Below are 114,124 nucleotides of genomic sequence, written 5' to 3' on the forward strand. Positions count from 1 at the left end.
CAGCTTTTGTTTTGCAGGCGCACTGCCAGCACATCGCAAGGCGCACCGTGCAGCACATCGTTGGCGGTAGAGCCCAGCAATAGCGCCAGACCGTGCCGGCCATGGCTACCTACCACAATCAGGTCGCAGGTTTGTTCCTTGGCCAGGTGATGAATCTCCTGGCGCGGCTGGCCGTAGGTCAGGTGGCTGTATTCCTTGGAGAGTTCCGGGTACTTCACGATCAATCGGTCCAGTCGTTCCTTGGCCTGATCGAACTGCTGCTGTTGCAGTTGAGACAGGTCCATCGGCACGTCGCCGCCGAAGGCCATGGCCATGGGTTCGACAATGTGCACCAGGGACAACTTCGCGCCATTGCTCACTGACAGTTCGCGAGCACGGTGGATGACAGGGTCGCACTCTTCGGTCAGGTCTACAGCGACCAGAATGTGGTTGTAGGGCATGAGGTGCTCCTCCTGAGGATTGCAATATTGGTAAGTATGGCTGGTTTCAAGCGCATTGTTCTCAAAGTGACCCAAAGCGCTCATCAAGAATCGGGAGTACACATATGACGGTCTGGATAGTGGTGTCAATCCTGTTGGTGGTGCTGAGCCCGCTGGCATGGTTGCGACCGTCCCGTGGTCAGAGCGGGCGCATGGCCCTGCGCATGGAGGCGCGACGCATCGGGCTGGCCATGCAGCTTGCGCCTCAGGAGTGGCCGCACTGGTTGAGTCAGGAGCCGCCGAGCCCTTGCGCGCAGTACCATCGACCTCGTCGCGGCAATCAGCCGGCGTGCTGGAGCTACTGGCAGAAGTCGCCGGGCGTGTGGGTGAATCAGTGGCAGGAGGTCTGCGAGGATCAAGCGCTGCTCAATCATTTCGAAAAATTGCCTGCCAATGTCTACAAGATCGAAGCGGACAAGCAAATGATCACGTTGTATTGGGGCGAGAAGGGCGAGGCGACGGTTTTGCAACAAATCGATGCCACCCTCAAAGCCCTCGCCTGAACCCCGATCCCCTGTAGGAGCGAGCTTGCTCGCGATGAACCTGAGAACGCCGCGGGGCACCAGGTTCCACACGTCATCGTTGACGACCATCGCGAGCAAGCTCGCTCCTACAGGGGGGCAATAAAAAGCCCGACATTCATCATCGGGCTGGAGTTGGCCAGGCAGGCCGGTAATTCGATCTTGCGCCGGGCATTCGCCGACGTGTTGATATTTTTTCCGCAATCTCCCGCCCAGCGTAGCCTGTTAAACAAAGGCTGCCGGGAATTAGGGCGACTTTTCTAAGTATTGATTCTATGAATGGTCTCGCATGTATCCGTGTGATGCAGGTACTCGTGGTACGGAAATGACCGGAAAGTCGCATTTAAACCCGTATTTTGTGCGATTGACAATTGTCGGAAATTCCGTGAAGGTGGTGTGCCCCAAATCAAACGGGCGTATGAATTGAGCGTTTGCATTGCAGACCGTTCCTACAGAACCCCGACTATCGCGTTGGCGGGTGTGCCGGGTGGATTGGCGTAGCATCGACGATAACGTCCTGCCGAGCCATTCATCTGCGTCCGACGTGTACTGTTCAGCTTCCATATCGTGGAGATCAGTTGATGATTTACGAAGGTAAAGCCATCACGGTTAAAGCCCTTGAAAGTGGCATTGTCGAATTGAAATTCGACCTCAAGGGTGAGTCCGTCAACAAGTTCAACCGTCTAACCCTGAGCGAACTGCGTCAGGCCGTAGACACCATCAAGGCAGATGCTTCGATCAAGGGTGTGATCGTCAGCAGCGGCAAGGACGTGTTCATCGTCGGCGCCGACATCACCGAATTCGTCGAGAACTTCAAGCTGCCGGATGCAGAGCTTGTTGCAGGTAACCTCGAAGCCAACAGGATTTTCAGCGATTTCGAAGACCTCAACGTCCCGACTGTCGCCGCAATCAACGGCATCGCCCTGGGTGGCGGTCTGGAAATGTGCCTGGCGGCGGACTACCGCGTCATGTCCACCAAGGCCAAGATCGGTCTGCCGGAAGTCAAACTGGGCATCTACCCGGGCTTCGGCGGTACTGTTCGCCTGCCGCGCATCATCGGTGCCGACAACGCCATCGAGTGGATTGCCGCCGGCAAGGAAAACCGTCCTGAAGACGCGCTGAAAGTCGGCGCCGTCGATGCCGTGGTTGCCCCTGAGAAACTGCAGGAAGCCGCTCTGGAACTGGTCAAGCGCGCCATCTCCGGCGAGTTTGATTACAAGGCCAAGCGTCAGCCGAAGCTTGAGAAACTCAAGCTGAACGCCATCGAGCAAATGATGGCTTTCGAAACCGCCAAAGGTTTCGTGGCCGGTCAGGCTGGCCCGAACTACCCGGCGCCGGTTGAAGCGATCAAGACCATCCAGAAAGCCGCGAACTTCGGTCGCGACAAAGCGCTGGAAGTCGAAGCCGCCGGTTTCGTCAAACTGGCCAAGACCTCTGCCGCGCAGAGCTTGATCGGTCTGTTCCTGAACGATCAGGAATTGAAGAAAAAGGCCAAGGCCTACGACGAAATCGCCAAAGACGTGAAGCAGGCTGCCGTATTGGGCGCCGGCATCATGGGTGGCGGTATCGCTTATCAGTCGGCCTCCAAAGGCACGCCGATCCTGATGAAGGACATCAACGAGCACGGCATCGAGCAAGGCCTGGCTGAAGCCGCCAAGCTGCTGGTGAGCCGCGTTGATAAAGGTCGCATGACCGCGGCGAAAATGGCTGAAATCCTCAACGGCATTCGTCCAACCCTGTCCTACGGCGACTTCGGTCACGTCGACCTGGTTGTCGAAGCTGTCGTCGAGAACCCTAAGGTCAAGCAAGCCGTTCTGGCCGAAGTCGAAGACAAGGTCAAAGAGGACACCATCCTCGCGTCCAACACCTCGACCATTTCCATCACCTTGTTGGCCAAGGCCCTCAAGCGTCCGGAAAATTTCGTCGGCATGCACTTCTTCAACCCGGTGCACATGATGCCGCTGGTTGAAGTGATCCGTGGCGAGAAGTCCAGCGAGCTGGCCGTTGCCACCACCGTTGCCTACGCCAAGAAAATGGGCAAGAACCCGATCGTCGTCAACGACTGCCCGGGCTTCCTGGTCAACCGTGTACTGTTCCCGTACTTCGGCGGTTTCGCCAGACTGGTCAGCGCCGGTGTGGACTTCGTCCGTATCGACAAGGTCATGGAAAAATTCGGCTGGCCAATGGGCCCGGCGTACCTGATGGACGTGGTCGGCATCGACACCGGCCACCACGGTCGTGACGTGATGGCTGAAGGCTTCCCGGACCGCATGAAAGACGACCGTCGCTCGGCTATCGACGTGCTGTACGAAGCCAAGCGCCTGGGCCAGAAGAATGGCAAGGGCTTCTACGCCTACGAGACCGACAAGAAGGGCAAGCAGAAGAAAGTCGCCGATCCGTCGGTGCTGGAAGTGCTCAAGCCGATCGTTTTCGAACAGCGCGAAGTCACTGACGAAGACATCATCAACTGGATGATGATCCCGCTGTGCATGGAAACCGTGCGTTGCCTGGAAGACGGCATCGTCGAAACCGCTGCCGAAGCCGACATGGGTCTGGTCTACGGTATCGGTTTCCCTCCATTCCGTGGCGGTGCGCTGCGCTACATCGATTCGATCGGTGTGGCAGAGTTCGTTGCCCTGGCTGACCAGTACGCTGATTTGGGCGCGCTGTACCACCCGACCGCGAAGCTGCGTGAAATGGCCCAGAACGGCCAGAGCTTCTTCGGTTAAGCGCCCCCAACTAGAGTGAGAGTGAATATATGAGCTTGAATCCTAGAGACGTCGTGATTGTCGACTTCGGTCGTACTCCGATGGGCCGCTCCAAGGGCGGCATGCACCGTAACACCCGCGCCGAAGACATGTCGGCGCACCTGATCAGCAAATTGCTGGAACGCAACGTCAAGGTCGACCCGAACGAAGTCGAAGACGTGATCTGGGGCTGTGTGAACCAGACCCTGGAGCAGGGCTGGAACATCGCCCGCATGGCTTCGTTGATGACCCAGATCCCGCACACTGCCGCCGGCCAGACCGTCAGCCGTCTGTGTGGCTCGTCGATGAGCGCTCTGCACACTGCTGCGCAAGCGATCATGACCGGCAACGGTGACGTGTTCGTCGTCGGCGGCGTCGAGCACATGGGCCACGTGAGCATGATGCACGGTGTCGATCCGAACCCGCACATGTCGCTGTACGCGGCGAAAGCCTCGGGCATGATGGGCCTGACCGCTGAAATGCTTGGCAAAATGCACGGCATCACTCGCGAGCAACAGGATGCTTTCGGCGTGCGCTCCCACCAACTCGCCCACAAGGCGACCTTGGAAGGCAAGTTCAAAGACGAAATCATCCCGATGCAGGGCTACGACGAGAACGGTTTCCTGAAACTGTTCGACTACGACGAAACCATTCGTCCGGAAACCACCCTGGAAAGCCTGGCGGCGTTGAAGCCAGCGTTTAACCCGAAGGGCGGCACCGTGACGGCCGGTACTTCGTCGCAAATCACTGATGGTGCTTCGTGCATGATCGTGATGTCGGCGCAGCGTGCACAGGACCTGGGCATTCAGCCTCTGGCGGTGATTCGCTCGATGGCAGTGGCAGGTGTGGATCCGGCAATCATGGGCTATGGTCCAGTACCGTCCACACAGAAAGCACTGAAGCGCGCGGGCCTTGGCATCAACGATATCGACTTCTTCGAGCTCAACGAAGCTTTCGCCGCACAGGCCCTGCCAGTGCTGAAAGATCTGAAAGTGCTCGACAAGATGAACGAGAAGGTTAACCTGCACGGCGGCGCGATCGCTCTGGGTCACCCGTTCGGTTGCTCCGGTGCGCGTATCTCCGGCACTTTGCTGAACGTGATGAAGCAGAATGGCGGCACCTTCGGGGTGGCTACCATGTGCGTTGGTCTCGGCCAAGGCATCACCACCGTCTTCGAACGCGTTTAAGCGTTTCGTTGAAGGAAGCCGGGGCCAAGTGCCCCGGTTTTTGTTTTTCCGGAATTATTTTTGTTTTTATTTTGAAAAGATTTGAGTGAGGGCCAAAGCATGCCGATACAACCTGGGCTCTACCAACATTACAAAGGTCCGCAGTACCGCGTATTCAGCATTGCGCAGCATTCGGAAACCGAAGAAGAAGTGGTCTTCTACCAAGCCCTGTATGGCGATTACGGCTTTTGGGTACGTCCCTTGAGCATGTTCCTGGAGTCGGTCGAGGTTGACGGCGAACAGGTGCCGCGCTTTGCTTTGGTGCAAGCCGAACCGAGCCTTTTTTCGAAGCCATAAGCTGAGTGCGCGCAAAACCCTGCGCTTGACCTCACCTTGTAGCCACTATATACAGCGGTGCCGCGTCAGGCGCCAACCGCCTTTCACTTCTAGAATTCAGGAATTTTCTGATCCATGGGCAAATCGCTGGTCATTGTGGAATCCCCGGCTAAGGCCAAGACCATCAACAAGTATCTGGGTAACCAATACGTGGTGAAGTCGAGTATCGGCCATATCCGAGACCTGCCCACCAGCGGTTCGGCTAGCGCCAGCAAAGAGCCAGCCGCCAAGCGCGGCAAGGCCGCCGCGGGTGAAGGTCCGGTGCTCACGCCGAAAGAGAAAGCGCGCAAGCAGCTGGTCTCGCGCATGGGTGTCGATCCCGATCATGGCTGGAAAGCCAAGTACGAGATCCTCCCGGGCAAGGAAAAGGTCATCGAAGAGTTGCGCCGGCTCGCCAAGGATGCTGACACCATCTATCTCGCAACCGACTTGGATCGCGAGGGGGAAGCCATTGCCTGGCACCTGCGCGAAGCCATTGGTGGTGACGACAGCCGCTACAAGCGCGTGGTGTTCAACGAAATCACCAAGAAGGCGATTCAGGAAGCCTTCTCCAAGCCGGGCGAGCTGGACATCGACCGTGTCAACGCCCAGCAGGCGCGTCGTTTCCTCGACCGCGTGGTGGGTTACATGGTTTCGCCGCTGCTGTGGGCCAAGATCGCCCGTGGCCTGTCCGCCGGTCGCGTGCAATCGGTTGCCGTGAAGCTGGTGGTTGAGCGTGAGCGCGAAATCCGTGCGTTCAACCCGGAAGAGTACTGGGAAGTCCACGCTGACCTCGGCACCGCCAAGGGCGCAACCGTGCGCTTCGACGTGGCTCGCGAGAAGGGTGAAGCTTTCAAGCCGCTGAACGAAGCCCAGGCCATGGCCGCGCTGGAGAAGCTCAAGGCTTCCAGCTACAGCATCGTCAAGCGCGAAGACAAACCGACCAGCAGCAAGCCGTCGGCACCGTTCATCACGTCCACCCTGCAACAGGCTGCGAGTAACCGCCTGGGTTTCGGCGTGAAGAAAACCATGATGATGGCCCAGCGTTTGTACGAAGCCGGCTACATCACTTATATGCGTACCGACTCCACCAACCTCTCGGCCGATGCCGTGACGATGGCGCGTACTTATATTGAAGGCGAATTCGGCAAGAAGTACCTGCCGGAAACCCCGAACGTCTACAGCAGCAAGGAAGGCGCACAAGAGGCTCACGAAGCGATTCGTCCGTCCGACGCCAACACCGAGCCAAGCAAGCTGTCGGGCATGGAACGAGATGCAGAGCGGCTCTACGAGCTGATCTGGCGCCAGTTCCTCGCTTGCCAGATGCTGCCGGCGCAATACCTGTCGACCACGGTCACCGTGGGTGCCGGCGACTTCGAGCTGCGCGCCAAGGGCCGTATCCTGAAGTTTGACGGTTACACCCGCGTCATGCCGCAAATCGCCAAGCCTGGCGATGACGACGTGCTGCCGGACATGGCCCAGGGCGACGCGATGAAGCTGATCAAGCTTGATCCGACCCAGCACTTCACCAAGCCACCGGCGCGTTATTCGGAAGCGAGCCTGGTTAAAGAAATGGAAAAACGCGGTATCGGTCGTCCTTCGACCTATGCGGCGATCATTTCGACCATCCAGGACCGCGGCTACGTGGCGCTGCACAACCGTCGTTTCTATTCGGAAAAGATGGGTGACATCGTCACCGAGCGTCTGTCCGAGAGCTTCTCCAATCTCATGGACTACGGCTTTACCGCCGGCATGGAAGAGCACCTCGATGACGTGGCCCAAGGCGAACGCGACTGGAAAAACGTGCTGGACGAGTTCTACGGCGACTTCAAGAAAAAGCTCGAAGTAGCCGAAAGCCCGGAAAGCGGCATGCGTGCCAACCAGCCGGTAATGACTGACATTCCGTGCCTGACCTGTGGCCGTCCGATGCAGATTCGTACCGCATCGACCGGCGTATTCCTCGGTTGCTCGGGTTACAGCCTGCCGCCGAAAGAGCGCTGCAAGGCCACCGTCAACCTGGTGCCGGGCGATGAAATCGCGGCGGACGACGAGGGTGAATCGGAGTCGCTGGTTCTGCGCGGCAAGCATCGTTGCCCGATCTGCAGCACCGCGATGGACGCTTACCTGCTCGACGAGAAGCGCAAGCTGCACATCTGCGGTAACAACCCGGATTGCGATGGCTACGAAATCGAAGAGGGCACCTATCGCATCAAGGGCTATGAAGGTCCGAGCCTGGAATGCGACAAGTGTGGCAGCGAGATGCAACTCAAGACGGGCCGTTTCGGCAAGTTCTTCGGTTGCACCAACGCAACGTGCAAGAACACCCGCAAACTGTTGAAAAGCGGTGACGCGGCGCCGCCGAAAATGGATCCGGTGAAGATGCCTGAGCTGAAATGCGAAAAGGTCAACGACACTTATATCCTGCGCGACGGTGCTTCCGGCCTGTTCCTGGCGGCGAGCCAGTTCCCGAAAAACCGCGAGACCCGTGCTCCGCTGGTCATGGAAATTGTGCCGCACAAGGATGAAATCGATCCGAAGTATCATTTCCTCTGTGAAGCGCCGAAGAAAGATCCGGATGGCCTCCCGGCGGTGATCCGCTACAGCCGCAAAACCAAAGAGCAGTACGTTCAGACAGAAGTCGACGGTAAGCCGACTGGCTGGAAAGCGTTCTATGATGGTGGCAAATGGAAGGTCGAGGACAAGCGACCGGCTGCGAAGGCTTAAAATCGCAAGACCTTGTAGGAGCGAGCTCGCTCGCGATGAACCTGAGAGCGCCGCGGGGTGTCAGGCATCCCGCGTTATCGTTGACGTCCTTCGCGAGCAAGCTCGCTCCTACATGACCTGCGTGAAGCAATTATTTCGTTGTGGAGGCTGCCGTCATGGCCCACGAACTCTATACCCGTACCAACCAGAAGATTTATTTCGCCGGTCTGTCGCTGGAAGCACTAGCTAAGGCCGAAGAGGGGCGGGCGATGAATTCCCTGGCGCTGATTCAGGCCGGACGCGAATCGGCGTTGTTTCACTTGTACGGCGCGTTGCTCGGGCTGTGCCATGAAATCGCTGGTTTCTATCGCTTGCCGCAGGCCAGTGCGCCTCGGGCGGAAATGCTGCTGACCCGGGAGGTACTGGAAACCATCGCCATTCCTGAAATGGCCGAGATGGTCGAACTGGCGCAGAACCCCGAAACCTGGCTGGCCAAGCTGCTGTCAGCGCATGCGGCACTGTTTCAGCCGCCCCGCGCACCGCACAAACCCAAGGGCGACGTGACACAGCCGTTGATCCTAGCCGTTAACCTGGATGAAGAAGACGCGCCCGAAGCGTTGAGCCGGGAAGAGCTGGAGAGTTGGCGTCAGAACCTCAAAGGTCTGGCGATCCGGTTTCGCGAAGGCTTGAACGAGTGCTGAAGGATTGAGTGTTCGACGGACGGTTGCGAGAGGCTGTCTGTTCAGGGATGAGCGTGCTGTCAGAAATTTCGCTTTGTAGTGGCATCTGGTCAAGATCCCGAGCGAAGCCTGGCCGATGCCTATATAATCCCCGCCTTTCGTGGAGAACAGACCTTTATGCCAACGTCCTTTCTAGAAATTGTCGAGTTACCAGACGGCCGAATCGAGCTGCGCAGGGCTGAGGACGAGGGTTCTCTGGTTACTTTGGATTTCTCCGAGGATGCCAAGGCGTTCCTGCAAGGCCAACACGTGGAAGTCGCCAAGGCGATGTTGAGCGTAGGTGTTCAGATGGCCGGTCGCCTGGTTGAAGGCGATTTCAATACCGATGAGAGTGCTCGGGTCCTTCATTGATCCCGTTCGTCGCATTTAACTGATACCGCTATTGATCGGCTTCTCTATCCTTGGAGAAGCCCCGCGTTGCTCAGCGCACTCTTCATTTAACCCAGTCGAATATTCAGGCTTTGTGCGTCCCCGATCCGGGCGGCGCTGATCAACTGTTGCCGTGACGTGGTGCTCAATGGATTGAGCCAGCTGACGACAGTGTGGCTGCGGCCCAGTCGCAAGGCTTCGCAGGTCAACTGTTGTGCGCTCTGGGTGCCGCGCGGTTGCAGCAGCAGAATACGTTCACGATTCAGGCCGGCGTCTCGCAACCAGGTTTGTGTCAGGCTGGCGGGCGGGGCGATCAGTGTCAGCCAGCGCGCGTCCTGATCCTCGCTCAACTCCCTGAGGATCGGTGCCAGAAGATTCAGGCAGTTCCCGGCAGCACCACGCAGTGACAGCTCACTGAAGACTTCAGGTTCGGCGCTCCAGGGCGACTCGACCACGTCTTTCAGAATCGGCGCCATCGGCTGCACCATGAAAGCCTCGAACAACGGCAGTTGGGCTTGCTGTGATGTGTGTGGGAACTGCATAAAGCCTCCTTTTAGCGGCGAATGACGCCGACACTCAAGCCTTCGATCACCAGTTCCTGATCTTTCAGGTTCACTTCGATAGGGGCGAATTCAGGGTTTTCGGCAATCAGCCAGACTTTGCTGCCGTCACGCTTGAAGCGTTTGACCGTTACTTCGTCGCCGATACGCGCCACCACGATCTGGCCGTTGCGGGCTTCGCGGGTGGTATGGACGGCCAGCAGGTCGCCGTCGAAAATGCCCACGTCCTTCATGCTCATGCCATGAACGCGCAGTAAATAGTCAGCACGAGGATGGAAGAACGCAGGATTGATGTTGCAGGACTCTTCGATGTGCTGCTGGGCAAGGATCGGTGCACCGGCAGCGACTCGGCCAATGATCGGCAGGGTGGACTCGTCTGCCTTGGCTTCGAAGCCGGGGATGCGGATGCCGCGGGAGGCGCCTGGCGTCATCTCGATGGCGCCTTTACGGGCGAGTGCCTTGAGATGTTCTTCTGCCGCGTTGGGCGACTTGAAACCCAGTTCCTGAGCGATTTCCGCGCGGGTTGGCGGGTAGCCGTTGTCTTCCAGGCAGCGTTTGATGAAGGCCAGAATCTCGGCTTGGCGTGGCGTCAGCTTTAGCATATTGATCGCTCTGTCTTTTTATACAGTGACTGGGATTATATACAGTGAAAGCATCTTGGCAATGCCCCTTTTTTTGCCGGCCGCCAGACGGTCAATCAGCACGCGGATTAACACGTCGCAGATCTATGGTTAAATAGCTGACGGACCATTCCCAAACGAACCTCCAGGCTTGACAAGGCCTGGGCTGAAACGTATGTTTCAAACAAGTGTTTGTCATGCGGAGTAGCCATGGCCCAGTCGGAAACCGTTGAACGCATTCTCGATGCTGCCGAGCAGTTGTTCGCGGAAAAAGGTTTTGCTGAAACCTCGTTGCGTTTGATCACCAGCAAGGCCGGTGTCAATCTGGCGGCTGTGAACTATCACTTCGGCTCGAAAAAGGCGCTGATTCAAGCCGTCTTCTCGCGCTTTCTCGGACCGTTTTGCCTGAGTCTCGATAAAGAGCTGGAGCGGCGCCAGGCCAAGCCCGAGAACAAGCCGACACTCGAAGAATTGCTGGAAATCCTCGTCGAGCAAGCCATGGTGGTGCAGCCACGCAGCGGCAACGATCTCTCCATCTTCATGCGATTGCTGGGACTGGCATTCAGCCAGAGCCAGGGTCACTTGCGGCGGTATCTCGAAGATATGTACGGCAAGGTGTTCCGCCGCTACATGATGTTGGTCAACGAAGCCGCGCCGCGCATTCCGCCGATCGAGCTGTTCTGGCGTGTGCACTTCATGCTGGGTGCTGCGGCGTTCAGCATGTCTGGTATCAAGGCCTTGCGCGCGATTGCCGAAACCGATTTCGGCGTCAACACTTCCATCGAGCAGGTGATGCGCCTGATGGTGCCGTTCCTGGCGGCCGGCATGCGTGCCGAAACCGGCGTGACCGACACGGCCATGGCCACCGCGCAGTTGCGTCCGCGCAGCAAATCGACACAGGTTGCCGCCAAGGTTTAACCGCACACGGGTGGGCGCGGCAGCTGACATCCGCTAAGCTAGCCGCCCATGCCGACTCTCGTTCTGAACCCGCTCCCCATTTTTATCGCCGACCTGCCGGGCACAGCCCAGGGCGGCGAATGCGTGCGAGCCGGGTTTATCGTTATCAAGGAATCTCTATGACTGCTGGCCTGCAAGGCTCGTTGATGGTGGACGTCGCCGGTACGTGGCTGACGGCTGAAGATCGCCAATTGTTGCGCCAGCCCGAAGTGGGCGGCCTGATCATTTTTGCCCGCAACATCGAGCACCCGCGTCAGGTGCGCGAGCTGAGCGCCGCGATTCGCGCCATTCGCCCCGATCTGCTGCTGGCAGTGGATCAGGAGGGCGGTCGGGTTCAGCGCTTGCGTCAGGGCTTTGTGCGACTGCCGGCCATGCGGGCCATCGCTGACAATCCGAATGCCGAGTACCTGGCCGAACAGTGCGGCTGGATCATGGCCACCGAAGTACTGGCCGTCGGCCTCGACCTGAGCTTCGCCCCGGTGCTGGATCTGGATTACCAGCGCAGTGCCGTGGTCGGCACCCGTTCGTTCGAAGGTGATCCGGAACGCGCGGCGCTGCTGGCGGGTGCATTTATTCGTGGCATGAACGGCGCGGGTATGGCCGCCACCGGCAAACACTTCCCCGGCCACGGTTGGGCCGAGGCGGATTCCCACGTCGCGATCCCGAATGACGAGCGCAGCCTCGACGAGATCCGCGCCAACGATCTGGTGCCGTTCGCCCGGTTGAGCAAGCAACTGGCTGCCGTCATGCCCGCTCATGTTATCTACCCACAAGTCGATTCCCAGCCTGCCGGATTCTCCCGGCGCTGGTTGCAGGACATCCTGCGCGGCGAATTGCAATTCGATGGCGTTATCTTCAGCGACGATCTGTCGATGGCCGGTGCCCATGTGGTCGGTGATGCTGCCAGCCGTATCGAAGCCGCGTTGTCTGCCGGTTGTGACATGGGGCTGGTGTGCAACGACCGCGCTGCCGCGGAACTCGCCTTGAGCGCCGCCCAGCGTTTGAAGGTCACGCCGTCCGAGCGCATTGCGCGCATGCGTGGCCAGTCGTACGCCAGCACTGAATACCGCCAGGATCCGCGCTGGCTGACAGCCATTGGCGCGCTTAAAGACGCTCAACTGATTGAATAAGGACTTCACGTTATGACGGTTTACGCGATTATTGGTGGCACCGGCCTGACTCAACTCGAAGGCCTGAGCATTCGTCAGTCATTGGCGGTGGACACTCCTTATGGCGCGCCTTCGGCCGAAGTGCAGATCGGTGAATACGCCGGCAAGGAAGTGTTGTTCCTTGCGCGTCACGGGCACCCGCACCGTTTTCCACCGCACCAGGTGAACTACCGCGCCAACCTCTGGGCATTGAAACAGGCCGGTGCCGAGGCGATCCTTGCGGTCAACGCGGTAGGCGGAATTCATGCTGCCATGGGCACCGGACATTTCTGCGTCCCGCATCAGTTGATCGACTACACCAGCGGCCGCGAACACACCTATTTTGCCGATGACCTGGAGCATGTCACCCACATCGACTTCAGCTATCCCTACAGCGAACCGCTGCGGCAGCAATTGATCGCGGCGTTGGCGGCTGAAGGCGTTGGCTACAGCAGTCATGGCGTGTACGCGTGTACCCAGGGGCCGCGTCTGGAAACGGTCGCGGAGATTGCGCGTCTGGAGCGTGACGGGTGCGACATCGTCGGCATGACCGGCATGCCGGAAGCGGCATTGGCGCGTGAGCTGGAACTGGATTACGCCTGTCTGGCGCTGGTGGTGAACCCGGCGGCGGGCAAGTCGACGGCAGTGATCACGATGGCTGAGATCGAGCAGGCGTTGCACGACGGGATGGGGAAGGTGAAGTCGACGTTGGCGCGGGTGCTTAAAGGTTAAGTAGTCGATAAACCGAGTCGAGCCCTTCGCGAGCAAGCCCGCTCCCACATCGGATCTGTGTTTGCCCACGTTAACGGGAACAACATAAATCTAATGTGGGAGCGGGCTTGCTCGCGAAGGCGTTCTATCTGTCGCCGCTATTTTTCCAGCTTATCCGGCAACGGCGCAAACAACGCCTCAATATCATCACTCTGCAACTTCCAGTCCCCAGTCTTGCGCCCATCGAGCACGCCGGCCGCCAGGTCGGATTTTTCCTTTTGCAGGTGCTGAATCTTCTCTTCCACTGTGCCCCGGGCAATCATCTTGTAGACGAACACCGGCTTCTCCTGGCCAATGCGGTATGCGCGGTCAGTCGCCTGGTTTTCCGTCGCCGGGTTCCACCACGGGTCGTAATGAATCACTGTATCCGCTTCGGTCAGGTTCAGGCCTACACCACCTGCCTTCAAGCTGATCAGAAAGATCTGACGCTTGCCGCTCTGGAAGTCTTTCACCGGAGAGCGTCGGTCACGGGTCTGTCCAGTCAACAACGCATATTCAACACCGCGTTTTTTCAACTCGACCTCAATTAACGCGAGCATCGAAGTGAACTGCGAAAACAGCAGAATCCGCCGGCCTTCCTCGAACAACTCCTCCAGCATCTCCATCAGGCTATCGAGCTTGCCCGAAGTACTGCCGCGAGCCGGCAGTGCAGCGTCGTTGACCAGGCGCAAATCGCAGCACACCTGACGCAGCTTCAGCAGTGCCTCAAGAATGATGATCTGGCTGCGCGCCACGCCCTTGCGGGTGATTTCGTCGCGCACCTTCTTGTCCATGGCCAGGCGCATGGTTTCGTACACATCGCGTTGGGCTTCGTTGAGCTCGACCCAGTGAATGATCTCAGTCTTCGGCGGCAACTCGGTCGCCACCTGCTCTTTCGTTCTGCGCAACAGAAACGGTTTGATCCGACCATTGAGGTGCTGAAGTCTGACTTCGCTGGCGCGCTTTTCAATCGGCACGCGGTAATCGCGGTTGAAGCTCTTCACATCGCCGAGCCAGCCGGGCAGCAGGAAGTGAAACAGCGACCACAGTTCGCCCAGGTGGTTTTCCAGTGGCGTACCGCTCAGGCACAGACGCTGGCGCGCATTCAGTTCGCGCGCAGCCTGGGCGGCCTTGCTGTTGGGGTTTTTTATGTACTGCGCTTCGTCCAGCACCAGGACATGCAACGGCTGCGCGGCCAGGCGTTCGACGTCTTTGGGTAGCAGCGCATAGGTGGTCAGGATCAGGTCGTAGTCGGCCAGATTGTCGAAATGTTTCTTGCGACTGGCGCCGTACAGCGCCAGCACTTTGAGTTGTGGCGTGAAGTGCGCCGCTTCGTCGAGCCAATTCGGAATCAGGCTGGTGGGCATCACCACCATGCACGGCCGGTCCAGGCGTCCGGCGTTTTTCTCACTGAGAACATGCGCCAGGGTCTGTAGGGTTTTACCCAGTCCCATGTCGTCCGCGAGAATCCCGCCGACTTCCAGTTGCCGCAGCGATTGCATCCAGCTCAAGCCTTCCAGCTGATACGGGCGCAACGTTGCGTTCAAGCCTTCCGGTGCAGTCGCGGTGTAATCCTTGATGTCCCGCAGGCGCTGGGCGAAGGTGCGGATCTGTTCGCCACCTTCCCAAAGCAGCGGCATGTCTTCCAGCGGGTTCAACCGAATGGCATCGGCCTTGCTCAGGCGCAGCGTGGTCTCACCGGGTTCCTGCAGGTAGAACTCGCCGAGGGTCGCCAGTACCGGTTTCAAGCGGCCAAAGGGCAGGGCGACTTGCAGCGGCCCATATTTGGAGTTCGGGCGATTGGGGATGTTCACCAAAATCAGCTCGTCGTCGCGCCGACGGGCGAGGCGTTCCGGGTTGAGGATTTCGGTGTGGGAGCGCATCAGGTTCAGCAGGATGGGGAGCAAGCTAAGTCGCTCGCCGTTGACGATGATCCCCAGCTCCAGATCGAACCAGTCACGCTCCGGCACCTGTTCGACGGTGGCGTACCAGTCGTCCACGGCGGTCAGGTCGAAACCGAAATCCTCGTCGATCTGCAACTCCCAGCCTTGAGTACGCAGCTTCGGCAGCTCATTGAGGGTGAAGGTCAGCCAGGCGCTGTCGTTGACCATCTCGTAGAGTTCGCCAGCGCTTTCCGGCAAGGCCTTGCTTTGCCGCGTGGCGATCTTGAAACCGAGAATTCGCAACTGTTCCCTGTAGGCCTGTTCGACTTCCGGGTGGCGTTTTATCCGTAATGTCTGCGTTTCCTGGCGAATCAGGATGTCGGCGTTTTTCTGTCCGCTAACGTATTCATCCAGATAGCTGAAGGACAGCGCCGCACGATGCTGAATGTAACGCTGCATCTTGCCGTTGCGCGGTTCGAAGGCGCTGAACTCGATGCTTGCCAGCCATAGACGCGGCACCGGTTGCACATTGTCCACCAGCACTTGCGGAGGCGCCTTCGGGCTGCGGTTTTCCAGCACTGCCTGGAGTTTTTCCAGCAGGTCGGCATCTTGCGCGGCGGCGGGGTAGGCGAGGGTTTCCTGCACCTTCAACAGCACGGCTGCGCAATGTTTGCAGTTGCTGCGGACCGGGCACGTACACGTGGCATCGACCATCAGCAGCGTGGCTTTGGCTGACTCTCGCAGGCGAATGGTCTGACGGTAAACGTTACCGCCAGAACCTTCGCACGCGGCGGCAATGGTCGCGTCGCCGACTTCGACAATCCTGACGCGGTTCTCCAACGCGTAGCGACGGCCGCGCTCCAGGCTTTGTTCCTTGAATCGACTGACCCATGAAGGTGCCAGGGGTTTGCTCAGGGTCGCGGGCATATGGACTTCAATCAGTCCGGAATTTCATCGGGGACTGGCCGAGGCGCAGGGGCGGTGAGCGAGGTGATCTTGATCAGCAGGCCGAGGTGGCCGTTGTCGAGGAAGTTCAGCTGGCCGTTCTTGGTGTGGCTTTCCTGCTTGAGGCGTTCGCTGGCGGTGACCATGCCGTTGGCGTCGATCTGGTTGACCCAGAAGTCGGCGTCCACATCGGTGAAGCGGCCCAGTTTCAGGTTCAGCGTGCCCTCGATCGGGAACTGCCCGAACTGTTCATTGCCATCGCTGATTGCAATTTTGCTGGCTTCTTCGCCAAGGTTCTGTTGCCAGGCCTTGTGCAGCAACACCGTGTATTCGTTACTGGCGGTGAGTTTTTCCACTTCGCCATTCAGGCTAGGCGTGCGCAGGCTCTCGGGGCTGATGCGCTGGGCGCCGGCAGCCCAGTCTTCCGGCGCGGCGCGGCTGACGATGGCGGGCACGGCGTTTTGCCGGACCAGAATCATTTCAATCTGATACAGGTCATCGGCAAACGCCGTGGGGGCGGCCAGGGTCATCAGCAAAGTCAGTAAGCGAAACAGGCGCATGCGGCGTCCTTCAAGCAGTTTTCGGAATGAGGCATTCAAGCAGTGCCTCTACAGAATTAAAGCGCTCTTCCGGGCGCTCCATCGGGACCATGAATTTAAACATCGTGGCGCCTTCGAATTTGTAGCGTTTAGGCTGGCCCTGAATCAGTTTGATCAGTGTCAGCGGATCGACCGGTGTCTGCGCGGCGAACTCGATCCGGCCGCCTTGCGGGCCGCCGTCGACTTTCTTGATGCCCAGCACTTCGGCCTGCAACTTCAGCGCGGTGATGCGCATCAGGTTCTTGGTCGGTTCCGGCAGCAGGCCGAAACGATCGATCATCTCCACTTGCAGGTCCTTGAGGCCGTCCTCATCGGTGGCCGAGGCAATGCGTTTGTAGAGAATCAGTCGGGCATGCACGTCCGGCAAGTAGTCTTCGGGAATCAATGCCGGTACACGCAAATTGACTTCCGGGCCACCGCCCAGCGGCTGATCGAGGTTTGGCTGTTCGCCCTTGCGGATCGACTTCACCGCGCGCTCGAGCATCTCCATGTACAGGGTGAAGCCGACGGCCTGGATCTGCCCGCTCTGACCGTCGCCCAGCAGTTCGCCGGCGCCACGGATTTCCAGGTCGTTGGTGGCGAGCACGAAGCCCGCGCCGAGGTCCTGGGTATTGGCGATCGCTTCCAGACGCTTTTCTGCATCCGGGGTGATTTGCTGGCGCGGCGGTGTCAGCAGGTACGCGTAAGCCTGGTGGTGACTGCGACCGACGCGGCCGCGTAACTGGTGCAACTGCGCCAGGCCGAATTTGTCGGCACGCTCGATGATGATGGTGTTGGCGCTCGGCACGTCGATGCCGGTCTCGATGATGGTCGAGGCGATCAGCACGTTGAAGCGCTTGTGGTAGAAGTCGCTCATCACCTGTTCGAGTTCGCGTTCGCGCATCTGCCCGTGGCCGATGCCGATCCGCGCTTCCGGCACCAGTTCGGCGAGGTCGGCGGCGCACTTCTCGATGGTCTTCACGTCGTTATGCAGGTAGTAAACCTGGCCGCCACGCAGCAACTCACGCAGCAGGGCCTCTTTGACCGTGCTCTTGTTCTGTTCCATGACGAAGGTCCGCACCGACAGGCGACGGGCCGGCGGCGTGGCGATGATCGACAGGTCGCGCATGCCGGACACCGCCATGTTCAGCGTGCGTGGAATCGGCGTCGCGGTAAGCGTGAGGATGTCGACTTCGCTGCGCAGGGCCTTGAGCTGTTCTTTCTGACGCACGCCGAAACGGTGTTCTTCGTCGATGATCACCAGTCCTAGATTTTTGATCTTCACATCGTCTTGCAGCAGCTTGTGCGTGCCGATGACGATGTCGATCTTGCCTTCGGCGAGGTCGGCGACGGCAGCGTTCACTTCCTTCGTCGACTTGAAGCGACTCATCACTTCCACGGTCACCGGCCAGTCGGCGAAGCGGTCGCGGAAACTGTTGTAGTGCTGCTGGGCGAGCAGGGTGGTCGGCACCAGAATGGCGACCTGACGACCGCCGTGCACCGCGATAAACGCCGCGCGCATCGCCACTTCGGTCTTGCCGAAACCGACGTCGCCGCAGACCAGGCGGTCCATTGGTTTCGGTGCGAGCATGTCGGCGCGCACCGCTTCGATGGTGGTTTGCTGGTCCGGGGTTTCTTCGAACGGGAAACCGGCGCTGAAGGTTGCGTAGTCGGCTTTCGGATCTTCGAAGGCATAGCCTTCGCGGGCAGCACGGCGGGCATAGATGTCGAGCAATTCGGCAGCCACGTCGCGCACCTGTTCGGCGGCTTTGCGTTTGGCTTTCTGCCAGGTTTCAGAGCCGAGACGGTGCAACGGAGCCAACGCATCGTCGCTGCCGGTATAACGGGCGATCAAGTGCAGGTTGGCCACCGGCACGTACAGCTTGGCGCCTTCGGCGTATTGCAGGGTCAGGAACTCAGCGGCCTGATCGTCGATTTCCAGTGTCGCAAGACCCAGATACCGACCGACGCCGTGATCGATGTGCACCACCGGCGCGCCTTCGCGCAGCTCGGTGAGGTTCTTGATCACGGCGTCGTTGTTGGCGTCGGCGCGCTTCTCGCGACGTCGGCGTTGCATGACGCGCTGACCGAACAACGGGCTTTCAGCCACCAGTGCCAGCGCCGGATCGTCAAGCACCAGGCCTTCGTCGAGCGGCGCGATGGTAATCGCCAGGCGCTCCTTGCTCGCGACAAAGTCCGGCCAGCTGTCGACGGTTTTCGGCCGCAGCTTCAGGCGTTCCAGCAGTTCCAGCAGCACTTCACGACGGCCCGCGGATTCGGCGGTAAACAGCACGCGACCGGGGAACTCGTCGAGGAAGCCAGCCAGTGCCGCCAATGGCTGCGTGGCCTTGGCTTCGATGGCCAGGTTCGGCAGCTCTCGCGCCGGGAATCGCTCGCGGCCGACGCCGGTTTCCACGTCCTGCTGACTGGCCACCACACGCGGCCAGCTCTTCAGGCGGGCAAAGCAATCCTCCACTGGCAAGAACAATTCGGCCGGCGGCAATAAAGGACGAGAGGGGTCGACGCGGCGTTCTTCATAACGGTTGCGCACATCGTTCCAGAAGTTTTCCGCCGCCTGCTCGATGCCCGGCAGGGAAAACACTTGCGTGTCCTGGGGCAGGTAATCGAACAGCGTGGACGTTTCGTCGAAGAACAGCGGCAGGTAGTACTCGATACCCGCCGGTGTAATCCCGCTGCTCAAATCCTGGAAGATCGGGCAGCGACGGAAGTCGACATCGAAGCGCTCACGGAAGCGCGCCTTGAAACGGGTGACCGCGTCTTTTTGCAGCGGAAACTCGCGAGCCGGCAACAGGCGAACGGTGTCCACCTTGTCGATGGAGCGCTGGTTTTCCGGATCGAATGTACGCAGCGTCTCGATTTCGTCGTCGAACAGATCAATCCTGAAGGGCAGTTTACTGCCCATCGGGAACAGATCGATCAGCGAGCCGCGGACGGTGAATTCGCCGTGCTCGTACACCGTGTCGACGTAGCGATAGCCGCTGGCCTCGAGCCGGGTGCGCATTTGCTCGACATCGAGCTTCTGGCCGACGTCCAGAACAAGGCTGCTGCCGAGCAGGAATTTAGTTGGCGCCAGGCGATGCAGGGCCGTGGTGATCGGCACCACCAGCACGCCATGGCTCAGTTCCGGCAACCGATAAAGGGCAGCGATGCGCTGGGAAATGATGTCCTGGTGTGGCGAAAACAGATCGTACGGCAGGGTTTCCCAGTCCGGGAAATGCAGCACCGGCAAATCCGGGGCGAAGAAACCCAGCTCCTGTTCCAGCCGTTCGGCACTTTGGCTGTCGGCGGTCAGCAGCAGGGTAAAGCGCTTGGCAGCGCTGGCAGCCTCGGCGATGGCCAGGCTCAGGGCGGCACCGGGCAGGTTGCCCCAGTGCTGTTTACCTGCCGCGGCAGGGAGAAGCGGTAGACGCAGAACGGGCACGGAAGGTTGAGCTCCAAGCGTTGCGACAAAGTCGGTAATTGTAGCGGCCCCGGGTGCCGCCTGTCAGTTGCTGATGTGTCTATTACGCAGGTTTGGCGAAATGTAGTGGTAAAGACAAAAAACGCCGGTTTTTTACTGAAAATTGCCGATTATGTAGTGGCAAAACGACCGAGTGTTACGGAGGGTTACGGATACGGCAGCGATGTTTCCAAAAAACTGACTGCGCTGAAACCCGCGGTTTTACTGGGCTTCGGCGGCGCGTAATTTTTTTGAACGGCAATTTGTTACGGATCGTACGACAGGCGCGCATTGCTACGGGAGGGAGTCGGCGGCATAATGTAGCCCCTTTTTTCTGCCCCTACATGTGGAAGGTTCCCGTGACTCAGAAGCCCGACCAGTGTCTTGGTGAATGGATCGACCGTGAAGCACTCGCAGAAGCGATGATTCCGCTTATCGGTCAGCTCTACCGCAATAACAACGTGGTGAGCTCGATCTATGGCCGCAGCCTGATCAATCGTTCAGTCATCGCGATTCTCAAAGCTCACCGCTTTGCCCGTCATCGCCAGTCCGATGACAGCGAATTGTCCGTCCACGAAACATTCCCGCTGCTCAAGGCCATGAGCGAGCTCAAGCTTGGCGCCGCTTCGGTAGACCTGGGCAAGCTGGCGGTCAAGTTCAAGGCCGAAGGCAATGGCCGTACGGCCGAGCAGTTCGTCCGTGAAGAACTGGCTGACGTGGTTGGCCAGCAAAACGCTGCCGCTCGCAAAGGCACCGACGTTGTCCTGTACGGCTTCGGTCGTATCGGCCGTCTGCTGGCGCGCATCCTGATCGAGAAAACCGGTGGCGGCGACGGCCTGCGTCTGCGCGCCATCGTTGTCCGCAAGGGCGCCGAGAACGATCTGGTCAAGCGTGCAAGCCTGCTGCGTCGTGATTCGGTTCATGGTCCGTTCGATGGCACCATCACCATTGATGAAGCCAACAACACCATCACCGCCAACGGCAACCTGATCCAGGTTATCTACGCGAAAAACCCGACTGAAGTGGATTACACCCAGTACGGCATCAAAGACGCGCTGCTGGTGGACAACACTGGTGTGTGGCGTGACGCTGACGGTCTGGGCCAGCATCTGGCCTGCCCGGGTATCGACCGCGTTGTTCTGACCGCGCCTGGCAAGGGCAAGCTGAAGAACATCGTTCACGGCATCAACCACGGTGAAATCACCGCTGACGACAAGATCGTGTCCGCCGCTTCCTGCACCACCAACGCCATCGTGCCGGTGCTCAAGGCTGTGAATGACAAGTTCGGCATCATCAACGGTCACGTCGAAACCGTTCACTCGTACACCAACGACCAGAACCTGATCGACAACTTCCACAAGGGCGATCGCCGTGGCCGTAGCGCCGCGCTGAACATGGTGATCACCGAGACCGGTGCTGCCACTGCTGCTGCCAAGGCTTTGCCTGAGCTGGCCGGCAAGCTGACCGGTAACGCGATCCGTGTTCCGACGCCAAACGTGTCGATGGCCATTCTCAACCTCAACCTTGAGAAAGCCGCTACCCGCGAAGAGATGAACGAGTACCTGCGCTACATGGCGTTGCACTCCGATCTGCATAAGCAAATCGACTACGTCAATTCGCAGGAAGTGGTTTCCACCGACTTCGTTGGCTCGCGCCACGCTGGCGTTGTGGATGCTGAAGCAACCATCACCCAAGACAACCGCGTTGTTCTGTACGTTTGGTACGACAACGAATTCGGTTACAGCTGCCAGGTGGTTCGCGTGATGGAAGACATGGCCGGTGTAAACCCGCCAGCATTCCCGCGCTAAGCCTTAGCTGCACATGAAAACGCCCCGACTTTGGTCGGGGCGTTTTTGTTTGTGCGGTGTGCCGGTTGACGGTGGATCTCTGGGCGGGCCTTTTCGCGAGCAAGCCCGCTCCCACAGAGGGGGAGAGGTGTTAACACGCATCATGTGAGCGCCGTTGAATCGTGTGGGAGCGGGCTTGCTCGCGAAAGCGGTGTGTCAGTCAAAATAGATGTCGTCTGACACACTGCCTTCGCGAGCAAGCCCGCTCCCACAATTTCCATCGCATAATGGCTGGCCTTGGCGGTGTGTCAGGGAATTGCTCAGGAGAGACAGGATTTTGTCGAAAGGGTGGAAGGGTTTATTTCTGGTGCTGATGGGCGCGTTGTCAGGCTGCGGCAACGGCGACTCCATGGAAACCATCAGCGGTCCGACCATGGGCAGCACCTATTCGATCAAGTACCTGCGCCACGCCGATCTTCCCGCAGCCGCCGAGATCCGCGTCGAAGTCGAAAAAATCCTCGCTGAAGTCGACCGGCAAATGTCGACCTACCGCAGCGACTCGGACATCGAACGTTTCAACGATCTTCCCGCCAACCGCTGTCAGAAAATGCCCGCGCCCGTCCTCGAATTAGTCCGCGTTGGAGAACAACTGTCGGAACAAAGCGAAGGCTCCTACGACCTGACGGTGGAACCGCTGCTCAATCTCTGGGGATTCGGACCTCAGGCGCGTGAGGAAAAAGTCCCCACTGCCCAATCGCTGGCGAACGTGCGGCAGCGAGTCGGTTATCAACACCTGCGCATTGAAGGCGATCAGCTGTGCAAGGACGCTGCTGTCGAAGTCGACTTCAACAGCATCGCCGCCGGCTACGCAGTCGACATAATCGCCGCAAAACTCGAAGCCATGGGCATCCACAACTACCTCGCCGAAGTCACCGGAGAACTCAAGGCGTCGGGCAAGAAACTCGACGGCTCACCCTGGAAGATTGCGTTGGAGGAACCCCGCGACGATCAGCAAGTGGCTCAGCGCATCATCAATGTGGACGGCTACGGCGTGTCCACTTCCGGCGACTACCGCAACTATTTTCAACAGGGTGGTCGGCGTTATTCCCACACCTTCGATGCCCGCACCGGTGCGCCGGTCTCACACGCCCTGGCGTCAGTCACGGTGATTCATCCTTCAGCGTTGATGGCCGATGGCTTATCGACGCTGTTGCTGATTCTCGGCCCTGAACGGGGTTGGGACTATGCCGAGGCTCACAACATCGGTGCATTCTTTGTGATTCGTGCCGATACAGGTTTCGTCACACGAACCAATCAGGCTTTTGAACGCCTCAGTGGCGGCAAAACCGAATGATTGCGGCGATTTGCGCATTGAAGACTGGCGTTGTAGTGCAGGCAAAAGTAGCCTACGACGCGACCAAGGGTTAATGTGCGCGGCGTTGACGCTTCTATAGACTGTGTCCGGGTTCTGCACTGGCCCCAAATTGTTCCTTCACGCCACAGATCGGCGTGATTTAGCCGCAGGTGCCGAGGGCGCCGCGGCCTGTTCTGAGGAGTACGCATGGCTGTCTACAACTACGACGTGGTGGTGCTGGGTTCCGGCCCGGCGGGAGAAGGCGCGGCAATGAACGCCGCCAAAGCAGGGCGCAAGGTGGCGATGGTCGACAGCCGTCGTCAGGTCGGCGGCAACTGCACCCACCTGGGCACCATCCCCTCCAAGGCCCTGCGTCACTCGGTCCGGCAGATCATGCAGTTCAACACCAACCCGATGTTCCGGGCGATTGGTGAGCCGCGCTGGTTCTCGTTCCCGGACGTGCTGAAAAGCGCCGAGAAAGTCATTTCCAAACAAGTCGCTTCGCGTACCGGCTACTACGCCCGTAACCGCGTCGACGTGTTCTTCGGCACCGGCAGCTTCGCCGACGAGCAAACCGTCGAAGTGGTCTGCGCCAACGGCGTGGTCGAAAAACTGGTGGCCAAGCACATCATCATCGCCACGGGTTCGCGTCCTTATCGCCCGGCGGACATCGATTTCCATCACCCGCGTATCTACGATAGCGACACCATCCTCAGCCTCGGTCACACCCCGCGCAAACTCATCGTTTACGGCGCCGGCGTGATCGGTTGCGAATACGCCTCGATCTTTAGCGGTCTGGGCGTGCTGGTTGAACTGGTGGACAACCGTGGTCAGTTGCTGAGCTTCCTCGACTCGGAAATTTCCCAGGCGCTGAGCTACCACTTCAGCAACAACAACATTACGGTTCGCCACAACGAAGACTACGACCGTGTCGAAGGCGTGGACAACGGCGTGATCCTGCACCTCAAGTCCGGCAAGAAGATCAAGGCCGACGCCTTGCTCTGGTGCAACGGCCGGACCGGCAACACCGATCAACTGGGTCTGGAAAACATCGGCGTCAAGGTCAACAGCCGTGGCCAGATCGAAGTCGACGAAGCCTACCGCACCTGCGTACCGAACATTTACGGCGCCGGTGACGTGATCGGCTGGCCGAGCCTGGCCAGTGCCGCGCACGACCAAGGCCGTTCGGCCGCTGGCAGCATCGTTGATAACGGTAGCTGGCGCTTTGTGAACGACGTGCCGACCGGCATCTACACCATTCCGGAGATCAGCTCGATCGGCAAGAACGAGCAGGAGCTGACGCAGGCCAAAGTGCCGTACGAAGTGGGCAAGGCGTTCTTCAAGAGCATGGCGCGTGCGCAGATTGCCGGCGAGCCTCAGGGCATGCTGAAGATCCTGTTCCACCGCGAGACCCTGGAAGTGCTGGGCGTTCACTGCTTCGGTTATCAGGCGTCGGAGATCGTGCACATCGGTCAGGCGATCATGAGCCAGCCGGGCGAACTGAACACGCTGAAGTACTTCGTCAACACGACGTTCAACTACCCGACCATGGCTGAAGCCTATCGGGTAGCGGCGTACGATGGCCTCAACCGGCTTTTTTGAGCGGCTCCGGCCGGTGGCCTGAGCCGGCCGGGGAGACCGATTTCAGCAATTCTCGAGCGTGGCAGTGGCCAAACCGGGAAAGTCTGTAATCAGGCTGTCAACGCCGAAGTCGGCGAGTCTGCGCATCAGCGCGGGCTCGTTGACTGTCCACACCGACACATGCAGCCCCTGACGCTGCGCCTTCTGCAGGCGTTCCGGCGTACACAGGGTCCAGTTCAGCGCCAGAATCTCACAGCCATAGCTTTGCGCGACCTTCAGCGGGTCGAGCCAGGCGTATTCGGCCACCAGTCCGCGGGACACATCCGGCACCAGATCCAAAGCCGCTTTCAACACTTCTCGCGAACTCGAGGTGATGGTGATTTTGTCGAGCATGTCAAAACGCTGAGCCATTTCGCGAATCGCCAACACCGTGGTCGCGGCGCGGGTGCGTGAAGCGCTTTTGACTTCCAGTTGCCAGTGTTCGAAGTCGCATTTCTCGAACAATTCTTCCAGCGTCGGAATCGGGCACGGCTTAATCCAGCCGGGGCCGCCCGTGCGTGCGTCGTAGGTCACCAGCTCTGCCGCCGAGTGCTCGACGACCTTGCCACGCCGGTCGGTGGTGCGCTTGAGCGTCGGGTCATGAATGACCATCAACTCGTTGTCCATGGACAGATGCAGGTCCAGCTCGCAGCGGCGCACGCCGTGCTTGAGGCATTCCTGAAAGCTGGTCAGGGTGTTTTCCGGTGCTTCGCCCTTGGCGCCGCGATGGCCGTAGATGAGGGTCACGATTCTTCCTTAAATTAAATGCCTGATTCGTTTTCGCGGGCCAGACGTCGTTCCTGGGCCTGCTTCTGAAAAATGTAGCGGGCCAGCAGTTGGCGCTGGGCATCGGTCGGGCGTTCGAACTCGGTGCCCACGTCGTAGCCGTCACCCTTGCGATCGCAATGGGTAACTCGCGCCCGCAGCAATAGGCCGAGGGCTTGCGGCATCAGCACCAGCTTCACCGACAGGTGCGTGCCCGTGGCGATAGCGGTCGGGTACTGGAAGTGGACGCCGCCCTCGGAAATGATCACGGGTTGCGGCTCGCCGATCTGCCCGAGCACGGTGATGGCGATCACCTGGCTGAGCAGATCGATGCGTTTGTTCTGGGATTTCAGGAACGCCGCGAGGTTGCGGTCGCGCTCGCTGATCTGGCGCAGCAGGTGTTGCGATTCGAATTCGCTCAAGTGCAGTTCGCTGAGCAGATTGAAGAGCGGGGAAGCATCCTGCAACACTTCCTGGCCTGCGGCTTCGGGAGCGGACAGGGGCCGAATTTCCAGTGCGATCGTGTCCTCGATACGGTAGTATTCGCGGCGATCTTCTTCATCTAATGTCGACATGGCGAACCCATGGTAGCGGCGGTGGTCTGAGTGTAAAGCTGGTTATCGACCCCCGCCACAAGGACGTTCCTTTTCCCTCCGAACAAGCCCCGACATGTTCAGACCTCTCTTCGTATTTATTGGCACGCGTTATACCCGTGCAAAGCGTCGCAATCATTTTGTGTCGTTCATTTCCCTGACTTCGATGATCGGTCTTGCCCTCGGCGTGATCGTGATGATCGTGGTGCTGTCGGTCATGAACGGCTTCGATCATGAGATGCGCACCCGCGTGCTGGGCATGGTGCCCCACGCGACCATCGAGTCCGGTGAGCCGATCAGCGACTGGCAAGGCCTCGCCGCCAAGGTCAAGCAGAATCCGCAGGTGACAGCCGTTGCGCCGTTCACCCAGATGCAGGGATTGCTGACCAATAACGGCAAGGTCTCCAAAGTGCTGCTCAATGCCATCGACCCGGCGCTGGAGCGCCAGGTGTCGATCATCGACAAGTTCATGCTGCAGGGCAAACTCGACGACCTTGCGCCCGGCAGTTTCGGCATCGTCATCGGCGACAAGGCGGCCGCCAAGCTCGGCGCGGCCATCGGCGACAAGCTGACCTTCGTCGCACCGGAAGTCACCGTGACCCCGGCCGGGATGTTCCCTCGGATGAAACGCTTTACCGTGGTCGGCATTTTCCATGTCGGCGCCGGCGAGATCGACGGCTACCTGGGCGTCACCAACCTGCAGGACCTGGCGAAGCTGCACCGCTGGAAGCCGGATCAGGTGCAGGGCATCCGCCTGAAGTTCGACGATCTGTTCCAGGCCCCACGCACTGCATGGAACATCGCCCAGCAGCTCGGCGAAGACCATTTCTACGCCCGCGACTGGACCCGCACCCACGGCAATCTGTATCAGGCGATCCGCATGGAAAAAGCCATGATCGGTCTGCTGTTGTTGCTGATCGTTGCCGTGGCCGCGTTCAACATCATTTCCACGCTGGTGATGGTGGTGAACGACAAGAAGGGCGACATTGCGATTTTGCGTACCCTCGGCGCCACACCGCGTTCGATCATGGCGATCTTCATGGTGCAGGGCACCGTCATTGGCGTGTTCGGCACGCTGATCGGCGCCGTGGTCGGGATCTTCGCCGCGCTGAATGTCAGTGCCGCGATTTCAGCTCTCGAAGGCCTGATCGGGCACAAGTTCCTCAACGCCGACGTGTATTTCATCGATTACCTGCCGTCGCAAGTGCAGAGCCAGGATGTGTTGATGGTCTGCGCCGCCGCGTTGGTCCTGAGTTTCCTCGCCACCCTGTATCCAGCCTGGCGTGCCGCGCGCACCCAGCCTGCGGAGGCGCTACGTTATGAGTGAGTCGGGCATGAGTGATAAAGCAATCTTGAGCTGCCGCAACCTGGGCAAATCCTACGAGGAAGGTCCGGAGTCGGTAGAAGTGCTGGCCGGTCTGCAACTGGAGCTGCATCCGGGTGAGCGCGTGGCGATTGTCGGCACCTCGGGTTCGGGCAAAAGTACTTTGCTCAACCTGTTGGGCGGCCTCGATACGCCGACCAAGGGCAGCGTCTGGCTCGACGGCGAAGAGCTGTCGGCACTGAGCGAGAAAAATCGTGGTCTGCTGCGTAATCGTTCCCTCGGGTTCGTGTACCAGTTCCACCACTTGCTGCCGGAATTCACCGCGCTGGAAAACGTCTGCATGCCGCTGCTGATCGGCAAGACCGCAATTGCGGAAGCGCGCCAGCGTGCGACGGCGTTGCTGGAGCGGGTAGGGCTGGGTCATCGTCTGGAGCACAAACCGGCGGAATTGTCCGGTGGCGAGCGTCAACGCGTGGCCATTGCCCGCGCTCTGGTGAACAAGCCAGGCCTGGTGATGCTCGACGAGCCGACCGGCAACCTCGACTCCCACACCGCCCAGGGCATTCAGGATTTGATGCTGGAACTCAGCACTTCGATGCGCACGGCGTTCCTGGTGGTGACCCACGATATGAATCTGGCTCGCCAGATGGATCGCGTCCTGCATTTGCAGGAAGGTTGCCTGACGCCCATCTGATTGACCGAAACCCGACGTACTGAACGGTACGTCGGGTCTTTTATTTTTATACGGTGCCCCAGCGAATGTTCAGACCGTTATCGATCTTTATCGGCACGCGCTATACCCGCGCCAAGCGCCGCAATCGCTTTGTTTCCTTCATCTCGATGACCTCGATGATCGGCCTCGCCCTCGGTGTCCTGGCGATGATCGTGGTGTTGTCGGTCATGAACGGCTTTCAGCGCGAAATGAGCTCGCGCATCCTTGGCATGGTGCCCCACGCGACCATCGTCGGCGTCAATCCGATCGACGATTGGCAACCGGTGGCCGCGGCCGCGATGAAAAACCCGGAAGTGACCGCCGCCGTGCCGTTCACCGAGATGGAAGGCATGCTTTCCTATAAAGGTACGATGCAGCCGATTCAGGTCAGCGGCGTCGATCCGGCGCTGGAAGGCAAGGTGTCGATCGTTGCCCAGCACATCGTTCAGGGCCGCCTCGATGCCTTGAAACCGGGCGAGTTCGGCGTAGTGATCGGCGAGATCACGGCGCGGCGTTTCCGCTTGAATGTGGGCGATAAGATCACCCTGATCGTGCCGGAAGTCAGCAATGCACCGGGGGGCATTACCCCGCGCATGCAGCGTCTGAACGTGGTGGGCGTGTTCAAGGTGGGTGCCGAGCTGGATGGCTCGATGGCGCTGATCCACGTCGCCGATGCCGCGCAGATGCAGCATTGGGAGCCCAACCAGGTGCAGAGCGTGCGCTTGGCGGTGAAGGACCTGTATGCGGCGCCGCAGGTTTCCAGCGATATCGCTGGCGGCTTGGGCACGGCTTACAAGGCTGACGACTGGACCCACACCCAGGGCAGCCTGTTCAGCGCGATGAAAATGGAAAAAACCATGATCGGCCTGTTGTTGCTGATGATCGTTGCGGTGGCGGCGTTCAACATCATTGCCACCTTGATCATGGTGGTGAACGACAAGGGCGCGGACATCGCGATCCTGCGCACCATCGGTGCCACGCCACGGCAGATCATGGCGATCTTCATGGTCCAGGGCACGGTGATCGGGGTGGTCGGCACGTTGATCGGTGGCGTGCTCGGCGTGATTGCCGCGCTGAACGTCAGTGAGCTGGTGGGCTGGATGGAGCGGGTGAGCGGGCAGCACATCTTCAGTTCTGATGTGTATTTCGTCAGCAACCTGCCTTCGGAATTGCAGGGCGGGGATGTGTTGTTGATTTGCTCGGCGGGGTTTGTGTTGAGCTTCCTCGCCACGGTTTACCCGGCTTGGCGGGCGGCGAAGATCGAGCCGGCTCACGCGTTGCGGTATTCGTAAACCTATAGACCGCTTTCGCGAGCAAGCCCGCTCCCACATTTGATCTTCGTCGTACACATTATCTGTGTTCATGGAGATCTAATGTGGGAGCGGGCTTGCTCGCGAAGGGGCCGGCCCTGCTGCCCTCAATCCCCCTTCGGTAACTCAATCACAAACCGCGTCCACCCATTCTCAGATTCACAACGAATCTGCCCGCCATGGGCACGAATAATCGACTGGGTAATCGCCAATCCCAACCCCGCATGTTCACTGCTGCCTTCCTGACGCGCCGGATCCGCCCGGTAGAAGCGATCAAACAAGCGCGGCAGTAATGCCCCGTCAATGCCTTCGCCGCTGTTCTCAACCGTCAGACTCAAACCTTCAGGCCGCTCGATAATCCGCACCCGGACCTCGCCATCGGCCGGCGTAAACCGCAACGCGTTATCCAGCAAATTCGAAAGCGCCCGCCGCAACATACTCTGATCGCCTGCCATGCGCGCATGACCGTCACGGCTCAACGTTACCCGAGCGTCCTCGGCCAGTGGCGCAAAAAACTCCAGCAACACATCCGCTTCCACCGCCAGCTCCAGCGGTTCACGTTTGGGCATCAACAAGCCATGGTCAGCTTTTGCCAGGTACAACATGTCGTTGACCAGTTGCGCCATCCATTGCAGTTCTTCGAGGTTGCTGTGCAGCGCTTCTCGGTAATCCTCGATGGGCCGGGGGCGGGTGAGGGTGACCTGGGTGTGGGTCAGCAGGTTCGACAGCGGCGTGCGCAGTTCATGGGCAATGTCGGCGGAAAACGCCGAGAGTCGCTGAAATGAGTCGTCGAGGCGTCCGAGCATGGCGTTGAAGTGGTGGGCCATTTCCGCGAGTTCAGGTGGCATGTCTTCTTCGGGCAGGCGAGCGTTGAGCGATTGCGCCGAAACACCGCGTGCGACCGCACTCATGCGTCGCAATGGACGTAACCCGCTGCGTGCCGCCCAGGCACCGAGCAACGCCGTGGCCAAGGCTGACAAGCCAACTGTGAGCCAGATCAGGTGCTGCATGCGTTGCAGAAAGTGTTGGTGGTGGGTGATGTCCAGCAGCAGGGTCAATTGCGGTGAGTCAGGTTTGTCGACAAACAATGGCGCATTCAGGACACGGTAGTCGGTGTCGTTGTCATTGAGGGTCGACAAGCCCGGTTTTTGCGGGAGCTTGTCGGGCAAGTGCGCCGAGCTGTCGTACCAACGCTGGCCGTCACTGCCGGTAATCCGCAGTGAAAGATCAGCCTGGCGACTCAGTTCATCGGCCAGTTGGACTTCGCTTTCACTCGACCGGAGATCGTGAAGCGCCCGACGCAAACCAATCAACTTGCCGTCCAGCAACTGCTGATCCAGTTCAACAAAATGCGCCTCGCTGGCGCGACTGAACAACACCCCGGCGAACAACGAAACCACGGCGGTGCAGGCGGCAAACAGCAGCGCCAGGCGGCTGCTCAAGGACAGACGGCGCATCAGGCAGGACGCTCTTCAAGGACATAACCCATGCCGCGCACGGTGTGGATCAACTTGTTCGGGAACTCGTCGTCGATCTTCAGGCGCAGCCGGCGGATGGCGACTTCGATGACATTGGTATCGCTGTCGAAATTCATGTCCCAGACCTGGGAAGCGATCAGCGACTTGGGCAGCACTTCGCCCTGACGGCGCAGGAGCAATTCCAGCAGGGCGAACTCCTTGGCGGTCAGGTCGATACGTTGACCGCTGCGTTCGACCCGGCGGCGGATCAAATCCAGGCGCAAATCGGCCAGTTGCAGGCTGGTTTCCTGATGCGGGGCGCTGCCACGGCGCAACAGGCTTCGGACCCGGGCCAACAGTTCGGAGAAGGCGAAAGGCTTGACCAGGTAATCGTCGGCGCCGAGTTCGAGGCCGTGGACCCTGTCTTCCACAGCGTCTCGTGCCGTCAGAAAAAGTACCGGCGTATCGAGGCCGGCGTTGCGCACGGCTTGCAGGATTTGCCAGCCATCGCGCCCGGGCAGCATCACATCGAGGATCAGCAACGCATATTCACCGCTCAGCGCCCATTGCTGGCCAGTGCTGCCGTCGGCCACCAGGTCGGTGTTGAACCCGGCCTCGGCCAGGCCCTGGCGCAAGTAGTGGCCGGTTTTTGGTTGGTCTTCGACGATCAGCAGTTTCATGGGCGACTCGGGGTAAATGGAACGAACGCTTTATACCGTGGGCAGCGGCAGTGCAGGCCAACCTGACAAAGTTGTAATCTGGCCGTCAGGTTGTGGGCAGTGGCTGCAGTTTAAAGTTTTCCACACGCTGAACCTTACCTTGTTGGAGTACGACTATGTTTTTGCGCAAACCTCCGGTGCTGGCCGCGTGTTTGCTGGCGTTGAGCTCGCCGGTGTGGGCATCGCCGGCACACACCTTCGATTTCGGTCAACCGGCTCCGGCCGCCAAGGCTGACCGCAGTGTCGAAGTGGTGATGGGTGACATGTCGTTCACCCCCAACGCCATCGATATCAAGTCCGGTGAGACGATTCGCTTTGTGCTGGTGAACAAAGGCCAGTTGCTGCACGAATTCAACCTCGGCGACGCGGCGATGCATGCAAAACATCAGCAGGAAATGATGAAGATGCAGCAGAGCGGCATGCTGACGCCTACAGGCATGAAGGAAATGGACCACGGCGCGATGCCCGGAATGGATCACGGTATGAAGCACGATGACCCCAATAGCGTGCTGGTTGAGCCGGGTAAAACCGCTGAATTGACCTGGACCTTCACCAAGGCCACCAGCCTGGAATTTGCCTGCAATATTCCTGGCCACTATCAGGCTGGCATGGTCGGCAAGTTGACTGTCAGTCAGTAAGCACTCAAAGGCGGGCGCAAAGGCTGGTAGAATCCGCTGATTCTTCAGTCAGGTTTCCGCCATGCATCCCGCAGCCGAACATTCGCCGCTGGGCAAATCCAGCGAATACATCGCCACGTACACGCCGTCCTTGCTGTTCCCGATCCCGCGCACCGCGAAATGGGCCGAGCTGGGCCTGACGGCTGAAACCCTGCCGTACAAGGGTGTGGATTTCTGGAACTGCTTCGAGCTGTCGTGGTTGTTACCGTCCGGCAAGCCTGTAGTGGCAATCGGCGAATTCAGCATCCCGGCGGATTCGCCGAACATCATCGAATCCAAGTCGTTCAAACTGTACCTGAACTCGCTGAACCAGACGCCGTTTGCCGATACAGCGAGCCTTGAAGCCACGCTGGTGAAAGACTTGTCCGCAGCGGCTGGTAAATCGGTTGGCGTGCGAATTCGCAGTCTGAAAGACGTTGAGGCCGAAGGCGTCGTGGCGCTGCCGGGCGTGTGCATCGATGATCTGGACATCAGCGTCAGCAATTACGAGCATCCGCGTCCGGAACTGCTGCGTTGCGACGAGTCGCGCATTGTCGAGGAGAGCGTGCACAGTCATTTGCTCAAATCCAACTGCCCGGTGACCAGCCAGCCAGACTGGGGCAGCGTGGCGGTGGAATACCGTGGCGCGGCGCTGGATCATGCGAGTTTGCTGGAATATATCGTGAGCTTCCGTCAGCACTCGGACTTTCATGAGCAGTGCGTGGAGCGAATCTTTCTTGACCTGCAACGGTTGTTGAAACCGGAGAAGCTGACGGTGTATGCGCGTTATGTGCGTCGTGGCGGGTTGGACATCAATCCGTATCGCAGCACTGAAACGGTTCAACTGCCGAACCACCGACTGGTCCGTCAATAAAGATCTAATGGGGGGGCGGGCTTGCTCGCGAAGGCGGAGTGTCAGGCTCCATCAACGCTGACTGATACACCGCATTCGCGAGCAAGCCCGCTCCCACAGGGAATGCGTTGCAAATCGCAGGTAAGAAAAAGCCCCGCCATCACTGGCGGGGCTTTTTTGTATCCGGTGGCTTCAGATCCCCATATTGCCCAAGGCCTGCACGATGTTACGCAGAGTGCCGGCAAGGGTCGGGTGCTCAATTTCAAAGCGCTCTACGGCCAGGTTCACATTGTCGGACAGGCTGGAGTCCTGGGTTTTGGTTTCCAGTTCAAGCTCAAGTTCGATCTGTTGCATCAGCGCGTGCAGGTCTTCGCGCTCGGCTTCGGTCAGCGGCGGATTCTGTTCCAGTTGCTCGCGCAGAGTATTGAGCTGTTGTTGCAGTTCGCGGGCAGGCATGGCGTTCTTCCTTTTATCGATAGGCACTGGCATAGACCGCAGCAGCGCGCCAAAAGTCTATGGCTGACCTTTAGATTAATCCACTCGCGCGCAACCTGCATGCCTCCGTAGGTGTAAGGCAGCGGTCAAGGCTTTTCGCCCTTGAAGCGGCGCAGGCTGATGTCGGCCAGACAGGTGTCGAGCTCACCGAGGTGATCGATCACCGAGTGCACGCCGAGGCTGAACAACTGCACCGTTGCCTTGCCGCGCAGGTGTTCGCGTTCCTTTTGGCTCAACGCCTGCCATTCGCTGGGCGCCAGCCCGCAGAGCGAGCCGCACGAGGCCAGGCCAATTGTCCACAACCCGGCATTCAGGCCCGACTGCAGCAATCGCGGTTCGCCGCTGACCAGCACGCAGCCATCCAGGCGCTCGACATTCAGCGCCATCAAGGCTTGCCAGCACGCATTCGGCGCGGGCCAAGGATTGATTGTTGCGGGGTGTTGCGAAGGTTTGATCCAATCTGGTAGAGCGGCCGCCAGGGAATGGCTGAGGGCAGGGGTGAGCTCATCGAGCCAGGCGCAGGGAATCTGCTGACGTTGCAAACTGTGCAAACTGTCCAGGGCACCCGGCGTGACCTCGGCGTGCTCGGCAGAGTGGGTGTCGTGCTGGCGCGTGCGGGCGCCGAAATCCACCAGGCAACCGCTGAGGCCGAACAGGACGGCGGTCAGGCCGGGTGCGGCGAGGGGCAAGGTTTCGGCGTGCGGCATATCAACGTCCCTGAAATAGCGACAAGGTTATGCGTTGCCGGTGACAGTTGAGTGACATTGATGTGAATCGCTCACAGTCAGGGCGAATCATCCGTAGGCCATCGCGCCCGAGGCTGCCTTCAGCGGCTTTTCCGTCTTATACTAGCGAGCTTAATGCCCGGGCCAAGATGTCCGCGCCAGTACAATCCAAGGAGTTTTCTATGCGCTGGAGTAATCGTCTAGCTCAGCTTTGTGTGTGCGCCAGTGTGTTACTGGCTCCGTTCGTTGCTCAGGCAGCCTCGGAAGATGACCCTTGGGAAAGCATCAACCGTCCGATCTACACATTCAACGATGTGGTCGATACCTATGCGCTGAAGCCGTTGGCGCAGGGCTACCAGTTCGTTACCCCGCAGTTTCTCGAAGACGGCATCCACAACATGTTCCGCAACGTCGGTGATGTCACCAACCTTGCCAACAACATCTTGCAGGTCAAACCGGCCGCTGCCGGGACCGATACCGCGCGCCTGATCTTCAACACCACCTTCGGCGTGCTGGGTTTCTTCGATGTGGGCACTAAAATGGGCCTGAACCGTAGCGACGAAGACTTCGGTCAGACGCTGGGCTACTGGGGCGTAGGAAGCGGTCCCTACGTGATGCTGCCGTTGCTGGGCCCAAGCACGCTGCGTGACGCTCCGGCGAAGTACGTCGATGGCTACACCGGCCCATACCCGTACATTCACGATGTGCCGGTGCGTAATTCTATCTTCGGCCTCAACATCGTCGACACCCGCGCCAGCCTGCTGTCCGCCGAGAAGCTGATCAGCGGCGACAAGTACACCTTCATCCGCAATGCGTACTTGCAGAACCGTGAATTCAAAGTCAAAGACGGGCAGGTCGAAGACGATTTTTAATCGCGACCGGTAAAACGAAGAAGGCGGCCAATGGGCCGCCTTCTTTGGTTTTGATCCCGGTTATTTTATCTTCAAAATTGTAAGGCCGAGTTTCTGACTGCCGCCGTCCCGTTCTGCATAGACCCGCATGCGGATGAAATCACGCTTTTCGCCGTAGGCCCGATCGGTTTGACTCATGGGCTTCGTCCTTCCATTGGGTTACGGTTTTGCCTGTTCTTATAACTCTCGGTGATTTGACAAGTAAAGACGTCAAGCGACCATCGGCGTGAGCTTGAAACGCCCCGCGGATGGGAGTACCGTCTGCGCCTTAGAAGGGCACCTCTGGGTGTGCCTGTGAGTAGGGTGAATGCCCGAAAGTGGTGCAACAGAGAGGCTAGAAAGCGAATCCAGTAGTGTGAGCCGGGACAAAACCCCAGCCTGCTACGCCAACCTAATTCTGGCGCCGTTTGCCCACATGCCAAAAACCAGTGCCACGCTGCTGATAATCGATGATGACGAAGTAGTGCGCGCGAGCCTCGCCGCCTATTTGGACGACAGTGGTTTCAGTGTCTTGCAGGCCAGCAATGGCCAGCAGGGTCTTCAGGTATTCGAGAAAGACAAGCCCGATTTAGTCATCTGCGATCTGCGCATGCCGCAGATGGGCGGGCTCGAACTCATCCGCCAGGTGACCGAGCGGTCACCGCAAACCCCAGTGATTGTGGTATCGGGTGCCGGCGTGATGAACGACGCGGTCGAGGCCCTGCGCCTGGGCGCGGCGGATTACCTGATCAAGCCTCTCGAAGATCTGGCTGTGCTCGAGCACTCTGTGCGCCGGGCCCTGGATCGCGCGCGGCTGCTGCTGGAAAACCAGCGCTACCGCGAGAAGCTGGAAAAGGCCAACCGCGAGCTCGAAGCCAGCCTGAACCTGCTCCAGGAGGACCAGAACGCCGGTCGCCAGGTGCAGATGAACATGCTGCCGGTCAGTCCCTGGACCATCGACGAGTTCCAGTTTGCCCACCAGATCATCCCGTCGCTGTACCTGTCGGGTGATTTCGTCGACTATTTTCGGGTCGACGAGCGTCGGGTAGCGTTCTACCTGGCGGACGTTTCCGGTCATGGCGCCTCTTCAGCGTTCGTTACCGTGCTGCTGAAATTCATGACCACGCGCTTGCTGTTCGAATCCAAGCGCAGCGGCACATTGCCGGAATTCAAGCCTTCAGAGGTCCTTGGTCATATCAACCGGGGCCTAATCAGTTGTAAGCTGGGCAAACACGTCACAATGGTCGGTGGAGTCATCGACGAGGAGACAGGTTTGTTGACCTATAGCATCGGCGGTCATTTGCCGTTGCCTGTGTTGTACACACCAGACAGTGTTCGTTATCTGGAAGGGCGTGGTCTGCCGGTCGGCCTCTTCAATGAGGCCACCTACGAAGACCACGTGCTGGAACTGCCGCCGACGTTCAGCCTGACGCTGATGTCTGATGGCATTCTGGACCTTTTGCCAGAACCTACACTCAAAGAAAAAGAAGCGGCTTTGCCCCAGCGGGTCAAGGCAGCGGGCGGCACCCTGGATGGGTTGCGGCAGGTTTTTGGATTGGCCACGCTAGGGGAGATGCCGGATGATATCGCCCTGTTGGTGTTGAGCAGGAATCTTTGATGAGTACCGGTAGAATCCAGTTCGCCGAGCAGGACGGCACCTTCGTCCTGAAGTTCGTCGGTGAAGTTCGCCTGACCCTGTGTTCGGCGTTGGATGCGACTATTGAGCGGATCTTCACGGCGTTGAACTTCAACGCGATCGTGATCGACCTGACCGAAACCCGCAGCATCGACAGCACCACCCTTGGCCTGCTGGCCAAACTGTCGATCCTGTCGCGGCAAAAGGTCGGCCTGCTGCCGACCGTCGTCACCACCCACGAAGACATCACCCGTCTGCTGCAGTCCATGGGCTTCGAGCAAGTGTTCAACATCGTTGACCGCCCGATCCCGTGCCCTGAATGCCTGACCGACCTGCCAGACCAGGATCAGTCCGAGGAAGTGGTGCGGATCAAAGTGCTCGAAGCGCACAAGATTCTCATGGGGCTGAACGATTCCAATCGTGAGGCGTTCCATGATCTGGTGAATGCGCTGGAGCGGCACTGATTCCTGTGGCGAGGGCGCTTGCTCCCGCTGGATTGCGAAGCAATCCCAAAATCGACACATAAAAAAGGGCGAACCCACAAAGGTTCGCCCTTTTTGCATTGCGCTGAACTAAATCACAGCTTGGCTTGCAACAGCGCCTCAAGCTTTTCCTGGTCCCGAGCAAACTGACGAATCCCCTCCGCCAGTTTCTCGGTTGCCATCGCATCTTCGTTGGACAACCAACGGAACTGCGCTTCATTCAGGCTCAAACGCGCCTCACCGGTATGACCCGGCGCCAGTTTACGCTCCAGTTTGCCTGTGTCCGCCGCCAGCTTGTCGATCAAATCCGGGCTGATAGTCAAACGATCGCAACCGGCCAACTGCTCGATCTGATTCAGATTACGGAAGCTCGCGCCCATGACCACGGTCTTGTAGTCATTGGCCTTGTAGTAGTTGTAGATACGCGTCACCGACTGCACGCCCGGATCATCCGTGCCGGTGTAGTCGTTGCCGTTTGCCTTCTTGTACCAGTCGTAGATACGGCCCACGAACGGCGAAATCAGGAACACACCCGCATCGGCACACGCCGCCGCTTGGGCGAAGGAGAACAGCAATGTCAGGTTGGTCTGGATGCCTTCTTTTTCCAGAATCTCGGCAGCGCGGATACCTTCCCAGGTCGAAGCGATCTTGATCAGCACACGGTCGCGGCCAATGCCGGCCTTGTCGTACAGCTCGATCAGACGGTGCGCACGCTTCAATACGGCGTCAGCGTCGAACGACAGGCGCGCATCCACTTCAGTGGAAATACGGCCAGGAATCACCTTCAGAATCTCTTGCCCCACCGCAACGCCAAACCGGTCACTGGCCAGGCCCACATCGCCCTTGCAGTCACTGACGCAAGCGTTCAGCAACTCGGCATAACCGGGAATGGCCGCCGCTTTCAGCAGCAGGGAAGGGTTGGTGGTAGCGTCCACCGGTTTAACACGAGCGATCGCTTCGAAGTCGCCGGTGTCGGCAACTACGGTGGTCATTTGTTTGAGTTGTTCCAGCTTGGAAGTCATGGGCGTGCTCTGTCCTATGGGTCTAATGACATTACCCGAGCGCTGACAGCCACTCAAGGGCGCATGTACGTATCGAAGGCCCCGGCGGCAACAACCTGAAAACGGCTGTTTGAATGGCGCGGCGCGGTGTCCGTAAATACGATGCCAAATCCGGGCGCAGGTTCAACCCGGGTGACGGTTAGCGTCCAGAAGGTCCAGAGTCTTGAATTCAGTTCGCCAGTACGTCTCGGAAAACGTCAGGGCGAATAGCGGCGATATGAAGAGCGATAGGCGATAGACCGGTTTTACTTCGGGCCTCTGCAGCCTCGGTTACTTCAACCTTGTGAACGTCGCCGTGTAGGCCGGCTTTGACTTCAAGAATTGACTCCAACAGTTCTTCGCCAATATTGCGTTTGGCATCCCGTTCCATCAGTTGTTTTTCAGTCAGGGGCATGATTCAGCTCCTTCGAATAAGGCCTTTGAGCGCATGAACCGAGCCGGTCTTGGCCACAAACTCAACACTTCCGTCTCGCAACGTCACAAATTCGACTAGATCCCCAGCAACCAATCCGAGCGAGGTGCGAACCTGCGCCGGAATGGTAATCCGTCCTTTCGTCGTTAGCCTTGCAGTTGCCATCAATGACACTCCATTCCATTAACGTAGCTAGGGATTTTCCGGTTACCGCCCCTCCAGCAACTCCGCCGCCTGGTCCAGCAACACCAAAGGCTCTTTAGCCTTATGGATATCCACCGACAGCAACTGCCTAAACTTGCGCGCCCCCGGAAATCCGGTGCCCAGCCCCAGCACATGCCGGGTGATATGGTGCATCGAACCACCCGCAGCAATATGCGCGGCGATATAAGGCCGCAACTGCGCGAGCGCCTCAGCGCGGCTGATCACCGGCGCCGTGCTGCCGAACAGTTGCTGATCCACCTCAGCCATCACATAAGGATTGTGATACGCCTCACGGCCGAGCATCACGCCGTCAAACGTCTGCAAATGCTCGTGACAGGCCTCCAGCGTCTTGATCCCGCCGTTGAGGATAATCTCCAGCTCCGGAAAGTCCGCCTTCAACCGCGCCGCCACGTCATAACGCAGGGGCGGAATGTCGCGGTTCTCCTTCGGCGACAACCCCTCAAGAATCGCGATCCGCGCATGCACCGTAAAACTCGTGCACCCGGCATCGCGAACCGTGCCAACGAAATCACACAACTCTTCGTAACTGTCCCGCCCGTTGATCCCGATGCGGTGCTTCACTGTCACCGGAATCGACACCGCATCGCGCATCGCCTTCACACAATCAGCCACCAACTGCGGATGCCCCATCAGCACCGCGCCGATCATATTGTTCTGCACCCGATCACTCGGGCAGCCGACATTCAGATTCACCTCGTCGTAACCGTGCTCCTGAGCCATGCGCGCGCAAGCGGCCAGGTCCAAGGGAACACTGCCGCCGAGTTGCAGGGCGAGCGGGTGTTCGGCTTCGTTGTGGCGCAGGAAGCGGTCGTGATCGCCGTTGAGGAGCGCGCCGGTGGTGACCATTTCGGTGTAGAGGAGGGCGTGCTTGGAGAGCAGGCGCAGGAAGAAACGGCAGTGGCGGTCAGTCCAATCCATCATGGGTGCGACGGAGAAGCGGCGGGAGAGTGGGGCGGGTGTGGCGGTTATTGGGGGCATTGGGGATCTGGAATCGGTGGGGCTAGGAGGTAGGGGAGTTTATCAGGATTGGACTTGCCGGGCCTCTGCAAGTCAGGCAACCGTTGTACCAAGTGTGTGAGCCCAGAATCAGTAAATCGCGGCAGCTGAACAAAAGCTGTCGTCCTGCGAAGTTTCATAATCTCCAACGGGTTCACGGCCTACGATGATGGCGAAAGGTCGTATCACCACGCCTCCAGCGCACAGGAAACCAAAAAATGATCTCAAATCTCTTCAAAGTCTTTCTGATCGGTGGTGCGTTGCTGTTGAGCGCCTGTTCGGGTGTGAGCACCCCTAGCAACTATTCGGAAGATCTCCAGCCGTCTGCCAGCTTTGGCCCGGGCCCCACTAACAACCCCGGTAAGTTGAATTTCCATGGCAGTGCGCTCGGTAGCAGCTTCGGCGAGTACAGCTCGGGGTTGTTGCACGACGACTAGAGTGTGACGCAAATGCGCGGTATTCCGGCCGTTGCGTGTTCTCCGGGGTGGGCGACTACTGCGCAGTCGAACGCAGGCTGCACCAGCTGCTACATGAAATACGGCTATTTGGTCTCAGGCGTCGCGATCCACTCACCCAAAACTTTCTGGTACTTCCCCGTCACCTTGGCCAAATGCAACCACTGATCCACATACAACTTCCACGTCACGTCATCACGCGGCAGCAAATACGCCTTCTCCCCATACTGCATGAACTGCCCCGGATTCACCGCGCACAACCCGGGTTTTAGTTTCTGCTGATACAGCGCTTCCGACGCATCGGTAATCATCACGTCAGCCTTATTGTCCAACAGCTCCTGAAAGATGGTCACGTTGTCGTGAAGGCTCAATTGCGCATTCGGCAGGAACGCGTGAACAAAGGCTTCATTGGTGCCACCAGCCGGTTCAACCAACCGAACCGAAGGCTGGTTGATTTGCTCGACAGTCTGGTACAGCGCCTGATCTTCACAGCGCACCAACGGGACTTTGCCGTCGACATCCAGCGTGGTGCTAAAGAAGGCCTTTTTCTGCCGCTCCAGCGTGACCGAGATCCCGCCCATGCCGATGTCGCATTTACCCGCCAGCATGTCAGGCATCAGGGTTTTCCAGGTGGTCTGCACCCACTCGACCTTGACGCCCAGGCTGTCGGCAAGCGAGCGGGCCATGGCGATGTCGATTCCCGAGTATTCGCCGTTCTCGGCTTTAAACGTGTAGGGCTTGTAGTCACCCGTGGTGCACACGTGCAGTTGGCCTTGCTGGATGACGCTGTCCAGATGCGAAGGCTCTGCCTGAGCGGCAAACGAGAAGGCAAGCAGCCCGCCAAGCATCAATATGCGTTTTACAGTTTTCATTGTTATCCGGCGTCCATGATGGATTTGATCAGTTTCTCGGCGAAACGCCTGAAGCGGTGCCCAACGGAAAATAAACACTGAACACCGTCCCACCCTCCAGACTCGAACTCACCGAAACGTTCCCGTCATGCGCTTTGGCAATTTCCCGAACAATAAACAACCCAAGTCCCACACTGCGCACATCACTGTCAGTCTCAGCACCCCGGGTCATCGGTTCAAACAGCACCGCCATCAACGCCTCCGGAATAACCGGCCCGTGGTTTTGCACCGACACAACGGCCTGATCATCGTCCACGCGGGAAGTAATCGTTATCGGCTGCTTCAAATCCCCGTAAGCCACGCTGTTGGCCACCAGGTTACCAATGATTTGCTGCACACGATCAGCATCAAAAACAGCGGAGCCGGTACCAAAAGACTGGTGCAACAACGTCGCTTTCGGAAACGCAACGCGCAGTTCGTCGACGCTGCGACTAACAAATGTATGCAAGTCCTGCGATGCACGAACAATCGCAATGCCGCTCCCGACCCTGGCCAATGCGAAGTCCAGAAGGTCAGCAATCATGCGCTCGGCACGGTCCGCCGATTGGCCGATGTGGCCGAGCAACTTGGTTTCCTTGGCGTTGCGCTTGTCTCGGGCAAGGATGTCGGCAGCCATTTTGATCGCGGTCAGCGGGTTTTTCAGGTCGTGGCTGACGATGGCGACCATTTGTTCGGCAAACGAAGCGCGGCGCTGAGCTTTTTCGTACGCCAGGCTAAGTTCGGCCTGGGCTTGCTGAAGCGCAGTTTCGGCGGTGGTTTTTTCGTGCAGCAGGCCTTCGGCGATTTTTCGGGCGTTCAGTAGTTCACGTTCGTACTTGTCGCGGTCGGTGGTGCCGAACAGCGCCAGTTCGTTGAACGCGCCGTTGGCGTGTTCGCGCCGGACGCCGTTGAGCAGCACGGTGACGATGCGTTTGTCTTGATGAACCAGGTCAAGTTTTACTTCGGCGACCGAGCCCTGCATTCGCATGAGCGGCGCCCAGTGGGTTTGGTGGAAAATCCGCCCGCCCATGGTCAGCAGGTCTTGAAAACGCTTGCCGCACAGCTCTGACTGGCTGAAGCCGATCCAGTGGCTGAACGTCTGATTGCTGCGCAGGATCGTGCCGTCCTCTTTCGTCACCACCAATCCGCAGGGCGCTTCTTCAAACAGTGTCTGCGGGTCTGGCAGATCAGTCGACATGCGCGCCTACCCACGGCGACAGGAAGCTGGCCATGGCTTCGGAGCAGGCGCTGGGCGCGCTCATGTGCGGACAGTGGCCGACGTTGTCCACCACGCACAGCGTGCTGTTAGTGAGTACGGCGTGCAGGTATTCACCCACGGCCATCGGGGCGATGAGGTCGTCGGTGGATTGCAGGATCAGCGTAGGCGTGGTCAGGCCGGCGACGTCCTGGCGGTTGTCCGAGAGGAATGTCACTCGCGCGAATTGCTTGGCGATTTCGGGTTCGGTGCGGCAGAAACTGTTGGTCAGTTCTTCGCTCAGCGCCGGTTGTCCGGGCGCGCCCATGATGACCGGGGTCATGGTGCTGGACCAGCCGAGGTAGTTGCTGTCGAGGGTGTCGAGCAGCGAATGGATGTCTTCGAGTTTGAAACCGCCCACGTAGTTGTCGGAATCGATGTAGCAGGGCGAAGGACCGATCATCACGTGGGCGGCGATTTTTCCGGGTGACTGACGATCCGCCAGTGCACCGATCATGGCGCTGACGGAGTGGCCGACCAGAATCACCGGGCCGCTGGCGAACTGATCGACGATTTCAACAAGGTCCTGGGCGTAACCGTTCAGCGAGTTGTATTTGTCCCGATCGTACGCGGCAAGATCCGACTGGCCCGCACCGACCAGGTCATACAGCACGACCTTGAAACGACCGGTGAAGTCGTTGACGAGATAACGCCACATGGTCTGATCGCAGCCAAAGCCGTGGGAGAAGATCAGCGTTGCCCGACCTTTGCCCATCACTTTGACGTTGTTGCGATGTTGAAGGTCCATGTGTGTTGTCCCGAGCGTGCCGAAGGTATTTTTTGGCATGTTCCGGAGTTTAGATAGTCGCAGGCATCAGGTCACGCATTGCCACACAGAAAGTCGGCGTCAACGGTTGCTCGTGGATTTCGACGCCGTCGCCACCGTCCCACCACCGCAATTAATGTAGGAAGAAGTCTTCAACCAGCGTTGATCCGGGTAGTACGAAAACAACAACTGCCCGTCTTTCATCGAATCAATCAGCTTGTGCGCAATAGCCGGTCGCACCGCCGGGCAGCCCAGGCTTCGACCAATACGTCCGTTAGCCCGCGCCAGCACCGGGCTGACGTAAGGCGCGCCGTGAATGACGATTGCCCGTTCAAACGCATTGTCGTTGAAACCCGGCTCCAGGCCTTCCATGCGCAGCGAATAACCGTTCTGCCCGACATAGCTCTGTTGTGTGCGATACAGCCCGAGGCTGGTGGCAAAGCTTTCATTTTGATTGGAGAAGTTCACGGCCATGTTCTCGCCGGTATTGCGACCATGGGCGACCAGTTCATGAAACAGCAACTTGCGTTTCTTTAAATCGAACACCCACAGGCGCTGTTCGGTCGAAGGCAGGGAATAATCAATCACCGCAAGTCTTTGGACAGGAGCAGCACCTTGAGCGATGCTGCATTGCGACGCACGAACGGCGAGGTTGATGACCTTGGCGTTGGCTTTCGGAGCCGCTTTGATGAGGGCGGCCGCGAGCGAATCAGCGTAGGCTGACGGTACGGACATTGCAGTCAGTAGCAGGGCCGGCAGTAGATAGCCAATACGTAGTGGCGCCATATAGATGTCTCATCATGTTAAGTTCGAGTCTAGCAGTGCGGCGAAAGCCAAGCGTTGAATGCGGGAGATTAAGGATTATCCATGGTGCTTTTAACAAGGTTATTCGTCATAAGCCGCGTATTTTTTATGGGCTTTCTGATCAGCGGCACGGCGCTCGCGGAAACTTCGCCGATTGAGCCGACAATTGCGCCGAGCTCCGTTATCGAAGCCGCAGCGGACGACAACGTCGGTCAGGCGATTCAGGCATCGCTTGAGCCACTGAAAACCGGGTTTCCACCGCTGCTGACCTCGTCGCGTCATCGGCGGGTGGATGTCAGCCGTCTGGTCATGGATTTTTATACGCACCGCGCCTATCGCGCAGCGTGGACGAATGACAGCGACGTCGCACAATTGATCGCCAGCCTGAACGCGATCGAAGCCGACGGTTTGAACCCGGCGGACTTTCATATTGATGAGCTGATCCGGTCCCGGACTACGATGCAGGCCACGTCGGTCACGCCCGAGCAGCGGGCGGCCTTTGATTTGGCGACGACGCATACCTTTATCACCGCGCTGCTGCAGTTGCGGCGGGGCAAAGTCGATCCTTCGCGGCTCGACATTCATTGGAATTTTGACACCAATGGCGTAGACCCGCGCGACGACGTCAATGCGTTCTTCGCCGCGCTCGACCATCACGATGTAGCAACGGCTTTTGCTCAAGCACCGCCGCAAGAAGCGGTTTATGGGGGGTTACGCCAGGCGCTGGCGCAATTGCGCGGTATTCGCGATCGGGGCGGCTGGCCGAAAGTGGTTGTAGACCATTCGCTCAAACCTGGCATGGACGAACCGGCTGTCGCGCAGTTGCGCGCCAGGATGGTTGCGGCAGGGTTTCTCGATCCGCGATTGATCCGCGGCACGAAGTACGACGGCGCCGTCACCGCGGCGGTGAAAAAGTATCAGAACGAGCAATACCTCGGTGCGGATGGCATGGCGGGGGCGACCACGCTGGCGGCATTGAATGTGCCCGTTGACGCACGCATTGATCAGGTGCGGGTGAACATGGAGCGGGCGCGCTGGCTGCTTTATAAACTCCAGGGCACGTTCGTTATCGTTGATATTGCCGGCTACAAAGTGGCGATGTACCGCGATGGTCAGCCGATCTGGCGCTCCCGGGTGCAGGTCGGCAAAACGGCGCGTAATACACCGATCTTTCAGGCGCAGATTACCTACATCACGTTTAATCCAACCTGGACGGTGCCACCGACGATCCTCAAGGAAGACGTGCTGCCGAAGATTCAGAGCAATCCCGGTTACCTGGCCGCCAACCGTATTCGCGTGATTGATCGCGACGGCAACGAGCTGGATCCTGCGGCCGTCGACTGGACCAACCCGCGTGGCATCAGCTTGCGCCAGGACGCCGGGCCGGAGAGCTCGTTGGGTCAGGTGGTGATTCGCTTCCCCAACGACTACGCGATTTATCTTCACGACACGCCGCATCGCGAGTTGTTTGCCAAGACTGTCCGCGCGACCAGTTCGGGCTGCATCCGGGTGGAGAACCCCCTGCAACTGGTGGAACTGTTGTTCAACGACCCGGTTAAATGGAACAGCGTCGGTATTCAGAAACAGTTGGCCAACGGCAAGACCGAGAACATTCGGCTGCCGGTGAAAGTGCCGGTGTTGTTGGCCTACTGGACAGTCGATTTGGGCAGTGACGGGCGCGTGGCGTTTAAACCGGATGTGTACGGCTACGATGCGCCTGTGTTGCGGGCGTTGAACCGACCTGCGCAAGTGCCTGTGTTGAATTTACAGGCGGCAACGGCTTCGGTGGGGACAGGGCAGTAATGGGGTCGAATCCAGACTGATCAGTCCGCCCTCATCAGGACGTCGACCGTCAACCGTTCGGCGCTTGCGCCGGGGAGCATTTTTCCTGCGGAGATGCCGAGAGTACACGGGCGCATTTGCACAGTGCGATGCAACGCCTGTCCAAAGGACAATTGCCCCGCACCATCCCGTAGACTAAGCTCGCAACCTTTAAGGGTTTGGGGTCTTCGCCCATGCCTTACCCTTGCAGGACGAGCTTTTGCCTATCTCCCATGACGACCCGCGCCACACCAGTAGCGTCGCTTTGAAACGGTTACCCCTGCGCACGGCTGCAGTCCTGTTTATTGTGGTGGTGTGTCTGTGCCTCTGCGGTTTGCTCTACCTGCAACTGGAGCAATCGCGCCGGCACGATCTGGCGGTGGCCGAAGTGGCGTCGTCGAACCTCACACGCGCCATGGCACAGCAAGCCGAAGACACCTTCATGAAAGCCGATCTGGTACTGACCAGTCTGGCGGACTGGATTCAGGTTGATGGTTTTGGCCCGGCGCAGAAGCCACGTTTACAGAAAACGTTCGCCCGACGGGTGCAGGCGCTGAGTCAGTTGCACGGGATCTTCCTGTTCGACCAGGAGGGGCTATTGGTCGTGACCTCGTTCGAGGACCTGCCTCGCGGCGCCGCCGTGGCGGACCGGGAATATTTCCTGTTTTACCAGCAGAATGTTTCGTCCGTGGCGCACATCGGGCCGGCGATTCGCAGTCGCCAAAATGGCGAGTGGATCATCCCGATTTCAAAACGGGTCAACGACAAGGACGGCCATTTCCAGGGCGTTTTGATGGCCGGCATCAAAATGTCCTACTTCGATCAGTTTTTCAAAAGCTTCAGCATCGATGATGACGGCTCCATGTTTCTCGCGCTGACCGACGGAACGCTGCTGGCGCGACGGCCGTTTGTGGAATCACAGATTGGCCAGTCACTGACCAAAGGGGAGATTTTCAGCCAGTACCTGGCTGGCGCCATGTCTGGCAACGCGATGATCGGTTCTGTACTCGATGGCACCGTTCGCTTGCATGGATACCGGCAACTTGATGTTTATCCGCTGGTAGTGTCCGCGGCCTCGTCCAGGGATTCGATTCTCAAGGGTTGGTATGACAGCGCGATTCAATCCAGCGTCATTGTGGCCCTGGTTGTGCTGGGCGTTGGGCTGTTCGGTTGGGGGTTCGTGCGCCAGGTGCGCCTCGGTGAACGGGTCGAGAGGGATTTGCGCAAGGCCAAGGAAGCGCTGAAGCTGATCGCGACGCATGACAGTCTCACCGGTCTGGCCAATCGCCGACTGTTCGAGCAGGCGCTGGACATCGAGTTTGGTCGTGGCATCCGGCAGTCGAGTCCGCTGAGCCTGATCATGCTTGATATCGATTACTTCAAGCGCTACAACGACGCTTACGGCCACGTCGCGGGTGACCATTGCCTGGCAGAAGTGGCGAGGGCGGTGAAGAGTTGCTGCCATCGGACAGCCGATCTGGCGGTGCGTTACGGCGGTGAGGAGTTCGCCGTGTTGCTGCCGAATACGGATATTCACGGCGCGATGGTCATTGCCGAGCAGATCCGCCACAGCGTCATGGACCGCAACATCAACCACAGCGGTGCGCCCAGCGGTTACGTGACCGTCAGCCTCGGTTGTTATGCCTTTGTACCGACGCGCCTGGACAGCACCGAAGTGTTTATCGAGCGCGCGGACGCGGCGTTGTATCAGGCCAAGCATTCCGGGCGAAACCGCTCGGCGGTGCTGTCGATGGACGTTGGCGTCGGGGAATTGTTGCGCTCTGATCGTTGAGATGACGTCGGCTCACGCGGCCCGTGATTTCACCTCACGGGTCGCTTACGCGTGGTCAGCACGTTAACGGCTAATGTTTAGCCGCCGTGGATTGCATAATGTTTCGACGATGTGCTGGATTGCACCCGTAGAGGGTCGAGTTCAGCAAGTGCTTTGTCGTGTAGTTCGTGCCGCTGACGCAGAGCATCAGCGGTGGTAATGATTGTGGTGTTGGATAATGTGAATGCTAACGGTTTGTAGGTGTTGGATGCAATTTAGTAGCATAAGTGGTTAAAAAATATTCCAGTATATTTAAGTGGCTATTCTGCCGTTCCAGGTCTTTAAGGCACTTACGACTCAAAATAGTTAATGGGTGGTCTGAACCCAAAATTGCTTCTCTTGCAGAGATAACTTCATGCATAAGTTCTATTGATGGAATGAACTGGCCATCGCTATACATGGCTAACGAAAGGTTGTGTTTTATTCTCAGTTCCTCCGGGTGGCGATCCCCATAGCAGGAGCGCACGACATTCAAAGCCCTCCTGTACAGTTTTATAGCTTTGGTATGATTGTTTTGTGCGCTAAGGCAGGCGGCTAAGTTGATGAGGATTGTTGGCGTTTTGTAATGATTTTCGCCGAAATATTTGATTCTTAGTCTTAGCGCTTTTCTTAACATTTTTTCCGCTAGTGTGGGGTTACTGTGTATATAAATCATGGCGAGGTTGTTTAGCGGGCTTAGGGTTTCTGGATGGTCTTCGCCATATAGTGAGCGGTGGATACTATAAGATTTTTTATACAATTTTTCGGCTTCTATTTTGTTATGCTCTTTCTCGAATATTGTGCCGAGCGTGCTCATGCTAATGCTTACATTGATTGAGTTTTCGCCATATTTAATAGAGTCTGTTTCAATCAGTGTCTCATAGATTTTTTTTGCTTTGCTATAGTCGCCTTGGTCCAAGTAGACCAGTCCCAAGTTGCTGTTTATGGTTTCTAATAGATTGTTTTTTATTTCTTTTTCAGTTGTCTTGCTAGCGGCCTCTAGGGCTAAATTTAGCTTTTTTACAGCAGTGGGGTAATCGCCAATTGCTCTATAAATAAGTCCTTGTTGGTTTAGGAAATGAGGAGTCTCCAAGTTGTCTTTACTTGGTGCTGCAATGGCATTTTCCAGTAGTTGTAATGAATCTTTAAAGTTTCCAAGTTTGTATGATAGCTGTGCTGCGTGATTAACTATCTGCGGGACAAAGTCCGACAATACGGCAGCCTTGTAGAAGTATGTATAAGCCTGTCTGTACTCGAATTCGCTTTCCGCAATATCGCCGCTGGCACAATAGGCTTGGACTAGATTGGATTCGCCAGTTTCAATGATGGTGTGAAAAATTCCCTTTGCTTTTTGCATGCTTCCTTGATCGAGGGATTCTTTGGCTTCTGATAGGAGTTCTTCTGGAAGCTCGCTTTTTAGACTGTTTAAAGTGGTTTCGATTGATTGTCGTAATTCAACTTCTGATTTGTAGCTGGCTTCAACATCCAGTAGCTTTTCTTCAATTCCCTTGAGTTTTAGTGTTAAGTCTTCTGTTGGGTTGAGCCCGTTGGCGAGTAAGGCAGAAAGGATTTCTTTTTGCTTTAGCAAGTCGTCTCTAAATTTTACTTCGTATTCTTTGGTGGTGAGGAATGGTTTGCCGTGATTTTCGGAGATTCTGATCTCGGCGTCACATTTCCACTTTAATAATAGACTCACTGGGAAGGCGGAAGGGTCTTTGTCTATTTCTGTGGCGCAATTGCAGCATAGCCAAATAGCATTGTTGATACTTTTGCGCTCAGCCATTGACATGTTTGAGTTAAATCGTGGTCCTTTTTTTGCCGCTGCACATATGTGAGCAGCAATACCTGTGCTTTTCGTTTTAGTTGAAGATGAGTGGGCGCTCCGGGTAGATATTTTGCAGTCAGGCTTTGAGCAAAAGTTTCCGGCTCGGTCTCTTAAAGTGAGAATTATTGATTGCGGGAAGTTATCTCGTTTCATACGGTCTCTTGTTAGTAATTTTTTATGGCCATAATGTATTGTGATGGTCTTTGCTCGCAAAAGCCTGAAGCTTTTGTTCGAGGTTTTGCCGCACTAGCGGCCATTCATCATCAATGATGCTGAACCGCACCGAGTTGCGCTTGCGACCGTCCGGCATGATCCGTTCGTGGCGCACGATACCTTCCTGCTGCGCCCCGAGTCTGAGGATTGCGTTGCGTGATTTCTGGTTGTTTTCGTCGGTGGTGAATTGCACCCGCACACAGTCCAGCACGTCGAAGGCAAAGCTCAGCATCAGGTATTTGGCTTCGGTGTTGACGAAGGTTTTTTGCCTGCGGGCCGAGATCCAGCTGCTGCCGATTTCGAGCTTGCGATTGAGCCGGTCGATTTTCCAGAAACGCGTCGAGCCGATGACCTCGCCGGTGTCGTTCAGCACGATGACGAAGGGCAGGACGGTGCCGGCATCCCGGCCGTCGAGGGCTTTTTTCAGATAACTGTCGACGGAGGTCGGGGAGGGCACGACGGTGACAGTCAGGTTCCACAGTTCGCCGTCAGCGGCGGCGTGTACCAATGCGTCGGCATCGCTGTATTGCAGCGGGCGCAGGCTGATTCCGTGGCCTTGCAGCGTGGTTTTCATGACAGCGGTTTTCTCGGCAGATCGGGTGGGCGTCGGGCGTCTATTACGCCGTAATTGAGCTGGCCGACGCAACCACCGGAATGCAGGGGTGTCACAGCACTGAACGCAATTGTCCGGAGCGCTGGCCCATGAAAAATTTGCGAATCGCAACGTTCAACGTCAATGGCATGCGCGCGCGGCTGCCGAACCTGCTGGCCTGGCTGGAGCGGGAGAAGCCGGACATCGCCTGCTTGCAGGAGCTCAAGTCGGTGGACAGTGCATTTCCTGCCGCAGAACTTGAGGCGGCCGGCTACGGTGCGATCTGGCAGGGGCAGTCATCGTGGAACGGGGTGGCGATTCTGGCGCGCGACGCACAACCGCTGGAGAGTCGTCGCGGTCTGCCGGGCGACGACGGCGATACGCACAGTCGGTATCTGGAGGCCGCCGTGCACGGCGTGCTGGTGGGCTGTTTGTACCTGCCCAACGGCAATCCGCAGCCTGGGCCGAAGTTCGATTACAAACTGGCCTGGTTCGAGCGGTTGATCACTTACGCCAAGGATCTCCAGAGCAGCGAGCACCCGGTGGTGCTGGCTGGCGATTACAACGTGGTGCCGACCGACCTGGACATCTATAACCCGCGGTCCTGGCTCAAGGATGCGCTGCTGCAACCGGAAAGCCGCGAGTGTTATCAGCGGTTACTGGACCAGGGTTGGACCGATTCCCTGCGCCATCTGTATCCGGAGGATCGGCTCTACACCTTCTGGGACTATTTCCGACAACACTGGCAGAAAAATTCCGGGCTGCGCATCGACCATCTGTTGCTCAATCCGGCGCTGAGTCCTTATCTGCAAGAGGCCGGTGTCGATGCCTGGGTACGCAACGAGCCGCATGCCAGCGATCATGCACCGACGTGGATTCAACTGGGTTCGCGCAAGCGGCGATGATTTTTCGTGAGTGGCGATTGGCGAAATCAATTGTCGGTCGCACCGGTTTATCCCTTATACATGGCGCCCATCGGCGGAGAGATCCGCGGCCCCGTGCATAAGGACCGAGCAATGAGCGAGCCACGTCTGAGCAATCTTGCGTTGTACCTGCAACGTCTGGGTTTCGACGCGCCACCGGCGCCAACCCTGGAAACCTTGCGTCAATTGCAGTTTCGTCACACCAGTGCTTTCCCGTTCGAGAACCTCACCACGTTGTCTGGCGAGCCGGTACTCATCGACTTGCCGTCCATCGAGCAAAAAGTCCTGCACGATGGCCGCGGTGGTTACTGCTATGAACTCAATTTTCTGTTTCTGGCCCTGCTTCAGGCGTTGGGTTTCGACGCTCGCGGCATCTCCGGCCGCGTGGTCATGGGCCAGCCCGAGGGTGTATGGACCGCGCGTACGCACCGCTTGACCCTGGTCACCCTGGATGGCGTGCGCTATATCACCGACGTCGGCTTCGGCGGCATGGTCCCCACCGCGCCGCTGCTGCTCGACACTCCAGACGAGCAAATCACACCTCACGAACCCTATCGCATCGAGCAACATGTCGACGGCTACACCCTGCGCGCCAATGTCGCTGGTGAATGGCGACCGATGTACATCTTTGACCTGCAACGTCAGGAAGACATCGATTACGCCGTCGGCAACTGGTACGTCTCGACCCATCCCGAATCGTCTTTCGCCAAACAGCTGATGGTGGCGCGGACGGGGGAAGGTTGGCGGCGCACGCTGAACAACGGCAGTTTTGCGATCCACCGGATCGGCAGCGAGAGCGAGCGGCGGCAGATCGCGGATGTGGCTGATCTGGTTCAGTTGCTGGGGAGCGAGTTCGGCATTCGGGTGCCCGAGCATGCACATTTGAAGCAGGTGCTTGGGCGGTTGATCGAGCCCGCCTAGGGACGAGCGTCAGGCTCCATCATTCGATGGATTTCGCTGACGGCGTCCAGTAACTTTTTCTCCAGGCTTTTCAGGTCAGAGGGCGTTATTCCTTTTTTGAGATGCCCGGTCTCGGCAGATTTGCCTTTTTCATTCAGCAATGCGTGACGGAGCGTGTTGTTGATCACCGTCTGGTAGCCATACCCCTCGCTTTCCGCGAGCGAGCGAGCCGCCTCTATGACCGCTTCATCCAGCATGATGGTAATGCGGGTTTTGCCTTTGCCGGGGGCAACCGCTCCACGCTTGGCATCGCTGAAGTCGTATTCATCTTTCATCACTCAAGCCTCCAAATATTGACGACGCTCGTTTTTCGTGGCGAGACGCGCGGTAATGATTCGAACGAAATTCGGATCGCGGTAGGTGTAGGCGACGACCAGCAAGCGCCCTTTGGCGTCCAGCCCCATGGTGATCCATCGCTGTTCATCGTGATGATCATCCTGAAACGTCAGTGCTCGTTCGTCATGGAACACGGCCTCAGTCTCAGCGAGGCTGATGCCTTGGTGCTTCAGTTTGTTCGCCGCGTTTTTTGCCTTGTGATACTGAATTTCGAATGGCTTCATTATGCATACTTTATATGTATAAAAAAGAGGGCGGCCTTACCAGTGGTCGCCAGGAACTCAAAAGACTAGCGGGGGAACGAAGGAGGCTTGGGACGGATATATTTCAAGGTTTATTGAATGATGCGGTGGGCGAGCCAAGGGCGGGGATGGCTACATGTCCATAATATGACTGAATAGTTGTATACAACTCTATAGACATTTGTCCTGAGTCTTGCATACAGTGTGCGCATAACAAAAACCAGGGAACCCCCCAATCATGAAAACGCCCCATGTTTCACACCAACGGCCTGAGGACGAAAACCTCGGGGTCGGCGCGAATATGGCTTACGGCCTGCAACATGTTCTGACCATGTACGGCGGTATCGTCGCGGTGCCTTTGATCATCGGCCAGGCGGCCGGGCTCTCGCCGGCGGACATTGGTTTGTTGATTGCTGCTTCATTGTTTGCGGGGGGCTTGGCGACATTGCTGCAGACCCTCGGTTTACCGTTTTTTGGTTGTCAGTTGCCGCTGGTGCAAGGCGTGTCGTTCTCCGGTGTCGCGACCATGGTGGCGATTGTCAGCAGTGGCGGGGAGGGCGGGTTTCAGTCGATTCTCGGGGCGGTGATTGCCGCATCGTTGATCGGTTTGCTGATCACGCCGGTGTTCTCGCGAATCACCAAATTCTTTCCGCCGCTGGTGACGGGCATCGTGATCACCACCATCGGTTTGACGCTGATGCCAGTGGCCGCGCGTTGGGCCATGGGCGGCAACAGCCATGCGCCGGATTTCGGCAGCATGTCGAACATCGGTCTGGCGGCGGTGACGCTGGTGCTGGTCTTGCTGCTGAGCAAGATCGGCAGCGCAGCCATCTCCCGTTTGTCGATCCTGCTGGCGATGGTCATCGGCACGATCATCGCGGTGTTTCTCGGCATGGCAGACTTCTCGTCCGTCACCCAAGGCCCGATGTTCGGCTTCCCGGCGCCGTTCCACTTCGGCATGCCAACCTTCCACTTTGCTGCGATTCTGTCGATGTGCATCGTGGTCATGGTGACGCTGGTGGAAACCTCGGCGGACATCCTCGCCGTCGGTGAAATCATCGGCACCAAGGTCGACTCCAAACGCCTGGGCAACGGTTTGCGCGCCGACATGCTGTCGAGCATGATCGCGCCGATCTTCGGCTCCTTCACCCAAAGCGCGTTCGCCCAGAACGTCGGGCTGGTGGCGGTGACCGGGATCAAGAGCCGCTTCGTGGTGGCCACCGGAGGCTTGTTCCTGGTGATCCTCGGCCTGCTGCCGTTCATGGGGCGGGTCATTGCCGCCGTGCCGACTTCCGTGCTCGGTGGTGCCGGTATCGTGCTGTTTGGTACCGTGGCGGCCAGCGGCATTCGCACGCTGTCCAAGGTCGATTACCGCAACAACGTCAACCTGATCATCGTCGCCACCTCCATCGGTTTCGGCATGATCCCCATCGCCGCGCCGAATTTCTACGACCACTTCCCAAGCTGGTTCGCCACGATCTTCCACTCAGGCATCAGCTCCTCGGCGATCATGGCCATCGTGCTGAACCTGGCCTTCAACCACCTCACCGCCGGCAACTCGGATCAGCAGTCGGTGTTTGCTGCCGGTACAGAACGGGTTTTGCGTTATCAGGACCTGGCAGCATTGCGTGAAGGGGACTATTTCAGCGAAGGCAAATTGCATGACTGCGACGGGAAAGAGATCCCGGTGGTGGAGGCGGACCATGGGCATGGAGAGCCTCGGGCGGTGCATGCGAAAAGCAGTGAGCATGTCTGATTAAAAAAGGCGCCCTCCGGGGCGCCTTTTTACATGACATGACCCCGTCCTGTAGTCATCTATTCCACCGCCCACAAAAAAGCCCCTGAACCTTTCGATTCAGGGGCTTTTCGATATTGCTGTCTGGCTCCACGACCTGGACTCGAACCAGGGACCCAGTGATTAACAGTCACTTGCTCTACCAACTGAGCTATCGCGGAATAGCGTGTATGTTACTGATTCAAAAAGAGAAGTCAAGCACCTGTTAACAACTTGGGGGATTCACCGGGACGGACGGTGGTTTATCGGCGATTGGCGGTTACCAGAACTGCACCAGAGGTCTACCATGGCCGCCCGGAAGTGGTTACACGCGCTGCCGGCCATTCGCCGAAAAGGTACGCGCCATGAATTACCCAGCCCTCGCACTCCGAAGCAACGAGGTGTTCGCATGAGCATCGCACAGATCAGCCTGCCCAAAGGGGTCGGCCCCCACGCCGAAAAACTGTTCGACGCCATCACTCAGGCCAGCACCGCTGACGAATTGAACCGCGCAGGCGGCAAGGCCGAAGGTTTTGTCCTGGGCCTGGAAAGCACCAAGGCCATCAAAAGCCAGGTCGCCGAATCGCTGTACGTCGCCTATGACGATGCGGCCAGCCAGCGCGCGACCGAACTGGCTTAACCGCCGAAGGTCACGGTGGCGAGCATCAGTTTGGCATACAGCATCGTCGCGCCCAGCTGCACCAGCCACAAGGCCAGGCCGCCGAGAAACACACCCGCAGCCACTTGCAGCACCAGGTTTTTGCCGCGTTTGGCCGGGGCGCGCGGGATGAAGTCATTCAGGTCATCCAGATCATCGCGCTCAGCGCGCAGGTCATCGTTTTTCATGTGGGTTCTCGTCAGAATTCTCGGGTAACTGTGGGAGCGGGCTTGCTCGCGAATGCGGTGGCACATTCAGAATTGATGTGACTGACACACCGCTTTCGCGAGCAAGCCCGCTCCCACAGTGGGTATGGTGTGGAGTTTAGAGGGCGGAGCCATCGCTTTGAGAATTATCTGCGACCTATAAAAAACGGGAAGCTATTTGGCTTCCCGTTTTTCGTATCACCACACGACTCAGATCACCGCAACGATAGCCTTGGTCACGACATCGATGTTGCTCTGGTTCAGCGCGGCGACGCAGATGCGGCCGGTGTCCAGGGCGTAGATGCCGAACTCGTTGCGCAGACGGGTCACTTGCTCAACCGTCAGGCCGGAGTAGGAGAACATGCCGCGCTGACGACCGACGAAGCTGAAATCACGTTGCGGAGCCTGTTTCGCCAGCAGGTCAACCATCTGGGTGCGCATGCCGCGAATCCGCAGGCGCATTTCAGCCAGTTCTGCTTCCCACTGGGCGCGCAGTTCCGGGCTGTTCAACACAGCGGCGACGATGCTTGCACCGTGGGTCGGCGGGTTGGAGTAGTTGGTGCGGATTACGCGTTTGACTTGCGACAGCACGCGTGCGCTTTCTTCTTTCGACTCGCTGACGATCGACAGGGCGCCAACGCGCTCGCCGTACAGCGAGAAGGATTTGGAGAACGAACTGGAAACGAAGAAGGTCAGGCCCGATTCAGCGAACAGACGCACGGCAGCGGCGTCTTCGTCGATGCCATCGCCGAAGCCCTGGTAGGCCATGTCGAGGAACGGCACGTGACCTTTGGCTTTCACCACGTCCAGGACGTTTTTCCAATCCGCCGGGCTCAGGTCGACGCCGGTCGGGTTGTGGCAGCAGGCGTGCAGCACAACGATCGAACCGGACGGCAGGGCGTTCAGGTCTTCCAGCAGGCCGGCACGGTTAACGTCGTGGGTCGCGGCGTCGTAGTAACGATAGTTCTGCACCGGGAAACCGGCGGTTTCGAACAGTGCGCGGTGGTTTTCCCAGCTTGGGTCGCTGATCGCCACGACGGCGTTCGGCAGCAGTTGCTTGAGGAAGTCGGCACCGATTTTCAGCGCACCAGTACCGCCAACGGCCTGAGTGGTGATGACGCGGCCAGCAGCGATCAGCGGCGAGTCATTGCCAAACAGCAGTTTCTGTACGGCCTGGTCGTAAGCAGCGATGCCATCGATCGGCAAGTAGCCACGGGAAGCGTGTTGAGCGACGCGAATCGTCTCGGCTTCGACAACGGCGCGCAGGAGTGGAATTCGCCCCTCCTCGTTGCAGTAAACACCGACCCCCAGGTTGACCTTGTTGGTACGGGTATCGGCGTTGAATGCTTCGTTGAGGCCCAGGATTGGATCGCGTGGTGCCATTTCGACAGCGGAGAACAGGCTCATTTTTGCGGCGGCTCTGAATGGAGTGTGGAGGGACGTGTCGCGCTCCAGCCGAATGCACTAGAGCGGTGCACAAACGGGGAGCTAGTATAGAGGCCATCTGCGATTGATGGCGACAGTCGATTCGGCTTTTAGCGTAAGTTTTTTCGATTATTTTTCGGCCGTTAGTCGATTGGAAGCGTCAAAGACTTCAAGGGATGTAGGACGTTTGCCTTGAAAGCGAGGGCAATCGGCACCACATTGAGCTCAATCCAGTTTTTTCCTCGGGCGACGTCGGTCGTTTGTGGTCTTTTTCGTTGCTGTCCGGTTTGCCCGGACGGGCGCGACCCAGAGGGTATTTCATGTCTGAATTCCAGCTAGTCACCCGCTTCGAGCCCGCCGGCGATCAGCCGGAAGCCATTCGCCTGATGGTCGAGGGCATCGAAGCCGGGTTGGCGCACCAGACGTTGCTCGGTGTGACGGGCTCGGGCAAGACCTTCAGCATCGCCAACGTCATTGCCCAGGTTCAGCGCCCGACGCTGGTGCTGGCACCGAACAAGACCCTGGCGGCGCAGTTGTACGGTGAGTTCAAGGCGTTCTTCCCGAACAACGCCGTCGAGTACTTCGTTTCCTACTACGACTACTACCAGCCCGAAGCCTACGTACCGTCCTCGGACACCTTCATCGAGAAGGACGCCTCGATCAACGATCACATCGAACAGATGCGGCTCTCGGCGACCAAAGCGTTGCTGGAGCGCAAGGACGCGATCATCGTCACCACGGTGTCGTGCATCTATGGTCTGGGCAGTCCGGAAACCTATCTGAAAATGGTGCTGCACGTGGATCGCGGCGACAAGCTCGATCAGCGCGCGTTGCTGCGTCGCCTGGCCGACCTGCAATACACCCGCAACGACATGGATTTCGCCCGCGCGACGTTTCGCGTGCGCGGTGATGTGATCGACATTCACCCGGCAGAATCCGATTTTGAAGCGATCCGCATCGAGTTGTTTGATGACGAAGTGGAGAGCCTGTCTGCCTTCGATCCGCTGACCGGCGAGGTGATCCGCAAGCTGCCGCGTTTCACGTTCTATCCGAAAAGCCACTACGTAACGCCGCGGGAAACCCTGCTCGGCGCCATCGAGGGGATCAAGGTCGAGTTGCAGGAGCGTCTGGAGTACCTGCGCTCCAACAACAAACTGGTGGAAGCGCAACGCCTCGAACAGCGTACGCGTTTCGACCTGGAGATGATCCTCGAGCTGGGCTACTGCAACGGCATCGAGAACTACTCGCGCTACCTCTCTGGTCGCGATTCCGGTCAGGCGCCACCGACCTTGTTTGACTATCTGCCGGCCGACGCCTTGCTGGTGATCGACGAATCCCACGTCAGCGTGCCGCAGGTCGGCGCCATGTATAAGGGCGACCGTTCACGTAAAGAAACGCTGGTGGAGTACGGCTTTCGTCTGCCCTCGGCGCTGGACAACCGGCCGATGCGCTTCGACGAATTCGAAAGCATCAGTCCGCAGACGATTTTTGTCTCGGCCACGCCGGGCAATTACGAGGCGGAGCACGCTGGGCGTGTCATTGACATGGTGGTGCGTCCGACCGGTCTGGTAGACCCGCAAATCGAAATCCGTCCTGCGCTGACCCAGGTCGACGACTTGCTTTCGGAAATCACCAAGCGTGTCGCCCTCGAAGAGCGGGTGTTGGTCACCACGCTGACCAAGCGCATGTCCGAAGACTTGACCGACTACCTGGCCGACCACGGTGTGCGCGTGCGTTATTTGCACTCGGACATCGACACCGTGGAGCGCGTGGAAATCATCCGCGATTTGCGCCTCGGCACGTTTGATGTGCTGGTGGGGATCAACCTGCTGCGTGAAGGCCTGGACATGCCGGAAGTCTCGCTGGTAGCGATCCTCGATGCGGACAAGGAAGGCTTCCTGCGTTCCGAGCGCTCGCTGATCCAGACGATCGGTCGTGCAGCGCGGAACCTCAATGGCCGGGCGATTCTGTATGCGGACCGGATCACCGGTTCCATGGAGCGGGCAATCGGCGAAACCGAGCGTCGTCGCGACAAGCAGATCGCCTTCAACCTCGCCAACGGCATCACGCCGAAGGGTGTGTTCAAGGACGTTGCCGACATTATGGAAGGCGCCACCGTGCCGGGTTCGCGCAGCAAGAAGCGCAAAGGCATGGCCAAGGCTGCCGAGGAAAGCGCCAGGTACGAAGCGGAATTGCGCTCGCCGGGCGAAGTCGCCAAGCGTATCAAGGCGCTGGAAGAGAAGATGTACCAGCTCGCTCGCGATCTGGAGTTCGAGGCGGCGGCGCAGATGCGCGACGAGATTGCCAAGCTTCGGGAGCGGTTGATCGCGGTTTGAAAATTGCAGTGCCTATTAAGGCCTCTTCGCGAGCAAGCCCGCTCCCACAGTAGGGCGAGGTGTCTGGACGGATACGGTCAAATGTGGGAGCGGGCTTGCTCGCGAAGGCGACCAAAAGAGCGCCGCATTAGTTTGCTAGTGCGCCTCGCCAGCCTTCAACCCTGCCGGCAATTGCTTGGTCAACAACACCGCGATCATGCTGACCCCCAGCGCAATCCCGACAAAATGAAACGCATCGTTGTAAGCCATGATCGACGCCTGCTGATGGGCGATTTCACTGAGCTTGCCCAGCGCCGCTGTTTCACTGCCAAGCCGATCCGTCAGCGACGCCATGCGCTCGGCGACCTGCGGGTTGCTCGGCACGATCGCTTCGCGCAAATAATCAAAGTAGGTCTTGGTCCGCGCGTCCAGCAACGTGGCGAGGAGGGCGATGCCGATCGCGCCGCCGAGGTTGCGCAGGATGTTGAACAGGCTCGACGCCGACCCCGCATCCTGCGGCAGGATGTACGCGGTGGCGATCAGCGAGATCGTCACCATGATCAACGGCTGGCCCAGCGCGCGGATGATCTGAATCTGGTTGAACTGCGGTCCGGCGAAATCCGGGTTCAGCACGCCCGAGGAAAAACTCGCCAACCCGAACAACCCGAAACCCAGCGTACATAGCCATTTTGGCGAAATGAACTTCATCAGTTTCGGCACCAGCGGAATCAGAAACAGCTGCGGCACGCCCATCCACATGATCACTTCGCCGATCTGCAGGGCGTTGTAGTTCTGGATCTGCGCCAGGTACAGCGGCAACAGAAAGATCGAACCGTACAACCCGACACCCATTCCCAGGCTGGAAATACTCGATAAACCAAAGTTGCGATTGCCCAGGATGCCGAGGTTGATCAGCGGGTTGGGCTTGGAAAACTGCACGATCACAAAGGTGATCAGGCTGATCAGCGCGATGCTGCCCAGGGACACGATCAGGTCCGACTCGAGCCAGTCCTTGCGATGACCTTCCTCCAGAAAAACCTGCAAGCAGCCAAGGCCGATACCGAGGGTAAGAATCCCGGTGTAGTCGGTGCTTTTCAGCAGTTCCCAGTGCGCTTCTTTCTTCTCCAGGCCATACATCAGGCCGGCGATCATGATCAGGCCCGGCGGGATGTTGATGTAGAAAATGTATTCCCAGCCCCAGTTTTCCGTCAGCCAGCCGCCGAGCGTCGGGCCGATGGAAGGCGCGAACGTTGCGGTCATGGCGAACATCGCCATGCCTTTGGCGCGGTGGTGTTCGGGAAGTTTGATCAGCGTCAGGGTGAACGCCAGAGGGATCAGCGCGCCGCCGGTGAAACCTTGCAGCGCGCGGAAAATGATCATGCTTTCCAGGCTCCACGCCATGGAGCAGAGCAGGGATGCGGCAAGAAACCCGAGCGAGACCCACACGGCCAGTCGTCGCGCCGAGAGCAGCTGCACCAGCCACGCCGTCAGCGGAATCATGATGATCTCCGCGACCAGGTACGACGTGGAAATCCATGAGCCTTCTTCCAGGGTCGCCGACAGCGCGCCTTGAATATCCTTGAGCGACGAGTTGGTGATCTGGATGTCGAGCACCGCCATGAACGCGCCGAGCATCACGCTCATCACCGCGATCCAGTCCCGCCGGGTCGGTTCGCCGGCGGGGCGGATCAGTTGATCACCGGCCATCGTCAGGGGCGTCTTTGATGTTCACTTTCGCGGTGACCGACATGCCCGGACGTATCTTGCCGTGCAGCGGGTTGTCCGCGGCGAAGGTCAGTTTTACCGGAATCCGTTGTACGACTTTGGTGAAATTGCCGGTGGCATTGTCCGGCGGCAACAGGCTGAACTGCGCGCCCGAGGCGGCGAACAGGCTGTCGACACGCGCTTTGATTGGCGTGTCGCCGTAGGCGTCGAAGGTCAGTTCGGCTTGCTGGCCGGGCTGCATGTGGCCGATCTGGGTTTCCTTGAAGTTGGCCTGAATCCAGATGTCCTGGTCCGGCACGATCGACATCAGATAAGCGCCGGCCTGCACGTATTGGCCTTCGCGGGCGGCGCGCTGGCCGATCAGGCCGTTGATGGGCGCGTGGATTTCGCTGCGGGTCAGGTTCAGTTCAGCCTGGGCCAGATCGGTTTTGGCATTGGCGATCATGGCGTCGAGGCGCTTGATTTCGGCGCTCAGGGAATTGACTTGCTGGCGCTGACTTTGAGCGTCCGCCTGGGCCTTGGTCACCTGCGAGCGGGCGATGTGGTTGTCGGCGGAGAGGGTGGTCACCCGCTCTTCGGAGACGTAGCCGGGTTTGCGCAGGGTTTGCGCGCGGGACAAGTCAATTTGCGAGCGACCGAGGCTGGCCTGACTGGACGCGACTTGCGCCTCACTGGAGGCAATCAGGCTGGCTTGCTGGGTCAGTTTGCTCTGGGCTTGCAGGCGTTCGGCCTGGCGGGTGGCGAGAGCGGCATTGGCGCGGTCGACGGCGAGGTGGAAGTCATCACCTTCGAGCTTGATCAGCAACTGGCCTTTCTCGACGTGCTGGTTGTCCTGCACCAGTACCTGATCGATGCGCGCGCCCAACTGGCTCGAGACACGGGTGATCTCGCCCTGGACATAGGCGTTGTCGGTGCTTTCATAAAACCGTCCCTTGAAGAACCACTGGGCAAAAAAGCCCCCGGCAATCAGCAGGACGATCAACAGGAAAATAAACAGGCGACGCTTGAGTTGGGCAGGCATGGGGCAAACTGTAGTCGAGAAATTGTAAGGAAAGTTATCAGCAGGTGAATCTGGCATACAGTCGATAGTGGGTAAATGCCATCGGCTGATAATCCATCATTCATCGCGGCCAGCGCGCGTTGTCGACGCAAACTTGGCTTAAATGCCCTGCTCACTGGAGCCGGGCGGGCAACGCCTGTTACCATTCGCCCTTTGTTTTATCTTCATTTCGAGACTTGCCATGACCACCGTCCGCACGCGCATCGCGCCATCGCCTACCGGGGACCCCCACGTAGGTACCGCTTACATCGCTTTGTTCAACTATTGCTTTGCCAAGCAGCATGGCGGTGAGTTCATCCTGCGGATCGAAGACACCGATCAATTGCGTTCGACCCGCGAGTCCGAACAGCAGATTTTCGACGCCCTGCGCTGGTTGGGTATCGACTGGAGCGAAGGCCCGGACGTCGGCGGCCCGCACGGTCCTTACCGTCAGAGCGAGCGTGGCGACATCTATCAGAAGTACTGCCAGCAACTGGTCGAGATGGGTCACGCGTTCCCGTGCTTCTGCACCGCTGAAGAACTGGACCAGATGCGCGCCGAGCAAATGGCTCGCGGCGAAACCCCGCGTTACGACGGCCGTGCGCTGTTGCTGTCGGCCGAAGAAGTCGCGCGCCGTCTGGCCGCTGGCGAGCCGCACGTGATCCGCATGAAAGTGCCGAGCGAAGGCGTGTGCGTGGTGCCGGACATGCTGCGTGGTGACGTCGAGATCCCGTGGGATCGCATGGACATGCAGGTGTTGATGAAGACCGACGGTCTGCCGACGTACTTCCTGGCCAACGTGGTCGATGACCATCTGATGGGCATCACCCACGTTCTGCGCGGCGAAGAATGGCTGCCTTCGGCACCGAAACTGATTCTTCTGTACGAATACTTCGGCTGGGAACAACCGGAGCTGTGCTACATGCCGCTGCTGCGTAACCCGGACAAGAGCAAGCTGTCCAAGCGCAAGAACCCGACGTCGGTGACGTTCTACGAGCGCATGGGCTTCATGCCGGAAGCGATGCTCAACTACCTCGGGCGCATGGGCTGGTCGATGCCGGACGAGCGCGAGAAGTTCTCGCTGCAGGAAATGGTCGACCACTTCGACCTGAGCCGCGTCTCCCTCGGCGGGCCGATTTTCGACATCGAGAAACTGTCGTGGCTCAACGGCCAGTGGCTGCGTGATTTGCCGGTGGAAGAGTTCGCCAGTCGTCTGCAGACCTGGGCACTCAACCCTGAATACATGATGAAGATCGCGCCGCACGTACAAGGCCGCGTCGAAACGTTCAGCCAGGTTGCACCGCTGGCCGGATTCTTCTTCGCCGGTGGCGTGAATCCGGATGCCAAGCTGTTTGAATCGAAGAAGCTTTCGGGCGATCAGGTTCGTCAGTTGATGCAACTGATCCTGTGGAAACTGGAAAGCCTGCGTCAGTGGGAGAAAGACAGCATCACCGCGACGATTCAAGCGGTGGTCGAATCCCTGGAGCTGAAGCTGCGTGACGCCATGCCGCTGATGTTCGCTGCGATCACTGGCCAGGCCAGCTCGGTGTCGGTGCTCGATGCGATGGAAATCCTTGGTCCGGACCTGACCCGTTTCCGTCTGCGCCAGTCTATCGACCTGCTCGGTGGCGTGTCGAAGAAGGAAAACAAGGAGTGGGAAAAACTCCTGGGCAACATCGCCTGATTCCTTGATGTCCCGAAAAGAGCGCAGGCTACGCCAGCTCCTACATTTGAAATGCACTCTGTAGGAGCCGCCGAAGGCTGCGATCTTTTGATCTTGCTTTTGGCGGCGCCCCCGTTTTTCCGGGAGAGGGCGGTAAGTGATTGTTATGTCGGCAAAAAACTTTGAAATATTTTAAAAATAAGTTTGACAGCCTTTCGATGCGCCATTAAGATTCGCCCCGTCCTCAGCGATGAGGGGCTATAGCTCAGCTGGGAGAGCGCTTGCATGGCATGCAAGAGGTCGACGGTTCGATCCCGTCTAGCTCCACCAATTTACACTTCAAGGTCTGGCCACACCGGCCTTGAAGCGATCAACACTCAGCGTTGATCTGTTGTATAGAAGGGTTTGCGTCCCCTTCGTCTAGTGGCCTAGGACACCGCCCTTTCACGGCGGTAACAGGGGTTCGAGTCCCCTAGGGGACGCCAGTTTTACAGAAGCGATGTTGCAAGATGTCGCTCCGCCGCGAGGCGAAAAATCCGGGGCTATAGCTCAGCTGGGAGAGCGCTTGCATGGCATGCAAGAGGTCGACGGTTCGATCCCGTCTAGCTCCACCAATTTTACAGTTCAAGGTCTGGCCACACCGGCCTTGAATCGATCAGCTCTCAGCACTGATCAGTTGTATAGAAGGTTTTGCGTCCCCTTCGTCTAGTGGCCTAGGACACCGCCCTTTCACGGCGGTAACAGGGGTTCGAGTCCCCTAGGGGACGCCACGATTACCCGCTCTGCGGGATTTTATAAGGGTCATTCAATTATTGAATGGCCCTTTTGTTTGTCTGGCGTTTGGCCAAATCCCCTCATTTCTTTCAAACTGTGCTTCAGACCAGCGGTCACACTCACGACTTGCGTAAAATTATTATGAGAATAATATTCTAGTCGTAATATTCGGAGGCAACGATGAACGATAAAAAAGCTCAAACCCGCGAACGCATCCTCAAGGCCGCCAGCGCAGCGCTGATTCAGCGTGGCCCGGCCGAACCAAGCGTGGGCGAAGTGATGGGCGCAGCCGGCCTGACGGTTGGCGGCTTCTATGCGCACTTCGAAAGCAAGGACGCGATGATGCTGGAGGCGTTCAAGCAACTGCTGGGTTATCGCCGTGGCTTGATCGCCGATATGGACTCCGAATTGACCGGCGAAGAGCGTCGCGCCTTGGTTGCTGCGTTTTACCTGTCACGCAAACACCGTGATTCCTCTGAGTCGGCGTGCCCGATCCCGGCGTCCGTCGGCGAGCTGGGGCGTCTGCCGGACGCGTTTCGCGTGGCGTTGAATGAGCATGTGGAAATGATGGTCGCGCAGTTGGCGGCCAGCCCGGAAGACACCGACAAAGCCCTGGCCGACATGGCTTTGATGGTGGGTGGTCTGGCTCTGGCGCGGGCGCTGGGGCCTGGAGAATTGTCCGATCGATTGCTGCGTGCCGCCAAGTCGGCGGTGCTATGACCTGAAGGCCGAGCCTTGGGAGTGAGAGCGATGAGCACGTTAAAGTGGGTTCGTGGCGTTAATGGCACCTTGGGCTGGTTTGCTCCGAAACTGGTCGCGAGCAAAATGCGACTGGCATTCATGACGCCGCGGGATCTGCCGCCGCGTGATTGGGAATTGCCGTTACTGGCGAAGTCCGAGCGCATCACTTTACGCTTCGGCCTGTCAGCGTTGCGCTGGGGGCAAGGCCCGGCGGTGTTGCTGATGCACGGTTGGGAAGGGCGGCCGACGCAGTTTGCCAGTCTGATCACCGCGCTGGTTGATTCCGGTTACACCGTCGTTGCGTTGGACGGCCCTGCGCATGGTCGTTCACCGGGCAACGAAGCAAACGTCGTGCTGTTCGCCCGGGCCATGCTCGAGGCCGCCGCCGAGTTGCCGCCGCTGCAGGCGGTCATCGGTCACTCGATGGGCGGTGCCAGCGCCATGCTCGCCGTCCAATTGGGTTTGCGCACTGAAACCCTGGTGACGATTGCCGCTCCGGCGCGGATTCTCGGGGTGCTGCGTGGTTTCGCGCGCTACGTGCGGCTGCCGCCTAAAGCCCGTTCGGCATTCATTCGCCAGGTTGAGAAAGACGTCGGCATGCGCGCCGCGGCACTGGATGTCTCGCACTATCAACTCGACATGCCCGGGCTGATCGTTCACGCCGAAGACGACTGCTTCGTCCCGGTCAAGGAATCGCAGCTGATCCACGATGCCTGGTTCGACAGCCGTCTGCTGCGACTGGAAGAAGGCGGTCATCAACGGGTGCTTGCCGACCCTCGGGTGATTGATGGCGTGTTATCACTGCTGGCCGGCCGCAGCCTGCAATCGCGCCAATCGGCCTGAGCATCCGTTACACTGCCCCGGTCTACATAATCTGACCGGGAGTGGGGCATGGGCTGGGATCGGGCAACGCCATTTATCATTGATCTGGAAGTGGGCGCCGAGGACATCGACGGCTTGGGTCACGCGAATAACGCGGTGTATGTGACCTGGCTCGAGCGCTGCGCCTGGCGCCACTCTCAGCGGCTCGGTCTGGATCTGGTCGAGTACCGGCGGCTGGATCGGGCGATGGCGGTGGTGCGGCACGAGATCGATTATCTTGCCGCGGCGTATGAAGGCGATGAGTTGCAACTGGCGACCTGGATCGTCGATTGGGATCAGCGTCTGAAAATGACCCGGCACTTCCAGCTGAAACGCCCGAGCGACAACACCACGTTGCTGCGGGCGCAGACCACGTTTGTCTGTATTGAATTGTCCACGGGCAGGCCCAAGCGTATGCCGGTCGAATTCATCGAAGGCTACGGCCCGGCGTTGCAAGTCGCGATCTAATTGATCCCTTCGCGGGCAAGCCTCGCTCCTACAGGTGTTGCGTCGTTCGCATAATGGTGAACGACACAAAACCTGTAGGAGCGAGGCTTGCCCGCGAAGGCGTCTGCACAAACGCCACCACCCCGTCTGACGAAATACCTTCCAGCCGCCGAAACCAGTAAACTGCCGCACGTTTTTCGTCGAGTGTGTTTTTCATGCAAATTGCTTTGGCACCCATGGAGGGGTTGGTCGACAACATCCTGCGGGACGTGCTGACCCGTGTGGGCGGTATCGATTGGTGCGTGACCGAGTTCATCCGGATCAACGATCAGTTGCTCACGCCTGCCTATTTCCACAAGTTCGGCCCTGAACTGCTGACGGGTGCGCGCACCGCGTCTGGCGTGCCGTTGCGCGTGCAGCTGTTGGGTTCCGATCCGGTGTGCCTGGCGGAAAACGCGGCGCTGGCCTGCGAGTTGGGCTCCGAAGTCATCGACCTGAACTTCGGCTGCCCGGCCAAAACCGTCAACAAATCCCGTGGCGGCGCGGTACTGCTCAAAGAACCTGAATTGCTGAACCAGATCGTCGAGCATGTCCGTCGCGCCGTTCCCGCGCACATTCCGGTCACCGCGAAGATGCGTCTCGGATTCGACAGCCCGGACGGCTCGCTGGTCTGCGCCACGGCCCTGGCCGAAGGCGGCGCGGAACATATCGTGGTGCATGCGCGGACCAAGATGGACGGTTACAAACCGCCGGCACATTGGGAGTGGATTCCCAGAGTGCAGGAAGTGGTCAAGGTGCCAGTGTTCGCCAATGGTGATATCTGGAGTGTTGAAGACTGGCGTCGTTGCCGTGAAATCAGCGGCGTGGAAGACATCATGCTCGGTCGCGGGCTGGTGTCGCGTCCGGACCTCGCCCGGCAAATCGCCGCTGCACGTGCCGGTGAAGAGGTGGTCGAGATGACCTGGGCCGAGTTGCTGCCGCTGGTTCAGGACTTCTGGCTGCAGGCCAAGGCGCAGATGACACCCCGCCAATCGCCCGGTCGCCTGAAGCAGTGGCTGGCCATGCTGACGCGAAATTATCCCGAAGCGGTTGAGTTGTTTACCGTGCTGCGCCGAGAAACGGAGCTGGATCAGGTCTCGCGTTTGCTGGGCCTGCAGGTGGCTGAAGCGGCCTGAAAAAAATCTTCAAATAATCTCTTGAAAAGTAAACAGCGGTCCCTATCTAGGGGTTACGCGATGCCGAATTCGGGTCGCGGAGACAAAAAACTTGCTGATTGTTTTCAGGAGATTTGAATCATGACTACTGCATTTTCCCTGGCTCCACTGTTCCGTTCCTCGGTAGGCTTCGACCGTTTCAACGACCTGTTCGAAACCGCCCTGCGCAACGAGCCAGGCAGCACCTACCCACCTTACAACGTGGAAAAACACGGTGACGATCAATACCGGATCGTCGTGGCGGCAGCCGGTTTCCAGGAAGAAGACCTGGAACTGCAAGTCGAGAAGGGTGTGCTGACCGTCAGTGGCGGCAAACGTGACGCGACGGAAGGCGTGACCTTCCTGCATCAAGGCATCGCCCAGCGTGCGTTCAAATTGTCGTTCCGCCTGGCCGATCACATCGAGATCAAGGCCGCCGACCTGCGCAACGGTCTGTTGAGCATCGACCTGTTGCGGGTGATTCCGGAAGAGGCGAAAGCCAAACGCATCCCGATCAACGGGACGCAAAAACCAGCTCTGCAGCACTAAGGCAGGGCAATGAAAAGGGCGCCACTGGCGCCCTTTTTTGTCCCTTGTCCCCTGTAGGAGCGAGCTTGCTCGCGAAAAACTTAATGGCGGCGCGTTCATCCAGAATGAACGAGTAATCGTTGACGGCCATCGCGAGCGAGCTCGCTCCTACAAAGAGCTACTTGAGGAGTTTCTGGAACGCCTCCACCGGCAACGGCGCGCTGTGCAAATACCCCTGATAAAAATGGCAACCCAGCCCCTGCAAAAATTCAAGCTGTTCCGGTGTCTCCACTCCTTCGGCAATCACTTTCAATTCCAGGCTGCGGGCCATGGCGACGATGGCGCGGATGATCTCGGCGTCGTTGGGGTCGGTGGTGGCGTCGCGGATGAATGACTGGTCGATTTTCAGGGTGTCGACCGGCAGTCGCTTGAGGTAGGTCAGCGAGGAATAACCGGTGCCGAAGTCGTCCATGGCGAAGCTCACGCCGAGTTTTTTCAGGCGACGCATTTTGCCGATGGTGTCTTCCAGATTCTGGATGACGATGCCTTCGGTGATTTCCAGTTTCAGCAGCGAGCAGGGCAGGCCGTGGCTGTCGAGGCTGTGCTCGATGCGCTCGACGAAGTCGTTCTGGCGGAATTGCCGCGGGCTGATGTTCACGCACAGGCTGAAATTCAACGGGTCTATCAAGCCCCTGGCGATCAAATGTTTGAAGGCGGCGCACACTTCGTCGACGATCCAGGTGCCGACTTCCAGAATCAAACCGCTGTCCTCCAGGACCTTGATGAATTCGGTCGGCGATTGTGCGCCGAGTTCCGGGTGGCTCCAGCGCACCAGCGCTTCGGCGCCGACGATGCGGTTGTCGCGAGCGTCCACTTGAGGCTGGTAATGCACCTCGAACTCGCCCCGGGAAAGGGCCAGGCGCAAGTCGGTTTCCATGCGCAGGCGTTCACTGGCGGCCTTTTGCATGGTGTTGTGGTACATCTGCGTGGTGTTGCGCCCGGAATCCTTGGCCCGATAAAGCGCGATATCGGCGCGTTTGAGCAGGTCGGTCGGCGTTGAACCGTGATCGGGAATCAGCGCGATGCCGATACTCGGTGTCACTTGCAGGCGTTGACCATCAAGGAACATCGGTTCGGACAACAGTTCGCGCAAGGTGTCCGCGAGGTCGAGGACCTGTTCGCTGACTTCATTGCGCGAACCTTCCAGGCCGCTGAGCAACACCACGAATTCATCGCCGCCCAGCCGCGCGACGGTGTCTTCCATGCGCACGCTGGCTTCAAGGCGGGCGGTGATGATCTTCAGCACCGTGTCGCCCACCGGGTGGCCGAGCGAATCGTTGATGTGCTTGAAGTGGTCGAGATCGAGAAACATCAGGGCGCCACGCAGGTTGTGGCGTTTGAGTAGGGCGATCTGCTGGCTCAGGCGATCCATCAACAGCGCGCGATTGGGCAGGTTGGTCAGCGGGTCGTGGTAGGCCAGGTGACGGATCTGCGCTTCGGCGTTTTTCAGCAGGCTGACGTCCCGCGCGGTCAGCAGCAGGCACGCGGTTTCGTTGAGCGTGATCGGTTCCACCGACACTTCGACGGTCAGCAGTTCACCGCGCTTGTTGCGCCCGAGCATCTCCTGGTGATGCACCCGGCCCTTGATCTGTAGCTCGGCCAGCAGCGCCGAGCGTTGTTTTTCTTCGGCCCAGATGCCGACCTGGTACACCGTGCGGCCGACCACTTCATCGGCGCGATAGCCGGTCAGGCGGCAAAAACCATCGTTGACCTCCAGATAGCGCCCGGTGTCGCGTTCGGTGATGGTGATGGCGTCGGGACTGGAGTGGAAGGCCTTGGCAAACTTCTCTTCGCTGGCTTTAAGCGCCGCTTCCGATCGTTGTTGTTGGGTGATGTCGCGTAAGTTGGTGACGATGCACGGCTGGTCGCCGACGCTGATCTGGCGGCTGGAAATCACGCAGGTCAGCGTTTGGCCATCCTTGTGCTGAACGAGGATCGCCACGTTGTTCAGGCCCTGTTCGCGGATGACTTGTTCGATCCGTCGCAGGCTTTTTGCCGACGCGTCCCACAGCCCGATTTCATCGGCGCTGCGGCCAATCACCTCGGCCGTGCTCCAGCCGAAGGTTTGGGTAAAACTGGAGTTGATTTCGATGAACTGGCCGGTGTCCTGGCGAGTCACGCAGATCGGGTCCGGGCTGACCTGGAACAGGGTGGCAAATTTCTCTTCGGAGGCGACCAGCTTCTGTTCGCGCTCCACCTGATCAGTGATGTCCAGCAAGGTCCCCGCCATGCGTAGCGGTACGCCGTTATCATCGCGGTAGAGGCGGGCGCGGCTTTCCAGGTAGCGCGAACTGCCGTCCTCGAGCTGAACGCGATAGGTCAACTGATAATTGCCCGCCGGGCCTTCGCGCAGACTGCGGTAGGCATCGCGCATGCTGTCGCGCTCTTCGCCGGGCACACCTTCGAAAAACGCGTCGAACGATTCATGGAAAGGTATGGGTTCCAGTCCGTGCAACTGGGCGGCCCGGGCCGAGCCATAGAGCATGCCGCTGGGAATGTGCCAGTCCCAGGTGCCGAGTTGCGCCGAGTCCAGCGCCAGGTCAAGGCGCTCCTGGCTGTCTTTCAGGGCGAGTTCGGCGGCCTTGCTTTCAGTCGTGTCGAGGAAGGTGCTGAGCAGATAGGGCTGGCCCTCGAGTTCGACTTTTTGCGCGCTGAGAATGCCGTCGTGGACCTGGCCATTGCTAGCGCGAAACTGCACTTCCATGCTGATCAGCTCGCCCTTGGCCTTGGTCGCCTTGACCAGTTTCTCGCGTTGCTCCGGATGTACCCACAGGCCCAGTTCGAGGGTGGTACGGCCAATCGCGTTTTGCACCGGCCAGCCGAACAGGCTTTCGAAATACTGATTGGCTTCGGAGATCAGGCCGTCTTCCTGGCGGGTCAGCAACACCATGTTCGGGCACAAGTGAAATAGCGTCGCAAAGCGCTTTTCCGAACTGCTCAGCGCCTGTTCGCGCTGGCGCTGGTGGGTGATCTCGCGAATCACCCCGATCATGCGCGGCCGACCCTGTTTATCCGGCAGCAAACTGCCATTGATCTCCAGCCAGTGCAGGCTGCCGTCGGGCCAGCGGATGCGGTGGTGCATGGCTTGTTCCAGCGGGGCGCCAGCAATCACGGCGTGGAACGCGCGAATGGTTTTGGCCCGGTCTTCGGGCGGCAGCAGGTCGAGGTATTCCAGATCGGCCGGCAACGGCTGCCGGGGGTCAAACCCGAACAAAGCCTGCGTGCCCCGCGACCAACTGATTTGCCCGCGCTCGATGTCCCAATACCAGGCGCCCAGACGTGCTCCGTTGAGGGCGGCCAGCAGCTGTGGCGCGCTTTCCCAGCTTTGCTCGGACCGTTTCGGGTCAAGCGCCTGGATACGTGGCATCGGTGGAATACGGTCAACAGATTTCGGCATTGGCAGGCCTTGAGCTGAATTGGGCGTTAGGCACAGGAAATCGAGGCTCTATAGGAGTAGCACAAGTTAGCCTTTAGTCCCTGGCAGATCGATTTGTGCATCCAGCAAGGCCATAAAAGCCCGTGCTGCATTCGACAGCGTCCGTTCGGTGTGCAAGATATAGCCTAGCTGGCGAGTCAGTTGTATGCCCGGCAAAGGTATTCGTGCAACTTGATCGTCGAGCATGGTGCGCGGCAAAACGCTCCAGGCCAGGCCGATCGAGACCATCATCTTGATGGTTTCCAGATAATTCGTACTCATGGCGATGTTCGGCGTCAGGCTTTGGGCTTCGAACAGGCGCTGGACGATGTGGTGAGTAAAGGTGTTGCCGCCAGGAAATACGGCCGGATGCAGGGCGATATCCGCCAGACTGACCGCGCCATTGCTGATCAGTGAATGTTCCGGGGCGACCACGAAATCCAGCGGGTCGTCCCACACCGGCGTGGCCTTGACCAGAGCGTGGGGCTCGGGCGCGAGGGTAATGACGGCCAGCTCGGCGCGACCATGGAGGATTTCTTCGTAGGCCACTTCCGAATCGAGGAACTGAATATCCAGCGCGACTTGCGGGTAACGGCGGGTGAACTCCCTTAATAAAGGCGGCAAACGGTGCAGACCAATGTGGTGGCTGGTGGCCAGGGTCAGGCGACCGCTCACTTCGCCGGTCAGGTTGGTCAGGGCGCGACGGGTGTCGTCCAGCACGTTCAGAATCTGATAGGCCCGCGGCAGCAGGGCGCGGCCGGCCTCGGTCAGGCCCACTTCGCGGCCCAGACGATCAAACAGGCGCACCTTCAATTGCTGCTCCAGCCCGGCAATGCGTTTGCTGATTGCCGGTTGCGTCAGGTGCAGCCGTTCCCCCGCGCCGGAGAAGCTGCCGGTCTCGGCGATGGCAATAAAGGCATTGAGGTTAGCGAGGTCCATTGCTGTATTCCAGTTGGTTATCCAAAGCATAAAAAATATGAATTTGAGTTATTTAATGTAACCCCCTAGGATCGACCTCACAAGCCAAAGGGTTATTGAAACTTCATAGCCCGGGGCATAGAAACAAGCTGATGAGGAAACCGTCTGATGGCCGGCAAAACGCTCTACGACAAGCTCTGGGATTCGCACTTGGTCAAACAGCGCGATGATGGCTCTGCGCTGATCTACATCGATCGTCACATCATCCACGAAGTGACGTCGCCGCAAGCCTTTGAAGGCCTGCGTCTGGCCGGGCGCAAGCCTTGGCGCATCGATGCCAACATCGCGACCCCGGACCACAACGTACCGACCACGCCGGAGCGCAAGGGCGGCATCGAAGCCATTGTTGATCAGGTCTCGCGTCTGCAGGTTCAGACCCTCGACGACAACTGCGACGAATATGGCATCGTCGAATTCAAGATGAATGATGTGCGCCAAGGCATCGTTCACGTGATCGGCCCGGAGCAGGGCGCGACCTTGCCGGGCATGACCGTGGTCTGCGGCGACTCCCACACCTCGACCCACGGCGCATTCGGTGCCTTGGCTCACGGTATCGGCACGTCCGAGGTTGAGCACGTGCTCGCCACCCAGTGCCTGGTCGCCAAAAAAATGAAGAATATGCTGGTGTCCGTCGAAGGCAAATTACCGTTCGGCGTGACGGCCAAGGACATCGTTCTCGCTGTCATTGGCAAGATCGGCACCGCTGGCGGTAACGGCCATGCCATCGAGTTCGCTGGTAGTGCGATTCGTGATCTGTCGGTCGAAGGCCGCATGACCATCTGCAACATGTCCATCGAGGCCGGCGCTCGCGTAGGTCTGGTGGCTGCGGACGAGAAAACCGTGGCCTACGTGAAGGGCCGTCCATTTGCACCGAAAGGCGCGGAATGGGACTTGGCCGTCGAAGCCTGGAAAGACCTGGTAACGGATAAAGACGCCTCGTTCGACACCATCGTCGAACTCGACGCTACTCAGATCAAACCGCAAGTCAGTTGGGGCACCTCACCTGAGATGGTCCTGGCCGTTGATCAGAACGTTCCCGATCCTGCGAAGGAAATGGACCTGGTCAAGCGCGGCTCCATCGAGCGCGCCTTGAAGTACATGGGTTTGACCGCCAATCAGGCGATCACCGACATTCAGCTGGACCGCGTATTCATTGGTTCCTGCACCAACTCGCGGATCGAAGATTTGCGCGCTGCGGCCGTCATCGCCAAGGGCCGCAAAGTGGCTTCGACCATCAAGCAGGCCATCGTGGTGCCGGGCTCGGGTCTGGTGAAGGCGCAGGCTGAGTCGGAAGGCCTGGACAAGATTTTCCTCGACGCCGGTTTTGAATGGCGCGAGCCGGGTTGCTCGATGTGCCTGGCGATGAACCCGGACCGTTTGGAGTCGGGCGAGCATTGCGCATCGACCTCCAACCGCAACTTCGAAGGCCGCCAGGGCGCCGGTGGTCGTACCCACCTCGTGAGCCCGGCGATGGCCGCCGCTGCCGCGGTAAACGGTCGTTTCGTCGACGTCCGTGAATTGATCTAAAGGAGCGCAGCATGAAAGCTTTTACCCAGCACACTGGTCTTGTCGCGCCTTTGGATCGTGCCAACGTCGACACCGACCAGATCATCCCGAAGCAGTTCTTGAAGTCGATCAAGCGCACGGGTTTCGGCCCGAACCTGTTCGATGAGTGGCGTTATCTGGATGTGGGCCAGCCGTACCAGGACAACTCCAAGCGCCCGTTGAACAAGGACTTCGTCCTCAACGCCGAGCGTTATCAAGGCGCCAGCGTGTTGTTGGCCCGCGAGAACTTCGGTTGCGGCTCCAGCCGCGAGCACGCGCCATGGGCGCTGGAAGAATACGGTTTCCGCAGCATCATCGCGCCGAGCTACGCCGACATCTTCTTCAACAACAGCTTCAAGAACGGCTTGCTGCCGATCATCCTGAGCGACGCTGAAGTAGATGAACTGTTCGAGCAGGTTGAAGCGAATCCTGGCTACCAGTTGCAGGTTGATCTGGAAGCCCAGACCGTGACCCGTCCGGACGGCAAGGTGTTGAACTTCGAAATCGACGCATTCCGTAAGCATTGCCTGCTCAACGGTCTGGATGACATCGGCCTGACTTTGCAGGATCACGAGGCGATTGCGACGTTTGAAGCCAAGCATCGGGCGAGTCAGCCGTGGTTGTTCCGTGATGCTTGATTGATCCGAAATTTATGTAGGTAGAACCGGCCTCTTCGCGAGCAAGCCCGCTCCCACCTTTTGAAATGCATTCCAATGTGGGAGCGGGCTTGCTCGCGAAGACGGCAGCTCAGCAACACAAATACAAGGGCTTCACTATGACCAGCACCGCCCACACTCAGGTTGTACAAAAGCAATTCGGTGAACAGGCCTCGGCCTACTTGAGCAGCGCCGTCCACGCTCAAGGCACCGAATTCGCCCTGCTACAAGCTGAGCTGGCCGGGCAGGGCGATGCCCGGGTGCTGGACCTGGGCTGCGGCGCCGGTCACGTGAGTTTTCATGTGGCTTCGCTGGTGAAAGAAGTGGTGGCCTGCGACCTCTCGCAGCAAATGCTCGACGTGGTCGCCGTCGCAGCCGTTGATCGGGGTTTGAGTAATGTAACCACGGTCCTCGGCGCCGCCGAACGCCTGCCGTTCGCCGAGGGCGAGTTCGATTTCGTCTTCAGCCGTTATTCGGCGCACCATTGGAGCGATCTCGGCCTGGCCCTGCGTGAAGTCCGCCGGGTGCTGAAACCGGGCGGCGTGGCGGCGTTCATCGACGTGTTGTCACCGGGTAGTCCGTTGTTCGACACTTACCTGCAAAGCGTCGAAGTGCTGCGCGACACCAGCCATGTGCGCGATTATTCCGCTGGCGAGTGGCTGCGTCAGGTCAGCGAGGCGGGATTGCACACTCGCAGCACTACGCGTCAACGCCTGCGTCTGGAGTACAGCTCCTGGGTCGAACGCATGCGCACACCGCCAGTGATGCGCGCCGCGATCCGCGAGTTGCAGCAGTCGATGGGCAACGAAGTACGCGAATATTTTGAGATTGAGGCCGATGGTTCGTTCAGTACAGATGTGCTGGTGCTGATGGCGGAACGATAGAATTTTTCCGGGAGTGCCCTGGGCACACCGACTGATGACATGAGGAAAGCATGAGCAAGCAGATTCTGATTCTCCCGGGTGACGGTATTGGCCCGGAAATCATGGCCGAAGCGGTCAAGGTGCTGGAACTGGCCAACGACAAGTACAGCCTGGGCTTCGAACTGAGCCACGATGTGATCGGCGGCGCCGCCATCGACAAGCACGGCGTGCCGCTGGCCGACGAAACCCTGGAGCGTGCCCGCGCAGCCGACGCTGTCCTGCTGGGCGCGGTGGGCGGTCCGAAATGGGACACCATCGAACGTGACATCCGCCCTGAGCGCGGCCTGCTAAAAATTCGTGCGCAACTGGGCCTGTTCGGCAACCTGCGCCCGGCAATCCTGTACCCGCAATTGGCCGAGGCTTCGAGCCTGAAAGCTGAAATCGTTTCCGGTCTGGACATCCTGATCGTTCGCGAGCTGACCGGCGGTATCTATTTCGGCGCGCCACGCGGCACCCGCACCCTGGAAAACGGCGAGCGTCAGTCCTACGACACCCTGCCGTACAGCGAAAGCGAAATCCGCCGCATCGCCCGTGTCGGTTTCGACATGGCCATGGTGCGTGGCAAGAAACTGTGCTCGGTGGACAAGGCCAACGTATTGGCTTCCAGCCAGCTGTGGCGTGAAATCGTCGAGGAAGTGGCCAAGGATTACCCGGAAGTCGAACTGAGCCACATGTACGTCGATAACGCCGCCATGCAGCTGGTGCGCGCACCGAAGCAGTTCGACGTGATCGTCACCGACAACCTGTTTGGCGACATCCTGTCCGATCAGGCGTCGATGCTCACCGGTTCCATCGGCATGCTGCCGTCGGCGTCGCTGGACACCCACAACAAGGGCATGTACGAGCCGTGCCACGGTTCGGCGCCGGACATCGCGGGCAAGGGCATCGCCAACCCGTTGGCGACCATTCTGTCGGTGTCGATGATGTTGCGTTACAGCTTCAACCAACAGGGCGCGGCGGATGCGATCGAGAAAGCCGTTAGCCTGGTATTGGACCAGGGCCTGCGCACGGGCGACATCTGGTCGACCGGTTGCACTAAAGTCGGTACGCAGGAAATGGGTGACGCAGTAGTCGCCGCGCTGCGGAATCTGTAATCTCTCGGGCCCGCTGCCACTTTCCACTTCGAAAGCAGCGGCCCACTTTTCAATAAGGTGTAGTTGCGATGAAACGTGTAGGTCTGATCGGTTGGCGCGGTATGGTCGGTTCCGTGCTCATGCAGCGGATGCTGGAAGAGCAGGATTTCGATCTCATCGAGCCGGTGTTTTTCACCACTTCCAATGTCGGTGGCCAAGGCCCGTCCGTGGGCAAGGACATTGCTCCGCTCAAGGACGCTTACAGCATTGAAGAGCTGAAAACCCTCGACGTGATTCTGACCTGCCAGGGTGGCGATTACACCAGCGAAGTCTTCCCGAAGCTGCGCGAAGCCGGCTGGCAGGGTTACTGGATCGACGCCGCTTCCAGCCTGCGCATGCAGGACGACGCGGTGATCGTGCTGGACCCGGTGAACCGCAAGGTCATCGACCAGCAGCTCGACGCGGGCACCAAGAACTACATCGGTGGCAACTGCACCGTCAGCCTGATGCTGATGGGTCTGGGCGGTCTGTTCGAGGCCGGTCTGGTCGAGTGGATGAGCGCCATGACTTATCAGGCGGCCTCCGGTGGCGGCGCGCAGCACATGCGTGAACTGATCAAGCAAATGGGCGTGACTCACGGCGCTGTCGCCGATCAACTGGCCGACCCGGCCAGCGCCATCCTCGACATCGACCGCCGTGTGGCCGAAGCCATGCGCAGCGACGCATACCCGACCGAAAACTTCGGCGTACCGCTGGCCGGCAGCCTGATCCCTTGGATCGACAAGGAACTGCCGAACGGCCAGAGCCGCGAAGAGTGGAAGGCCCAGGCCGAGACCAACAAGATCCTCGGTCGCTTCAAGAGTCCGATCCCGGTGGACGGTATCTGCGTGCGCGTCGGCGCCATGCGCTGCCACAGCCAGGCACTGACCATCAAGCTGAACAAAGACGTGCCGATCGCCGACATCGAAGGGCTGATCAGCCAGCACAACCCTTGGGTCAAACTGGTGCCGAACAACCGCGACATCAGCATGCAGGAGCTGAGCCCGACCAAGGTCACCGGCACCCTGAATGTTCCGGTTGGCCGTCTGCGCAAGCTGAACATGGGTTCGCAGTTCGTCGGCGCGTTCACCGTCGGCGACCAACTGCTGTGGGGCGCGGCCGAGCCGCTGCGTCGCATGCTGCGGATTCTGCTTGAGCGTTGATTGATTGAAGTAATGAAAGAACCCGTGCCTTGAAAGAGGTGCGGGTTTTTTATTGTCGACAGCCTGACATTGATCAGGTGCTTGACAGGCCGCCTTCGCGAGCAAGCCCGCTCCCACATTTGAAATGCATTCCAATGTGGGAGCGGGCTTGCTCGCGAAGAGGCCGTCACAGGCGCCGGAAAACCCCCACCGAATTGCCTGCACGCCAACCACCCGGTAAAGTGCCGCTCCCCCCGTTTCGCCAGAGGTAGAACCATGAGCCAGTCCTTTGATATTGCCGTGATCGGCGCCACCGGTACTGTCGGCGAAACGCTGGTGCAGATCCTTGAAGAACGTGACTTTCCGGTCGGCAACCTGCATCTGTTGGCCAGTAGCGAATCCGCCGGGCATTCGGTGCCGTTTCGCGGCAAGAACGTGCGGGTGCGGGAAGTCGATGAGTTCGACTTCAGCAAAGTGCAACTGGTGTTCTTCGCCGCAGGCCCGGCGGTAACCTTGAGTTTCGCCTCACGCGCCACGGCCGCCGGGTGCTCGCTGATCGATCTGTCCGGCGCCTTGCCCGCCGATCAGGCGCCGCAAGTGGTGCCGGAAGCCAATGCCCAGGTGTTGGCCGGTCTGAAAAAACCGTTCCAGGTCAGCAGCCCAAGCCCGTCGGCCACCACATTGGCTGTGGTGCTCGCGCCGTTGCTCGGTTTGCTCGACCTGCAACGCGTCAATGTGACCGCCAGTCTGGCCGTCTCTGCCCAGGGCCGCGAAGCTGTCACCGAACTGGCCCGGCAAACCGCCGAGCTGCTCAATGTGCGGCCGCTGGAGCCAACCTTCTTCGATCGGCAGATGGCTTTCAACCTGCTGGCGCAAGTCGGCAAGCCGGACGATCAAGGCCATACGCTGCTGGAAAAACGTCTGGTGCGTGAACTGCGTCAGGTCATGGCCTTGCCTTCATTAAAGATTTCCGTCACTTGCATTCAAGCCCCGGTGTTTTTTGGCGATAGCTTTAGCGTGACCCTGCAATCCGCAAGCGCTGTGGACCTGGCAAAAATCAACGAAGCGCTGGAAGACGCTCCGGGTATCGAGCTGGTGGAAGCCGGCGATTATCCGACCCCGGTCGGCGACGCGGTAGGGCAGGACGTGGTCTACGTTGGTCGGGTTCGCGCTGGAATCGACGACCCGTCGGAACTTAATTTGTGGCTGACGTCAGATAACGTACGCAAAGGCGCGGCGCTCAATGCTGTGCAGGTGGCTGAATTGTTGATAAAAGACCTGCTGTAAAAGATACTTGGCAACAATTTGCAGAATGATTCTGGCCGGGCGCCATGCCGGGCCGGATTGCTGAAGGCAAGCCACCCTGCGGTGCTTTCCGGGGCATGAAAGAAATGATCGCGCGCGACGACCCTTCGCCGCCGCGCGCAATGCCTTACGGCAGCGACTATCAACACCTTCTCGCTGGCCGAGGAATGTTCAAACAAAGGATGAGGCTATGGTTCAAGTTCGCAAACTGGTGTTAGCAATAGCGGCCGCCTCGGCGCTGTCCTCCGGTATGGCGCATGCGCTCGGGCTCGGGGAATTGACCCTGAAGTCGTCGCTGAACCAGCCGCTGGTGGCGGAAATCGAACTGCTCGACGTCAAGGACCTCACCGCTGCCGAAGTGGTGCCGAGCCTGGCGTCGCCGGAAGACTTCGCCAAGGCCGGTGTCGACCGCCAGGCGTTTCTCAACGACCTGAGCTTCACACCGGTGCTCAATGCCAGTGGCAAAAGCGTCCTGCGTGTGACCTCCAGCAAGCCGCTGTCCGAACCGATGGTGAAATTCCTGGTTCAGGTGATGTGGCCCAACGGTCGCCTGCTGCGCGATTACAGCGTGCTGCTCGATCCGTCCAAATTCTCGCCGCAAACCGCTGAAGCGGCTGCGCAACCGGCACCGACCCAGACGGTCACTGCACCCGTGACCGGCGCCACCAAGCCGACCCAATACACCACCACGCCACGCGATACCCTGTGGGAAATCGCCGCGAAGGCGCGTAATGGCGGTTCGGTTCAGCAAACCATGCTGGCCATCCAGGCGCTGAACCCGGATGCGTTCATCAACGGCAACATCAACCTGCTGAAAACCGGTCAAGTCCTGCGCCTGCCGGATCAGACGCAGAGCGCCAGCGTGCCGCAACCCAAGGCCGTTGCTGAAGTTGCTGCGCAGAACACCGCGTGGCGACAGGGTCGTCGCTATGTGGCGAAGCCCGGTGCCGGGCAGCAACAACTCGATGCGACCACGCGCGGTCGCGGCGAAGGCGCTCCTGCACAGCCTGCCAAGGATAATCTGAGCCTGGTGTCTGCCGAGTCCGGCAAGACCGGTGGCAAAGGTGCCGCCGGCGACGCCAAGGCGTTGAGCAACAAGCTGGCCGTGACCCAGGAAAGCCTCGACACGACCCGTCGTGACAACGCTGAACTGAAAGGCCGCATGACCGATCTGCAAAGCCAGCTGGATAAGCTGCAGCGCCTGATCGAACTGAAGAACAATCAACTGGCCAAGTTGCAGGCTGAAGGTGCTGCGGGTGCGCCGGCTGCTGCGACGACGGCTCCGGCCATCTCGGCCGAATTGACGCCGAGCCCTGCGCCAGTAACGCCAGCCCCGGTGGCGGCCGCCCCTGAGGCAACGCCTGCCCCGGCCGAGACGCCTGTCGAGCCAGCGCCAGCCGCGTCTGACGATCAAAAATTCAATGACTTGCTGACCAATCCGGTGCTGCTGGGTCTGGTCGGTGGCGGGGCGGTGGTTCTGCTGCTGTTGCTGTTGCTGCTGTTGCTGGCCCGTCGCCGCAAAGCCCAGCAGGAAGCCGAGAAACACCTGCGCATGGCCCGTGCCTTGTCCGAGGAGCAGGAATTCTCGGTTGATCAGGACTTGCCTGAAAGCAGCTTCGAAGGTCTGGAAGTGCCGCCGCCAAGCGTGAAGCTCGCGACCGCGCCGGCCCCTGCACCAATCCCGGCACCTGCTCCGGCTCCGGTCATTGCGCCGGTGGTGGTCACGCCGCCGATCGCCGCGCCACTGGTCGCGCCTGCCGCTGATCGCGATGACGACGTGCTGACCAAGGCGCAGTCGCACATGGCCGCCGGTCGTCTGAATCAGGCTGCTGCGTTGCTGGAAGACGGCATCAAACAAGAGCCTCAGCGCAGTGACCTGCGTCTGAAGCTGATGGAAGTCTACGGACAGCAGGGCGATCGCGATGCGTTCGTGGCTCAGGAACGTCAGCTCGTGGCCAACGGCGAAAACTTCGCTCGTGTCGAAGAGCTGAAAAGCCGCTTCCCGGCCATGGCTGTCGTCGTGGCTGGTGGCCTGGCGGCTGCGGCCGTCGCTGCCGAACTGGACGCCCAATACGTCAAGGACTTGTTGATGGACGAGCCCGAAGAACCGGCGCCGGCAGCACTGGCCGATGACGACTTCGACAGCGCGTTTGATCTGAGTCTGGATGATCTGGAAGATGCCTCTCCTGCGGTGGTTGCACCTGAGCCGGCACCTTCGACAGAGGCTTTGGCCGAGCTGGATGAATTCCCGCTGGACGACGACCTGAGCTTTGGGTCGGTGCTGCAGCAGCAGACCGAAATCAAGGAAAACCTCGACGACCTGTCGGACTTTGACCTGGACATGGATCTCGGTGCCGAGCCGTCGTCGGGGTTGCTGGCGGAAGATGATTTCCTGTTGAGCCTGGATGACGACATCAAGGACCTGCCTGCTACTGACGTGCCGGCCGTGCCTGAGGTGGCTCTGGATGATCTGGAGCTGCCGGCTGATTTCGATCTGTCGTTGTCCGAAGAAATGGCTGAGCCGAATGCGTTCGCGGCAGAGCTGGATGACGTCAACGCCGAGCTGGATCGTCTGTCCCAGAGCATTGCCGAGCCGACTTTCACGGCAGAAGACGCATTGGCCTCTGCAACTGAAGAGCCGGAATTCGATTTCCTCTCCGGCACCGATGAAGTCGCCACCAAGCTCGACCTGGCCCAGGCCTACATCGACATGGGTGACGCCGACGGCGCGCGTGACATCCTCAACGAGGTCGTGACCGAAGGTGATGCTGGTCAGAAGAGCGAAGCCAAGGAGATGCTTGCGCGTCTGGCTTGAGTGAGCGGTAAAGCGTAAACAAAACGGCAGCCCATTGAGGCTGCCGTTTTTTATTCTGCCGGGTGCGATGGCGCCTGATCGGACGTCTTCGCGGGCAAGCCCGCTCCCACAAGGTTTTGTGAGCGACACAAATCACTGTGGGAGCGGGCTTGCTCGCGAAGGGTCCATCACATTCAACACAGTATCGACGCTTATACTGGCATCCCGATCCAGCGGCCTTATAATGCCCGCCTTTGCGTACATCAGCAGGCTGTCCCTCCTTGGCAAATATAGATAACCCGGCTGCCGAAATGGCGGCTGACGGCTTTTTCCGCATCGCCTTGGGCGTTGAATACAAAGGCTCGCGCTTTCGCGGCTGGCAGCGTCAGGCGTCCGGTGTGCTCACGGTGCAGGAAACCCTGGAAAAGGCCTTGTCCAAAGTCGCCGACTCACCGGTGTCACTGCTCTGCGCCGGGCGCACGGACGCCGGCGTGCATGCGTGCGGTCAGGTGGTGCATTTCGATACGCAGGTCGAGCGTTCGATGAAAGCCTGGGTCATGGGCGCCAACATCAACTTGCCCCACGACGTCAGCGTCAGTTGGGCCAAGGTCATGCCGGCGCATTTCCATGCGCGGTTCAAGGCCATCGCCCGGCGCTATCGCTACGTGATCTACAACGATCAGATCCGCCCGGCGCACCTGAACGAAGAAATCACCTGGAATCATCGCCCCCTCGACGTCGAGCGCATGGCCGAGGCCGCGCAATACCTGGTCGGCACCCACGACTTCAGCGCTTTCCGCGCGGGCCAGTGCCAGGCCAAGTCGCCGATCAAGGAGCTGCATCACCTGCGCGTCACGCGTCACGGCAAGATGATCGTGCTGGACATCCGCGCCAGCGCCTTCCTGCACCACATGGTGCGCAACATTGCCGGAGTCCTGATGACCATCGGCGCCGGCGAGCGTCCGGTGGAGTGGATGAAAGAAGTGCTGGAGAGCCGGATTCGCCGTTCCGGCGGGGTGACGGCGCATCCATTTGGCTTGTATCTGGTGCAGGTCGAGTACCGCGACGAGTTCGAATTGCCCGAGCGTTACATCGGTCCACACTTCCTGACCGGTTTCGCCGAACTTGACGGCTGACGCCCTCGAACGCATTTGTTACCATCCGGGACTTTCCCGGATTTGCCCTGAGGTTTTATCGACATGTCAGCCGTTCGCAGCAAGATTTGCGGGATTACCCGCATAGAAGATGCGTTGGCGGCGGTCGAGGCCGGGGCTGATGCCATCGGGTTTGTGTTTTACGCCAAGAGCCCGAGGGCCGTGACGTTCCAGCAGGCGCGCGACATTATCAAGGCGCTGCCGCCGTTCGTGACCACTGTGGGCTTGTTCGTCAACGCCAGCCGCTGCGAGTTGGGCGAACTGCTCGACGCCGTGCCGCTGGACCTGTTGCAGTTTCATGGTGATGAAACCGCAGCCGACTGTGAAGGCTGGCATCGGCCGTACATCAAGGCGCTACGGGTCAAGGCCGGCGACGATATCGCGGCGGCATGCGATGCGTTTCCGAGCGCCAGCGGTATCCTGCTCGACGCCTACGTTGAAGGCGTACCCGGCGGAACCGGCGAAGCATTCGACTGGTCTCTGATACCGCAAGGCTTGAGCAAACCGATCATCCTCGCGGGCGGCTTGACGCCGGACAATGTCGCCGAGGCGATTGCCCGGGTCCGGCCTTACGCCGTGGACGTCAGCGGTGGGGTAGAGGCAAGCAAGGGCATCAAGGATCACGCAAAGATTCAGGCATTCATCAAGGCTGTACGTAGTAGCACGTAGTTGATGTGACGGCTGGCAGACTGCCGCCGTCCCAAAATGCACTGCGCTGCATAAAGCAGGCACGGCTGAGGATTGATGGGTTGTACGCAGGTCACGCTTCACTGACCCGGCCATCCACCAATCATCGCCACACACATGAATTTAGCTCAAGGGCATACGCGGGGCTGCGAACCAGAGCGTTCGGGCCGCCGGTACTGGAGAAAGAAAGCATGAGCAACTGGTTAGTAGACAAACTGATCCCTTCGATCATGCGTTCCGAGGTCAAGAAGAGCTCGGTGCCTGAAGGTCTGTGGCACAAATGCCCGTCTTGCGAGGCTGTGCTGTATCGTCCGGAGCTGGAAAAGACCCTGGACGTTTGCCCCAAGTGCAACCACCACATGCGTATCGGCGCCCGCGCCCGTATCGACATTTTCCTCGACGCCGAAGGCCGCAGCGAGCTGGGCGCGGACCTGGAGCCGGTCGACCGCCTGAAATTCCGTGACGGCAAGAAGTACAAGGACCGTCTGACCGCTGCCCAAAAGCAGACCGGCGAAAAAGACGCACTGATCTCCATGAGCGGCACCCTGCTGGGCATGCCGGTGGTGGTTTCGGCCTTCGAATTCTCCTTCATGGGCGGCTCCATGGGCGCCATCGTCGGTGAGCGCTTCGTGCGCGCCGCCAACTACGCCCTGGAAAACAAATGCCCGATGATCTGCTTCGCCGCTTCCGGTGGTGCGCGGATGCAGGAAGCCCTGATTTCCCTGATGCAAATGGCCAAGACCTCCGCGGTGCTGGCGCGTCTGCGTGAAGAAGGCATTCCGTTCATCTCCGTGCTGACGGACCCGGTCTACGGCGGTGTTTCCGCCAGCCTGGCGATGCTCGGCGACGTGATCGTCGGTGAGCCGAAAGCCCTGATCGGTTTCGCCGGTCCACGCGTGATCGAACAGACCGTTCGCGAAAAACTGCCGGAAGGTTTCCAGCGCAGTGAGTTCCTGCTGGAGCATGGCGCGATCGACATGATCATTCACCGTCAGGAGCTGCGTCCGCGTCTGGGCAACCTGCTGGCGCAACTGACCGGCAAGCCGACGCCGAAATTCGTTGCCGCACCCATCGAGCCGATCGTGGTTCCGCCGGTGCCAGCCAACCTATGACTGAACGTACCCTTGGCGAGTGGCTCGCCTACCTTGAGCAGTTGCACCCTTCGGCCATCGACATGGGGCTGGAGCGCTCGCAACAGGTAGCGTCACGCATGGGGCTGGGCAAGCCGGCGCCTCGGGTGATCACGGTCACCGGCACCAACGGCAAGGGTTCTACCTGCGCATTCGTGGCTTCGTTGCTGCGGGCGCAGGGTCTGAAAGTCGGTGTCTACAATTCTCCGCACCTGCTGCGTTACAACGAGCGGGTGCAGGTCAACGGCGTCGAAGCGACTGACGCCGAGCTGTGCGAAGCCTTCGCTGCGGTAGAGGCTGGCCGTGGCGAGACTTCCCTGACGTATTTCGAGATGGGCACCCTGGCGGCGTTCTGGCTGTTCCAGCGGTCTGGACTTGACGCTGTGGTGCTGGAAGTCGGCTTGGGCGGACGTCTGGACACGGTCAACGTGGTGGATGCCGACATGGCGTTGGTGACCAGCATTGGCGTTGATCACGCCGATTATCTGGGCGACACCCGTGAGTCCGTGGCCTATGAAAAGGCCGGCATCTTCCGCCAGGGCGCGCCCGCGCTCTGTGGCGATCTGAATCCTCCTCAACCTCTGCTGGACAAAGCGCGCGAGCTGGCTTGCCCGTTTTTCCTGCGTGGGCGCGATTTTGACCTCGGTGTGACCGATCACAGTTGGCAGTGGCGTGGCCTGGACGCTCAAGGGTGTGTGGTCGAATTGCGCAATTTGCCATTGCTCGATCTGCCGATGGAAAACGCCGCACTGGCATTGCAGGCTTATCTGCTGCTTGGTTTGCCTTGGGTAGATGCGCAAATTATTGATGCCCTGAAAGCCACGAAGGTGGTCGGGCGTCTCGATCGCCGGCAGTTCGACTGGCAGGGCAAGCGTCTGAATCTGTTGCTGGACGTGGGGCATAACCCCCATGCGGCCGAATATCTGGCCCGTCGCCTGGCGAGCCGACCACCGGTCGGCAAACGTCTCGCAGTATTTGGATTGCTGGCAGACAAGGATCTGGATGGTGTTGTCGGCGAATTGAATGCTAGTGTCCAGCACTGGGCCGTTGCGCCGCTGGATTCACCGCGGGCGCGGCCGGTCGCCGATTTGCACGGGGCGTTGCAGAACCTTGGTGCTTCGGTAGCGTCCTATGACAGCGTGGCCGCCGCCCTGGAAGGGCAGTGCGCGCTGGCGACGAGCAACGACGAGATTCTGTTGTTCGGATCATTTTATTGTGTCGCCGAGGCCCTTGAATGGCTGGCTCGGCGCTCCACGGAGGAAGTGGCAAATGGCATTGCTGGATAAGGCTTACAAACAGCGCATGGTCGGCGCCTTGGTGTTGGTGGCGCTGGCAGTGATTTTCCTGCCGATGCTGTTTTCCCGACAGGATGAACAGCGTCAGGTAACGGTCGACGCGCCGGCTGCGCCGCAGGCGCCTTCGGTGCCGCAGGTTCAGGTTGAGCCGGTGGTCGTGCCCGAGCCCCAGGCCTTGCCGCAAGAGCCCGTGCCGAGTGATGACGACATCGCCCAGCAGGAAGAGCCATCGATGCCGATCGCACCGACTGCGCCCGTCGCGCCTGCGCCTGCCGCAAAACCGGTAACGCCGCCTCCAGCGCCGGCTCCGGTCAACAAACCGACGACTGCACCCGGTCAGCCGATTACCGCCGCACCGGGCAAGCCGGACACTACGCAAAGTCGCGTCGACGCCAATGGCCTGTCGGTCAGCTGGTCGGTGCAACTGGCCAGCCTGTCGAACCGTGCCAGTGCAGAAAACCTGCAAAAAACCCTGCGCAGCCAGGGTTACAACGCCTACATCCGCACGGCTGACGGCAAGAATCGGGTATTCGTCGGGCCACTGATCGAGCGTGCAGAAGCCGATCGTCTGCGTGACTTGTTGAACCGCCAGCAGAACCTCAAGGGTTTTGTGGTGCGCTTCCAGCCTGAGCGCGGTTGAAAACTATCGCCCCGATTTGAAATGCACTGACAATCGCAGCTTACCGATAAGCATGGGCTCTGCTAAAATGCGCCGCCTTATCCGTCTGTAGGCTGCACTGTGCCATTTACCTGGGTTGACTGGGCGATCGTTGCAATCATCGCCATCTCCGCATTGATCAGTCTGAGCCGCGGCTTCGTCAAGGAAGCATTATCGCTGGTGACCTGGATCATCGCAGGAGTCGTTGCCTGGATGTTCGGTGGTGCATTGTCCGAGTACCTCGCCGGATACATCGAAACGCCATCGGCTCGCGTGATCGCGGGCTGCGCAATAATGTTTGTCGCCACGCTGATCGTAGGCGCAATGATCAATTATCTTATCGGCGAATTGGTTCGCGTCACCGGGTTGTCCGGGACCGATCGATTCCTCGGCATGGCCTTCGGCGCCGCGCGTGGCGTGTTGCTGGTGGTCGTGGCGGTCGGGCTGTTGAGCCTGGGGCCGGTACAGCAGGACGGGTGGTGGCAACAGTCGCAGCTCGTGCCAAAATTTCTATTGGTTGCAGACTGGTCCAAAAACCTGATCCTCGGGTGGAGCAGTCAGTGGCTTGCCAGCGGTATCAGCGTACCCGCTGAAATACCGTTCAAGGAGCACCTCTTGCCGACGGCCAAAACGCCTCAGTGAGTTGTGTTCAGTTCAGATCCATTAAGTAGGGGTTGCGTCGCATGTGTGGCATCGTCGGTATCGTCGGTAAGTCGAACGTCAATCAGGCGCTGTATGACGCGCTAACCGTCCTCCAGCACCGCGGCCAGGACGCTGCCGGTATCGTGACCAGCCATGACGGCCGGTTATTCCTGCGCAAGGACAACGGCCTGGTGCGTGACGTGTTCCATCAGCGTCACATGCAACGTCTGGTCGGCCACATGGGCATTGGCCATGTGCGTTATCCGACCGCTGGCAGCTCGACTTCGGCCGAAGCTCAACCGTTCTACGTCAACTCGCCTTACGGCATCACCCTGGCGCACAACGGTAACCTGACCAACGTTGAACAGCTGGCCAAGGAGATTTACGAATCTGACCTGCGCCACGTCAACACCAACTCCGATTCGGAAGTGCTGCTGAACGTGTTCGCGCACGAGCTGGCCCAGCGCGGCAAGCTGCAGCCGACCGAAGAAGACGTGTTCGCTGCGGTCACTGACGTGCACAACCGTTGCGTCGGTGGTTACGCCGTCGTGGCGATGGTGACCGGCTACGGCATCGTCGGTTTCCGCGACCCGCACGGCATCCGTCCGATCGTCTTCGGCCAGCGTCACACCGACGAAGGCGTCGAGTACATGATCGCCTCCGAAAGCGTGTCCCTGGACGTGCTCGGTTTCACCCTGATTCGCGACCTGGCACCGGGCGAAGCGGTCTACATCACTGAAGACGGCAAGCTGCACACCCGTCAGTGCGCGACCAACCCGTCCCTGACCCCCTGCATCTTCGAACACGTCTACCTGGCGCGTCCGGATTCGATCATCGACGGCGTGTCGGTCTACAAGGCCCGTCTGCGCATGGGCGAGAAGCTCGCCGAGAAGATCCTGCGCGAGCGTCCGGATCACGACATCGACGTGGTCATCCCGATCCCTGACACCAGCCGCACTGCGGCGCTGGAGCTGGCGAACCACCTGGGCGTCAAGTTCCGCGAAGGCTTCGTGAAGAACCGCTACATCGGCCGGACCTTCATCATGCCGGGCCAGGCCGCACGGAAAAAATCCGTACGCCAGAAGCTCAACGCCATCGAACTGGAATTCCGTGGCAAGAACGTGATGCTGGTGGACGACTCGATCGTTCGCGGCACCACTTGCAAGCAGATCATCCAGATGGCCCGCGAAGCCGGCGCCAAAAACGTGTATTTCTGCTCCGCGGCACCGGCCGTTCGCTACCCGAACGTCTACGGCATCGACATGCCGAGCGCTCACGAACTGATCGCGCACAACCGTTCGACTCAGGACGTCGCTGACCTGATCGGCGCTGACTGGCTGATCTATCAGGACTTGCCTGACTTGATCGAAGCAGTGGGTGGCGGCAAGATCAAGATCGACAAGTTCGATTGCGCGGTGTTCGACGGCCAGTACGTCACCGGCGATGTCGACGAGGCCTACCTGAACAAGATCGAGCAGGCACGCAACGATGCCTCCAAGGTCAAGACGCAGGCAGTCAGTGCGATCATTGATCTGTACAACAACTGAGTAACTACCGGCCTGTATCTGTAGGAGCGAGGCTTGCCCGCGAAGGCGGTATCACAGGCAACAATGATGTTGAATGTGACGACCCCTTCGCGGGCAAGCCTCGCTCCTACGTAATGGGTGTTCCCCTCCAGGCCGGTTTTGTATCTATTACCGAGCAAGGCAAGGAGTGACAGCATGAGTCAGGATTGGGATGCCGGTCGGCTGGACAGCGACCTCGAAGGCGTAGCGTTCGATACCCTGGCCGTACGCGCCGGTCAGCACCGCACGCCGGAAGGCGAACACGGTGATCCGATGTTCTTCACTTCCAGCTACGTATTCCGTACCGCCGCTGATGCGGCCGCGCGCTTCGCCGGGGAAGTGCCGGGCAACGTTTACTCGCGTTACACCAACCCCACCGTGCGCGCGTTCGAAGAGCGCATTGCCGCGCTGGAAAGCGCCGAGCAAGCTGTGGCTACCGCCACCGGCATGGCCGCGATCATGGCGGTGGTGATGAGCCTGTGCAGTGCTGGCGATCATGTGCTGGTGTCGCGCAGTGTGTTCGGTTCGACCATCAGCCTGTTCGAGAAGTACTTCAAGCGCTTCGGCATCGAAGTCGATTACGTGCCTCTGGCGGACCTGTCCGGCTGGGATGCGGCGATCAAGGCCAGCACCAAATTGTTGTTCGTCGAGTCGCCATCCAATCCGCTGGCCGAGCTGGTGGATATCGCCGAGCTGTCGAAAATCGCTCATGCCAAAGGCGCGATGCTGGTGGTCGACAACTGCTTCTGCACGCCGGCATTGCAGCAGCCGCTGAAGATGGGCGCGGACATCGTCGTGCACTCGGCGACCAAGTTCATCGACGGCCAGGGCCGTTGCATGGGCGGTGTTGTGGCGGGTCGCAGCGAGCAGATGAAAGAAGTGGTCGGTTTCCTGCGCACTGCCGGACCGACCTTGAGTCCATTCAATGCCTGGATTTTCCTCAAGGGCCTGGAAACGCTGAGTCTGCGCATGAAGGCGCACTGCGCCAATGCCCAGCAACTGGCCGAGTGGCTGGAGCAGCAGGACGGTATCGAGAAAGTCCATTACGCCGGCCTGAAGAGCCACCCGCAGCATGAACTGGCTCAGCGTCAGCAGAAAGGTTTCGGTGCTGTGGTGAGTTTCGAGGTCAAGGGCGGCAAAGAGGGTGCGTGGCGTTTTATCGATGCGACGCGGTTGATTTCGATCACCGCCAACCTTGGCGACAGCAAGACCACCATCACGCACCCGAGCACGACCTCTCACGGCCGTCTGGCACCGCAGGAGCGTGAAGCAGCGGGTATTTGTGACAGCCTGATCCGCATTGCGGTCGGTCTGGAAGACGTGGCCGACCTGCAGGCGGATCTGGCGCGCGGGTTGGCTGCCTTGTGATCGAGTTGTCCACGCCGACTACCGGTTCCAATGGCCGAGTTGCACTGGTCACCGGTGCTGCGCGGGGCATTGGCCTGGGGATTGCGGCCTGGCTGATCAGCGAAGGCTGGCAGGTGGTGCTGACGGATCTGGATCGGGTACGCGGTTCGAAGGTGGCGAAGGTGCTGGGCGACAACGCCTGGTTCATCGCCATGGACGTTTCGAACGAAGGGCAGGTGGCGTTGGGCGTCGCCGAGGTGCTGGGGCAGTTCGGGCGTCTGGATGCGCTGGTGTGCAACGCGGCAGTGGCCGATCCCCACAACATCACCCTGGAAAGCCTTGATCTGGCTTACTGGAATCGGGTGTTGGCGGTGAATCTCAGCGGGCCGATGCTGTTGGCCAAGCACTGTGCGCCGTACCTGCGTGCCCACAGCGGGGCGATCGTCAACCTGGCCTCGACCCGCGCTGGACAGTCGGAACCCGACACGGAGGCTTATGCGGCGAGCAAGGGCGGGCTGTTGGCCCTGACTCACGCGTTGGCGATCAGCCTGGGTCCGGAAATTCGTGTCAATGCGGTCAGTCCTGGCTGGATTGATGCGCGGGATCCCTCGATACGCCGTGCCGAACCGCTGACCGAGGCCGACCATGCGCAGCATCCGGCGGGCAGGGTAGGGACGGTCGAGGACGTGGCAGCGATGGTTGCGTGGCTCTTGTCGAAGAATGCGGGTTTCGTCACGGGTCAGGAGTTCGTGGTCGATGGTGGCATGACCAAGAAGATGATTTACAGCGACTGATAGGACGGAGTGCTGTCTGCGGCATTGATGTTGAATTTGCCGCCGCCTTCGCGAGCAAGCCCGCTCCCACAGTGGACCGCGTTTCCTCAGGCAACATGCGTTCTAATGTGGGAGCGGGCTTGCTCGCGAAGGCGGTCTCACTATTGCCAACGTTGTCCCGAATGACATGTTTTTGTCTTTTTCAGAAAAACTTCAAGCGGGCTATTGACTTAGCTTCGTTAGGTGCGTAAATTTCGCGGCCTCGGAGAAGCAAAGGGTGATTAGCTCAGCTGGGAGAGCGTCTGCCTTACAAGCAGAATGTCGGCGGTTCGATCCCGTCATCACCCACCACTTCTTGAGAGTCTTGCGAAAGCAAGATGGAAGCTGAAAAGCCTCCACCGACGCGCAGCGGTAGTTCAGTCGGTTAGAATACCGGCCTGTCACGCCGGGGGTCGCGGGTTCGAGTCCCGTCCGCTGCGCCATATTTTCCGAGTCAGGTACGCCCTGATTCGAGATTGAAAGAGAGATTGAAAAGTCTCGGAGCTTTCAATCAGACGAGTTAGGACGCAAGTCCAAAGCGATACGCAGCGGTAGTTCAGTCGGTTAGAATACCGGCCTGTCACGCCGGGGGTCGCGGGTTCGAGTCCCGTCCGCTGCGCCATATCTGCCTCAAGGCCCACTGAACGCCTTGCAGCTACGAAGGAAACCTCTGGTTTATCTTCGAGTCGATAGCAAAGACCCTGGTCGAAAGACCGGGGTTTTTTGTGTCTGCGATTTGACTTCTCTGAATCTGAAACACAGCCCCTGTAGGAGCGAGCTTGCTCGCGAAGAACCTCAACGATGACGTAGCGCTTTTGTAAGCCCGCGTCGTCTGATCGTTCTTCGCGAGCAAGCTCGCTCCTACAGGGGGAGTGTGCCATCTCACAATTCAAACCTTTCTACTCGGTCCGTGCACAAAGGACTTCCTTCGCGACACCGATATTAATTAGAATCACTCTCATTTACGATAACTCCTTGGCACAGGGCTTCTTGAGATGAGTGATGCAGCGATGCCGAAGGAGCAAACCCTTCACGACCTGTACCGCGATCACCGTGGCTGGCTTGAAAGCTGGTTGAGGAGACGCATGGGCAACGGCTGTGATGCGGCGGACCTGAGCCAGGACACGTTCCTGCGTTTGCTCGCCAGCTCTCAACGGATCGCTGACCTGCAAGAGCCCCGTGCCTATCTACTGACAGTCGGCAAACGCCTGCTGAGCAATTTCTACCAGCGTCGCAGCCTCGAGCAGGCCTATCTCGCCGCGCTGGCGTCGATGCCCGAAGAGTGTGCGCCATCACCCGAGCAGCGCTGGCTGCTGCTGGAAACCCTGCAAGCGCTGGATGAGCTGCTCGATGGGCTGCCGAGGGCGGTGCGCAGGGCGTTTCTCTGGAGTCAGCTCGAAGGCTTGAATTACCAGCAAATCGCCGAGCGTCTGCAGGTGTCCGAGCGCACGATCAAACGCTACATGGCGCAAGCCTACGAGCATTGCCTGCTGGTGGAACTGTGAACAGTCAAACGTCCGATGCCCGTCAGGCTGTCCGTGCTGCGGCGCAGTGGCTTGCGTTGCTGGAATCTGGCGGCGCCAATGAGCAGGATCGAGCGAATTTACAGCGTTGGCGTGATACGTGTGCCAGTCACGAGCAGGCCTGGCAGAAGGCGCAAGCCTTGCGTCAGCGTTTCGCCGATCTGCCTTCAGGGTTGGCGTTGAGCAGTCTGGATCGTCCTGATCCGGGGCGGCGCGTGGTGCTCAAGCGCGCATTGGGCGCGGTGGTGCTGGTGCCGACGGCCTGGCTCATCAGCCGTCAGTTGCCTCTGGAGGTCTGGCGTGCCGACCTGCACACCGCCACCGGCGAGCGCAAAAAAGTGCAGCTCGCCGATGGCAGTTCCTTGCAACTCAACACCGCCAGCGCCGTCGATGTGGATTTGCAGAACCGCCGCGTGAAATTGATCGAGGGCGAACTGTCGCTGAGGGTGCCGGGTGCGGCGCCGATGATGATCCAGACCAGGTTCGGAAACGTAATCGTCAGCCAGAGCGAAATCTGTGTTCGTCAGGCTGCGCACGGCTGCCGGGTGTCGGTGTTCAATGGTTCTGTGCAGTTGCAGCCCTTGCAAGGTCCGGCCTTGGCCTTAAGCGCTGGTCAGCAGGCCAATCTTCAAATCGCGGGTGCCGGAGCAACCATGCCATTCGATGCGCTTGCTCCAGGTTGGCGCGAGGGCGTGCTGATGGCGAAGAACCAGCCGCTCGGCGATTTCCTCCGCGAACTGGGCACTTATCGACCGGGCGTCCTGCGTTGGGAGCCGGAGCTGGAAACACTGCGTGTCACCGGCAGTTTCCTGCTGGACGACACTGATCGCGTCCTCGCGTTGCTCGCGGCCAGCCTGCCGCTGGAGGTGCATTCCCGAACCCGTTACTGGGTCACGTTGCTGCCGCGCAAAAATAGTGTGTGAAGCCTGTCCCCTTTTTTCGGCTCGCTTGTCATTCAAGGCATGTGAACGAATCAAGAGAGCCCTTTCAATGTCCGCAACTTGCAATCCACGCCCGGCGTCTTTCCGCCTGCGTCCGTTGTTGCACCTGAGCCTGTTGTTGAGCCTGAGTGCCAGTCCATTGTTCATGACTGCAAGCTGGGCCGAAGACAGTGCCCGGCGCAATTATCAGGTGCCTGCCGGCAGCCTGAGCGATGCGCTGACCCGTTTCGCCGGGTTGGCTGGCGTCAATCTCTCGGTAGACCCGGCGCTGGTGAGCGGTCGCAACAGCACCGGTCTTTCCGGCGAATACGCCGTGGAGGAGGGCTTTGCCCGGCTGTTGCAGGGTTCCGGTCTACAACTGCAACCGGTGGGCGAACAGGCTTACATCCTGACCCCGGCGCCAGAAGGCAGCAGCCTGCAACTGGCCCCCACCTCGATTCTCGGTGCGACCGGCGGGGCGGACGGCGAGGTGTACGCCGGCGGCCAGGTCGCGCGCCGCGGTTCGCAAGGTCTGCTGGGCTCGAAAGACTTCATGGAAACGCCGTTCAGCATGACCACCTACACCAGCGAGGCGGTCAAGAACTTGCAGGCGCGTACCCTTGGCGAGCTGATTGCCAGCGATCCTTCGGTTCGCGCCACCAACCCGGCCGGTGGGCGTTATGAGCAATTCACCATTCGCGGGTTCAGCCTGTTCAACAGTGATGTCGCCTACAACGGTCTGTACGGCGTCCTGCCGACCTACACGATCGACATGGAGATGGCCGACCGCGTCGATATCATCAAAGGCCCGAGCCAGCTCATCAACGGCATCTCGCCGCGAGGCGCCGTGGGTGGCGGGATCAACGTGGTGCCCAAGCGTGCGACCGACAAGCCGATCACTTCGTTTACCGGCAACTACGCGTCCGACAGCCAGACCGGCGGTGCCGTGGATATTGGCAGGCGCTTCGGTGAAGACAACAAATTCGGGATTCGTTTCAACGGCGTGAAGCAGTCCGGCGACACCGAATGGGATCACCAGAATGTCGACCGCGAGATGGCCGTACTGGGCCTGGATTTTCGCGGTGAGCGCCTGCGACTCTCGACCGACCTTGGGCGCACCGAGCGTGATACCGACGCGCCGCAAGAGCGCGTGCAGGTCGGCGCTAACGCGCAGGTACCGCATGCCAGTGATGTGCGTCACAACTATGCGCAGTCCTGGAGCAAGGCGAGTACCAACGACACGTTCGGCACGGTGAACGGCGAATTCGATGTCAGCGATAACGTCATGTTGTACGGCGGTGTAGGGGCGCGCGAAAGCAATCATGACTTCCTCCGTCATGCCGTTGCGGTCACCAACAACAAGGGCGACTTCAGCGTTCAGCCCCGTGACTTCACCCGTGACGAAAGTGTCCGGACGGCTACCGCCGGGGTGCGCAACTGGTTCCACACCGGCCCGGTGAGCCATGAGGTCAACCTGGCCGCCAGCTATTTCTACATGGACTTCGAAAATGGCGGCGCCCGTTATGCCGCGGCCAACAGCAACCTCTACAACCCCGTGGAAACACCCACGCCTGTCAGGCCCACTCGACTCGATTCGAAGGTCTACACCGAGAACCGCTTCAGCGGCGTGGCGCTGGCCGACACACTGGGTTTCTTCGATGACCGGCTGCTGCTGACCCTTGGCGCCCGCTGGCAGCGCGTGAAGGTCGACGATTGGACCGGTGATGTCAAAGGCGACACCGCCTACGATGAGGAAAAGGTCTCGCCGTCGGGCGGCATCCTGTTCAAGGCGACCGACAAGCTATCGCTGTATGCCAACTACATGGAAGGCCTGAGTCAGGGCAAGATTGCACCGTCGACCTCGATCAACGAGGACGAAATCTTCCCGCCGTTCGTCAGCCGCCAGGTCGAGGTCGGCGCCAAGTATGACGCAGGTGCGTTTGCCGTGACCGCCGCGGTGTTCCGGATCAAGCAGCCGGCCTATGAAACCAACGCCACGACGCGGGTTTTCGGCCCGAACGGCAAGCGCCAGAACGACGGGGTGGAACTGAGTGTGTTCGGTGAGCCGCTCAAAGGTTTTCGCTTGCTCGGCGGTGTCATGTACATCGACAGCGAGTTGACCCATACCACCAATGGCACCTTCGACGGCAACCGCGCGCCGGCCACACCGAAATACAACGTCAACCTGGGCGCCGAGTGGGACGTGCCGCACGTACAGGGCTTGACGCTGACCAGTCGTGGCATCTATTCCAGCTCGCAGTTTCTGGACCAGTCCAACAACAAGGAAATCGACTCGTGGGAGCGTTTCGACGTGGGCGCACGCTATGCGTTCAAGGTCGAGGAGAAGAACATCACCCTGCGGGCCAATATCGAGAACGTGGCAGACAAGCGCTACTGGAGTTCGGCCGGGGCCTCGGATGACAGCGAGCCTGGATTGACGTTGTCGACGCCGCGCACCTACCTGCTTTCGGCGACTGTCGACTTCTGAATCGAACCTGTGGGAGTCTGCTCGCGAAGGCGGAGGCACATCCGAGATATCTATGCCTGACCTGACGCCATCGCAAGCAGGCTCTCTCCCGCATTGGTTTTGCGCCGTTGCACAGATTGAGTGAGCAGCCCATATCGACTGTGGGAGCGGGCTTGCTCGCGAAGGCGGCCCAAGCAACACCGCCACAGGAGCGCCTGCTCGCTCCACAATGGATTTTTGGTGTGTCTGAAAAAAAGGGCCGCTTCAAGCGGCCCTTTGCACATTCGTCGTCAGAATCCGAGCTTGTCCCGCAAGCCGTAATACCAGGCCCCCAACGCCGCAAACGGCGTCCGCAGTAGTTGCCCGCCGGGGAATGGGTAGTGCGGCAGATCGGCAAACGCATCAAAACGCTCAGCCTGGCCGCGCAACGCCTCGGCCAGCACCTTGCCCGCCAGATGCGTATACGTCACGCCATGACCGCTGCAACCTTGGGAATAGTAGATGTTATCGCCCAAGCGCCCGACCTGAGGAAGACGCGACAGGGTCAGCAGGAAGTTGCCGGTCCAGGCGTAATCGATCTTCACGTCCTTGAGCTGCGGGAACGCCTTGATCATCTTCGGCCGGATGATCGCCTCGATGTTCGCCGGATCCCGCGCGCCGTACACCACGCCACCGCCGAAAACCAGACGCTTGTCGCCGGTCAGGCGGTAATAGTCGAGGAGGTAATTGCAGTCTTCGACGCAGTAATCCTGCGGCAACAAGCTCTTGGCCAGTGCCTCGCCCAATGGTTCGGTGGTGATTACCTGAGTTCCGCAAGGCATCGACTTGGCCGCCAGCTCCGGCACCAGATTGCCGAGATAAGCGTTGCCCGCCACGATGATGAACTTGGCCCGGACTCTACCCTGGGGCGTGTGCACCACCGGGTTCGCGCCGCGCTCGATTCGCACCGCCGGCGATTGCTCATAAATGGTGCCGCCCAACGACTCGATCGCCGCCGCTTCGCCGAGTGCCAGGTTCAGCGGATGAATGTGCCCGCCGCTCATGTCGAGCATGCCGCCCACATATTGATCGCAGTTCACCACTTCACGGATGCGCTTCTGATCCATCAGCTCAAGCTGCGTGTGACCGAAACGCTCCCACAGACGCTTCTGCGATTCCAGATGGCCCATTTGCTTGGCGGTGATGGCGGCGAACACACCGCCGTCCTTCAGGTCGCATTGGATGTTGTATTTGGCCACCCGCTCACGAATGATCTGGCCGCCCTCGAACGCCATCTGCCCCAACAACTGCGCCTGCTTGGGACCTACGGTTCGCTCGATCACATCGATGTCGCGGCTGTAACTGTTAACGATCTGGCCACCGTTGCGTCCCGACGCGCCAAAACCCACCTTGGCGGCTTCCAGCACCGTGACCTTGAAACCGTTCTCCAGCAGAAACAGGGCAGAGGACAGACCGGTGTAACCGGCACCGATCACACAGACATCAGTCTCTACGTCACCCTGCAAGACCGGGCGCGGCGGAACCGCATTGGCCGATGCAGCGTAATAGGACTCTGGGTAGGGGGTGTTAGCCATCCTGCAGCCTCTGTTTAATATATTTTACGAGTGCGCCGATGCTACCCGAGTTAAAAATCGACCGCCAGCCACCGCAAAATCTTCTTTGTAGCGACGAAATTAAATATTTTGCATATTCATAGGGTTAGCTCGAAAAAAGGTGTTGACACCCCTCCGGAATTCCGTAGAATGCCGCCTCACAGCAGGCACGTAGCTCAGTTGGTTAGAGCACCACCTTGACATGGTGGGGGTCGTTGGTTCGAGTCCAATCGCGCCTACCAAACAAAATCCGCTCTGCTGGGCGGTCTAGAAGGGCTCACCGAAAGGTGGGCCCTTTTTTGTTGCCTGCGATTTTTCAGCGCCCCTCAAAGCGCCAGCTCGGCGCCCACCTCCAAGTCATCACCTCAAGGCAATCGCCGAGGTACAACCAAGGCTCCAGGGTCATAGTCATTTCCAGTCAGGTCCCGCCCTCCGTGACCGGATGAGACATGGAGGTGGTGGCAATTTGGCATTGCTCAAATTAACGAGTATTGTGGCGCCCGTTCCTCCTCACGCCATGGACGCGGTAATGACAACAGTGCCTTCAATCGTTACGAAACAAGAGACTCACTTAGGTTACGAAATCCAGGTGGTTACAGTCGGGCCGATCAAAACACAGCAGGACGAACCGGAAAATCTGCACACGCATCACAAAGCCAGGATTTCTATTTGGTTCGATGGCAAAGAGATCAGGGAAGCAGGTGAGGCCCCTTCCATGCGTTTTGTGTCGCGGGAGGACGCAACTGAATTTGGTTTCGAAATCGGCCGAATAATTGTCGCGCAACGTCGAAAATTAACTGCTTTCAAGCTGATTGATCGTGCGTGCGAACTCTTCAAGTTGCCGCGATTGCTGTTCCGTCATCAAGATTTCAAGTTGCGACAGGGGCGCGAAGCGGGTGGGCTCTGATCCTTTTGGCTGAGTTTAGTAATGCTGAGCCATTCATGACTTCCATCCTTCGCCGCAGGCAGGTCTCTGCTTTTTGGGCTACTACTTTCAGGCCAATCGGAACGTTGGCCTGACGGGAGTATATCGATGCTTGTGCACTGGTTTCTTGCTGCGATCCATCTATTGGCGTTTGCCCTCGGCTTCTGGGCAGTCCTGTCCCGAGGTACGGCTTTTCGGCGCCTGGCTACGGGCGTGGGGGAGGCTCGCAGCGTATTGATCGCGGATAACCTGTGGGGGATTTCTGCGGTCGTCCTGCTGGTCACCGGTGGGATGCGAGCTTTTGGCGGGTACGAAAAGGGCAGTGACTACTATCTTCATCAGCCGCTGTTCCACCTCAAGATGGCGCTGTTCGTCCTGATCCTGTTGCTTGAAGTTGCACCGATGGTGACGTTGATCAAATGGCGGATTGCGCAGGCGCGGGGTGCAGCCATCAATTCCGGTCGTGCAACGCTGTTTGCACGGATCAGTCATATCGAAGCGCTGCTGGTGCTGCTGATGGTTGTGGCGGCTACGGGCATGGCGCGGGGTGTGACATTGGGTTAGTCGAGTGTGATTGCGCACTTCCCCAGGGTTTATCCGAAACGTCCGACAGCCATGACGTGAGACATGCCGCTAGTATCGGCTTCACGTTCTGGGTGGGTGACTGCGGTGGTGTTAGCGACGCGTGAATCTTAGCCAGCCGTGATTCCAGGGCGAACGGGCTGGCTACTGACTGCAACAGGATTCAGGTTTGCGGCTTGTCCGGGGCGGTCAGGCCAGCCTGAATGCGCTGATAAATTTCTTCGCGATGCACCGCAACGTCTTTCGGGGCGTTGATGCCAATTCTGACTTGCTGGCCGCTTACGCCCAGAATGGTGATCGTAATGTCATCACCAATGTTTATGCTTTCACCGACTTTGCGGGTGAGTATCAGCATGGTCTTCTCCTTGATTGCTTTGTGGGGCACCTGATTCGGACAGTGCAGAGGTCGGTGGTCTGTATAGATTAGTGCGAAGTCTCACGGTTTGGGTGCCTCTTTCTGACGCGCAGATGCTGCATTAATTCCCAAGGCGTAACTATACAGAGGCCGCATCCATCATTCTCGTTGTTTTGCGCCCATTTTGCGGCACTCGAGAAGTATTCATGGATGTTAAAATCCCCGCTTTCAGCATTCAGAGGGAAGCGTTGTGCGCAAAATGGCCTTGGTAATCGCAGTACTGGCAATGGCGGGATGTGGTGAAGGCAAGAGCGTTGACGCGCAAAAGCCGCAGCCGGCGGCGACTGCAGCGCCTGCGGTGGCCTCCGGACCGCAGTGGGATCTGGAAGTGCGAGGTGAAATAACCCAGGCTGTCAGCGATCTGAGTGGCTGGCTGATTGAGCACAGTTTCGTTTCCAGTGTGGTCAAGGAAAATGGCAAGACCCGCATCCTGATGGGACCATTCAGTTCGAAAGCCGAAGCTGAAGCCAAACAGGAAGAGGTGCGCGCAGCACTGACCCGTGCGAAAAAGCAGAACATCGAATTGCTGGTCATCGAGCGACCGGTGACTCAGTAACGGCATCATCCGCCGGCCGAGCGCCTTGGAATGACGAGCGCGGTTTAAACAAAAAAGGCCTCGGGCGTTACCCCGAGGCCTTTTTTGTGCGCGTCAGCGTTTAACCGCAGGCCTTCATGTCCACCGGCCCGACAAACTCGTTACCGCGCCCCATTACGCACGCCACGCTCTGGTTGCGTTGCTGTTCCCAGGCTTGAACCGGGTAAGTTTTGTTCCAGGCTTCGTACAGTTGCCGATCCTGTTTTGACAGGTGCAAACCGTACTGCTTGCTCATGTAGAAGTAAGTCCGGGCGATCATGCCGCGAATGGAAGGACGAGGCATGACCTTCTTCGCCTTGAAATCGACCTGAGTCAGGCACGAGCCGTATTGACCGGATTGCTCCGGCAGCCAGCCAAAGCTGAAATTGCTGCGATCACCATTCACTTCGCCGATGCTCGGTACCAGGTTGTGCAAATCGGCCTCGGCTTTCTGATAGGTCGGGTCGTAACGCGTGCAATTCTTGCGTCCGCCTTCCTGCCAGCACTGACGCTGGTGGCCGATCTGCCAGGCGGGGACGATGTGCTCCCATTCGATGCGGGAAGCGCGCTTGGCATTTTTGCGCGGTACATAACCGCAGGCGGCGAGGTTTACCTTGTTGCCGGTGTACTTGCACCCGCAGTAGAACTCGGTGGATTGCGGCGCATACAGCTTCCAGGCGACCTTCTTGGCTTCGTTGAAAGTGCGCGGGGCGTCAGCCTGGGCGCCCATCGCGAAGAACAGAAACAGCAAAACAAAACAACGGACACTCATTGACTCAATCTTCCTTCGGCACAACCCAGAAAATCTGCACGCCGCCATCGTCGCGGTAGGCGAGGGTGACGTTGTCGTTCTCGTCGATTTCTTCGAGCAATTGTTCCCACTCATCCACGGGCTCGTCCGGAAGACGGAAGATCAGTGCGGCTTTGGCTTTCTGGGCGGTGGGGGAATTGATGATTTTTTGAACGCGCATACCCATGCGTTGATAGGCGTCAGGAGAGGCAGGGGTGGTGGCCACGGAATTATCCTTATTAAGCTGTACGTGCATACAGTATTTAACTGTAGGCATTTTCGCAACTGCTTAAAATTCAAGAAAATCCTCTGACAGTGGTTTTTTCCGTTTGGTGTAGGAAGAGGGAAATTTTTTTATCGGATAAGAGACCACTTGCCAGGGGGCAAATGGTGACGGTGGTGCCCGACCGGAACCGGTCGGGCGAGGGCGAATCAGTATTCCCAGAACATCCGCTGCAGCTCTTTGCTGTCATTGGTCTTGGTCAGCGCGACCATGGCCAGGATGCGGGCTTTCTGTGGATTCAAGTCATGCGCCACGACCCAGTCGTATTTGTCGTCAGGCTGTTCAGCGTTACGCAGTACGAAACCACCGGCGTTGACGTGGGAAGACCGAATGATTTGTACGCCGTCTTTACGCAAGGCCTGCAGGGCTGGAACGACCCGCGAAGACACCGAACCGTTGCCGGTGCCGGCGTGGATGATGGCTTTGGCGCCGGATTGAGCCAGCGCTTTGTAGGCGGTATCACTCACGTTGCCGTAGGAATAGGCGATTTCGACGTCAGGCAGGCTCTTGATGTCCTTGATGTCGAATTCCGAATCCATGGTGTGGCGCTTGGCTGGCAGGCGGAACCAGTAGGATTTGCCTTCAACCACCATGCCGAGGGGACCCCAGGCACTTTTAAACGCCTCGGTCTTGATGTTGATCATTTTGCTGACGTCGCGACCGGACTGGATTTCATCGTTCATGGTCACCAGTACGCCTTTGCCGCGAGCATCTTTGCTGCTGGCCACGGCGACGGCGTTGTACAGGTTCAGCATACCGTCGGCGGACATCGCGGTGCCCGGACGCATGGAGCCCACGACGATGATCGGCTTGTCGGTTTTTTCGACCAAGTTCAGGAAGTAAGCGGTCTCTTCCAGGGTGTCGGTGCCGTGGGTGATGACGATGCCATCGACGTCTTTGCTGTCGGCCAGTTCGGCCACACGACGGCCCAGTTGCAGCAGGTTGTCGTTGGTGATGCTTTCTGACGCAATCTGCATGACCTGTTCGCCGCGAACGTTAGCCAGTTGGCTCAGTTCCGGAACCCCGGCGATCAATTGTTCAATGCCGACTTTTGCCGCTTGATAAGTCGCGCTGTTGGCGGCGCTGGCACCTGCGCCGGCAATGGTGCCGCCGGTGGCGAGGATCACCACGTTCGCCAGTTTCTGTTGGGTTTCGGCTTCTTTTGCCTGAAGGGCTGTCGGAAGGAGTAGCAGGAGGGCCAAGGCGCCCGGAACGAAAGTCTTGAAAGCAGATGTCATTATTTTTCTCTTCTAGTAGTGACGGTGCTGATGCAGGTTCATCTAGATGTGCCCCAGGCGGATCTGAACGCTTGGGGTGGAGGAGAGGGAGCAGGATCTGTACCAGTCATATCCGGAATTGAAAAAATGCCTTTAACCTAATGATTGGTATCAATTTTCTGGTTTGTGTCAGATAGACATTCACCAGCTTGTTGTCCGGGTTTCCGAATATGGTTGGCATTTGCGTTCGGCTCTCCGAAAAGGACTACGGACCCTGTCGAACAAGTCGTCTTGCCAGATAGCGAATCAGCATTAAAGAACCTCGCGCGCAGGTCGATGCCCTCCAAAGGATCTTTTTCTCCAGGAGTTCAAATGTCATTTCCGGTTGGCTTCCCCAATGCAGGCGCAATCACCATCGGTGGCAAGTCCACGGCGACGATCAACGCTTTGAGCGAATCGACTTCCGAAACGTCGACGCTGGCGTTGGGTAACGAGGAAGTGGCTGACGAAACCAAGGTCCGCACCGGTGGCGGCACCCCGGCCGAAGCCAAAGCAGATAGCGGCAGCGACCAAAGCATCCCAGTAAAAATATTGCTCAAGCGCATGCAGGAATTGCAGCAGCAACTGCGCGAGCAACAGCAGCAATTGGCTGCGGCTCAGGCGGCGTCTTACCCGACACCGGAAGCCAAGACCGCGGTAGTCATGGCAATTCAGGGGCAGGTCGCGAACACCAGCGGCGCGCTGGCAGAAGTAACCGGCAATCTGGTCAAGGAACTGGCCAAGGGGTCCAGCGCGGGTGGTATTGTCAGCACGACGGCGTAAAGGGACACTCCCCGAAGTACAAAACGGATTTTTCGGTCGTTGACAAATGACGACAGGGTTCGCATAGTTCGGTCTACGCAAACGTTTGCGCGGCTCCGTCGAGGGTGTGTCCCTCGGCGAATGCGGTGAAGCTTGCACCGGCGCAAACGTTGCTCAGAATAATCATAAGATCGGAGTGAATCCATGAAGCTGCCATTCGCTGGACGTCTTCTCGCTGTCGCTATGCTGGCTGCCGCATCCGTCGCGTTGCCTGCCTCCTCGGCTTTCGCCGAATCCCCTGAAAAACCTAAAGTCGCGCTGGTCATGAAATCCCTGGCCAACGAATTCTTCCTGACCATGGAAGACGGCGCCAAGGCCTACCAGAAAGACCACTCCGCCGATTTCGACCTGATCTCCAACGGTATCAAGGACGAAACCGACACCGCGGGCCAAACGCGCATCGTCGAGCAAATGATTCTGGCCAAGGTCAATGCGCTGGTCATCGCACCCGCTGATTCGAAGGCCATGGTTCCGGTGATCAAGAAAGCCATCGATGCCGGCATCACCGTGATCAACATCGATAACCAGTTGGATCCTGCCGTCGTCAAAAGCAAAAACATCACCGTTCCGTTCGTAGGCCCGGACAACCGCAAAGGTGCGCGTCTGGTAGGTGAATACCTGGCCAAGCAACTGAAGGCCGGTGACGAAGTCGGCATCATCGAAGGCGTGTCCACCACCACCAACGCCCAGGCCCGGACTGCTGGCTTCAAGGATGCGATGGAAGCGGCGCAAATCAAGGTCGTTTCTCTACAGTCCGGCGATTGGGAAATCGATAAAGGCAACAAGGTCGCGGCTTCGATTCTTAGTGAATACCCGGACGTCAAAGCCCTGCTGGCCGGCAACGACAGCATGGCCGTCGGCGCGGTCTCCGCCGTGCGAGCCGCGGGCAAGGCCGGCAAGGTGCAAGTTGTCGGCTACGACAACATCAACGCCATCAAGCCAATGCTCAAGGATGGCCGCGTCCTGGCCACCGCTGACCAGTTTGCCGCCAGGCAAGCCGTATTCGGCATCGAGACGGCGCTGAAAATCATCAAGGGCGAGAAGGTCGACAGCGGCACCAACGGCGTCATCGAAACTCCGGTAGAGCTGGTGACCAAGTAGTCCTTCTGGCGACACAACGGTGCTCGCCCGTCCGGGCGAGCGCATGGAGAGTTTTTTATGTCAGTTTCCGCTCCGAACGCTGTCCTCTCGGTCAGCGGTATCGGTAAGACTTATGCGCAACCTGTCCTCAGCGGCATCGACCTGACGTTGATGCGCGGTGAAGTGCTGGCGCTGACCGGCGAGAATGGCGCCGGCAAAAGCACGCTGTCGAAGATCATCGGCGGGCTAGTCACGCCGACCACCGGCCAGATGCAATTTCAGGGTCAGGATTATCGTCCCGGCAGTCGCACCCAGGCTGAAGACCTGGGTATTCGCATGGTCATGCAAGAACTCAATCTGCTGCCGACCCTGTCGGTGGCGGAAAACCTGTTTCTCGACAACCTGCCCAGCAACGCTGGCTGGATCAGCCGCAAGCAATTGCGCAAGGCAGCGATCGAGGCCATGGCCCACGTCGGGCTCGACGCGATCGACCCGGACACCCTGGTCGGCGAGCTGGGTATCGGTCACCAGCAAATGGTCGAAATCGCCCGCAACCTGATCGGCGATTGTCATGTGCTGATCCTCGACGAACCGACCGCGATGCTGACGGCCCGTGAAGTCGAGATGCTGTTCGAGCAGATCACGCGCCTGCAAGCGCGCGGCGTGTCGATCATCTATATCTCGCACCGTCTCGAAGAATTGGCCCGTGTGGCTCAGCGCATTGCGGTGTTGCGCGACGGCAACCTGGTCTGCGTCGAGCCGATGGCCAATTACAACAGCGAGCAACTGGTCACCCTGATGGTCGGTCGTGAACTCGGCGAACACATCGACATGGGCTCGCGCCAGGTCGGAGCGCCGGCGTTGACAGTCAAGGGGCTGACCCGCTCGGACAAGGTGCGCGACGTGTCCTTCGAAGTGCGTGCCGGCGAGATCTTCGGGATTTCCGGATTGATCGGGGCAGGGCGCACCGAGTTGCTGCGCCTGATCTTCGGCGCCGACACGGCGGACAGCGGCACGGTTGCGCTGGGTTCGCCAGCACAGGTCGTGAGTATTCGTTCACCGGTGGACGCGGTCAGACACGGCATCGCCCTGATCACTGAAGACCGCAAGGGCGAAGGCTTGCTGCTGACCCAATCGATCAGTGCGAACATCGCCTTGGGCAACATGCCGGAGATTTCCAGCGGTGGTTTCGTCAACAACGGTGACGAAATGTCCCTGGCTCAGCGTCAGATCGACGCCATGCGCATCCGCAGCTCCAGCCCGACGCAATTGGTGTCGGAGCTGTCCGGCGGCAACCAGCAGAAAGTCGTGATCGGCCGATGGCTGGAGCGCGATTGTTCAGTGTTGCTGTTCGACGAGCCGACACGCGGCATCGACGTCGGCGCCAAATTCGACATCTATGCACTGCTCGGTGAGCTGACCCGTCAGGGTAAGGCGTTGGTGGTGGTGTCCAGCGATCTGCGCGAACTGATGCTGATCTGCGACCGCATCGGCGTGCTGTCGGCGGGGCGCCTGATCGAGACATTCGAGCGCGATAGCTGGACCCAGGATGACTTGCTTGCCGCCGCTTTTGCCGGCTACCAAAAACGTGATGCGTTGCTCAATGAAGCAGCGCCTAGGAATCCTCAATGAAAACTGCAACGTCTGCCGGTAAACGTAGTGGCAATTTTTACGGCCTCGGCACCTATCTGGGCCTGGCCGGTGCCTTGCTGGCGATGGTCGCGCTGTTCTCGGTCCTGAGCAGCCATTTCCTGTCTTACGACACCTTCAGCACCCTGGCCAACCAGATTCCGGACTTGATGGTGCTGGCGGTCGGCATGACATTCGTGTTGATCATCGGCGGCATCGATCTGTCGGTGGGCTCGGTGCTGGCACTCGCCGCGTCGACGGTCAGCGTGGCGATTCTCGGCTGGGGCTGGAGCGTACTGCCGGCAGCATTGCTCGGCATGGCGGCGGCAGCGTTGGCCGGAACCATCACGGGTTCGATCACCGTGGCGTGGCGTATTCCGTCGTTCATCGTGTCCCTCGGCGTGCTGGAAATGGCGCGCGGCGTGGCGTACCAGATGACCGGTTCGCGCACCGCCTACATCGGTGATGCCTTTGCCTGGCTGTCCAACCCGATCGCCTTCGGCATTTCGCCGTCATTCATCATTGCCTTGCTGATCATCTTCATTGCTCAGGCCGTGCTGACCCGCACGGTGTTCGGCCGCTACCTGATTGGCATCGGCACCAACGAAGAAGCCGTGCGTCTGGCAGGGATCAATCCAAAACCCTACAAGATCCTGGTGTTCAGCCTGATGGGGTTGCTGGCCGGTATCGCCGCGCTGTTCCAGATTTCTCGCCTGGAAGCGGCGGATCCGAATGCCGGTTCCGGTCTGGAGCTGCAAGTCATTGCCGCGGTGGTGATCGGCGGAACCAGCCTGATGGGCGGGCGCGGTTCGGTCATCAGCACCTTTTTCGGGGTCCTGATCATTTCCGTACTGGCGGCCGGTCTGGCGCAGATCGGCGCGACCGAACCGACCAAACGCATCATTACCGGCGCGGTCATCGTGGTGGCGGTGGTGCTTGATACCTATCGCAGTCAGCGCGCAAGCCGGCGGACCTGAGTCATGGCAACGATCAAGGATGTGGCAGCGCTCGCGGGGATTTCCTACACCACGGTTTCCCACGTGGTGAACAAGTCCCGGCCGGTCAGCGAGGAAGTACGGATCAAGGTCGAGGCCGCGATCAAAAGTCTCGACTACGTACCCAGCGCCGTGGCCCGCTCATTGAAGGCCAAGACCACGGCGACCATCGGCCTGCTGGTGCCCAACAGCCTCAACCCGTACTTCGCCGAGCTCGCTCGCGGCATCGAGGATTACTGCGAGCGCAATGGCTACTGCGTAATCCTCTGCAACTCCGACGACAACCCGGACAAGCAGCGCAGCTACCTGCGCGTGTTGCTGGAAAAGCGCATCGACGGGTTGATCGTGGCGTCGGCTGGTGGTGATGCGGGGCTGGCTGAAGGTCTGGCAGGCGTGCGCACGCCGATGGTCATCGTCGACCGCGGACTGGAAGGCGTGAATGCCGATATGGTGCGCATCGATCATGAGTACGGCGCTTATCTGGCGACCCGGCACCTTCTGGAGCTGGGGCATCGGGACATCGCCACCATTGGCGGGCCGGCAAGTACCAGCGTGGCGCAGATGCGTCTGGCGGGTTATTGCCGCGCGCTGAAAGAGGCGGGCATCGAAGTGCCTCGCGAGCGCATGCTGGAAAGTGATTTCACCAGCACTGGCGGCTACAGCGCCGCCGCGATCCTGCTGGAAAAGAACCCGCCGAGCGCCATTTTTGCCGGCAACGACATGATCGGCATCGGCGTGCTGCGAGCCGCCGCCGAGCGCAATATTCGTGTGCCGAGCGAGCTGTCGGTGATTGGCTTCGACGATATCCAGATGAGCCGTTATGTCTATCCGGCGCTGACCACCGTGGGCCAGTCGATCGTGCAACTCGGCGAGATGGCGGCCAGCGTGCTTTTGCGCAGGATCGCCACACCGAATATGGCCACTGATCAACGGATCGTGACGCCCAGTATTGTCTTGCGGGAATCGACTGCGCCACTGGCCGGTGTTTTTGACCACTTCCGTTGAAATAGCATTTATGAGTAGTGATGTATGTCAGCAAAAGTAGTGGTGATAGGCAGCCTGAACATGGACCTGGTGACCCGCGCGTCGCGGTTGCCCCGTGGCGGTGAAACGCTGATCGGCGAGTCGTTTACCACGATCTCCGGTGGCAAGGGCGCCAATCAGGCGGTCGCTGCGGCGCGGCTGGGCGCGCAGGTGTCGATGGTTGGTTGCGTGGGTACTGACGCCTATGGCGAGGAATTGCGCGGGGCGCTGTTGGCCGACCGGATCGATTGTCAGGCGGTCAGCACCGTCGACGGTGCCAGCGGCGTGGCGCTGATCGTGGTCGATGACAACAGCCAGAATGCGATCGTCATCGTCGCCGGTGCCAATGGAGCGCTGACGCCGGAAGTGATCGATCGTTTCGACGCGGTGTTGCAGGCGGCGGACGTGATCATCTGTCAGCTGGAAGTGCCGGAGGCCACGGTCGGGCATGCACTCAAGCGTGGTCGTGAGCTGGGTAAAACCGTGATCCTCAACCCGGCACCCGCCAGTCGTCCGCTGCCGGCAGACTGGTATGCGGCCATCGATTACCTGATCCCGAACGAGAGCGAAGCCTCGGCGCTGAGCGGTTTGCCGGTGGATTCGCTGGCAACCGCTGAAACCGCAGCGACCCGGCTGATTGCCATGGGGGCGGGCAAAGTCATCATCACTCTGGGTGCCCAAGGCTCGCTGTTTGCCAATGGCAAAAGCTTCGAACACTTTCCGGCGCCGAAGGTAAAAGCTGTCGATACCACGGCCGCTGGCGACACCTTTGTCGGTGGTTTCGCCGCCGCGCTGGCGGCCGGCAAAAACGAGGGCGAAGCGATCCGTTTCGGTCAGGTGGCCGCTGCGCTGTCGGTGACCCGTGCTGGCGCGCAACCCTCGATTCCTGATTTGTCCGATGTACAGGCCTTTAAAACACCATGAAAAAGACACCTCTGCTGAACGTCGCGCTGTCGCGACTGATCGCTTCCCTGGGCCACGGCGACATGGTCGTGATTGGCGATGCCGGTCTGCCGGTGCCGCCGGGCGTCGAGCTGATCGATCTGGCCCTGACCCACGGCATTCCGGATTTCATCAGCACAGTAAAAGTCGTGCTAAGCGAAATGCAGGTCGAACGCCACGTATTGGCCCAAGAGATCCTGGACAAGCAGCCGTCGTCGCTGGTCACGCTGGACGAACTGAATGCCGAAGGCGCGCTGGGTCAGCGTGAGCTGCTCAGTCATGAGCAATTCAAGGTCTTGAGCCGACAAGCACGGGCGATTGTTCGTACAGGCGAATGTCAGCCGTACTGCAACATCGTGCTGGTGGCCGGGGTGACGTTCTGATTCGCCGTTGTCTCTCTGCTTTCCCACGCACAAGGAGTGCGCCATGCACCGCTATGCTCAGAAACTGCACCATCTGTTCCGGAGTCTGCTGCTTTTGTCCCTGATGACCGCAACAAGCGCCCAGGCGGCGGAAAAGATCGACTTGATCATCGACACCGACCCCGGTGCCGATGACGTGGTGGCCTTGCTGTTTGCCCTGGCATCACCGGAAGAATTGAGCATCCGCGCGCTGACCACCGTCGCCGGCAACGTGCGTCTGGACAAAACCTCGCGTAATGCGCGGCTGGCCCGCGAGTGGGCAGGGCGCGAAGAGGTGCCGGTGTATGCCGGTGCGCCAAAGCCGCTGATGCGCACGCCGATCTATGCCGAGAACATTCATGGCAAGGAAGGCCTGTCGGGCGTCACCGTGCATGAGCCGAAGCAAGGCCTGGCCAAGGGCAATGCGGTCAATTACCTGATCGATACCTTGAAAGCCGCCAAGCCTCACAGCATCACCATCGCCATGCTCGGTCCACAGACCAACCTGGCCCTGGCACTGATCCAGGAACCTGAAATTGTTCAGGGCATCAAGGAGGTGGTGATCATGGGCGGCGCGCACTTCAACGGTGGCAACATCACCCCGGTGGCCGAATTCAACCTGTTCGCTGACCCGCAGGCTGCGGAAGTGGTGTTGAAAAGTGGTGTCAAACTGACCTATCTACCGTTGGACGTAACCCACAAGATCCTCACCAGCGAAGCACGGCTGAAGCAGATCGCGGCACTGAACAACAACGCCAGCAAGTTGGTGGGCGATATTCTCAACGAATACGTCAAAGGCGACATGGAGCACTATGGTCTTCCGGGTGGCCCGGTGCACGACGCTACAGTCATTGCCTACCTGCTCAAGCCGGAGCTGTTCACCGGCCGTTCGGTCAACGTGGTGGTTGATAGTCGCGAAGGTCCGACCTTCGGTCAAACCGTCGTCGACTGGTATGACGGCCTGAAAGCGCCGAAGAACGCTTTCTGGGTTGAAAGCGGCGACGCCCAAGGCTTCTTCGACCTGCTGACCCAGCGTCTGGCGCGTCTGAAATAAGTTTCACCCCCGCAGGTGCCAGCCTGCGGGTTTCACTCCCTTTCGTTGTATTCAGCGCCCTTGTAGTCGGGCGGGTACTTCTCGAACACCTGCGCGATGAAGGACTGCGCTGCTTCAGTCCCCAGTTCCTTGACCAATAGATCGATACCAATGATTGCCAACTCTTCCGGGCTGCCCGGGCTGTAGGAGCTATGACCTTGCGGCCATTTGGCTTTGATGTCGGCGTCGATGCTTACAGTGGTCATGATGGCGCTCGTGAGTTCGGGAAAGTCTGAGGGTGAGTTAACCATTTTTGCCGGACATTTGGCACTCCGACTTAGGCATGAGAGGAGGGCTATGCGACACTTGCTCTTTGATGAGTTTTTCAAGGACAGCGCTGTGCAGATCGATTTGAACACTCCTGACGGCTTGACCCTTGAAGCGGTGCGCCAGCTACTGGCCAGCGCCAGCGATGATGAGCACACTCAGTTGCGGGTCACCAAGGGCGGCATCGCTTACATTTCATCGGGCGTCGTGGGCGGCACCGACATAGACGGTCTACTGTTTCGTCTGGAGACGTGGGCCAAGGGCTCCGGGTATGTGGGATTGGTCGCGGCCAGTGACGAGGTCTGGGTCATGCAGATTTTCAATGCGCTGAAAGAGAACTGGCCGACACCACCGTTCGACTACATCGACATTTATTGAGTGCTGTTCATATTCAGTCACGATTGAGGGATGAACCGGTAGGAAGGCTCAGGCAAACTCGCCGATTGTCCGGATCGAGGGTAGGGTGAAAGCGCTGCCTGTGAAACCAAACGCCAGAGTGGCGGTCGCACGCTCTCAGCTTAACTATTGAAAAAAGGAGGCTTCATGCCTTGGAAGCTCGCGTCATTGGGTGCTTTGTTGGCCGCTAGTCTGCTGGCAGGATGCAGCAGTACGTCCACCGAATCGTCAACAGACCCTGTCACGACGACTGATACCGGTCACAGCCGCTGCGAAGCAAAGGCTGCCGAATTCACCATTGGCAAAAAGGCTTCGCCCGAACTGCTGGAGCAGGCGCGCCTTCGCGCTGGCGCGCAAAATGCCCGTATCCTCAAGCCAAACGATATGGTGACCCTGGAGTACCGCTCCGATCGCCTGAACCTGAACACCGATAACAACCTGGTGGTCACGCGCATCAGCTGCGGCTGATACCGTCAGGTTTTTGCTTCACCCATAAAAAACCCCGTCACATGGACGGGGTTTTTTTAGTGCGCCTGGAAATTACTCTGGGCGAACTTGAGCAGCTTGCATACCCTTTTGGCCTTTCTCAGCCACGAAGGAAACGGTCTGGCCTTCTTTCAGGCTTTTGAAACCGTCGCTTTCGATAGCTTTAAAGTGTACGAACAGGTCGTCACCGCCACCTTGAGGAGTGATGAAGCCGAAGCCTTTTTCATCGTTGAACCATTTAACGGTGCCGGTTTGGCGATTAGACATGGTGTATCTCCAAGAAACATATATTTTCAGTAGTACTGTGCTGCTCAGGCCAACTGGGCACACCGGGGTATCATAGTCGAAATGTTCGCTTTGGGAGCCCCCCGGACGTGCTGTTTGCCCTGCAGTCGCGCTTTCTTTGTTGCTTGATGTGGCTGAAAGCCCCGTTTTAAAAGGCTTTCGGCCGAAAGTAAAGACGATAAAAAAAGCTGTAAAACCTGCATCAATTGTACGAAAAACAGCTTTTCAGGGGCTTTTCATCGGCCGTTGAGGCCTTCAAAGCGTCCTTTCGGGCTTATTTTTTCGCCTTGTTATCGGCCTTGCACGAAGAAATCTGGGTCAGTGCTTTTTGTTTCAGTGCGTCGCTGGCCTTGTTGTCCATCAATGCCTGAATGTCGCTGGCCGGGTACGACTTGATCGCATCGGCGCCGCAAGCGCAATGAGCTTTTGCCGCCGCCGGGCCGATCTGCGGAGTAGCTGCCTGGGTGCACTGAGCCATGTATTTATCGCGCTCGCCCTTTGGCCAATCGGCATGGGCGGCCAGTGGCAGCAGCAGGACGATGGGGGCGACTACTGCGAACAAACGATTCAGACGCATGCTGGGATGCTCCTTGTGGGTCAATGTCTTGTCATCTGAGGGGTAAAGCAGGGTTCAAGTTCAGCACAATGGCATAAAAACACCTGATTTACCCCCGCAGAACACCCGGCACCGCGACGACCGTTCATCTGTGCTAGCATGCCCCGCTCGGGTATTTGCAAGCTCCGGATGACCTTCAGTCCCGGTGGCGGCAATGTCCGAATAACCCTGATTTGAATCCCAGTCACTCTGGTTCGGTTTTCCGGTTGGCCGCAAGGCTCCTGCCGCTGTAAGGCAGGCGTTCGTCATTGAATGGCCTGGACCGGATCTTGTACTGGCTCATCCCAACCCACGTGACCTTTGGTAGGGGTCACCACTAGGAGAGGAGGCGCCATGCCAACTATTACTCTTCCCGACGGCAGTCAACGTTCCTTCGATCACCCGGTTTCCGTAGCCGAGGTCGCCGCATCCATTGGTGCCGGTCTGGCCAAGGCCACCGTGGCCGGCAAGGTCGATGGCAAGCTGGTCGACGCCAGTGACATCATCAGCGCCGACGCTACGCTGCAAATCATTACGCCAAAGGATGAAGAGGGGCTGGAGATCATTCGCCACTCTTGCGCCCACCTGGTCGGCCACGCGGTCAAGCAGCTGTACCCGACGGCCAAAATGGTCATCGGCCCGGTCATCGACGAAGGCTTCTATTACGACATCGCCTTCGAGCGTCCTTTCACTCCGGACGACCTGGCCGCTATCGAACAGCGCATGCAGCAGCTGATCGAAAAAGATTACGACGTGATCAAGAAAGTCACTCCGCGCGCCGAAGTGATCGAAGTGTTCAAGGCCCGTGGCGAAGACTACAAGCTGCGCCTGGTCGAGGACATGCCGAACGAGCAGGCCATGGGCCTGTACTATCACGAAGAATACGTCGACATGTGCCGCGGTCCGCACGTGCCGAACACGCGTTTCCTGAAATCCTTCAAGCTGACCAAGTTGTCCGGCGCCTACTGGCGTGGCGATGCCAAGAACGAGCAATTGCAGCGCGTTTACGGCACCGCATGGGCTGACAAAAAGCAGCTGGCGGCTTACATCCAGCGCATCGAAGAAGCTGAAAAGCGCGATCACCGCAAGATCGGCAAGCGTCTGGGCCTGTTCCATACCCAGGAAGAGTCGCCGGGCATGGTGTTCTGGCACCCGAACGGCTGGACGCTTTATCAGGTACTCGAGCAGTACATGCGCAAGGTTCAGCGCGACAACGGCTACCTGGAGATCAAGACTCCACAAGTCGTTG

At 59.0% G+C, this 114,124-nt stretch carries 106 protein-coding genes and 9 tRNA genes (2 of these 115 running past the window's edge); 76 read left to right on the forward strand and 39 right to left on the reverse strand.

The features are described from left to right. Positions 1–440: the 5' portion of a universal stress protein gene (locus ACA073_RS09300; protein ID WP_008028495.1), read on the reverse strand. It extends 1 nt beyond the left edge of the window; only the first 440 of its 441 coding nucleotides appear in the window; the start codon lies at positions 438–440; only part of the stop codon is in view: it crosses the left edge, with 2 bases visible at positions 1–2. A gap of 104 nt (positions 441–544) precedes the next feature. Here ACA073_RS09300 and ACA073_RS09305 point away from each other — a divergent pair, with 104 nt between their 5' ends. The 7 genes from ACA073_RS09305 to ACA073_RS09335 all read left to right on the forward strand — a co-directional run bounded on the left by ACA073_RS09305 (position 545) and on the right by ACA073_RS09335 (position 9,082). Further along, the gene (locus ACA073_RS09305) at positions 545–982 is read left to right on the forward strand and encodes a hypothetical protein (protein ID WP_461951046.1); all 438 of its coding nucleotides are present in this window, start codon (positions 545–547) and stop codon (positions 980–982) included. 599 nt (positions 983–1,581) lie between these two features. Further along, the gene (fadB, locus tag ACA073_RS09310; RefSeq protein WP_497403010.1) at positions 1,582–3,729 is read left to right on the forward strand and encodes a fatty acid oxidation complex subunit alpha FadB; all 2,148 of its coding nucleotides are present in this window, start codon (positions 1,582–1,584) and stop codon (positions 3,727–3,729) included. 29 nt (positions 3,730–3,758) lie between these two features. Continuing rightward, positions 3,759–4,934 carry an acetyl-CoA C-acyltransferase FadA gene (gene fadA / locus ACA073_RS09315; protein WP_497403011.1) on the forward strand — a complete coding sequence of 392 codons (1,176 nt, stop codon included), beginning with the start codon at positions 3,759–3,761 and terminating at the stop codon, positions 4,932–4,934. 99 nt (positions 4,935–5,033) lie between these two features. Beyond that, positions 5,034–5,270, forward strand: a complete 237-nt coding sequence (locus tag ACA073_RS09320) for a DUF1653 domain-containing protein (protein ID WP_150582100.1) — start codon at positions 5,034–5,036, stop codon at positions 5,268–5,270. Between the two features lie 114 nt (positions 5,271–5,384). Beyond that, the gene (topA, locus tag ACA073_RS09325; protein WP_497403012.1) at positions 5,385–8,012 is read left to right on the forward strand and encodes a type I DNA topoisomerase; all 2,628 of its coding nucleotides are present in this window, start codon (positions 5,385–5,387) and stop codon (positions 8,010–8,012) included. Positions 8,013–8,167: 155 nt separating this feature from the next. Then, entirely contained in the window at positions 8,168–8,692 is a 525-nt protein-coding gene (locus tag ACA073_RS09330; RefSeq protein WP_497403013.1) for a DUF6586 family protein, read from the forward strand. A 156-nt stretch (positions 8,693–8,848) separates the two neighbouring features. Continuing rightward, the gene (locus ACA073_RS09335) at positions 8,849–9,082 is read left to right on the forward strand and encodes a hypothetical protein (protein WP_214381987.1); all 234 of its coding nucleotides are present in this window, start codon (positions 8,849–8,851) and stop codon (positions 9,080–9,082) included. Between the two features lie 86 nt (positions 9,083–9,168). On the opposite strand, the gene sulA is transcribed toward ACA073_RS09335, so the two are convergent. Next, positions 9,169–9,642 carry an SOS-induced cell division inhibitor SulA gene (gene sulA, locus ACA073_RS09340; RefSeq protein WP_461951040.1) on the reverse strand — a complete coding sequence of 158 codons (474 nt, stop codon included), beginning with the start codon at positions 9,640–9,642 and terminating at the stop codon, positions 9,169–9,171. An 11-nt stretch (positions 9,643–9,653) separates the two neighbouring features. Then, positions 9,654–10,262 carry a transcriptional repressor LexA gene (gene lexA / locus ACA073_RS09345; protein ID WP_007944149.1) on the reverse strand — a complete coding sequence of 203 codons (609 nt, stop codon included), beginning with the start codon at positions 10,260–10,262 and terminating at the stop codon, positions 9,654–9,656. 228 nt (positions 10,263–10,490) lie between these two features. Here lexA and ACA073_RS09350 point away from each other — a divergent pair, with 228 nt between their 5' ends. The 3 genes from ACA073_RS09350 to ACA073_RS09360 all read left to right on the forward strand — a co-directional run bounded on the left by ACA073_RS09350 (position 10,491) and on the right by ACA073_RS09360 (position 13,117). Continuing rightward, positions 10,491–11,198, forward strand: a complete 708-nt coding sequence (locus tag ACA073_RS09350) for a TetR/AcrR family transcriptional regulator (RefSeq protein WP_497403014.1) — start codon at positions 10,491–10,493, stop codon at positions 11,196–11,198. Between the two features lie 170 nt (positions 11,199–11,368). Beyond that, positions 11,369–12,367: a beta-N-acetylhexosaminidase gene (gene nagZ / locus ACA073_RS09355; RefSeq protein ID WP_497404034.1), complete on the forward strand. Its 999-nt coding sequence runs from the start codon at positions 11,369–11,371 to the stop codon at positions 12,365–12,367. A gap of 12 nt (positions 12,368–12,379) precedes the next feature. Next, complete coding sequence (locus ACA073_RS09360; RefSeq protein WP_007991412.1) at positions 12,380–13,117, forward strand: S-methyl-5'-thioinosine phosphorylase; 738 nt, start codon at positions 12,380–12,382, stop codon at positions 13,115–13,117. Between the two features lie 137 nt (positions 13,118–13,254). Here the strand turns inward: ACA073_RS09360 and ACA073_RS09365 are convergent, their stop codons facing one another. From ACA073_RS09365 to mfd, 3 genes are read right to left on the reverse strand one after another with little or no spacing between them, the layout of a single operon-like run. Further along, positions 13,255–15,945, reverse strand: coding sequence for an SNF2-related protein (locus tag ACA073_RS09365; RefSeq protein WP_497403015.1), 2,691 nt, complete (start codon positions 15,943–15,945; stop codon positions 13,255–13,257). A gap of 11 nt (positions 15,946–15,956) precedes the next feature. Continuing rightward, positions 15,957–16,523, reverse strand: a complete 567-nt coding sequence (locus ACA073_RS09370) for a CsiV family protein (RefSeq protein WP_497403016.1) — start codon at positions 16,521–16,523, stop codon at positions 15,957–15,959. Positions 16,524–16,533: 10 nt separating this feature from the next. After that, complete coding sequence (gene mfd / locus ACA073_RS09375; protein WP_497403017.1) at positions 16,534–19,983, reverse strand: transcription-repair coupling factor; 3,450 nt, start codon at positions 19,981–19,983, stop codon at positions 16,534–16,536. A gap of 362 nt (positions 19,984–20,345) precedes the next feature. Between mfd and ACA073_RS09380 the strand changes: the two genes are divergently transcribed. From ACA073_RS09380 to sthA, 3 genes are all read left to right on the forward strand, one after another. Beyond that, positions 20,346–21,809, forward strand: a complete 1,464-nt coding sequence (locus ACA073_RS09380; RefSeq protein ID WP_497403018.1) for a glyceraldehyde-3-phosphate dehydrogenase — start codon at positions 20,346–20,348, stop codon at positions 21,807–21,809. A 352-nt stretch (positions 21,810–22,161) separates the two neighbouring features. Further along, positions 22,162–23,142 carry an FAD:protein FMN transferase gene (locus tag ACA073_RS09385; protein WP_497404036.1) on the forward strand — a complete coding sequence of 327 codons (981 nt, stop codon included), beginning with the start codon at positions 22,162–22,164 and terminating at the stop codon, positions 23,140–23,142. Between the two features lie 207 nt (positions 23,143–23,349). Continuing rightward, positions 23,350–24,744: a Si-specific NAD(P)(+) transhydrogenase gene (gene sthA / locus ACA073_RS09390; protein ID WP_497403019.1), complete on the forward strand. Its 1,395-nt coding sequence runs from the start codon at positions 23,350–23,352 to the stop codon at positions 24,742–24,744. A gap of 42 nt (positions 24,745–24,786) precedes the next feature. Here the strand turns inward: sthA and ACA073_RS09395 are convergent, their stop codons facing one another. Then, positions 24,787–25,509, reverse strand: coding sequence for a glycerophosphodiester phosphodiesterase (locus tag ACA073_RS09395; protein WP_497403020.1), 723 nt, complete (start codon positions 25,507–25,509; stop codon positions 24,787–24,789). Positions 25,510–25,523: 14 nt separating this feature from the next. Then, positions 25,524–26,102 (reverse strand): PilZ domain-containing protein, encoded by a 579-nt coding sequence (locus ACA073_RS09400; RefSeq protein ID WP_497403021.1) that lies wholly within the window; start codon positions 26,100–26,102, stop codon positions 25,524–25,526. Positions 26,103–26,196: 94 nt separating this feature from the next. Here ACA073_RS09400 and ACA073_RS09405 point away from each other — a divergent pair, with 94 nt between their 5' ends. The 3 genes from ACA073_RS09405 (at position 26,197) to ACA073_RS09415 (ending at position 29,448) form a co-directional block, all read left to right on the forward strand. Continuing rightward, positions 26,197–27,447: a lipoprotein-releasing ABC transporter permease subunit gene (locus ACA073_RS09405; RefSeq protein ID WP_497403022.1), complete on the forward strand. Its 1,251-nt coding sequence runs from the start codon at positions 26,197–26,199 to the stop codon at positions 27,445–27,447. Positions 27,448–27,454: 7 nt separating this feature from the next. Further along, positions 27,455–28,138 carry a lipoprotein-releasing ABC transporter ATP-binding protein LolD gene (gene lolD / locus ACA073_RS09410; RefSeq protein ID WP_461951028.1) on the forward strand — a complete coding sequence of 228 codons (684 nt, stop codon included), beginning with the start codon at positions 27,455–27,457 and terminating at the stop codon, positions 28,136–28,138. Between the two features lie 65 nt (positions 28,139–28,203). After that, on the forward strand, positions 28,204–29,448 hold the full coding sequence (locus ACA073_RS09415) for a lipoprotein-releasing ABC transporter permease subunit (protein ID WP_253439147.1): 1,245 nt from the start codon (positions 28,204–28,206) through the stop codon (positions 29,446–29,448). 125 nt (positions 29,449–29,573) lie between these two features. Here ACA073_RS09415 and ACA073_RS09420 read toward each other — a convergent pair whose 3' ends face one another. Together ACA073_RS09420 and ACA073_RS09425 are read right to left on the reverse strand one after the other, a co-directional pair. Next, positions 29,574–30,923: a heavy metal sensor histidine kinase gene (locus ACA073_RS09420; RefSeq protein ID WP_497403023.1), complete on the reverse strand. Its 1,350-nt coding sequence runs from the start codon at positions 30,921–30,923 to the stop codon at positions 29,574–29,576. Further along, positions 30,923–31,603, reverse strand: coding sequence for a heavy metal response regulator transcription factor (locus ACA073_RS09425; protein ID WP_497403024.1), 681 nt, complete (start codon positions 31,601–31,603; stop codon positions 30,923–30,925). The genes ACA073_RS09420 and ACA073_RS09425 overlap by 1 nt, the downstream gene beginning before the upstream one ends. A gap of 155 nt (positions 31,604–31,758) precedes the next feature. On the opposite strand from ACA073_RS09425, the gene copI reads away from it, so the two are divergent. Further along, positions 31,759–32,280: a copper-resistant cuproprotein CopI gene (copI, locus tag ACA073_RS09430; RefSeq protein ID WP_497403025.1), complete on the forward strand. Its 522-nt coding sequence runs from the start codon at positions 31,759–31,761 to the stop codon at positions 32,278–32,280. 61 nt (positions 32,281–32,341) lie between these two features. Next, entirely contained in the window at positions 32,342–33,172 is an 831-nt protein-coding gene (gene queF, locus ACA073_RS09435) for an NADPH-dependent 7-cyano-7-deazaguanine reductase QueF (protein WP_497403026.1), read from the forward strand. Between the two features lie 171 nt (positions 33,173–33,343). On the opposite strand, the gene ACA073_RS09440 is transcribed toward queF, so the two are convergent. Together ACA073_RS09440 and pcrP are read right to left on the reverse strand one after the other, a co-directional pair. Beyond that, complete coding sequence (locus tag ACA073_RS09440) at positions 33,344–33,607, reverse strand: DUF4404 family protein (RefSeq protein ID WP_438661901.1); 264 nt, start codon at positions 33,605–33,607, stop codon at positions 33,344–33,346. Positions 33,608–33,732: 125 nt separating this feature from the next. Further along, a complete protein-coding gene (pcrP, locus tag ACA073_RS09445; RefSeq protein WP_497403027.1) occupies positions 33,733–34,353 on the reverse strand; it encodes an HAD superfamily inactivated hydrolase PcrP in 621 nt (206 codons plus the stop codon). Positions 34,354–34,553: 200 nt separating this feature from the next. Between pcrP and ACA073_RS09450 the strand changes: the two genes are divergently transcribed. From ACA073_RS09450 to rssC, 3 genes are all read left to right on the forward strand, one after another. Beyond that, a complete protein-coding gene (locus ACA073_RS09450; RefSeq protein ID WP_497403028.1) occupies positions 34,554–35,243 on the forward strand; it encodes an MlaA family lipoprotein in 690 nt (229 codons plus the stop codon). 454 nt (positions 35,244–35,697) lie between these two features. Next, positions 35,698–36,879 carry a two-component system response regulator RssB gene (rssB, locus tag ACA073_RS09455; protein ID WP_497403029.1) on the forward strand — a complete coding sequence of 394 codons (1,182 nt, stop codon included), beginning with the start codon at positions 35,698–35,700 and terminating at the stop codon, positions 36,877–36,879. Beyond that, on the forward strand, positions 36,879–37,361 hold the full coding sequence (gene rssC / locus ACA073_RS09460; RefSeq protein WP_007935262.1) for an anti-sigma factor antagonist RssC: 483 nt from the start codon (positions 36,879–36,881) through the stop codon (positions 37,359–37,361). Before rssB ends, rssC begins: the two co-directional genes overlap by 1 nt. 113 nt (positions 37,362–37,474) lie before the next feature. Here the strand turns inward: rssC and tal are convergent, their stop codons facing one another. From tal to dusA, 4 genes are all read right to left on the reverse strand, one after another. Beyond that, entirely contained in the window at positions 37,475–38,401 is a 927-nt protein-coding gene (gene tal / locus ACA073_RS09465) for a transaldolase (protein WP_497403030.1), read from the reverse strand. A gap of 208 nt (positions 38,402–38,609) precedes the next feature. After that, positions 38,610–38,834, reverse strand: a complete 225-nt coding sequence (locus ACA073_RS09470; protein ID WP_497403031.1) for a helix-turn-helix domain-containing protein — start codon at positions 38,832–38,834, stop codon at positions 38,610–38,612. 3 nt (positions 38,835–38,837) lie between these two features. Beyond that, the gene (locus tag ACA073_RS09475) at positions 38,838–39,017 is read right to left on the reverse strand and encodes an AbrB/MazE/SpoVT family DNA-binding domain-containing protein (RefSeq protein ID WP_497403032.1); all 180 of its coding nucleotides are present in this window, start codon (positions 39,015–39,017) and stop codon (positions 38,838–38,840) included. A 42-nt stretch (positions 39,018–39,059) separates the two neighbouring features. Next, positions 39,060–40,055, reverse strand: a complete 996-nt coding sequence (gene dusA / locus ACA073_RS09480; RefSeq protein ID WP_497403033.1) for a tRNA dihydrouridine(20/20a) synthase DusA — start codon at positions 40,053–40,055, stop codon at positions 39,060–39,062. A 236-nt stretch (positions 40,056–40,291) separates the two neighbouring features. Here dusA and ACA073_RS09485 point away from each other — a divergent pair, with 236 nt between their 5' ends. Then, entirely contained in the window at positions 40,292–40,510 is a 219-nt protein-coding gene (locus ACA073_RS09485) for a hypothetical protein (protein ID WP_497403034.1), read from the forward strand. 104 nt (positions 40,511–40,614) lie between these two features. On the opposite strand, the gene ACA073_RS09490 is transcribed toward ACA073_RS09485, so the two are convergent. From ACA073_RS09490 to ACA073_RS09505, 4 genes are all read right to left on the reverse strand, one after another. Continuing rightward, positions 40,615–41,400, reverse strand: coding sequence for a transporter substrate-binding domain-containing protein (locus ACA073_RS09490; RefSeq protein ID WP_497403035.1), 786 nt, complete (start codon positions 41,398–41,400; stop codon positions 40,615–40,617). Between the two features lie 28 nt (positions 41,401–41,428). Further along, the gene (locus tag ACA073_RS09495; protein WP_497403036.1) at positions 41,429–42,616 is read right to left on the reverse strand and encodes a PAS domain-containing sensor histidine kinase; all 1,188 of its coding nucleotides are present in this window, start codon (positions 42,614–42,616) and stop codon (positions 41,429–41,431) included. After that, complete coding sequence (locus ACA073_RS09500) at positions 42,606–43,421, reverse strand: alpha/beta fold hydrolase (RefSeq protein WP_497403037.1); 816 nt, start codon at positions 43,419–43,421, stop codon at positions 42,606–42,608. The genes ACA073_RS09495 and ACA073_RS09500 overlap by 11 nt, the downstream gene beginning before the upstream one ends. Positions 43,422–43,520: 99 nt before the next feature. Continuing rightward, positions 43,521–44,225: a murein L,D-transpeptidase catalytic domain family protein gene (locus ACA073_RS09505; RefSeq protein ID WP_497403038.1), complete on the reverse strand. Its 705-nt coding sequence runs from the start codon at positions 44,223–44,225 to the stop codon at positions 43,521–43,523. 81 nt (positions 44,226–44,306) lie between these two features. On the opposite strand from ACA073_RS09505, the gene ACA073_RS09510 reads away from it, so the two are divergent. Beyond that, positions 44,307–46,046 (forward strand): L,D-transpeptidase family protein, encoded by a 1,740-nt coding sequence (locus tag ACA073_RS09510; protein ID WP_497403039.1) that lies wholly within the window; start codon positions 44,307–44,309, stop codon positions 46,044–46,046. A 238-nt stretch (positions 46,047–46,284) separates the two neighbouring features. Beyond that, positions 46,285–47,856 carry a sensor domain-containing diguanylate cyclase gene (locus ACA073_RS09515; RefSeq protein ID WP_497403040.1) on the forward strand — a complete coding sequence of 524 codons (1,572 nt, stop codon included), beginning with the start codon at positions 46,285–46,287 and terminating at the stop codon, positions 47,854–47,856. 226 nt (positions 47,857–48,082) lie between these two features. Here ACA073_RS09515 and ACA073_RS09520 read toward each other — a convergent pair whose 3' ends face one another. Beyond that, on the reverse strand, positions 48,083–49,852 hold the full coding sequence (locus tag ACA073_RS09520) for a tetratricopeptide repeat protein (RefSeq protein ID WP_497403041.1): 1,770 nt from the start codon (positions 49,850–49,852) through the stop codon (positions 48,083–48,085). Between the two features lie 22 nt (positions 49,853–49,874). Further along, the gene (locus ACA073_RS09525; protein ID WP_497403042.1) at positions 49,875–50,486 is read right to left on the reverse strand and encodes a GNAT family N-acetyltransferase; all 612 of its coding nucleotides are present in this window, start codon (positions 50,484–50,486) and stop codon (positions 49,875–49,877) included. 128 nt (positions 50,487–50,614) lie between these two features. On the opposite strand from ACA073_RS09525, the gene ACA073_RS09530 reads away from it, so the two are divergent. Both ACA073_RS09530 and ACA073_RS09535 read left to right on the forward strand, forming a co-directional pair. Next, positions 50,615–51,409: an exodeoxyribonuclease III gene (locus ACA073_RS09530; protein ID WP_497403043.1), complete on the forward strand. Its 795-nt coding sequence runs from the start codon at positions 50,615–50,617 to the stop codon at positions 51,407–51,409. 111 nt (positions 51,410–51,520) lie between these two features. Beyond that, the gene (locus ACA073_RS09535; RefSeq protein ID WP_497403044.1) at positions 51,521–52,348 is read left to right on the forward strand and encodes an arylamine N-acetyltransferase family protein; all 828 of its coding nucleotides are present in this window, start codon (positions 51,521–51,523) and stop codon (positions 52,346–52,348) included. On the opposite strand, the gene ACA073_RS09540 is transcribed toward ACA073_RS09535, so the two are convergent. Then, the gene (locus ACA073_RS09540; RefSeq protein ID WP_497403045.1) at positions 52,345–52,662 is read right to left on the reverse strand and encodes a BrnA antitoxin family protein; all 318 of its coding nucleotides are present in this window, start codon (positions 52,660–52,662) and stop codon (positions 52,345–52,347) included. The genes ACA073_RS09535 and ACA073_RS09540 overlap by 4 nt on opposite strands. A gap of 3 nt (positions 52,663–52,665) precedes the next feature. Further along, positions 52,666–52,947, reverse strand: coding sequence for a BrnT family toxin (locus ACA073_RS09545; RefSeq protein ID WP_497403046.1), 282 nt, complete (start codon positions 52,945–52,947; stop codon positions 52,666–52,668). A gap of 256 nt (positions 52,948–53,203) precedes the next feature. Between ACA073_RS09545 and ACA073_RS09550 the strand changes: the two genes are divergently transcribed. After that, positions 53,204–54,721 carry a nucleobase:cation symporter-2 family protein gene (locus tag ACA073_RS09550; protein ID WP_497403047.1) on the forward strand — a complete coding sequence of 506 codons (1,518 nt, stop codon included), beginning with the start codon at positions 53,204–53,206 and terminating at the stop codon, positions 54,719–54,721. 124 nt (positions 54,722–54,845) lie between these two features. Here ACA073_RS09550 and ACA073_RS09555 read toward each other — a convergent pair. Continuing rightward, positions 54,846–54,921, reverse strand: a tRNA-Asn gene (locus ACA073_RS09555). Positions 54,922–55,148: 227 nt separating this feature from the next. On the opposite strand from ACA073_RS09555, the gene ACA073_RS09560 reads away from it, so the two are divergent. Next, a complete protein-coding gene (locus ACA073_RS09560) occupies positions 55,149–55,379 on the forward strand; it encodes a hypothetical protein (RefSeq protein ID WP_008007186.1) in 231 nt (76 codons plus the stop codon). Here ACA073_RS09560 and ACA073_RS09565 read toward each other — a convergent pair. Next, positions 55,376–55,585 carry a hypothetical protein gene (locus ACA073_RS09565; RefSeq protein ID WP_497403048.1) on the reverse strand — a complete coding sequence of 70 codons (210 nt, stop codon included), beginning with the start codon at positions 55,583–55,585 and terminating at the stop codon, positions 55,376–55,378. The two genes, ACA073_RS09560 and ACA073_RS09565, sit on opposite strands and share 4 nt — an antisense overlap. A gap of 228 nt (positions 55,586–55,813) precedes the next feature. Continuing rightward, complete coding sequence (locus ACA073_RS09570) at positions 55,814–57,010, reverse strand: amino acid aminotransferase (protein WP_497403049.1); 1,197 nt, start codon at positions 57,008–57,010, stop codon at positions 55,814–55,816. Positions 57,011–57,348: 338 nt separating this feature from the next. Here ACA073_RS09570 and uvrB point away from each other — a divergent pair, with 338 nt between their 5' ends. Beyond that, on the forward strand, positions 57,349–59,364 hold the full coding sequence (gene uvrB, locus ACA073_RS09575; protein WP_497403050.1) for an excinuclease ABC subunit UvrB: 2,016 nt from the start codon (positions 57,349–57,351) through the stop codon (positions 59,362–59,364). A gap of 135 nt (positions 59,365–59,499) precedes the next feature. Here the strand turns inward: uvrB and ACA073_RS09580 are convergent, their stop codons facing one another. Continuing rightward, positions 59,500–61,050 carry an MDR family MFS transporter gene (locus tag ACA073_RS09580; RefSeq protein ID WP_497403051.1) on the reverse strand — a complete coding sequence of 517 codons (1,551 nt, stop codon included), beginning with the start codon at positions 61,048–61,050 and terminating at the stop codon, positions 59,500–59,502. Continuing rightward, positions 61,040–62,089 (reverse strand): HlyD family secretion protein, encoded by a 1,050-nt coding sequence (locus ACA073_RS09585; RefSeq protein WP_497403052.1) that lies wholly within the window; start codon positions 62,087–62,089, stop codon positions 61,040–61,042. Before ACA073_RS09585 ends, ACA073_RS09580 begins: the two co-directional genes overlap by 11 nt. A gap of 220 nt (positions 62,090–62,309) precedes the next feature. Here ACA073_RS09585 and gltX point away from each other — a divergent pair, with 220 nt between their 5' ends. The 10 genes from gltX (at position 62,310) to ACA073_RS09635 (ending at position 68,335) form a co-directional block, all read left to right on the forward strand. Further along, positions 62,310–63,791 (forward strand): glutamate--tRNA ligase, encoded by a 1,482-nt coding sequence (gltX, locus tag ACA073_RS09590; RefSeq protein WP_497403053.1) that lies wholly within the window; start codon positions 62,310–62,312, stop codon positions 63,789–63,791. 233 nt (positions 63,792–64,024) lie between these two features. After that, positions 64,025–64,100: transfer RNA gene (locus ACA073_RS09595), tRNA-Ala, on the forward strand. Between the two features lie 79 nt (positions 64,101–64,179). Then, positions 64,180–64,255, forward strand: a tRNA-Glu gene (locus ACA073_RS09600). A gap of 53 nt (positions 64,256–64,308) precedes the next feature. Next, positions 64,309–64,384, forward strand: a tRNA-Ala gene (locus ACA073_RS09605). An 80-nt stretch (positions 64,385–64,464) separates the two neighbouring features. Beyond that, positions 64,465–64,540: transfer RNA gene (locus ACA073_RS09610), tRNA-Glu, on the forward strand. Positions 64,541–64,724: 184 nt separating this feature from the next. Continuing rightward, positions 64,725–65,264, forward strand: coding sequence for a TetR/AcrR family transcriptional regulator (locus ACA073_RS09615; RefSeq protein ID WP_497403054.1), 540 nt, complete (start codon positions 64,725–64,727; stop codon positions 65,262–65,264). A gap of 30 nt (positions 65,265–65,294) precedes the next feature. Next, the gene (locus ACA073_RS09620; protein ID WP_497403055.1) at positions 65,295–66,128 is read left to right on the forward strand and encodes an alpha/beta fold hydrolase; all 834 of its coding nucleotides are present in this window, start codon (positions 65,295–65,297) and stop codon (positions 66,126–66,128) included. A gap of 48 nt (positions 66,129–66,176) precedes the next feature. Continuing rightward, entirely contained in the window at positions 66,177–66,614 is a 438-nt protein-coding gene (locus ACA073_RS09625) for an acyl-CoA thioesterase (protein WP_497403056.1), read from the forward strand. A 194-nt stretch (positions 66,615–66,808) separates the two neighbouring features. Continuing rightward, positions 66,809–67,768 carry a tRNA dihydrouridine synthase gene (locus tag ACA073_RS09630; protein WP_497403057.1) on the forward strand — a complete coding sequence of 320 codons (960 nt, stop codon included), beginning with the start codon at positions 66,809–66,811 and terminating at the stop codon, positions 67,766–67,768. A gap of 120 nt (positions 67,769–67,888) precedes the next feature. Next, complete coding sequence (locus ACA073_RS09635) at positions 67,889–68,335, forward strand: Hsp20 family protein (protein ID WP_497403058.1); 447 nt, start codon at positions 67,889–67,891, stop codon at positions 68,333–68,335. A 157-nt stretch (positions 68,336–68,492) separates the two neighbouring features. Here ACA073_RS09635 and ACA073_RS09640 read toward each other — a convergent pair whose 3' ends face one another. Together ACA073_RS09640 and ACA073_RS09645 are read right to left on the reverse strand one after the other, a co-directional pair. Next, complete coding sequence (locus ACA073_RS09640) at positions 68,493–71,771, reverse strand: sensor domain-containing protein (RefSeq protein WP_497403059.1); 3,279 nt, start codon at positions 71,769–71,771, stop codon at positions 68,493–68,495. 66 nt (positions 71,772–71,837) lie between these two features. Then, positions 71,838–72,728, reverse strand: a complete 891-nt coding sequence (locus ACA073_RS09645; RefSeq protein ID WP_497403060.1) for a LysR family transcriptional regulator — start codon at positions 72,726–72,728, stop codon at positions 71,838–71,840. A 147-nt stretch (positions 72,729–72,875) separates the two neighbouring features. On the opposite strand from ACA073_RS09645, the gene leuC reads away from it, so the two are divergent. The 22 genes from leuC (at position 72,876) to ACA073_RS09755 (ending at position 96,465) form a co-directional block, all read left to right on the forward strand. Beyond that, the gene (gene leuC / locus ACA073_RS09650; RefSeq protein WP_497403061.1) at positions 72,876–74,294 is read left to right on the forward strand and encodes a 3-isopropylmalate dehydratase large subunit; all 1,419 of its coding nucleotides are present in this window, start codon (positions 72,876–72,878) and stop codon (positions 74,292–74,294) included. An 11-nt stretch (positions 74,295–74,305) separates the two neighbouring features. Beyond that, positions 74,306–74,950, forward strand: a complete 645-nt coding sequence (gene leuD, locus ACA073_RS09655) for a 3-isopropylmalate dehydratase small subunit (RefSeq protein WP_497403062.1) — start codon at positions 74,306–74,308, stop codon at positions 74,948–74,950. 137 nt (positions 74,951–75,087) lie between these two features. Further along, entirely contained in the window at positions 75,088–75,852 is a 765-nt protein-coding gene (locus ACA073_RS09660; protein ID WP_497403063.1) for a class I SAM-dependent methyltransferase, read from the forward strand. Between the two features lie 50 nt (positions 75,853–75,902). Continuing rightward, a complete protein-coding gene (leuB, locus tag ACA073_RS09665; RefSeq protein WP_497403064.1) occupies positions 75,903–76,985 on the forward strand; it encodes a 3-isopropylmalate dehydrogenase in 1,083 nt (360 codons plus the stop codon). A gap of 68 nt (positions 76,986–77,053) precedes the next feature. Next, entirely contained in the window at positions 77,054–78,166 is a 1,113-nt protein-coding gene (gene asd, locus ACA073_RS09670) for an aspartate-semialdehyde dehydrogenase (RefSeq protein ID WP_008037636.1), read from the forward strand. 255 nt (positions 78,167–78,421) lie between these two features. After that, positions 78,422–79,432, forward strand: a complete 1,011-nt coding sequence (locus ACA073_RS09675; RefSeq protein WP_497403065.1) for an aspartate-semialdehyde dehydrogenase — start codon at positions 78,422–78,424, stop codon at positions 79,430–79,432. Positions 79,433–79,640: 208 nt separating this feature from the next. Beyond that, positions 79,641–82,265 (forward strand): FimV/HubP family polar landmark protein, encoded by a 2,625-nt coding sequence (locus ACA073_RS09680; RefSeq protein WP_497403066.1) that lies wholly within the window; start codon positions 79,641–79,643, stop codon positions 82,263–82,265. Between the two features lie 290 nt (positions 82,266–82,555). Further along, positions 82,556–83,380, forward strand: a complete 825-nt coding sequence (truA, locus tag ACA073_RS09685) for a tRNA pseudouridine(38-40) synthase TruA (RefSeq protein WP_214384750.1) — start codon at positions 82,556–82,558, stop codon at positions 83,378–83,380. A gap of 63 nt (positions 83,381–83,443) precedes the next feature. After that, the gene (locus tag ACA073_RS09690; protein ID WP_214382090.1) at positions 83,444–84,067 is read left to right on the forward strand and encodes a phosphoribosylanthranilate isomerase; all 624 of its coding nucleotides are present in this window, start codon (positions 83,444–83,446) and stop codon (positions 84,065–84,067) included. A gap of 209 nt (positions 84,068–84,276) precedes the next feature. Further along, the gene (gene accD / locus ACA073_RS09695; protein ID WP_497403067.1) at positions 84,277–85,197 is read left to right on the forward strand and encodes an acetyl-CoA carboxylase, carboxyltransferase subunit beta; all 921 of its coding nucleotides are present in this window, start codon (positions 84,277–84,279) and stop codon (positions 85,195–85,197) included. Next, a complete protein-coding gene (gene folC / locus ACA073_RS09700) occupies positions 85,194–86,501 on the forward strand; it encodes a bifunctional tetrahydrofolate synthase/dihydrofolate synthase (protein ID WP_497403068.1) in 1,308 nt (435 codons plus the stop codon). The genes accD and folC overlap by 4 nt, the downstream gene beginning before the upstream one ends. Next, positions 86,485–87,150: an SPOR domain-containing protein gene (locus ACA073_RS09705; protein ID WP_497403069.1), complete on the forward strand. Its 666-nt coding sequence runs from the start codon at positions 86,485–86,487 to the stop codon at positions 87,148–87,150. Before folC ends, ACA073_RS09705 begins: the two co-directional genes overlap by 17 nt. Positions 87,151–87,249: 99 nt before the next feature. After that, positions 87,250–87,810: a CvpA family protein gene (locus ACA073_RS09710; RefSeq protein WP_017337640.1), complete on the forward strand. Its 561-nt coding sequence runs from the start codon at positions 87,250–87,252 to the stop codon at positions 87,808–87,810. A gap of 41 nt (positions 87,811–87,851) precedes the next feature. Next, entirely contained in the window at positions 87,852–89,357 is a 1,506-nt protein-coding gene (gene purF / locus ACA073_RS09715; RefSeq protein ID WP_007935163.1) for an amidophosphoribosyltransferase, read from the forward strand. 174 nt (positions 89,358–89,531) lie between these two features. Beyond that, positions 89,532–90,743 (forward strand): O-succinylhomoserine sulfhydrylase, encoded by a 1,212-nt coding sequence (locus ACA073_RS09720; protein ID WP_497403070.1) that lies wholly within the window; start codon positions 89,532–89,534, stop codon positions 90,741–90,743. Next, the gene (locus ACA073_RS09725) at positions 90,740–91,516 is read left to right on the forward strand and encodes an SDR family oxidoreductase (protein WP_497403071.1); all 777 of its coding nucleotides are present in this window, start codon (positions 90,740–90,742) and stop codon (positions 91,514–91,516) included. Before ACA073_RS09720 ends, ACA073_RS09725 begins: the two co-directional genes overlap by 4 nt. Positions 91,517–91,770: 254 nt before the next feature. Next, a tRNA-Val gene (locus ACA073_RS09730) sits at positions 91,771–91,846 on the forward strand. A gap of 54 nt (positions 91,847–91,900) precedes the next feature. After that, positions 91,901–91,977, forward strand: a tRNA-Asp gene (locus tag ACA073_RS09735). 102 nt (positions 91,978–92,079) lie between these two features. Further along, positions 92,080–92,156 (forward strand) — tRNA-Asp (locus tag ACA073_RS09740). Positions 92,157–92,529: 373 nt separating this feature from the next. Continuing rightward, the gene (locus ACA073_RS09745; RefSeq protein ID WP_497403072.1) at positions 92,530–93,039 is read left to right on the forward strand and encodes a sigma-70 family RNA polymerase sigma factor; all 510 of its coding nucleotides are present in this window, start codon (positions 92,530–92,532) and stop codon (positions 93,037–93,039) included. Further along, positions 93,036–93,980, forward strand: a complete 945-nt coding sequence (locus ACA073_RS09750) for a FecR domain-containing protein (RefSeq protein ID WP_497403073.1) — start codon at positions 93,036–93,038, stop codon at positions 93,978–93,980. Before ACA073_RS09745 ends, ACA073_RS09750 begins: the two co-directional genes overlap by 4 nt. 67 nt (positions 93,981–94,047) lie before the next feature. Further along, a complete protein-coding gene (locus ACA073_RS09755) occupies positions 94,048–96,465 on the forward strand; it encodes a TonB-dependent siderophore receptor (RefSeq protein WP_497403074.1) in 2,418 nt (805 codons plus the stop codon). 269 nt (positions 96,466–96,734) lie between these two features. Here ACA073_RS09755 and ACA073_RS09760 read toward each other — a convergent pair whose 3' ends face one another. Beyond that, positions 96,735–98,018, reverse strand: a complete 1,284-nt coding sequence (locus ACA073_RS09760; RefSeq protein ID WP_497403075.1) for an NAD(P)/FAD-dependent oxidoreductase — start codon at positions 98,016–98,018, stop codon at positions 96,735–96,737. 183 nt (positions 98,019–98,201) lie between these two features. Between ACA073_RS09760 and ACA073_RS09765 the strand changes: the two genes are divergently transcribed. The 3 genes from ACA073_RS09765 (at position 98,202) to ACA073_RS09775 (ending at position 99,525) form a co-directional block, all read left to right on the forward strand. Continuing rightward, positions 98,202–98,278: transfer RNA gene (locus ACA073_RS09765), tRNA-Val, on the forward strand. Between the two features lie 224 nt (positions 98,279–98,502). After that, complete coding sequence (locus ACA073_RS09770; protein ID WP_497403076.1) at positions 98,503–98,943, forward strand: hypothetical protein; 441 nt, start codon at positions 98,503–98,505, stop codon at positions 98,941–98,943. A gap of 126 nt (positions 98,944–99,069) precedes the next feature. Next, the gene (locus ACA073_RS09775; protein WP_497403077.1) at positions 99,070–99,525 is read left to right on the forward strand and encodes a DUF2214 family protein; all 456 of its coding nucleotides are present in this window, start codon (positions 99,070–99,072) and stop codon (positions 99,523–99,525) included. A gap of 181 nt (positions 99,526–99,706) precedes the next feature. Here ACA073_RS09775 and csrA read toward each other — a convergent pair whose 3' ends face one another. Further along, the gene (gene csrA / locus ACA073_RS09780) at positions 99,707–99,898 is read right to left on the reverse strand and encodes a carbon storage regulator CsrA (RefSeq protein WP_059404395.1); all 192 of its coding nucleotides are present in this window, start codon (positions 99,896–99,898) and stop codon (positions 99,707–99,709) included. Positions 99,899–100,148: 250 nt separating this feature from the next. Between csrA and ACA073_RS09785 the strand changes: the two genes are divergently transcribed. Continuing rightward, on the forward strand, positions 100,149–100,514 hold the full coding sequence (locus ACA073_RS09785; protein ID WP_497403078.1) for an SPOR domain-containing protein: 366 nt from the start codon (positions 100,149–100,151) through the stop codon (positions 100,512–100,514). 100 nt (positions 100,515–100,614) lie between these two features. Here ACA073_RS09785 and ACA073_RS09790 read toward each other — a convergent pair whose 3' ends face one another. From ACA073_RS09790 to ACA073_RS09800, 3 genes are all read right to left on the reverse strand, one after another. Further along, a complete protein-coding gene (locus tag ACA073_RS09790; RefSeq protein WP_497403079.1) occupies positions 100,615–101,304 on the reverse strand; it encodes an endonuclease in 690 nt (229 codons plus the stop codon). Positions 101,305–101,308: 4 nt separating this feature from the next. Beyond that, complete coding sequence (locus ACA073_RS09795; RefSeq protein ID WP_497403080.1) at positions 101,309–101,599, reverse strand: DUF1654 domain-containing protein; 291 nt, start codon at positions 101,597–101,599, stop codon at positions 101,309–101,311. A gap of 155 nt (positions 101,600–101,754) precedes the next feature. Further along, a complete protein-coding gene (locus tag ACA073_RS09800; RefSeq protein ID WP_497403081.1) occupies positions 101,755–102,843 on the reverse strand; it encodes an asparaginase in 1,089 nt (362 codons plus the stop codon). 351 nt (positions 102,844–103,194) lie between these two features. Between ACA073_RS09800 and ACA073_RS09805 the strand changes: the two genes are divergently transcribed. The 8 genes from ACA073_RS09805 (at position 103,195) to ACA073_RS09840 (ending at position 110,807) form a co-directional block, all read left to right on the forward strand. Further along, positions 103,195–103,644 carry a hypothetical protein gene (locus tag ACA073_RS09805; protein WP_497403082.1) on the forward strand — a complete coding sequence of 150 codons (450 nt, stop codon included), beginning with the start codon at positions 103,195–103,197 and terminating at the stop codon, positions 103,642–103,644. Between the two features lie 183 nt (positions 103,645–103,827). Beyond that, positions 103,828–104,784, forward strand: a complete 957-nt coding sequence (locus ACA073_RS09810) for a sugar ABC transporter substrate-binding protein (RefSeq protein ID WP_497403083.1) — start codon at positions 103,828–103,830, stop codon at positions 104,782–104,784. A gap of 57 nt (positions 104,785–104,841) precedes the next feature. Continuing rightward, a complete protein-coding gene (locus ACA073_RS09815; protein WP_497403084.1) occupies positions 104,842–106,395 on the forward strand; it encodes a sugar ABC transporter ATP-binding protein in 1,554 nt (517 codons plus the stop codon). After that, entirely contained in the window at positions 106,392–107,369 is a 978-nt protein-coding gene (locus ACA073_RS09820) for an ABC transporter permease (RefSeq protein WP_008028232.1), read from the forward strand. Before ACA073_RS09815 ends, ACA073_RS09820 begins: the two co-directional genes overlap by 4 nt. 3 nt (positions 107,370–107,372) lie before the next feature. Further along, the gene (locus ACA073_RS09825) at positions 107,373–108,392 is read left to right on the forward strand and encodes a LacI family DNA-binding transcriptional regulator (RefSeq protein WP_497403085.1); all 1,020 of its coding nucleotides are present in this window, start codon (positions 107,373–107,375) and stop codon (positions 108,390–108,392) included. Between the two features lie 24 nt (positions 108,393–108,416). After that, a complete protein-coding gene (gene rbsK, locus ACA073_RS09830) occupies positions 108,417–109,334 on the forward strand; it encodes a ribokinase (protein WP_497403086.1) in 918 nt (305 codons plus the stop codon). After that, positions 109,331–109,735 (forward strand): D-ribose pyranase, encoded by a 405-nt coding sequence (rbsD, locus tag ACA073_RS09835; protein ID WP_497403087.1) that lies wholly within the window; start codon positions 109,331–109,333, stop codon positions 109,733–109,735. The genes rbsK and rbsD overlap by 4 nt, the downstream gene beginning before the upstream one ends. A 43-nt stretch (positions 109,736–109,778) precedes the next feature. After that, positions 109,779–110,807 (forward strand): nucleoside hydrolase, encoded by a 1,029-nt coding sequence (locus ACA073_RS09840; protein WP_497403088.1) that lies wholly within the window; start codon positions 109,779–109,781, stop codon positions 110,805–110,807. Between the two features lie 32 nt (positions 110,808–110,839). Here ACA073_RS09840 and ACA073_RS09845 read toward each other — a convergent pair whose 3' ends face one another. After that, complete coding sequence (locus ACA073_RS09845; RefSeq protein ID WP_497403089.1) at positions 110,840–111,052, reverse strand: hypothetical protein; 213 nt, start codon at positions 111,050–111,052, stop codon at positions 110,840–110,842. A gap of 133 nt (positions 111,053–111,185) precedes the next feature. Here ACA073_RS09845 and ACA073_RS09850 point away from each other — a divergent pair, with 133 nt between their 5' ends. Then, entirely contained in the window at positions 111,186–111,491 is a 306-nt protein-coding gene (locus tag ACA073_RS09850; RefSeq protein WP_084318055.1) for a hypothetical protein, read from the forward strand. Positions 111,492–111,656: 165 nt separating this feature from the next. Beyond that, positions 111,657–111,977 carry an I78 family peptidase inhibitor gene (locus tag ACA073_RS09855; protein ID WP_497403090.1) on the forward strand — a complete coding sequence of 107 codons (321 nt, stop codon included), beginning with the start codon at positions 111,657–111,659 and terminating at the stop codon, positions 111,975–111,977. Between the two features lie 72 nt (positions 111,978–112,049). On the opposite strand, the gene ACA073_RS09860 is transcribed toward ACA073_RS09855, so the two are convergent. Both ACA073_RS09860 and ACA073_RS09865 read right to left on the reverse strand, forming a co-directional pair. Then, positions 112,050–112,262 carry a cold-shock protein gene (locus ACA073_RS09860; RefSeq protein WP_003179963.1) on the reverse strand — a complete coding sequence of 71 codons (213 nt, stop codon included), beginning with the start codon at positions 112,260–112,262 and terminating at the stop codon, positions 112,050–112,052. Positions 112,263–112,554: 292 nt separating this feature from the next. Then, entirely contained in the window at positions 112,555–112,857 is a 303-nt protein-coding gene (locus ACA073_RS09865) for a hypothetical protein (RefSeq protein ID WP_497403091.1), read from the reverse strand. A 372-nt stretch (positions 112,858–113,229) separates the two neighbouring features. On the opposite strand from ACA073_RS09865, the gene thrS reads away from it, so the two are divergent. After that, positions 113,230–114,124: the beginning of a threonine--tRNA ligase gene (thrS, locus tag ACA073_RS09870; protein ID WP_008023971.1), read on the forward strand. It continues 1,028 nt past the right edge of the window; only the first 895 of its 1,923 coding nucleotides appear in the window; the start codon lies at positions 113,230–113,232; the stop codon falls past the right edge of the window.

The sequence above is a fragment of the Pseudomonas sp. LBUM1670 genome (assembly GCF_059695695.1).

Coding starts and splice junctions, on each gene's coding strand:
- tal (WP_497403030.1), bottom strand. CDS start 38,401: ATGACTTCCAAGCTGGAACAACTCAAACAAATGACCACCGTAGTTGCC.
- ACA073_RS09475 (WP_497403032.1), bottom strand. CDS start 39,017: ATGGCAACTGCAAGGCTAACGACGAAAGGACGGATTACCATTCCGGCG.
- csrA (WP_059404395.1), bottom strand. CDS start 99,898: ATGCTGATACTCACCCGCAAAGTCGGTGAAAGCATAAACATTGGTGAT.
- ACA073_RS09660 (WP_497403063.1), top strand. CDS start 75,088: ATGACCAGCACCGCCCACACTCAGGTTGTACAAAAGCAATTCGGTGAA.
- ACA073_RS09680 (WP_497403066.1), top strand. CDS start 79,641: ATGGTTCAAGTTCGCAAACTGGTGTTAGCAATAGCGGCCGCCTCGGCG.
- ACA073_RS09635 (WP_497403058.1), top strand. CDS start 67,889: ATGACTACTGCATTTTCCCTGGCTCCACTGTTCCGTTCCTCGGTAGGC.
- ACA073_RS09640 (WP_497403059.1), bottom strand. CDS start 71,771: ATGCCGAAATCTGTTGACCGTATTCCACCGATGCCACGTATCCAGGCG.
- ACA073_RS09570 (WP_497403049.1), bottom strand. CDS start 57,010: ATGAGCCTGTTCTCCGCTGTCGAAATGGCACCACGCGATCCAATCCTG.
- ACA073_RS09720 (WP_497403070.1), top strand. CDS start 89,532: ATGAGTCAGGATTGGGATGCCGGTCGGCTGGACAGCGACCTCGAAGGC.
- ACA073_RS09370 (WP_497403016.1), bottom strand. CDS start 16,523: ATGCGCCTGTTTCGCTTACTGACTTTGCTGATGACCCTGGCCGCCCCC.
- ACA073_RS09630 (WP_497403057.1), top strand. CDS start 66,809: ATGCAAATTGCTTTGGCACCCATGGAGGGGTTGGTCGACAACATCCTG.
- ACA073_RS09330 (WP_497403013.1), top strand. CDS start 8,168: ATGGCCCACGAACTCTATACCCGTACCAACCAGAAGATTTATTTCGCC.
- ACA073_RS09755 (WP_497403074.1), top strand. CDS start 94,048: ATGTCCGCAACTTGCAATCCACGCCCGGCGTCTTTCCGCCTGCGTCCG.
- truA (WP_214384750.1), top strand. CDS start 82,556: ATGGCGGCTGACGGCTTTTTCCGCATCGCCTTGGGCGTTGAATACAAA.
- ACA073_RS09840 (WP_497403088.1), top strand. CDS start 109,779: ATGCACCGCTATGCTCAGAAACTGCACCATCTGTTCCGGAGTCTGCTG.
- ACA073_RS09505 (WP_497403038.1), bottom strand. CDS start 44,225: ATGGCGCCACTACGTATTGGCTATCTACTGCCGGCCCTGCTACTGACT.
- ACA073_RS09800 (WP_497403081.1), bottom strand. CDS start 102,843: ATGACATCTGCTTTCAAGACTTTCGTTCCGGGCGCCTTGGCCCTCCTG.
- ACA073_RS09490 (WP_497403035.1), bottom strand. CDS start 41,400: ATGAAAACTGTAAAACGCATATTGATGCTTGGCGGGCTGCTTGCCTTC.
- ACA073_RS09470 (WP_497403031.1), bottom strand. CDS start 38,834: ATGCCCCTGACTGAAAAACAACTGATGGAACGGGATGCCAAACGCAAT.
- ACA073_RS09855 (WP_497403090.1), top strand. CDS start 111,657: ATGCCTTGGAAGCTCGCGTCATTGGGTGCTTTGTTGGCCGCTAGTCTG.
- ACA073_RS09625 (WP_497403056.1), top strand. CDS start 66,177: ATGGGCTGGGATCGGGCAACGCCATTTATCATTGATCTGGAAGTGGGC.
- ACA073_RS09585 (WP_497403052.1), bottom strand. CDS start 62,089: ATGCCTGCCCAACTCAAGCGTCGCCTGTTTATTTTCCTGTTGATCGTC.
- ACA073_RS09540 (WP_497403045.1), bottom strand. CDS start 52,662: ATGAAAGATGAATACGACTTCAGCGATGCCAAGCGTGGAGCGGTTGCC.
- ACA073_RS09795 (WP_497403080.1), bottom strand. CDS start 101,599: ATGCCTACAGTTAAATACTGTATGCACGTACAGCTTAATAAGGATAAT.
- ACA073_RS09415 (WP_253439147.1), top strand. CDS start 28,204: ATGTTCAGACCGTTATCGATCTTTATCGGCACGCGCTATACCCGCGCC.
- ACA073_RS09865 (WP_497403091.1), bottom strand. CDS start 112,857: ATGCGTCTGAATCGTTTGTTCGCAGTAGTCGCCCCCATCGTCCTGCTG.
- ACA073_RS09805 (WP_497403082.1), top strand. CDS start 103,195: ATGTCATTTCCGGTTGGCTTCCCCAATGCAGGCGCAATCACCATCGGT.
- ACA073_RS09580 (WP_497403051.1), bottom strand. CDS start 61,050: ATGGCCGGTGATCAACTGATCCGCCCCGCCGGCGAACCGACCCGGCGG.
- ACA073_RS09620 (WP_497403055.1), top strand. CDS start 65,295: ATGAGCACGTTAAAGTGGGTTCGTGGCGTTAATGGCACCTTGGGCTGG.
- ACA073_RS09745 (WP_497403072.1), top strand. CDS start 92,530: ATGAGTGATGCAGCGATGCCGAAGGAGCAAACCCTTCACGACCTGTAC.
- sulA (WP_461951040.1), bottom strand. CDS start 9,642: ATGCAGTTCCCACACACATCACAGCAAGCCCAACTGCCGTTGTTCGAG.
- ACA073_RS09815 (WP_497403084.1), top strand. CDS start 104,842: ATGTCAGTTTCCGCTCCGAACGCTGTCCTCTCGGTCAGCGGTATCGGT.
- rbsD (WP_497403087.1), top strand. CDS start 109,331: ATGAAAAAGACACCTCTGCTGAACGTCGCGCTGTCGCGACTGATCGCT.
- ACA073_RS09860 (WP_003179963.1), bottom strand. CDS start 112,262: ATGTCTAATCGCCAAACCGGCACCGTTAAATGGTTCAACGATGAAAAA.
- ACA073_RS09350 (WP_497403014.1), top strand. CDS start 10,491: ATGGCCCAGTCGGAAACCGTTGAACGCATTCTCGATGCTGCCGAGCAG.
- ACA073_RS09520 (WP_497403041.1), bottom strand. CDS start 49,852: ATGAAACGAGATAACTTCCCGCAATCAATAATTCTCACTTTAAGAGAC.
- ACA073_RS09790 (WP_497403079.1), bottom strand. CDS start 101,304: ATGAGTGTCCGTTGTTTTGTTTTGCTGTTTCTGTTCTTCGCGATGGGC.
- rssC (WP_007935262.1), top strand. CDS start 36,879: ATGAGTACCGGTAGAATCCAGTTCGCCGAGCAGGACGGCACCTTCGTC.
- lolD (WP_461951028.1), top strand. CDS start 27,455: ATGAGTGATAAAGCAATCTTGAGCTGCCGCAACCTGGGCAAATCCTAC.
- fadA (WP_497403011.1), top strand. CDS start 3,759: ATGAGCTTGAATCCTAGAGACGTCGTGATTGTCGACTTCGGTCGTACT.
- ACA073_RS09775 (WP_497403077.1), top strand. CDS start 99,070: ATGCTTGTGCACTGGTTTCTTGCTGCGATCCATCTATTGGCGTTTGCC.
- rbsK (WP_497403086.1), top strand. CDS start 108,417: ATGTCAGCAAAAGTAGTGGTGATAGGCAGCCTGAACATGGACCTGGTG.
- accD (WP_497403067.1), top strand. CDS start 84,277: ATGAGCAACTGGTTAGTAGACAAACTGATCCCTTCGATCATGCGTTCC.
- rssB (WP_497403029.1), top strand. CDS start 35,698: ATGCCAAAAACCAGTGCCACGCTGCTGATAATCGATGATGACGAAGTA.
- ACA073_RS09335 (WP_214381987.1), top strand. CDS start 8,849: ATGCCAACGTCCTTTCTAGAAATTGTCGAGTTACCAGACGGCCGAATC.
- ACA073_RS09550 (WP_497403047.1), top strand. CDS start 53,204: ATGAAAACGCCCCATGTTTCACACCAACGGCCTGAGGACGAAAACCTC.
- ACA073_RS09545 (WP_497403046.1), bottom strand. CDS start 52,947: ATGAAGCCATTCGAAATTCAGTATCACAAGGCAAAAAACGCGGCGAAC.
- ACA073_RS09495 (WP_497403036.1), bottom strand. CDS start 42,616: ATGTCGACTGATCTGCCAGACCCGCAGACACTGTTTGAAGAAGCGCCC.
- copI (WP_497403025.1), top strand. CDS start 31,759: ATGTTTTTGCGCAAACCTCCGGTGCTGGCCGCGTGTTTGCTGGCGTTG.
- ACA073_RS09425 (WP_497403024.1), bottom strand. CDS start 31,603: ATGAAACTGCTGATCGTCGAAGACCAACCAAAAACCGGCCACTACTTG.
- ACA073_RS09365 (WP_497403015.1), bottom strand. CDS start 15,945: ATGCCCGCGACCCTGAGCAAACCCCTGGCACCTTCATGGGTCAGTCGA.
- folC (WP_497403068.1), top strand. CDS start 85,194: ATGACTGAACGTACCCTTGGCGAGTGGCTCGCCTACCTTGAGCAGTTG.
- ACA073_RS09500 (WP_497403037.1), bottom strand. CDS start 43,421: ATGGACCTTCAACATCGCAACAACGTCAAAGTGATGGGCAAAGGTCGG.
- sthA (WP_497403019.1), top strand. CDS start 23,350: ATGGCTGTCTACAACTACGACGTGGTGGTGCTGGGTTCCGGCCCGGCG.
- ACA073_RS09485 (WP_497403034.1), top strand. CDS start 40,292: ATGATCTCAAATCTCTTCAAAGTCTTTCTGATCGGTGGTGCGTTGCTG.
- lexA (WP_007944149.1), bottom strand. CDS start 10,262: ATGCTAAAGCTGACGCCACGCCAAGCCGAGATTCTGGCCTTCATCAAA.
- purF (WP_007935163.1), top strand. CDS start 87,852: ATGTGTGGCATCGTCGGTATCGTCGGTAAGTCGAACGTCAATCAGGCG.
- leuC (WP_497403061.1), top strand. CDS start 72,876: ATGGCCGGCAAAACGCTCTACGACAAGCTCTGGGATTCGCACTTGGTC.
- ACA073_RS09810 (WP_497403083.1), top strand. CDS start 103,828: ATGAAGCTGCCATTCGCTGGACGTCTTCTCGCTGTCGCTATGCTGGCT.
- ACA073_RS09705 (WP_497403069.1), top strand. CDS start 86,485: ATGGCATTGCTGGATAAGGCTTACAAACAGCGCATGGTCGGCGCCTTG.
- gltX (WP_497403053.1), top strand. CDS start 62,310: ATGACCACCGTCCGCACGCGCATCGCGCCATCGCCTACCGGGGACCCC.
- ACA073_RS09560 (WP_008007186.1), top strand. CDS start 55,149: ATGAGCATCGCACAGATCAGCCTGCCCAAAGGGGTCGGCCCCCACGCC.
- ACA073_RS09535 (WP_497403044.1), top strand. CDS start 51,521: ATGAGCGAGCCACGTCTGAGCAATCTTGCGTTGTACCTGCAACGTCTG.
- ACA073_RS09305 (WP_461951046.1), top strand. CDS start 545: ATGACGGTCTGGATAGTGGTGTCAATCCTGTTGGTGGTGCTGAGCCCG.
- ACA073_RS09690 (WP_214382090.1), top strand. CDS start 83,444: ATGTCAGCCGTTCGCAGCAAGATTTGCGGGATTACCCGCATAGAAGAT.
- ACA073_RS09450 (WP_497403028.1), top strand. CDS start 34,554: ATGCGCTGGAGTAATCGTCTAGCTCAGCTTTGTGTGTGCGCCAGTGTG.
- ACA073_RS09420 (WP_497403023.1), bottom strand. CDS start 30,923: ATGCGCCGTCTGTCCTTGAGCAGCCGCCTGGCGCTGCTGTTTGCCGCC.
- ACA073_RS09440 (WP_438661901.1), bottom strand. CDS start 33,607: ATGCCTGCCCGCGAACTGCAACAACAGCTCAATACTCTGCGCGAGCAA.
- ACA073_RS09675 (WP_497403065.1), top strand. CDS start 78,422: ATGAGCCAGTCCTTTGATATTGCCGTGATCGGCGCCACCGGTACTGTC.
- ACA073_RS09320 (WP_150582100.1), top strand. CDS start 5,034: ATGCCGATACAACCTGGGCTCTACCAACATTACAAAGGTCCGCAGTAC.
- ACA073_RS09525 (WP_497403042.1), bottom strand. CDS start 50,486: ATGAAAACCACGCTGCAAGGCCACGGAATCAGCCTGCGCCCGCTGCAA.
- ACA073_RS09510 (WP_497403039.1), top strand. CDS start 44,307: ATGGTGCTTTTAACAAGGTTATTCGTCATAAGCCGCGTATTTTTTATG.
- ACA073_RS09645 (WP_497403060.1), bottom strand. CDS start 72,728: ATGGACCTCGCTAACCTCAATGCCTTTATTGCCATCGCCGAGACCGGC.
- fadB (WP_497403010.1), top strand. CDS start 1,582: ATGATTTACGAAGGTAAAGCCATCACGGTTAAAGCCCTTGAAAGTGGC.
- topA (WP_497403012.1), top strand. CDS start 5,385: ATGGGCAAATCGCTGGTCATTGTGGAATCCCCGGCTAAGGCCAAGACC.
- ACA073_RS09615 (WP_497403054.1), top strand. CDS start 64,725: ATGAACGATAAAAAAGCTCAAACCCGCGAACGCATCCTCAAGGCCGCC.
- ACA073_RS09845 (WP_497403089.1), bottom strand. CDS start 111,052: ATGACCACTGTAAGCATCGACGCCGACATCAAAGCCAAATGGCCGCAA.
- ACA073_RS09360 (WP_007991412.1), top strand. CDS start 12,380: ATGACGGTTTACGCGATTATTGGTGGCACCGGCCTGACTCAACTCGAA.
- ACA073_RS09565 (WP_497403048.1), bottom strand. CDS start 55,585: ATGAAAAACGATGACCTGCGCGCTGAGCGCGATGATCTGGATGACCTG.
- ACA073_RS09825 (WP_497403085.1), top strand. CDS start 107,373: ATGGCAACGATCAAGGATGTGGCAGCGCTCGCGGGGATTTCCTACACC.
- ACA073_RS09820 (WP_008028232.1), top strand. CDS start 106,392: ATGAAAACTGCAACGTCTGCCGGTAAACGTAGTGGCAATTTTTACGGC.
- ACA073_RS09385 (WP_497404036.1), top strand. CDS start 22,162: ATGGGCGCGTTGTCAGGCTGCGGCAACGGCGACTCCATGGAAACCATC.
- ACA073_RS09380 (WP_497403018.1), top strand. CDS start 20,346: ATGTGGAAGGTTCCCGTGACTCAGAAGCCCGACCAGTGTCTTGGTGAA.
- ACA073_RS09530 (WP_497403043.1), top strand. CDS start 50,615: ATGAAAAATTTGCGAATCGCAACGTTCAACGTCAATGGCATGCGCGCG.
- ACA073_RS09760 (WP_497403075.1), bottom strand. CDS start 98,018: ATGGCTAACACCCCCTACCCAGAGTCCTATTACGCTGCATCGGCCAAT.
- leuB (WP_497403064.1), top strand. CDS start 75,903: ATGAGCAAGCAGATTCTGATTCTCCCGGGTGACGGTATTGGCCCGGAA.
- dusA (WP_497403033.1), bottom strand. CDS start 40,055: ATGCCCCCAATAACCGCCACACCCGCCCCACTCTCCCGCCGCTTCTCC.
- leuD (WP_497403062.1), top strand. CDS start 74,306: ATGAAAGCTTTTACCCAGCACACTGGTCTTGTCGCGCCTTTGGATCGT.
- ACA073_RS09400 (WP_497403021.1), bottom strand. CDS start 26,102: ATGTCGACATTAGATGAAGAAGATCGCCGCGAATACTACCGTATCGAG.
- queF (WP_497403026.1), top strand. CDS start 32,342: ATGCATCCCGCAGCCGAACATTCGCCGCTGGGCAAATCCAGCGAATAC.
- asd (WP_008037636.1), top strand. CDS start 77,054: ATGAAACGTGTAGGTCTGATCGGTTGGCGCGGTATGGTCGGTTCCGTG.
- pcrP (WP_497403027.1), bottom strand. CDS start 34,353: ATGCCGCACGCCGAAACCTTGCCCCTCGCCGCACCCGGCCTGACCGCC.
- uvrB (WP_497403050.1), top strand. CDS start 57,349: ATGTCTGAATTCCAGCTAGTCACCCGCTTCGAGCCCGCCGGCGATCAG.
- ACA073_RS09405 (WP_497403022.1), top strand. CDS start 26,197: ATGTTCAGACCTCTCTTCGTATTTATTGGCACGCGTTATACCCGTGCA.